The organism is Caballeronia calidae (genome assembly GCF_900044055.2).
Classification (GTDB): Bacteria; Pseudomonadota; Gammaproteobacteria; order Burkholderiales; family Burkholderiaceae; genus Caballeronia; species Caballeronia calidae.
Window position 1 is genome coordinate 1 of record NZ_FCOX02000024.1, and the last position, 115,343, is coordinate 115,343.

Sequence of the window (115,343 nt, forward strand, 5' to 3'; positions counted from 1 at the left end):
TTCGCCTTGGCCAGCAGCGCATCGATCTGTTCTTTGAGTTCCAGCTCGGCTTTCTTCATCCGCTCGTAACTCATCGCCTTATGACGCGACGCATTGGCCTTGATCTTCGTGCCGTCAACGGCAATCGTCCCGAGCTTGACCAGTCCGCATTCCTTGGCCAGCTTCACCACTTGCACAAACAGCTCCGACAGTTCCTTCAAGTGAAAGGCGCGAAAGTCGCAAAGCGTGCGATGCGCCGGATAGTTGCCCGCGGCGAGGACCCGGAACGCGATATCTTCATGCAGCTTCCTGGCCAGCTTGCGCGACGAAAACACCCCGGTCGCATAGCCGTAGACGAGCACCTTCACCATCATCGCCGGATGAAAGGGTTGATTGCGCGGGCCGCCGCCCGCATACCGCGCATGGAAGCTTGACAGGTCGAGCGAATCCACCGTGTCGCTGATGTAATAAGCCAGGTGCCCTTCCGGCAGCCAGTCTTGCAGCGCGTGGGGCAGCAACATCTGCTGCTGCGGCTCGTATGGGAGATAACTTGTTGGCATCTGCTAACAACGTCTTCTCCGCTCGGCCGGATGACATCAGATTTCTGCCGCGCACGCTCCTAGGCTCCCGGCGCATTGTTTCTTCAGTCTACCGAACAACAGATCGGCGACTTCGCTCGTCCTGGACCGCTTTTACCGGGGACGCTTCGCGACTTATTCCCGTTCTAATTCCCGCGATGGAATATTCAATGGGCTATCGTGTAAAGGGACGAGAAGGGTAATTGCCTGATCTGGTTTCTCCGGCAGCGCCGCGATGTAGTCGTACCGAAAGGAGGTCTGTCATGCAAGGCGACAAGAGAGTCATCGAGTATCTCAACGCACAGCTGAAGAACGAACTCACCGCAATCAACCAGTATTTTTTGCACGCGCGCATGTACGGGAACTGGGGCCTCGATGCGCTTGGAAAGCATGAGTACGACGAATCGATCGATGCAATGAAACATGCCGACGCGTTGATCAAGCGCATTTTCGTGCTCGAGGGCCTTCCCAATTTGCAAGACCTGAGCAAGCTACTCATAGGCGAAGAAACGAAAGAGATCCTCGAGTGCGACCTGAGGCTCGAACAGAGTTCACAAAACACGAGCAAAGAGGCGATCGCCTATTGTGAATCGGTAAGTGATTTTGTTTCGCGCGAAATCCTGACGTCCATTCTCGACGATATCGAGGAGCAGATCGATTGGCTCGAGACCAACCTTGCCTTGATCGACAAGGTCGGACTGCAGAACTACCTTCAATCAGGGATCGATTCAATGAGTTGAATAGTCGGGGCTCGCCACGATCGCCGCACGATCCGGAGTTTGGGTTGTAATTAAATTGTAATATTACCGGAATGACTTTCGTGGTGCGAAAGCCTCGCCGTTCGAGGCGACGCGTTGCCAAGCACAAGGAGGTTTGATATAAACGCGAATAATTCTCATTAAACTTCACTCGTGTTTCGAGGGGATTCGCCCATGCCTGCCGCCGATCATCTGTCGTTTCACGACACGCATGTCCTCTACGAAGATCATCACGGGTGGCTGCAAGGCTGGCTGCGTCGTCGACTGGGTAACGCCGCAGACGCTGCGGACCTTGCTCACGATGCTTTCATTCGTCTGCTCGTCAAGCCTGCTCCGCAGGGATTCGCGAGTCCGGGCGAGGCGCGCGCCTATCTTCGAGCCATGGCGCAAGGCATGTGCGTGGATCTGTGGCGCCGTCGGCAGGTCGAGCAGGCATGGCTCGACACGCTCGCGTCTCGCCCCGAAGCCTACGAGCCTTCACCGGAGCACCGCGCCATCATCATCGAGACGTTGATGGAGATCGGCGCGATCATCGGCCAATTGCCGGAAAAAGTGGGGCATGCCTTTATCCTCGCGCAGATTCACGGCGCGTCGACGCGTGATATCGCACTGGAACTGACGGTGTCCGAGCGCATGGTCCAGAAGTACATCGCCCGCGCGATGCTTCATCTTGCATTGATCGATGCCGGCTTGCGGATCTGACACATGACCGCGCGCCTTCCCCTTGTCAGCGCGCGCGACGGCGTCGCAGCGGACTTCGAAAGCCTGGAGCAGGCCGCGCACTGGTATGCCGTGCTCCTGACGGACCATGACTCGGCGCAAGCGCAGCGCGCAGCGTGGGCCGTGTGGCTCAACGAGCGTCCCGAGCATCGTCGGGCATGGGAGCATATCGAAGCTGTCAGCCGCCGCTTCGATCCGCTACGCGCGGAAGGCGAGCGCGACGCTGCGATCGTTGCTATGCGCGTGTCGGCACGCGGCGTCCCGACGCGCCGCAAGGTACTTGGATGCCTTGCCGCGCTAGGCGGCACGGGCGTCGCCGGATGGTTCACGTGGCGCCTCACACCGTTGCCCGACGTCGTCACCGCATGGCAGGCTGACTATGCGACCGGGGTCGGCGAGCAGCGCGAGCTCATCCTCGCCGATGGCACGCGCGTGTGGCTCAACACCGAAAGCGCGCTGAATGTCGACTACGACGACGAACGCCGCCTGCTCACGCTGAAAATGGGCGAGATTCTGGTCGATACCACCAAGGACCCCCGCAATCGGCCCTTCTTCGTCGATACACGGTACGGCCGTTTGCAAGCCCTGGGCACGCGCTTCACGGTGCGTCAGACAGAGGGTTTCGCGTTGCTGGCCGTATTCGACGGCCGCGTCGAGATCCGCACGCGTTCGGGCGAGACGCGCATCGTGGCCGCTAACGAGCAGCGGCAGTTCGATGCGAACGCCATATCCGATCCGGTGTCTGCCGATGTCGCGCGAGAGGCGTGGACGCGCGGCGTCATCGTCGCGGACAACGTGACGCTGGAGACCTTCGTCGCTGAACTCTCCCGCTACACGCGCGGTCATCTCGGCGTCGATCCGGCGGTGGCGTCGATCAGGGTCGTCGGTCGTTATCCCGCCGCGCGCCCCGACCAGGTCTTGGCGATGCTCGAGCGCGATCTGCCCCTGCGCATCCGCCGGACGCTGCCTTGGTGGACATCGATCGAAGCCCGATAGACAGGTAGACAGGGCTTCGCGATTTATTTCCTAACTTTTTCTTCGAACCGGTTCGCATTTTCGATCCTCGTCCGATTAGCAAAGGAGAGGGCCAAAGACGAACCGGGCAACCGACGCTGTCGGACGGACCTCTTCCTGTCAACGCACCCAACGAGGAATCCGTCCTATGCAGCGCCTGTCGTACCCTTCCAGCCCGCTTTACAACCGACATGAGCGCGACAACAGCGCCGCCCGTGCGCACGGAACGACGCGCCGTCCCGTCGCTCACGCGGTGCGCATGGCGTTCGTCTCCATCGCGCTGGCGGGGAGCGTTGCAGCGATCAATGCGCATGCGCAAACCCCGGAAGAGAAGGCTGGCCGGGCCGCACAGGCGGGCACGACACGCTACGACGTGCCGGCCGGCCCCTTGGCCGCCGCGCTGAGCCGCTTTGCCGATCAGGCGGACATCCTGCTGAGCGTGCCGGGTGAACTGACCGCGGGCAAAACGAGTCCCGGTGTGCATGGCACATTCGACGTGAATGGTGCATTCAACGCGCTTCTCAACGGTACGGAACTGGAAGCGGTGAAGCAGGCTGACGGCAGCTACTCGCTGCGCGTCCCTCGGGCTGCGGGAGGCGTGGTCACCGAAAGCGCCCTGCCCGCTGTGACGGTGGTCGGCAAGAAGGTGGGCGACGCGTTGCCCGTCCCCTACGCGGGCGGTCAGGTCGCGACGGGCGCCGCGCTGGGCATCCTCGGCGACCGGGACTACATGGACACGCCGTTCAGCGTGGCGAGCTATACCGAAAAGCTCATTCGCGACGAACAGTCGACCAGCATCGCGGAACTGCTGACGACGACAGACCCTTCAGTGCGTGCCGCCATCGACAGCAGCAATCGCTACGATGCGCTCACGATTCGAGGCTTTCGCGTCGAGAACAGCGAAATCGCGCTCAACGGCCTCTATGGGCTCGTGCCGAGCTATCGCGTGGGACCGGATCCGATCGAACGTGTCGAACTGCTCAAGGGCCCGGGCGCCTTGCTTAATGGCATGATGCCGTCCGGCAGCGTCGGCGGCAGCGTGAACGTGCTCACCAAACGTGCCGGGGATACGCCGCTCAATCGCGTCACTGCCGAGTATGAATCCGACTCCGTGTTCGGTGCGCATGCCGATCTCGCCCGGCGCTTTGGTCCCGATAATCGCTTTGGCATTCGTGTCAATGCCGCGCGCCGCGAAGGTGATACGCCGATCGATGAACAGTTCAAGCGCAGCACCGCACTCTCGGTCGGACTCGATTACCAGGGCGAACGGCTTCGCGTGTCGGGAGACGTGATTTATCAGGACGACTGGATGCGCGCGGCGGCACGCGGCTACACGCCGCTCGCGGGCATTGAGCTTCCTGGCGCGCCTGATCCAAAGATCAATCTGGCGCAGGACTTTTCGTATTCGAGTTCTCACAGCCTTACCGTGATGGGCCGGGCGGAGTATGACCTCACGTCGAATGTGACCTTGTACGGCGCACTCGGCATGAATCGTTTCGGCTACGACAAGATCGAGGACCCGGGCGCGACGATCACGAACGTACTCGGCGACGCGATTTCGACTTCGCGCTATCAGCAAGGGCGCTCACACGCGCTGTCCGCCGAAGCTGGGGTGAGGGCGCGCTTCAAGACCGGTCCGATCGATCATCAACTCGTGGTCGGCGGCAACCGGCTCGACACGACAACGTGGTTCGGCCAGAGCATCTATGGCAGCTATGCAACCAATATCTACGCGCCGGTGCGGCTGGCTGGGTTGGGTGCGCCCCTATCGACCTCGCCCGAATCGAAGAGCAGCGACCAGACACTCCAGAGTGTCGCGATCGCCGATACGTTATCGGTTGCGCAGGGGCTCGTGCAGTTCACGGTCGGCGTACGTCATCAGCAGGTCGAGAGCAACAACTTTGCCGTTTCGGGCGCAACGACCACGCATTACGACCAAGGGGCGACGACGCCATCGTTCGCACTCGTGGTTCGCCCGATGGATCAGTTGTCGTTCTATGCGAACTACATCGAAGCATTGACACCCGGCGCCACGCCGCCCGCGGATGCTGCCAATCCCAATCAGGTCTTCGCGCCGTTCAAGACCAAACAATATGAGTTGGGATCCAAGCTGGATCTGGGAAGCTTCGGCGCCACGCTGAGCCTGTTTCAGATCGAAGTGCCGAGCGGTGTTGTCGATCCGGTCAGCAAGGTCTTCAGTCTCGACGGTCAGCAGCGCAACCGAGGTGTCGAGCTTTATGGCTTCGGCGAGCCGATGCACGGCGTGCGCGTGCTCGGCGGGGTGACCTGGATCGACGCGAAGCTCACGCGCACCGCGGGTAATCGGTACGACGGGAACCATGCATTCGGCGCGCCGTCCGTACAGGCCAACCTCGGCGCCGAATGGGACACGCCTTTCTTCCCCGGATTCACCGTTTCCGGGCGCCTCATTTATACCGGCGAAACCTACGTCAGCCAGGACAACACGCAGCACGTGCCCTCATGGACGCGCGTCGATCTCGGCGCGCGCTACACCACACCCGTCTTCGGCCGTCCAGTAACGTTGCGCGCGAACGTGACGAACCTCTTCAACCGATACTACTGGCAGGCCAATCCGACCGGCTATCTGATCAGCGGTATGCCGCGCACGTTCTGGCTGTCGTTGTCGACGGACTTCTAAGTTATGAGTACATCGTCGTTCCGGGCGGTGCATTCGCCCGGGAAACTCAAGGCATATCAACAAAGGGGAAGAACTCCATGAATTCGACTGCTCGCCGTTTCTCGATGAAGATGGCATTCACGGGCACATTGGCGCTCGCTACAAACGCTGTCGCCTTTGCGGCAGAGCCCGTCGTAGCCACGTTCAGCACGCCCGGCTGGGACACGAATTACCTCATTAAGGGCCGACAGCCGTTCAACGTCGCGACCCTCTCTCTCGACGTAAAGAAACAATCGAAAGTCCTTGTTCAGTTCTCCAGCGAGATCTCCTCTGAACACGCCGAGAATTGTCCCTGCTATGTGCGCGCCCTTGTTTCGATGGACGGCGCAAAAGGCCGGCCCATCAAGCGAATAAACGTCGGCAGCCCTGCGGTGCACGAGATCGACAAATACGACAATGACCGCCAGAACCTTGACGGGACCACCGTTTTTGAGGCGGAGCCGGGCAAGCACACGTATGAGCTCACGTTCCAGCAGGTCGACAGCAACGGCAACGATCTCGAGATCTACTACCCCAATTTCCATGTCATTGCATTCCCGGATTGAACCGGTCAACCGACCTTGTGCATGCCAGACTGCTGGTAGTTCTGAATTCCGATCGTGTCGATGAGCCCGATTTGAATCTCCAGCCAGTCGATGTGATCTTCCGTTGCGTCGAGCAGGTCGACGAGAATTTCTCTCGAGACGAAGTCCCGGACCGATTCACAGTAAGCGATTCCGGTTTTGCACTGAGCTTGTGCCGTCTTTTCAAGCGCGAGGTCGTTTTGCAGAGCCTCTAGCGTGTGTTTGCCTATATTGAGCGGATGGAGGTCCTGCAGATTGGGCTGCCCATCGAGCAAGAGAATTCTCTCGATCAGCCTGTCCGCGTGAGTCAACTCATCCATCGATTCGTTGTACTCGTGGGCGCCGAGCTCCGTAAGTCCCCAGTGCTTATAAAGGCGGGCATGTAAAAGGTACTGATGCACGGCCGTCAGTTCGTTTTTCAGTTCGGCGTTGAGATACTCAATCACCTTCGGATCGCCTTGCATGCTATCGCTCGCCTGGTTGCGTCATTCAAACAGAATAGACCCTCGTTAGGAAACGCGCGGCAACGAGACGCATCTTCATCAATCGTGTCGTGGACATTCGACGAAGACTTGGCGAAATGTTCAAGCCCGTATTCGTACGAGCACAAACTAGCCGGAAATTTCTTGCAAATGCGATGTGTCGTATTAGTGTTTAGGCACTCGCTGAATTCAGAGAGCCCGTGCAGACGTATCCGATCGGCAAGCAGCATATCGAAGGGGGGATGGAGACAGGTACAGGTGCTGTGTATCTTCAGCCGATTACGATGGCGCCGGAAGGCATGATGCGCAGGGCGTCGGATTCCGACATCCATCTCGAAGCGGACATCCACGCGGTCAAGAACAACCCGACCGGCTTCGCCGAGGGCGACTGGATGCCGTTCCTACAGGTCACGTACGAACTCACGAAGGTGGTACGACCCAGACCATCAAGGGCGACCTGATGCCGATGGTCGCGAGCGACGGGCCGCATTACGGCGACAACGTTAAGCTTTTCGGCGCTGGCAAGTATCACCTGAATCTGCATATCTCGCCGCCTTCGCAGGAAGGCCACATGGCGTTCGGCCGTCACCCCGACACGGAAACGGGCGTCGGCCCGTGGTTCAAGCCGTGACGATCGAATACGGCTTTCCGCTCGCGGGCATTGGCAAGAAAGGTGGCTATTGAACGATCGCGATCCATAAGGCGTTCAACTCGCCCAGTGAACAAGTCCACCGCAAGGACATGGCGAATCGGGTGGGTTGCATCCACCTTCGCCAATGAGCGGCGCGTCATGTTCAGAGGGCGCGGCGTCGTGTGTTTAGAGGCGAGCAGGGCACATTAGAAACGATGTCGGATTCCTGCAGCGACCATCAACTGATTGCGGCCACTTGCCGGATCATTGGTGTTGATCACCGCCGGTGCGTTCGACGAGGCGCGCTGGTAAATGGATTCGATGTAGACGTCGGTACGTTTCGAGAGCAAATAGTCAGCCTGCAACGCACCCTGGTGCCAATGTGCCCCGCCGCCGTTTGTATAGACATACATGCCGGCCAAGGCGAACGCTGACGTCAGTTGATAGACGCCATTGATCTCGTAGTTGTTGAGCGCAAGGGACGCTGCCGCCTCACCCGTTTCGGCATTGGTTACCCCCGAGTTGATCGAGCGGGAGAATGCGGCGGCAAGCGTGAAATCGCCGAATGCATAGCTGGCCCCGACGCCAAAAGTGTTTTGACGAGCGACGATGGCGTCGAACACCGCACCGTCAGACCCCGGCAGCGCGAGCGGCTCGTATGCGCCGTTGTCCGTATTTCCCCGTCCGTTGTTGTGCAGCCATGCGGCGCCCACGTTGAATGGGCCCATCGAATAATTCGCCCCTACGCTGTACGCTCGATTGTTCGCGAACTGCCCGGCGAGGTTGGAAAACGCGTAGAGGCCTCCGAAGGTGAACCCTCCATAGTTGGCGCTCGTGTACTTCACCGAGTTCGCAGCGAGGAAGGAGTTGTTGGCATTATCGTTGTCGAGTAAATGTGCGAAGGCGGTTCCGCCCGTGCCGCCCGTCAGGGTGAAGGGCGCGAAATAATCGTGGATCGAGTCGTACTGATGACCGAAGGTGATCGTCCCGAGCATCTCGGTACCGAGACCCACGTAGACCGGGTGATCATTAAATCCCTCGCCCGTCGCGACCGAGAAGCCACGTTCCAGCCTGAAGATTGCCTTCGCTCCGCCACCAAGGTCCTCGACTCCCTGGAGCCCCCAATAGCTTCCATCGATCACACCAGACGTCACTTTGTACTGAGAGTGATCGCCGACATTGTTCACGTAGGCTACACCGCCATCGATCTCGCCATATAGGGTGACTGAACTTTGTGCGCGAGACTGACAAGTCACGAATGCAAGCGACAGGGCACAGGTGACTCGAATTGCGACATCGCAGCGCGGGCAGGGCATGTTCCTCTCCAGGTTGTCCAACAAACGGACTTGAACGTAAGCACGACGAAGAATGGTAATGATTTTTATTTGTTTTTCAAGTGTATTTGAAAGTCATTTTTTAAGTCTGATGATTTGACGACGCCGCTTAAGGGAGCGTGCTTCTCGTTCGCCGCAAGGATGAGCACCTAGTAAGCAAATGCTAAGCATTTACCCGGATATTTCAGTTACCTTTCTGGTTTTTGCGTCGCGGACGGTGCCTGATCATGCTCTCTACAGCTCTTATCGTGTTTCGTGAAGTGCTGGAGGCGTCCCTGATTGTTTCGATCGTTCTTGCTGCCAGCAAGGGCGTGGCAGGGCGCGGGTGGTGGGTCGCGGGCGGGCTTGTTTGTGGGATCGTGGGGGCGGGCCTACTGGCGATTTTTGCTGATGCTCTGTCGAATCTGGCTTCCGGGTTGGGACAAGAGCTTTTCAACGCAGCGGTCATGTTCGTCGCCGTGGTGATGCTCGCTTGGCACAGCATTTGGATGAGCAGCCACAGCCGGGAGATGGCCCGGCAAATATCGGCAGTCGGAAAGGCGGTCGCAACGGGCAGCAAGCCCCTGATCGGTCTATCAGTCGTGGTGGGTGCCGCCGTGCTGCGCGAAGGCGCTGAGGCAGTGTTGTTTCTCTACGGCGTCCTTGTGAGCTCGCCCGGCGAGACGCTCCAGATGCTGGTGGGCGGATTGATTGGTCTGGTAGGCGGCGTAAGCCTCGGTTTTGGTATGTATGCAGGGTTGCTGCAGATCCCAATCAAAAAGCTCTTCGCCGTCACGAATGCACTGATTGTCCTCCTCGCGGCGGGCATGGCGAGTCAATGTGTTGGCTTTCTGATTTCGGCCGGAGTCGCTCCCACTTGGGGCGATGTGGTCTGGGACAGTTCATGGCTGCTTGACGAGACTTCAATCGCCGGCAAGATGCTGCATGCCCTGGTTGGGTACACGGCCCGTCCCGCGGGTTCGCAGATCGTCGTTTATCTTCTTACCTTCGGCGTCATCGTCGGTCTTTCGAAAATTGCAAGCACTCGCCAACATACTTCCTAACCTAGGAGCAAGGACGGGCCACGGACCTATGCGCTTCCCGTGAAGGCAGAACCAGGCGTCATTCGGCCTGGGACGCCCATCTCACAGCGGCATCGAGCAGTCGTAGTCCGTCAGGCGAGAGGTTCGTGAACATATCATTGCATAGAAAGAACATCGCGCGTCGCGCGGGGGCAAGCGTCTCATAGTCCATCGTTGCTCCCTTTTCACATGCGAAGATGACGGCTTTTTCCGGTTACCCGTAAATCGTGCTCGCTCGGCGTTCCAGCCCCTACGATCGCTTAATCATCTCGGGCACGATCTTGATCGCCCTGACACCCGGCTGGTTGGTCACGGTGGTGTGGGTTTTATCTTGCGGAGAGCTACTTTGAGCGATACGAAGATGAGGAAGACCGGCTTGAACGAGTTAGCGCGGTCCCTCGGACTGACGCCCGTGACAATCTGAGACAGTGCGCTTCAAAGCGTGAGCACTCACGTTAAATGGGGTAGCCCGCCGACAGGTCCGCTTGATCACATTTCAATCTGGCCGTGACAGTCGACCAACATCGCGGAACTGCTGACGACGACAGACCCTTCATTGCGTGCCGCCGTCATCGACAGCAGGAGTCGCTATGATGCGCTTACGATTCGAGAATTTCGCCTCGAGAACAGCGAAATCTCGCTTGACTGCCGCTATGGGCTCGTGCCGAACTATCGCGTGAGACCGGCTGTCGAGGCTCAGTACAGTCAAAAGGTCCGCACTTTTTGGTCCGGCAAGATGGCTGCGTCACAGGCACTTGTACGATTCGTCAAGCACAGGTGCTGCGCGTAAAGAACGACATCTCCGCCTGTTGTTCGATAGCGAAGTCCACTAGCGATCGAATCGCCTGCGTCGCGTAACGCTGGCCGGCATACAGCATGCTGATAGTTCGCTCTTTCCCGTCGAGATCGAAATTCTTCAGAAGCGGCAGGAGCTTTCCGCTTTCCAACTCGCCTTCTATCAGCATTCGAGGCAGCCGCGCCACGCCCAGACCCGCGACCGCCGAACGGACGACGGCGCAGGTATTTCGAGCGGTTAGCGTCGGTACGAGCATGACGCGGTGAACACCGTCCTTGTCGTTGAATGTCCAGTAGCGCATCAGCGATTCGGAATCGAGAAGAATGTCATAGTTGGGCAAATCTCTCGGGCTGAGCGGCAACTCGCGAGACTTCAGATAGCAAGGCGCTGCGACGATGACATCCTCCGTCCGACCAAGCGTTCTGCAGACGAGCGATGAATCGCGAAGCTTGCGCTCGACCATGAAGGACAATTCGAAATCCTCGGGAGAGATTTGCGCCTGATTTTCATAGATCGTCACGTCGAAGGCGATGAGCGGATGCTTCTTGTGGAACTCGGTCAGCAGCTTGGGCAAGTCCGTTGCCGCGAACAGGGCGGATACGGCAATCTTCACACGGCCGGTCGCGGATTCCGCCTCTGCTCGCACCTTTTCTTCGATCTGTCTGACTTGCGAGAGCACATCGGCGCAGCTCTCGAAGTAGCTTTGACCGGCTTGTGTGAGCGAAACGCTACGCGTCGTCCTGTTTATCAGGCGCAGTCGCAGATGATGCTCCAATGCACCGACGCCTCGCGTGACCGCCGAATTGGATATCCCGAGCTGTTTCGCGGCAACGCCGAAGTTGAGACACTCCGCGACCTTGACGAAGATTCGCATCGATTCGAGTTGATTCATGGCTGCCAGCTTTGATTTGGCGTTGATGTGTCATTCGGCGGCCCGTTTGCCGGACGCGTTCCAGTCGCCGCCGAGCGCGACAAGCAGACCGACGGAAGAGATGGCGCGTCGCGCGTCGATCTGATCCGCGATTCTTTCGTTGCTCAGTGCGATCGTCTGCGCCGTCACGACGTCGAGATAACTGACCGCGCCTGCCTGAAAGCGGTTATTGGTGAGTTTGAGCGACAGTGCCGCGGCATCGGATGCGCGGCGCTGGCTTCGGGCTTCGTCCGCGAGCGCGGTCAGCGCGGTGAGATCGTCCTCGACCTGCTGAAAAGACGTCAGCACGGTCTGGCGATAGTCGGCGGCGGCGCCTTCGTATTGCGCGCGTGCATCGGCGAGCATCGCGGAGCGGCGTCCGCCGTCGAAGATCGTTGCCGCCAGTTGAGGCCCGAGCGACCAGAAGAGGCTCGGCGCCGTGAGCCAGGGCGCGAAGAACGTGCTTTCCAGGCCGACGTTCGCGCCGAGCACGAGACTCGGAAAGTAGGCCGCGCGCGCCACGCCGATTTGCGCGTTGGCGGCGAAGACGCGCCGTTCGGCCGCGGCGACGTCCGGGCGACGCTCCAGCAGTTGCGAGGGCAGCGCGACGGGAATCGCCGGCACTGCAAATTGCTGGACGACCGGCGCAATGGAGAAGGTCGAAGCGGGTTGTCCCACCAGCGTCGCGATGGCGTGTTCAAGTTGCGATCGTTGCGAGGCGGTTTCGGTCGCCTGCGTGCGCGTGCTTTCGAGCTGCGTCTGGGCCTGCGCGACCGCCGAGGCGTCGATTGCGCCGTTCGCGAGTTGCTGATCCAGCAGCTTGAGCGCAGCCGAATACGCGTCGATCGAATCGTCGAGAAGCTTCTTTTGCGTGTCGAGGGAGCGCAGGTTGAAGTAGTCGATTGCGAGCTGGCTCGTCACGGAAAGACGAACCGCTTCGACATCGGCCGCGCTTGCGTCCGCGTTGGCCTGCGCGTTGAGCGTTGCATCGTGGATCCGGCCGAAGAGGTCGGGTTCCCACGATGCGGACAGGCCGACGGCGTAGTCCGGCACGGTCTTTCCTGCGAGCGATTTCCCTTCCAGATTCGCCGATGTCCGCGTGCGATTCTGGCTGAGGCTCGTCGAAATCGTGGGCCAGAAACCGGCGCGCTGATAGTCGACCATCGCTCTCGCCTGTTGAAGCTGAGAGACGGCTTTCTTGAGCGTCTGGTTCGATACATCGACGCGCGCTTCGAGCGCATCGAGCGTCGGGTCCTGAAACAGGGTCCACCACGGGCCGCGCGCCTGCTGATCGGATGGTGACGCCACAGACCACCCGGGCGCGGACGCGAAGTGCGCGGGCACAGCCACTTCGGGCGGCCGATAATCCGGAACAGTCGAACACGCCGCGACAAACATGCAAGCCAGCGCGCAAGCCGCGCGTCGCATTGGAAGCTTCATCGTCTTCGCTTTCACGATGCGTGGCCCGCCTTGGCGATCTTCACCGGTTCGCCGCTCATCAAGGCATCGCCCGGATTGTCGATGACGCGATCGCTGGCTTGCAATCCCGTCAGAATCTCGACGTGCGTACCGAAGTCGCGTCCCACGGTGACAGACTTGAGCGCCGTCTTTCCAGCCGCGTCCACCGTGGCGATGGTCACAGCGTTCGGGCGGAACAGCAACGCACTGACCGGCAAATCGAGCGCCGGATTGCCGTTCTGAAGCGCGAGATGCACTTGCGCATAGGCGCCGGGAAGCAGCGTGCCGTCCTGATTGTCCACGTCGACCTCGACGCGAAGAGTCCGGCTCACCGGGTCCATCGCGCCCGAACTGCGCGCGACATGCGCAGCGAACTGTCTGCCCGGAAACTGCTGCACGGTCAGATACGCCTGCGTGCTTGCGGACACGTAGGGCGCATCGTTTTGCGGCACGTCGATGAACACGCGCAACGTGTCGCGCTGCGCAACATGAAACAACTCACCCGCCGATGCCGCGAGACCCGGCGCACCGCCCGCCGTCACGAGCGCGCCGACATCGACGTTGCGCGCCGTCACCACGCCGTCGAAGGGCGCGACGACTTTCTCATAGGAGACGAGTTCGGTGAGCCGCTGCACGTTCGCCTGCGCAGATTGCAGCATGGCCCGCTTGGCGAGCATGTCACCGGTTTTGGTGTCGGCGTCCTGTTGCGACACCGACTGCGTTTTCAGCATGTCCTGCCAGCGCTGCGCGGTCGCCTTCGCGTAATTGAAGTTGGCTTGGGCGGTGGCTTCGTCGGCATGCGCTTGCTGGAGCTGCGCATCGAGTTCCGGGGTCTGGATATCGGCGAGCACCTGTCCCTTCTTCACATGCGCGCCGATATCCGTGTACCAGTGCTGCACGTAGCCGCTCGTGCGGGCGTAGATCGCGGCATCGGAAAAAGCCGTGACGGCGCCGGGCAACAGCAGCTCCTGCGTGGCGGGCGCGGCTTTCGGCGCGATGACGGAAACCATTTGCGCGCTTTGCATCGTGACTTGCGCCGCCAACGCGCCTTGCGCACGAAGCCGCGGAAGAATGCCCGCCGCAAGCAGCGCGGCGGCGACGCCTGCCACGATCAGCGGGAAGACGAAGCGGCGCGCTCGCGGCCGCGTGTGAGGGTCGTGTTGCGGATTCATTCGGATGACCTGAGTGGTGGCTTTAGTGAGCGTCGGTGGATGGCGCAGCTTGTGCGGCGCGCCGGCGCGCGAACCATGCATGCACGATCGCAAACATGACCGGCACGAACAGCAGGGTCGATACGGTGCCGAGCGCAAGACCGCCGATCACGGCGCGTCCGAGCGGTGCGTTCTGCTCGCCGCCATCGCCGAGACCGAGCGCCATGGGCAGCATGCCGATCAGCATCGCAAGCGCGGTCATGATGACGGGGCGAAAGCGCGTGAAGCCCGCTTCGAGTGCCGCGTCCCAAGGCCGGGCGCCTTCGTGCAGCTTCTCTCGCGCCGCGTTGACGACGAGAATGCTGTTCGCCGTCGCGATGCCGATACATAGAATCGTGCCGGTCAAAGCGGGAACGCTCAGCGTGGTGCCGGTGGCGAACAGCATCCACGCAATGCCCGCAAGCGAAGCCGGCAGGCCGCAGATGATGATGAGCGGATCGATCCACGACTGAAAATTCACGACCATCAGCAGATAGACGAGCGCGATGGCGAACGCCAGTCCCGAGCCGAGACCGCTGAACGATTGAGTCATCGATTGCACCTGTCCGCGCATGACGATGGTCGATCCTGGCGGCAAATGCACCTTGGCCTGGTCGATGAGGCGGTTCACGTCGGCGGCCACGCTGCCGAGATCGCGGCCCTGCACGGAACCGTAGATATCGAGCACGGGCTGCACGTTGTAGTGCGATACCACGGCCTGCTGCGACGCACGTCGCATCGTGCCGAGCGAGCCGAGAAGGCTTTGCGGTGCGCTCGATGCCTGGCTCTTGTTGAGCGGCAGATTGGCGAGCGTCTGCAAGGAATGAATGTCGTATTGCGGCACTTCCGTCATGAGCGGATAGCTCACGCCGTTTCTCGGATCGAGCCAGAAGTTCGGCGTGGTCTGCGAACTGCCGGACAGCGAGATCAGCAGATCCTGCGCGACCGCCTTCTGCGTGAGCCCGGCCTGCATCGCTTTCGTGCGGTCCACGTCGATGTTGATCGCGGGCGCGTCGCCGGGCTGCTGGATGTGCGCATCCACGAGGCCACGTACATGGCGCAGTTTCGCGAGCAACTGATTGGCCACCACGCGATTCTTCGCGAGGTCCTTGCCGACGATCTGAATGTCGATCGGCGCGGGCTGTCCGAAGTTGAGAATCTGGCTCGTGATATCGGCGGGCAGGAACGAGAACGTCGTGCCCGGAAACGAAGCCGCGAGCACGCCGCGCAGTTTCGTGACATAGGAAGCGGTCGGCGCGTGATTGGGCGTAAGCGCGATCATGATGTCCGCGTCTTCCGTGCCGATGGGCGCCGACGACGAATACGTGAGATTGATCCCACTCACTGGCACGCCGATGTTGTCGAGCAATGACGCTTCCTCGGACTTCGGTATCACGGTGCGGATCTTCGCTTCGACTTCATCCGCCAGCCGCGCGGTTTCCTCGATCCGCGTGCCGGTCGGCGCACGCATATGCAGGCGGATCTCGCCCGTGTCGATGCTCGGAAAGAAGTCGCGGCCGGTGAAGGGCACGAGCGTCATCGAAGCGAGACAGAACACCACGAAGATCGCAATCACGGTGCGCGGATGCCCGATGCCGTTTGCAAGCACATCCTTGTAGCCCATGCGCAGGGCTTCGAAACGCCGTTCGAACGCGGCCTGCCAGCGCGCCAGAAACGCGAGGCGTCCACGCGGTTCGCCGCGCCCGCGCGCCTTGAGCAGATACATGGCGAGCGTCGGAATGAGCGTGCGCGAGAAGAAATACGATGCACACATCGCGAACACGACGGCCTCGGCCATCGGTACGAACAGATAACGCGCAACGCCCGAAAGCAGGAACATCGGGGCGAACACGATGCAGATGGACAGCGTGGATACGAAGGTCGGCACCGCGATTTCGCCGGAGCCGTTGAGAATGGCATCGGCAAGCGGCGCACCGTTCTCCAGATGATGCGTGATGTTTTCGATGGCCACCGTCGCATCGTCCACCAGAATGCCGACCGCGAGCGCGAGGCCGCCGAGCGTCATGATGTTGATGGTTTCGCCGAGCGCCGATAATGCGATGAGCGAGGTGATGACCGAGAGCGGAATCGTCACCGCGATGATGAGCGTCGCGCGCCAGCTTCCGAGGAACAGCAGGATCATCATCGCGGTGAGGCATGCGGCGATAAGCGCTTCGCGTACGACGCCGAGGATCGCGGACTTGACGAATACGGACTGATCCGCGAGCGGCGTGATCTTCAGCGCCTTGGGGAGGCCTGCGGAAATCTGCGGCAGCATCGAGCGGATCTGCTGGATGATCGTGAGCGTGGACGTGCTGCCGGTCTTTTCCACGGTCAGCAGCGCGGCGCGTTTGCCGTCGCTGCGCACGATGTTGGTTTGCGGCGCATAGCCGTCGCGTACCTGCGCGACATCGCGCAGGTAGACCACGCCGCCATTGATCGTCTTGATGGGCAGATCGTTGAGCGCGGCGACGCTGTTCGTGCTGCCGTTCATCTGCACGTTGTATTCGCGGGCGCCGATTTTCGCCGTGCCGCCGGGCAAGATCAGATTCTGCACGTTGACGGCGTTCACCACGTCGCTCGGCGAGAGATCTTTTGCCTGAAGCTTGCGTGGATCGATATCGACCATGATCTGGCGAATCTTGCCGCCGAAGGGCAGAGGCACGGCTGCGCCCTGGACGGTAGCGAGCTGCGTGCGCACAAAGCTGTTGCCGAGGTCGTAGAGCGTCTGCTCGGGCAATGAGTCGCTCGACAGGCCGAGCTGAAGAATAGGCACTGTCGAGGCGTTATACGTGATGATATTCGGGGGCAGCGTGCCCGGCGGCAGAATGCGCAGAATGGAAGCGGAGTTGGCCGTGGCTTCCGCCACCGCACGATTGATGTCCGCGCCCGGATGAAAGAAGATCTTGATCACCGATACGCCGTTGAGCGACTGTGACTCGATGTGCTCGATGTTCTCGACATCCGAAGTGAGCGCACGCTCATAGTTCGTCGTGATGCGGTTCGCCATGTCCTCGGCGGAAAACCCGCTATACGACCAGACGATACTGACAACCGGAATATTGATGTTGGGAAAGATATCGGTCGGCGTGCGCAGAATGGCAAGCGGACCGATCATGAATAGCAGTAGCGCCAGAACGATGAACGTATAGGGGCGGCGAAGGGCGAGTCGAACGATCCACACGAAGTCTTTTCCGGGTCGGGGCACTAGGAGACGCAGTTTGCATGTGCGCGCTTTGCCCAACCCTGACCGGAAAATGACAAGTTCGTAATCTTGCTTCTAGTGCGTGTCGAAGATCTGCAGGCCAGCTGTCGAAGCGAGTGGACCCCTCGTATTCACCACATAGAGGCGGTGGTACTCGGGCACGAAAGCGAAGGTTTTTCCGCCGTGGGTATCGATGTGCTGGACCTTCGTGTAGGCGCCGTCGTGCTCGCGTCGAATCACGTCGAGTCCGCCTTCGCCAGCGACATACACACATGCGTGTGCGGGGTCCACGGCCATCTCGTCGGAGATATCGGTGATGTCAAGTGTTTGCACGATCTTGCCGGTATCGACATTCAGAACATAGAGCTTTCCCGGCTCGCGCGATCCGATGAGCAAGCGCCGATGTTCGGCGTCGAGGGTTATCGCGGAATTGCGGGAAGGGCCCGGAATGCTCCATGTTCCGACGAGCGTGTTGGTCTCGGTATCGATGATGCCGACGGCGTTCTTGTCGCGGAAGTTCACGAAAAGGCGCCGGGTCCGCGGATCGATCGCCATGCCTTTGATCTGACCCGCCGGGACGCGAATACGCCCGAGCAACGATTCGCTTTGCGCCGATAGCATGCTGATATAGGCGTCGTCCTTGCCGCTTTGCACGCCGCCATTGCCGACATAGAAGATTCCGGTTCGTGCGTCGAGAATGCCGCTGTCAGGCTGGGGCTGTAGCGAAATGCGCTTCTCGACGGTCATGGTGCTCGTGTCCACGATTTCGACGCGCGCGGCTCCCGCGTCCGCAATCATCAACGCCCGGCCGTCCTTGATCAGTTCGATCTTGTGCGGCGAGACGGCGACCGACCGATTGCTCTCGATATGACGACCGTCGGGCAGCGAGAACGTCTCGATCGACCCATACTTTTCCGCTGCGACATAAAGCTTCGAATGCGCCAGATCGACGGCGCAATGATCGAAGTCTCCGCCAGTAATCGCGGGCAAGGGAATGGTTGCGATGAGGTTCAGTTCAGATGCGTCGGTGGCGTGAACGCTCTGAACGCCGGCAACGTAGACAAAGCAAAGAAGGGCTGCGGGTCGAAGGCATTTCATGGCGATTTCAGGATGCGGATGTTCGACATGAGTCTAGCGTTCGAGCCAGGGCGTTCATACGCAAGAGCTAGGAATTGAGATTTGCATCGAACTTTGGCTCGCCGGCTTCTAACCGAGCCAATCGCTAAGGCGCAGCTAAGCGAGTGATGCCAGGGTCCCGGTTGCGTCGCGCGTCCTCCTCGTCGAGGAATTCTCTTTTTCGGATGTCTTTCTTGTCACGTGGTTGATGCGAACCGACAATCCAGCGTGGGATATTAGTTCGCGGTCTTGACGGGAGGTTTGGATGCGACTTGGAGTGCTCGCCAGGATGCGCGCGAATGGCGTGCTGTTCGCTATGTCGGTTACGATCACTGAAGTGCTGGCGCTGCTCGTTCTGGCTGCGTCCGGGCGAATCGACGATTTCAGTGACGGGGCCACGCGACTCATCGTGCTTGTCGTTTCGTTTGCTCTCGTCACCGCGACGAAGATCCAGGCTCGCTCGGCGTTCGAAACAGCAGCATCGAGAGGTCATCTCACGCAAGTATCGGATGAACGAGAAGAATCTCGGCTTATCGTTGCTGATGAGTGTCCGGCAGCATGGCTCGTCCAGCTTCATATCGAATCTTGCGCCGATGTTGGAGAAGCGCCCGCGCCCGCAAGGAGACAGCGCTCGATTCGCGGGCTAACCAGAAGAATTGAATCCAGTCGCGATGCGCGTTTCGAGCGAGAACGATTAAACGGGATCGGCCGCGAGTTTCTCTTTAGAACAAGTGGCGAAGGGCGATGCGGCCGACAAACTGGTTGCGCGTCGACGAGGGAGCGTCGGCCCCGGTGATATAAGCCTGATCGAGCGGCGACGCCGCTGCGCTGCCGCCCGCGACGTGCTGATACATGCCTTGGATATAGGCATCCGTGCGTGGCGAAAGCTGGTAGTCCGCCATCAAGCCGAATTGATGCCACTTCGGTTTCGAATTTCCCGCCGCGCTGTCGAATTTGCCCAGGGTGTAGTTGTACATCGCGCCCGCAAAGATCGCCTTGGTGAACTGGTACTTGAAGTTCAATTCGAAGTTGTCGAACTTGAGCGAACTCGCGGTGTTGGCAAAGTTGCCGACATAAACGGAGCCGGTGGCATCGTTCAGGTCGGCATGGGTGTAGACGAAGCCGAGCGTGGCCGCATCGGCGATGGCGTAGTTAATGCCCGCGCCCCAGACGCGCTCGCGTCCGGCGAAGAAGGCGGTGTCGTCGGCGGCGAGGGAGCCGCCCGCGTTGGCGCCTGGATTGTCGATCTGCATATAGGTAGCTGCAGCGGAGAGTGGTCCCGAGACGTACTGCGCGCCCACGCTGTATGCGCGATTATTCGCGAATCCTCCCGCCTGATTGCTGAAGCCGTAGAGACCGCCGAACGTGAATCCACCGTAGTTGTTGCTCGTGTACTTGATCGAGTTGTTTAGACGGAACGAGTTGTCGGTGTTGTCGTTATCGAGCGGATGGGAAAGCAGATAGCCGGCCCAGTTGCCGTTGGCTGTCAGCGGCGCGAGATAGTCGACCACCGAATCATATTGACGACCGACGGTCAGTGTTCCCAGTGTCGCGGAACTCAGACCCACGTACGCTTGCCGCCCGAACATACGCCCCGACTGCCCGAGCTTGCCGTTGTTCACGTCGAAGCCGTTTTCGAGCCGGAATACGGCCTTGTTGCCGCCGCCCAGATCTTCCGAGCCTTTCAGCCCCCATCTGCTGCCTTGTGCAAATCCACTCGCCAGTTGCTCGTTGGAGTGGCCGCTGACATTGTTCGTGTAGTCAATGCCTTCGTCGATGACGCCGTAAAGGCTGACGGAAGTTTGCGCCGAGGATGCAATGGGATACGCGAGCGCGCAAAGAATCGCGCTGGCGAGCAGTTTTCTTTTCATGGAAGGGAGCCCGTGTTGGTGATAGTCAAATCTGATGCAGCGCGTGTCGTGTTGTCGTCAGCACCGCATGGTCACGGACTGTAATCGGCCAAAGATCGCAACATCGATGCAAAACAGTATTCCTCTTCGCGTGTAGCGCAGATACATCTTCGTGTCGCTAAGGGCGCTTGCGTAATCTGTTATGGCGAGTCTGCAGTGCGCTAAGCGTCTACTAAGTCTCCGAACAGAAGATCAGGGCTTAAGACACTAATAAAGTTGAGGACGACGGGGATACCCTTTGACGCCTTTATAGGAGGATGAAGTGGATATGCTGATCATCGCGACACTGTCTGCGCTGTCCGTTGGGATCGCGCTTACCTTGATAATTGGCGAGATAACGTCTCGAATGTCGGCGAGATCGATGGCCCTTGATGGCGGTCGGTTTTCGGCGACTTGATCCGTGTCGTAAGAAGCGGGCGCATTCACGTGGATCTGCGCTCGTTTCTTGTCGTAAGTTTTCGATCGGATCCAACAGCACGTCTCGTGAGTTTTGTGCAGTGCGGAAAAGGCAGTTGGACTCGTCGCCTCGTGCCGGACCCCACGCGCGCTCTCTGTAATCGAAACTTCGAGCAATTGCGTAGAATCTAAGGCTCATTCATCGTTGTCGGCGGGCCCAAGCATGCGCATACTGGTTGTCGAAGACGAACAAAAAGCGGGCGTCTATATCAAGAAAGGGCTGGAAGAAGCGGGCTATCTCGTCGATGTCGTCGGCGACGGTGCCGAAGGCCTGATTCTCGCGAAGGAAGAAAACTACGACGTCATCGTGCTCGACGTGATGCTGCCGACCATGGACGGCTGGAGCGTCGTGCGCAGTCTGCGCGAAACCAAGGCCACGCCCGTGCTGTTTCTCACCGCGCGCGACGACGTGCAGGACCGCGTGCGCGGTCTCGAACTCGGCGCGGACGATTATCTCGTCAAACCCTTCGCCTTCGTCGAACTGCTTGCGCGCGTGCGTTCGCTGGCGCGGCGCGGCCCGCCGCGCGAAAGCGACCTGATTTCGGTGGGCGACCTCGAAATCGATGTGACGCGCCGCAAGGTGCGCCGCGCGGGCAAGCGTATCGATCTGACGCCGCGCGAATTCGCCTTGCTGCAACTGCTGGCGCGCCGTCATGGCGAAGTGCTCAGCCGCACGCAGATCGCATCCTATGTGTGGGACATGAATTTCGACAGCGATACCAACGTGGTCGAAGTCGCGATCCGCCGGCTGCGGGCGAAGATCGACGACGACTTCGAGGTCAAGCTCATTCAGACCGTGCGCGGCGTCGGCTATGTGATCAATACACCCGGCCACGATTGATGCATACGCGTTCGCTCACCACGACGCTCGCGCTTGCGTTCGCCGCGACCACGCTCGCGGTGTTCGCGCTGGTCGGCACCTTCGTGTATCTCGCGCTCGCACATCAGGTACACGTGCAGGACGATCTGGACATCGTGCTCGCCGCGCGCCATACGCGGCGGTTGGTCGATGAATTGCAGAGCTATGCGGATATTGAACGCTATCGCGAACGGCTCGAAAGTCAGGTGCTCGGCAATGGCGCACTGTCGCTGAAAATCGTCGATGCCGCGCGCAAGCCGCTCGTGCAACACAATGTCGATGCAGCGCTGGCGCAGGTCGCTCTGCCGTCGCATGCGGTGCCGCCGGGCGCGCAGATTACCGGTCAGGCCATCGTCGATATGCGCGAAGCCGATGGCGATCCACTTCGCGTGCTGGCCGCCGACACGCGTCTGATGGACGGCACGCTCGCGACCATTGTCGTGGTGCGCGACATGCGCGATCGCTGGATGCTGCTCGACCGCTATCGCGATCGCCTGCATCTCGCGGGCGCGATCGGCGTGCTGCTGACCTTCGCGATCGGCTTCTTTCTCGTGCGGCGCGCGCTCAAGCCGCTGCGCAATATGGCGAACAGCGCGGCGACGGTGACATCGGACAAGCTCCATACGCGCATTGCAATGGACAACGTGCCGAGCGAACTGGAACCGCTGATCGCCGCGCTCAACGGCATGCTCGCGGGACTCGAGCGCAGCTTCCAGCGCATGTCGCAATTCACCGCCGATCTCGCGCACGACATGCGCACGCCGATCGCCAATATGCGCGGCGCAACCGAAGTGGCGCTCGCGCGGCCGCGTTCGACGGACGAATATCAGACGCTGCTCGCATCGAATCTGGAGGAATGCGATCGCCTCTCGCGCATGATCGAAAACGTGCTGTTTCTCGCGCGCGCGGAGCATCCGCAATTCGCGCGCCATCTGCGTGAATTCGAAGCGGGCGAGGAATTGCAGCGCATCGCCGAGTATTTCGAAGGGCTCGCGGAAGATGCGGGCGTGCGCATCGACGTGCGCGGTTCCGCACCGCTCAAGGCCGATGTCGAATTGTTCAGGCGCGCGGTGAGCAATCTGCTCGCCAATGCCGTGCGTTACACGCCGCGCGATGGAACCATCACGCTTTCCGTCGAAGCGGATGCGGCGCTGGTGCGCGTATGCATCGAGAACGAAGGCGCGCCAATCGAACCATCGATGCTCGAACGCGTGTTCGACCGCTTTTATCGCGGCGATCCGTCGCGTGGCGGCGCGGGCGCGGCGAGCGGATCGGCGGGGCTGGGACTTGCCATCGTGCGGACCATCATGGAACTGCACGGCGGCCGTGCCCACGCCGAAAGCGACGCGCGCAGCACGCGTTTCGTGCTGTCTTTTCCGGACGCGGCCTCGCGTTCGTGACGCGCAAGATATCAAACTTGTAACGTCAGCGTCAGCTTCTCTACAGCGCTCGAATTCCACAATGTCCTCAACGTCGCGAACAACGCAGCGGCGTTCGGAGGGCAGTCACCCTCCGCCATTCTTCCGTGAATCAGTGAGGGTAAAGACGATGAAAAAGTTGATGTGTGTGGTGCTGGCAGCGGCGACCGTGATGCCGTTTGCAGCGTTCGCGCAAACGGCGCCGGGTCACGTGACGCGTGCGCAAGTGCGCGCCGAACTCGCGCAGCTCGAAGCGGTGGGTTATCGCCCGAGCGCGCACGATGCGGATTATCCGCAGGCGCTGCAAGCCGCCGAAGCAAAGGTCGCCGCGCGCGATGCGTACGGCGGCGCCAATGCCAACACGCAGGCGAGCGGCGCTGCGCGCAACGGCGAGACATCGCAATGAAGCGATGGACCGCGTACGCGAGCGTGCTTTTGAGCCTCATTTGCGCGCTGAGCGTCGTATCGCACGATGCCTGTGCACGTGATCACGGCCCGCGCTTTGCCAACTCATCCTCCAATCCGAATTAACGCTTTCAGTTTTCCAAGGAACCGATCATGAAAAAGACTCTTCTTCTGCTTATCGCATCTTTGACCGTCGGCTTCGCGGCCCAGGCTCAGGCGCAGACGAGCGGCCTCACGCGTGCCGAGGTAAAGCAGCAACTCGTTCAGGCCGAAGCGCAAGGTCTGCTGCCCTCGAACGGCACGAACTATCCGCCGAGCGCGCGTGCCATCGCGCGTAACAAGGCCGTTTTCGCCGAGCAGCATGAAAGCAAAGGTGCCACGGCCTACGGCGGCGTCGCCGACACGCAGACCGATCACTAAGGGGGATGCGTACAACGTGCAAGGCGGCGCGCCGCACGATCCGCGCGCGTACCGCCGATATCGTCCGCTACACGCCACCGGATGCCGAACTGATTGCGCGGCTCGGCACCGATCGCGCATTCGCATCCGAATACGTCTGCGACGCGATGCGCAAGCTCCATGAACCCGATGGCTTCACCGCCGCGCTGACGGCCTTGCGCGATGTGGTGAACGCGGCAGGTGGCGTCGGCGCGATATCGCGTGTGGGCGGCGGAAGCAGGCCTTCGATTTATCGCGCGCTTTCTCGGGGCGGCAATCCCGCGCTCAAGACGCTGATCGCGCTGCTCAATACGATCCTTCCCAATACAGCCCCAAGTTGTGTGCGGAAGCCTTGTGACCCAAGTCAACCGCTCGTTCGTACAGCGTGCGCGCAAGATCCGCGTCCGCATCGATCCCTCTGCCGATTCGTGCGCTGTCTGCGAGCGCCGCGGCGGCGATGCCACGAAGCCGACCGTTGGCGCTGTCGTCCTTCACCACATCTTCAAGGATCGCGTTGCCACGTGTGTAGTCCGCATCACCGCCGGTCGACGTGACGAGGGCGATGGCAAGTGCAACCCGCAACGACGGATGGCGATTCACACCTACACGATCGAGAAGCCGACGTCCCAGGATTGGCGCGTCAGAGAGGGTGCTGGTCAAGAGCGCGTTCACTATCGCCGCCAGTGATTCTAGCGAGAGAAAGCCGGTCTTGTTCGCGGCAATCACGTGCTTGAAGAATTTCTCGACGTCCAGCATCGGGTCTGCGCTGCGAAGCTGTTGCCATTCACGTTCAATCTGTCCTACCCAGCTTTCCGTCTACATGGTGAGGTGCTCTTTGGTGAAAACTGCACCGTATCTAGCTCATCATACGGACTCTGGTAGGGAGGATGTACCGGTGAGGACGCCATGCGGGCTGATGGCGGCGATGTTTTGGGGGCGACTAGTAAAATTAGGCGACTGATTTCAGGCACGCGCTATTGGATTCGAAGATCGCGCTGCGCTCCAAGCGCAGCTGAACCAAGGCGCGAACCGCAAAAAGGTTGCTGCACCCTCGACGTCATCGCCAGTAGGCGTCGGACGTGAAATCGAGCAGCCATCGAAGCCACCGCGAACGTCTGCTGACGCAGCCGCGCGCGCCGTCAATACGTTGCAACGACATTTCCCGCACGCCTTTCCGCACAGTCCTGCATCGAAGGTCCCGCTCAAGGTTGGGGTCCTCAAGGACGTGCTTGCCCGAGCGGCGTCGCTTGGACTGAACGAGCGAGACGCTCGTAACGGCGTGAAGCTCTGGTGCGGCGGCCAACGCTATTGGAGCTGTCTCGTCGAAGGTAATGTGCGCGTGGATCCGACCGGCGCAATCACTAGCGTCGTCACCGCTGTCGAAGCAGAATGCGGCACAAGTCAGGAGAGGACTCGGCTAGCGCGCAGGCGGGAGCAGATTGCAAACAAGCGTCGTGCTTCGGCGCTGCGTGAGAACGAAACACCAGAGCAGATACGACATCTGTATTTAGCTGGCGCTACGACATTTGTATCTGGCCGTGACATTGTTAGGTATACATATGATGTGGTCCGACGACGCTATGACCCGCGTGCAACGTACAGGCCGATGATGTGATCAAGTGCACGCACTGTGTGTGTCTCGCCCCGCTTGTAGCTGGCCGCTTTCACAGTGGTTTTCGTCCTGAAGCTGCGCAAGGGCGCTGGTTGTTTTCCAGCAAGAGCTTGTTCGATTGCGGTAACAAGCTCGAATCTGCTATGCGCTTCGTCGACCATCTTTTCATCAGTATCGGATATTCAACCAGAAGTTCCTCCGTGGACTCTGGCGAAGAAGAAACCAGCTTAATGTCTCTGTTATATAAATACTTGGCTGAGGGCGTAGGTTAGGCTGTTTTCCTCTGCGGCCGCATTCGCGAATGGGCGGTACCGCGCTTTCGAACAGAAGGCGCCCCGTCAGAACGATGGTCGCTCGGACACAGTTTTGGTGTTCAGGCGAGAGAGCGAAAACCACTCAGGAAAGCACGTATAGGGAGATGCCGTCACAAGAAGATACGGAATGCTCCCCAACCGCTCGCCTTGGTGAGACGAGAAAATTACGACGCGCCAAAGAACACTGGCTTCATGCCACTCGTGCTGGCCGGACGACCCATCTGGGACGAACCGGTGGTCGACGGGCCGTAACCGTTGCTCTGGCCTGTTGCACTGCCAGCGGTGGTCCGTATATCGGTAGGAAAGTCGGAGGTATTCGCATTGGCCGGATTGAAGCCGGCTTGTTGAAGCCGAGCGATCTCTCCTTGCACTTGCGCACGCGTTAGCGAGCCGTCCGACTGCGCCAGCGAACCAATTGGCACAGCAATGACGACGGCCGCGCACAATGTGTGAACTAATGTCTTCATAATTGCCTACCTCCCGTTAGTTACCGCTACTGATTGGCGCTTCAATTTTCGCGAGTCGGAAGATCACAGATTAGGCGAAAAAACGCAGATAGTCGTTCATTCATCGATGTGGAATCGGCGAGGGCTCGTGGTACCTGTCGTAGCGATTCCCGTATTCGCTGCTCCGCTATAGGCGGGGCGGCCAGTGGCGCAACGCACGATCGCGCGAATGTCACCGCGTCGCATCAGTCGCCACACGACGTTATACGCCGATGCAGGGTTCACACTGTCGCAAGGATAAGTGACCGATTCGACATCGGGTTGACTTGAATCAAAGGCGTCTCAGAAGAATCGATCACTGTGCGCGCAAAAAATCCGGACCACGCTACGACTTTCGAATTCACTAGTTGCTTCGGGAAATCGTATTGACACGTGCGAAGATGACGCGTGATGATTGAGAACAGTGTAGATCCGCAGTCCGAGAAAGGGCGGTTAATCTTGTTTTGAATCACGCGAATCAATGGCCATCCCAAGATCTTTGGCAGTGCGCGCGGTATAAGCCAGCTTATTTCGAATCCGAGTGTACGTGCGGAGCAGGGATGGTCGACAGACCTCGCATGCAGGTCACGAGAAAAAGCTCGTTCGGCTTGCCGGTATCGACGGGCCGTGGACAATCACGACATCCCGCGGCCACACCGTCAGCCTGCAGCTAATGCCATCAAATGATCGCCGAATTGTTCCCGCAAGCGATTTTTCAGGATCTTGCCCGTCGCACCCAAAGGAATGGTGTCTACGAAGATCACATCGTCGGGCATCCACCATTTGGCGATCTTGCCCTCGTAGAAGGCGAGCAGTTCGTCGCTCGTAAGATCCGTTTGCGGCTTTCTGACCACGATCAGTAGCGGGCGTTCATCCCATTTGGCGTGCTTGGCGGCGATGCAGGCGGCCTGGAAAACGGCCGGATGCGCCATCGCGATATTTTCCAGGTCGATCGAGCCGATCCATTCACCGCCTGATTTGATCACGTCTTTGCTGCGGTCGGTGATCTGCATGAAACCATTGGGGTCGATGGTCGCAACATCGCCCGTCGGGAACCAGCCCTGGGCTTGCTCATCGAGCTGCAGCGGATTTCCGCCTTCGCTCCGGAAGTACTCCCGTACGACCCACGGCCCGTGCACCAGCAGGTCACCTGTCGTCACGCCATCCCAAGGCAACTCGCGGCCGTCCGCGCTGACGATTTTCATGTCGACGCCGAACAACGCACGGCCTTGCTTGGACTGAATGGCGTAACGATCTTCCTGGCACATCCCCGGGCGCCCGGGTTTCATCGAGCAAACCGTCCCGATCGGGCTCAGTTCGGTCATGCCCCAGGCGTGAAGTACCGCCACGCCGTACTTGCCCTGAAACTGGCGCAACATGGCAGGCGGACAGGCTGCGCCACCGATAATGGTGCGTTCCATACTCGAGAACGCTTGCCCTGTCTGCTCAAGATGATTCAGCAGGCCTTGCCAGACGGTGGGTACGCCTGCGGAGAGCGTGACCTGCTCGGCTTCCAGCAGTTCGTATAGCGATTTGCCATCCAATGCCGGTCCGGGGAAGACAAGCTTGGCGCCAACCATGCACGCAATGTAAGGGAGGCCCCACGCATTGACGTGAAACATCGGTACGACGGGCAGGATCACGTCGCGTGCCGAACAATTCAGCGCGTCTGGCAGTGCCGCTGCGTACGTGTGCAGCAGCGATGAACGGTGGCTATACAGGACGCCTTTGGGGTTACCGGTGGTGCCGGAGGTATAGCACAGCGTACTGGCGCTTTCTTCGTCAAGAAGTGGCCATGCGTACTCGGGTGAGCTTTGCTCGATCAGATCTTCGTAGCAAAGAAGGTCGATACCGGCGTCCTGCGGCATGTGAGCACGGTCGGTCATGACGATGAACGCCTTCACCGTCGTGCATCGTTTGGCGACGGCCTTGATCAGAGGCAGGAAGGTCAGGTCGAAGAAGATGTACTGGTCTTCGGCGTGCTGTGCGATATAGGCGACCTGGTCCTCGTGCAGGCGCGGATTGATGGTATGGAGGATGGCCCCCATCCCTGAGACGCCAAAATAAAGCTCCATGTGACGATAACCATTCCATGCCAGCGTGCCGATGCGGTCGGACGGCTTGACTCCCAGGGCCGTGAGCGCTGCGGCCAACTGGCGCGAGCGGCGATGGCAGTCCCGGAGCGTGTAGCGATGGATATCGCCCTCCACCCGTCGCGACACGACCTCCGTATCGCCATGGTGCCGATCGGCATGCACGATGAGAGAGGAAATCAACAACTGCTTTTGCATCATCAGGCCATTCATGGCGTTATCCCGTTTCTACTGTTGTCTGCCAGCCCGCAACGCTGACGCAAGGACGCCCCAGGCTGCGGCATGGGGCGGGCTGTCGGAGCTCGCGAAAGTCGTGCAGGAGTGCCACAATCGGCTGCTGGTCAAGATGAGGCAAGCAGTCGATGTGGTACTGGTGTTTCGATAGGATTGACCTTTGGCTGCAGCGCTTGCGGCGAATCGAGGGACAGCCATGGATCAATGGTTCAATTGCCGGGGAAAGCGCGGTCATCCCGCGCCATCGTGGGCAGTGCCTAGTTGAACGCCGTGAGATCTCTTGGCGCGATGTCATGCTTCTCGCAATACGCGAGGTAGCGTTGCATCGCGGTCTTCCAGTTCTCGATGGCCATAACTTTGTCGTTCTCGTCGACAAAGACAAGGTCGCCCATCACTGAAACCAGCGTCAGCATGTAACCGCCTTCTTCCGCCGTGCTGACGACTTCGGGCGTGTGACAGGACGCGGCGGTCTCGAACACGACGCTGCCAGGTCCCGCGATCCAGTCATGCTCCTTGTATTTCCATTGGCCTTCCAGCGTGTAGACCACAACGGTGCCTGAATGGTGGTGCTTGGGAAGCTGCATGGTCTTCGGCGCCTTCATCAGCACGATGATTTCGCCTCGAATCGGGTCGAGCTTGAAGTATTTCAGCAGCACATCGTCGGAATACGGGGTGAACGGAACCCACGGCAGCGATTCGCCATCGATGACTGCGGTATCGACTTGTTGGTAAAGCATGACTGTCTCCAGTGATTCGGTGTTAGACGGCATTTGTTGCACAGCGTGTTGCGACACACGTGCGGTTCGGAGCCTCATCCATCCTCGAAATTGATCAGGGTGAGGTGCTGTTGCCGCCCGCCATAACTTGGCGGGGGCTTCTCAAGGTTTTCCGGTGGAACTTTTCGGATCAGGAAAGCGAGGTGCCCGTCAGCGTGGCGCGAAGCATCTTGCGCGGCGCATTGCCATAGTCCGCGACGGCATAGTGTTGGCACAGCAGGTTGTCCCACATCGCCACTGTGTTATTGCGCCATTTAAGTCGCACCTGGTATTCAGGAATGGCGGCTTGGGAGCACAGGTAGTACATCAGGTGATGTGACTCGGGCATGAAGTCCTGGCCGTAGCGAATGTCGGTGAAGTTGAAATAGTTCACGAAGTGGGTGGTGAATGCCGAATTGACAAACAGAACCTTTTCCCTGGTCTCCGGGTGGATCAGAACGACCGGATGTTCACTGCCCGGGTTCTTTTCTGCGGCGGCGTGGCGTTCTTCCTTCGGAAACTGAGCCAGGAAGACATGTTCGGCGCTGTGCTTGGCGTACAAACCGTCGATTCGCTGCTTGATGGCCTCGGGCAGGCGTTCATACGCCATTACCATATTCGACCAGATCGTGTCGCCGCCGTTTTCCGGGCCCAATTCACGCCGCAAGACTGCGCCGCGCGGAGGGGCCTTCTTGTAGGTCACGTCCGAATGCCAAACGTTCTCCCGGCTGGCCTTCTCAACAAAATTCTGTTTGCTTGAATCGAGGTTCCGATAGAGCATGAGCAGCTTGTCGGCATCGGGATGGCTCGGCGCCAGCGGGTGCGATTCCAGTTCGCTGAACTGCGCTGCGAAGGTCTGCTGTTCCATGGGGGTGATGTCCTGATCACGGAAAAACAGCACCTTGTGCTTCAACCACAGCGCACGGATTTGAGCGATGAGGTCAGGGTCCAGAGCAGCGTCGGCCAGATTGACGTTGCTGAGTTCAGCGCCGATGGCAGGCGTGCAAAGCTCCACCTTGATCGAATGTTGGCGCACCGATGGCCGGATGATGGCCGGTGCCGTGCGGGAGGCGTGGGTAGCGCTGATTTGCGCCGTGGTTGCTGCTGTCATAGCTGTCTCCAATCTCGGTTTGTGCCGCAATGTGCGGGGCCTCGGTGGAACGGCGCGCCAAATGCGACGGCGCTTGATGAATTCCACTCGGATGCAGCTATGGTACGGTTGGTCGCTCTTCAGCGATTTGCGCGTTGGGACAAATAGTTAGCAGTCTGGGACATGCATGGCAGATTACGCAGGCCCAGGGGCATCGTGGGCGACGGCGATTGTCTCCTTCCGAAAGGGCGCTGCTGAGAGGTGGGGCGTGGCTGGACGTCGCTACGACGGGACTCGGCCGGTTGGCGATGCTAGTCGCTGTGGGTGAATGAAATAGCCATGCACGCTTCCTTCAGACAGCTGCCGGGTGATGTCATCCGCGGTGCACTCCGGGTGGGGCCGTGACCATTCTCTGCCTATAGCTGGCCACCCAGTCCGACGGGGTTTTGCCGAACTCGCGGCGGAACCAGCGGGAGAAGTCGCCTGCGGTGGAGAATCCAAGCAGTTCGGCGACTTCATACAACTTGCGCCTGCTGTTGGCGAGGTACTCCTCGGCGAGTTCTAACCGCACGGCATTGATGATCGTTGTCGCGCTCTCGCCGCTGCTTGCCAGATGCCGATTGAGGGTGCGCCGGTTGATACCTAAGTGCTGGGCGAGTCGCTCGACAGAACAAAGACCGGTCGGCAGCAGCATCCTGGTCACCGCGCGCGCTCGCTGGGTCAGGTCGTCTTCCAGGTTGGCCAACTGCACGTCAAGCCACCGCTTCACTTCCCGACTGAGTTCCGGGACCGCCGTCGGAATGGCTATGTCCAGTTCGCGACCGCGACAGACGATCGCATTGAATTCCCTCGAAAATTCGATAGCTGTTCCGAGTACGCGGCGATGAATATCCAGACTGGAAGGGGCCTCATGCGTAAAGCCGATCGAAACGGGGTGAAAGCTATGCCGTGTCAAAACCATAAAGGTCCGCAGCGCAATCCCGGTGGACATTTCGATCGCCTGCCGCCACACGCCGGGGCGACGGAAATCCACTTCGACGTGGAGCATGGCGAGATCCCCGGCATCGTCGAGCCGCAATTGCACGCCCGCGTTGTGCAGTCGCAGGTATCGCGCGGAGGCCAGCATCGCGGCGCGTAGAGTGGGTTCCTCGCGAATGACCAGGGCCAGCATGCCGAGATTCGCCAGGCTTCTCTTTTCCGCCAGCAGCAGGCCAAATGCCTCCTGGCCGGACAGGCGCGCTGATTCTTCGAGCAGCCAGCCGACCGAATCGGCACTGATCAATAGATTGGGATCCTCGAGAGCCTTGGCCGGTATCTTCGCCAGCCGTAACATCCGGAACGGATCAAGGCCGGCTGCTCGGGCGATGGGTTCGTAATCCGTCAGTGTGGCCGCCCTGGTCAAATTGTGCCCGCTTGCGGCCATGTCCCAGTCTCCTAAGAACGTGTCCCAACCTGCTTAGTATAGTCGCCGCCTTCGAAGGTATCTTAGTAATCGAAATCAATGGAGGAAGACGATGACTAAGAGCACAGCAGTTCACTGCGATAGCGGCGACACCGTGGCACGGGTGAATGTCGATGATCCACAAGCGTTCAATCATTGCTTTGCCGAAATAAACGGCATTCGCATCCACTACGTTGACGAGGGGGAGGGGCCGCTGGTCATCCTTCTTCATGGCTTTCCGTACCTCTGGTACATGTGGCGGCGGCAGATCACGGCCCTCGTCAACGCCGGATATCGAGTCGTAGTTCCTGACCAGCGTGGATTTGGCCAAAGCGACCGGCCCGAATCCATCGAGGCCTATGACATGACTCAGGCAGTGGGCGACATGGTCGGGCTGATGCAGGTTCTAGGCGAGACCTCTGCCGTGATCGTGGGACACGACCTGGGCGCCTGGGTTGCGCAGACTGCCGCTATGCTGAGGCCGGATCTGTTTCGCGCCCTCGTCATGCTGAACACGCCAGTACCGCCGCGAGGCAAGGTAAAACCCAGCGTCGGCTGGCAGGCCATGGCCAAGGGAAAGGTATATCACCACATGTACTTCCAGCAGGTCGGCAAGCCTGACCGCGAATTGTCTCGTGATACGCGTAAGACGCTGCGTAGCATTTTCTACTCGATTTCAGGGAGCGCCGTCGGCGTCGAACGGTGGCGCATGCTCATCGAGCCGGGCGAGAGCATCCTTAACGCCTTTACTGAGCCGGACGAATTCCCCGAATGGTTGAGTGCTCGGGCGCTGGACTACTACGTGGACGAATATAACCGCACCGGATTTAGCGGTGCCTTGAATTACTACCGCTGCCGCGATCGGAACTGGGAAATCACGTCTTTCCTCAATGGGGCCGCGGTGCGCCAGCCGAGCATGTTCATTGGTGGTGCAGCCGATCCATCCCTTGAGCTGGCACGTGATCTCTATGATCAACTCGACGCATATCTGCCGGGGCTGCGAAAAAAAATTCTACTGTCCGGCGTGGGTCACAGTGCGGCGGAGGAAAGCGTAGAGCAAGTCAACGAATTGCTCCTGGAATTTTTGGCATCGCTAGAGGATTGAGCGTCCCGGCGGTCGCTCGGTTTCAACGGGCCTCTGTCAGATGGGCCCGCAATTGAACTGATTGATTGCCGATGCCTCCCTGGCAAGCCTTCCACTGCGCAGCGCGCGCAAAGGTCACAAAGATAGGCCCGCGTAGATAGCTTAATCAGTAAATCAAAGAATGGAGACAGAATCATGGCACTCGATGCCCTGCAAACAGCATGCTACCAACGTGAGCAACCGCACCTATCGCGTAGCTATATATGGGTCATCTTCGCACTGACCTTCGGCCTGATCCTATCCGACTATATGTCGCGCCAGGTGCTCAACGCAGTCTTTCCACAGATCAAGGCAGAATGGGGATTGTCCGACATCCAGCTTGGCTCGCTCAGCGGCATCGTTTCACTGGCCGTTGGTCTGCTGGCCTTCCCGTTGTCGTTAGCCGCGGACCGATGGGGACGTGTGCGAAGCATTACGATCATGGCAGCGGTCTGGAGCTTAGCGACTCTGCTCTGCGGTTTGTCGCACAACTACTTCACATTGCTGTCGGCGCGCTTTTTGGTCGGTGTTGGAGAAGCGGCCTACGCCAGCGTCGGCGTGGCCATCCTCATCAGCATCTTCCCGTCAAGGTACACGTCCACGATCACCGGCGCGTTCATGGCTGGCGGCATGTTCGGCTCAGTAATGGGGATCGGCATGGGCGGTGCACTGGCGAGCCACTTCGGCTGGCGGAGTGCCTTCGCCGGCATGGCAGTCTTTGGCATTGTTCTGACGCTTCTCTATATGCTGGTCGCCAACCCCTCACGAATTGAAGGGGAGACGGGCGCCTCGGCTGGCAATAGGTCAGCCGCGCGGTGGCCCATCAAACGTGTGCTGAGAGCTGTGTTCTCGTCGCCCGCTCTGATTTGCGTCTATTTCGGAAGCGGCCTCCAGCTATTTATCAATGGCGGCATGCTTGCCTGGTTGCCGAGCTTCCTGAATCGGGCTTATGACATGCCGCTGAGCCAGGCGGGTGCGGTGGCCGCGATCTTTGTCCTTTGCGGTGCGTGCGGCATGCCGTTTTGCGGCGTCCTGGTCGATCGGGTAGGCCGCGATTCGCCGCGCCGAAAAATGTTTCTGGCGATTGCTTTCAACCTGGCCTGCGCAATACTGCTCTCTACCGCGTTTCAGCTTCCTGTCGGAACCGCCCAATTGGTATTCATCGCACTGGGCATGTTCTTTAGCGCGGGCATTGTGGGGCCGAGCGGCACCATGGTCGCGAAGCTCACGCCGACGCCGATTCACGGCGCCGCCATGGCGACGCTCGCGCTGGCCTACAACATCCTCGGTCTTGCGCCTGGCTCCATCGTCACCGGCGCGCTGGCAGACCGATTGGGCCTGGTTCCGGCGCTTCAGCTATTGCCAATCTTTGGGGTCGCGTCGGCTGTCATCCTGTTGATAGGCGTGCGTTATGTGTCCGGGTACGGGGCCGCCCAGTTCGGAAATCGACTCCAATAGCGATGCGGCCCGACTCGTCGCCGCGAACGCGGTGCTCGACACATTGGCGCGTCGATTTGTGCTTGTGCTGATCGTTGTCCTTAAATGCTTTACGAAACCGTGAAGTGCAATATCCTTACTGTCGATATATCAATGTCCAATGTCTAAGCGCCGGTGCGGTCGAAAATGCGCGACATTTACGGCGTTATCCGATCTCTCGACAATGCCGTCTTTCGTCCGCGCTGGCGGGGTTTCTTTGCGTATCGTCGTTGCCGGTCTAAACTAGGGGCTGCGCCGTTGACGAGGCACACGAGGCACAGTTGCGCTCCAAGGTTGGCCCGCTCCGGCGGGCTTTTTTTCGTCTGCACCTTGCTTCGGCCGTATTGCAATCACCCTCACAACCCTGCCAATTCAAGTAGTGGTCCGGCGACGCGAGCACGAGGGCGACCAGCGCGAACCTCGTTGGGGCTTACGTGGCTACGCAGGGAGGTCCAAGCCGACAGGGAAAAATCAGTTGCAGTTTTGCAGTCTGCTTAACATCCCCTATCATGTTGAAGCAGACCGGTCCTCAGGTATGGCCGCGAATATGCTGGGCACGCGGGTGAGTCGGTCACGTCGCCAAGGGCCGAAGTCTCAATCGGGCTTAGCCTGACAGGCGCGGTTAGTTTCGACTGCATGGTGCATTTAAGTCATGAGGCGGAAGAGCGCTAATTCTCTGCCTATTTCTTGCAACTGCCTGAGCAAAGCACCATTGGGCTTCTCCTTGAGGAGGGACGACATCAGTAGAGCGTTGCAGAACCCTACGGACAGGCGATTCAATACTTGACAGATGCGATTCTTATTCGGATGTCTCATAAAGCGGCTATAACACGCAATCGTCTTTACAGTCGCAGCAACTCGACGACTCGATCGAGGGATGCGGTCCCCTACTTGGAGAATAAGCGATGAACGCAATCAAAGCACTCAAATTGGCTAGCAGCGCATTGATCCTTGCCGCATCCTTGAACGCTTGGTCACAAAGCAGCGAACCCGCTGCTACGTCGACGGAATCGGCGGCATCGCAAGGTATGTCCAAGTCTGACGTGAGGAAGGCAAACCGGGCAGTCAGTAAGAAGGTACTCAGTGCGCTATCAAAGAGCGGCGTTGACACTGCGGGCGTCAGTGTGATCGTCAAGGGCAGCGCAATTACGCTAGCAGGGCACGTCCCCGATGCGTCCCAAGTCGAAAAGGCCGGTACGGCAGCGAAGGGCGTTTCCGGAGTTACGTCCGTGAAGAATTCGCTGACAATCAGGGAAAAAGGGGGGCACTGATCGTCCCTCGGGTTGCATGATGAGTCCTCCCGTCCCGACGGGAGGGCTCGAATTCGACTGTTGTCTCTTTGGGCAACTCCGCTGATAAGCGGGCTGCAGGACGCGACAGCCCAGCCGATCCTTTGCCGATCGCCGGCGCCAGCGTCGCCGTCCCAGGCACGAGACCCTCTTCGTGGCAGGGCCGACGTCTGTGCAAGGGGCACCTATTGCGTGGTCCCTACGAATCCTTGAGCTTCTATACCACCTGGCTCGTACGATTGTGCGCTCCAGCTGCGATGCCATGCCCGCCGTCGCGGAGGTCTCCGGCCGGATGACGCGCGTGCTGGTTCACCACAACGAGGGGGCAACGCAAGCGACGTGCTCTTCGAAATCGATAGCGAGCCCATCCCGACGGCATTGCGCCTTGCGAGCAGCATCGCGCTGGATCTGTCGATTCCGGTATCCGACGCGATGCTCGCCGGGCTTCTGGCTGAACAGCCCCTGCACGGCTGAGGCGTTCAAGCGCGTTCACGAGGGCGAGCGCAAAGCGGAGTTTCAAGAGTAGAAGCATCGACTATATTGGAACGGTTGACTCGCGCTCTCGCCGAGCGTTGGTCCAGTTCGGCGCATTCAGCGAAGGACCGGAAGGACCGCGATGAAGCGCGAATCATTCCCCTCGATCAGTTGCGTCGAGGACAGGAAGTTGCGTTCTCATCGAACCCGGCTTCTCAGGAAGCGCGTTCGATTTGTCGCGGGGTGAGTCATGAAAATCCGCCTATCGAAGTCGTTCGTCGTCGGTGCCGTGCTGGTCGTTGTCATCAGCGGCGGCGCATCCGCGAAGACCGAGACCTGTCATCCTGCATCGAAACAGCAGATTGCCGCACTATTCGATCGATGGAACGATTCGCTGAAGACTGGCGATCCGGAGAAAGTCGTGGCGAATTACGCGCCGCATTCAATATTGCTGCCGACGGTGTCCAACAAGCCGCGTTTGACTGTTGAGGAAAAGGCAGATTACTTCAGGCACTTTCTCGAGCACAAGCCGGTCGGCACGATCGAGCTCAGTGAAATCATGATCGAGTGCAACACCGCGATCGACGCGGGGCTCTACTCGTTCAAGTACGCGGACGGTTCTGTTGTCAGGGCGCGCTATACATTCACGTATGAGTGGAATGGGCACAAATGGCTGATCACCAGCCATCATTCGTCGAAGATGCCGGAAGGAAACTGAGCGATGAGGTTGATAAGACGGGATGCGTCCGCAGTCAAGGAGCGTCTGCACGATTCGTTTCGGGCGCGTGCGACAGGCGTGGATGTAGGCTCGACGGAAACAGTATGCGTTTGAGGCCATCTCTCCTCATTGCGAGGTTGGCGCCCTGGCGACGGGATGCCGCCGATTCAAAGCTGCGACTCGATCGGTAGCAGACCCATGAACCAGACGCCGGTGCGTCGCAGGAAGGACGCCTGCGGCTCCGTGTCCAGTTCGGTCACCGTCCCATCCGCCGCGGTGTCGATCCAGATGATCCTGCGACTGCCGTTCGCGTCGGTCCGCAGTTCGAGCCGCCATGCGTTCTGGTCTAGTTGCGGCTCGATGTAGCTGACGACCTGCGAGGCGATCGCTTCGTTGTCGCACAGTACTCCGATCTCGGTGTTGAGGTAGGCCGAGCGCGGGTCGAGATTCATAGAGCCGATGAAGACCTGCTGACGGTCGAACACGAATGTTTTCGCATGCAACGATGCCTTCGACGAACCGAAGAGCTGCTTCTTTCCCGCCGCGTCTTTGCTAGATCGAATGGGCTTGAATTCATAAAGCTGGACGCCCGCAGCGAGGAGATCCTTGCGGTAGCGTTGATATCCCGCATGAACGCTCGAGACGTCCGTGGCGGCAAGCGAGTTGGTCAGCACTGTGACGTGCACGCCGCTCTCCGTCAGGCCGCGCAGCCAGGCCGCGCCTTTGTCTCCAGGAACAAAGTACGGTGAGATGATCAGCATCTCGTGACGCGGGTTTATGTCCACTGCCCTGAGGCTGGTCAACAACTGACCCTGTGGTTCGCCGGGCGCGTGCGTGATCTTTGACGGGTCATCGTAGAACAGCGTGGCCTTGCCCCAGGCGTAGTCGAGACCGCCCGCTTCGACGAGTTGCGTCAGCCGCTGCCTCGCATGCACGACATAGGGCGAGTCCTGTTCTGAGGCGACGTATTGGTCCCGCTCCGCGCGATAGGCCGCGAGGATCGCAGGGTCCGCGGAACGGCCCATCAGCCGGTCGATCGGATAGGCCGCGTCGGAATTCCAGAAGATGTCGAAGGAGTTCGAGACGTCGTGAACAATCGGCCCGTGCATAAGCACGTCGAGATCCCCGAATGTCACCGCGCTCGAGGCACCGAAGTATTCGTCGCCGACGTTACGCCCGCCCAGGATAGCGGCTTCGTTATCGGCGATCATCGCCTTGTTATGCATGCGCCGGTTGACGCGCGAGAAGTCAAGTGCTGCTGAGATCGTCTTGAATCCGCGACTCGCTACCGGGTTGAAGAGCCGTACTGAGACGTTAGGGTGGGCGCTCAGTGCGAGCAGGGCCTCGTCGTCGGCGTTCGTGCCCAGGTCGTCGAGGAGCACACGCACCCTGACCCCACGGTCCGCCGCCTTGAGCACGGCCGAGGCGAGCGTGCGCCCCGTCAGGTCGCTGTGCCAGATGTAGTACTCGAGGTCGATCGACTTCTCGGCCTTTTCAGTGAGGATTACCCGGGCGAGGAGGGCATCGACCGAATCTTGCAGCAGGTGGAACGCACTCTGGTCGGGATGAGCCCGCTCGCCGGACGCGAAAAGCTTGGCGAGAGGCGTCGTTTCCGTATTTTTTAGCGCATAGGTCGGCGGGCGTCCGGTCTGCGGCGGCAGGCTCGCGCACGAGAGCAGCATGACGATCAGAAAGGCTGCACCAAGGTTTCGAGGTCTGGCCATCATCGCGTTTCTCTTCGTTTAGCGGGATCCCGCTGCTGACGACCGAGTCCGCACTGTGCAGCGACGCACAAGCGTGGCTACGAACTACCGAGCTGGAGATCCATGATCCCAGCTTCGACTCGCTTTCGCCGCGTTCAGTCGGATGTGTCCCGGTGCGGCGTGAACAAGTCTCACGCAACCGGTGCGTGCCCGACGTCGAATGCCATCGGGATGACGAGATCATAAGGGGGTAATGACGTTCGCGCAGGCTTCCAGCCTGTGATGATGCTCCCGCTCCCTTCGGTCCGGCGCTGAGTGAGGTGAGTGTTATGGCCTGCGACCTCAGTGCAATATCGAGGTCTCAGTGCCGCCCTTTGGTCGTCGCGTAGCACGTACTGGCAGAGACCCGGGCGATTGCATATATTGAATCGGTCGGCCCCAGCGTTTGCTTGCAACGTTTCGAACGGGGGCGTTCTCTTTGGTCTGGCGACATGTGCCACTTCGCGAGGGTTGCCGGGGCCGCATAACCGCGCGGACCATGCAACGCCACGGAGGCACTCGTGTTTCGCGCCATTCCTTTGCGATCGCATCTTGTTTTGCGTTGGCGAATTCAAGCTGCATGCGGTCGCGTGCAGAAGAACGGGGCCGGGGAGGACAACTACGCGATCATCACCCGGCTTTGACAGGCACGGAAAGTATCCGTTTAGTTGTCGAACGGTGGAAAGCGGCTGACTCGGCCTGCCTCGACATCATGCCCTCTGCGCCCCAAGGTTTTGCGTGTATGAGTTCAACCGACAGGCTCTCGGACTTCGAGCGGAATGGCAAGGCGAGAGAGCGATCGATCGGGAGTGTTTATGGACAGGCCGGTGAAATCGAAGCAAGCACGTGCAGCCTCTCACCCAGATACCGCTCATCAGTCCGCCGACGAACGCGCAGCGCACGGACGGGCGCTGCGCGACGCGGTGCCACGGTCGAGCCAGGCCGGATGGAAGGCGGCAAAGGAGCGCCGCGACCCCGTCGACATCCTCGTCGAGTCGAACGAAGGCCGTGTCCCCAGCCTGATTCCGATCCGCTTTGGGCGAATGTCCGCGTCTCCGTTTGCGTTCTATCGCGGCGCGGCCGCGGTGATGGCCGCCGACCTCGCGAGCACGCCGACGAGCGGACTCCGCGTGCAGGCATGCGGGGACGCGCACCTGATGAACTTCGGCGGTTTTGCGACGCCCGAGCGTAACGTCATCTTCGACATCAACGACCTGGACGAGACGCTGCCGGCCCCGTTCGAGTGGGACGTCAAGCGGTTGGCGGCGAGCGTGGAGATTGCAGCGCAACATCTGGCGTTTTCTCCCAGCGTGGCTGCGCGCATCGTCTCGAGCCTGGCTCAGGAATATCGGGAGCGGATGCACGACTACGCGGCAATGCGGACGCTCGACGTCTGGTATGAGCGCATCGACCTGCAGAAGTATGAAGACCGCACGGGTGATCCCGCCGTTGTTGCCGCTGCGCGCAAGCGAATTGCGGAGCGGATCGAGGTCGAGCGGCGTAAGACAGTACCCGATCATCTCTATCCGAAGCTCGTTTGTGAAGCCGACACGCTACCGAGGATCAAGGACGATCCGCCGCTGATCTTCCACCCTACGGAGGAACAGGCCCCCGGCCTCTCGTCGGGCTACGCAGAAGCCATCGATGCCTATCGCGAGAGCCTTCCGGAACATGTCCGCATCCTGTTCGACCGCTTTCATCTCATCGATCTCGCCGTCAAGGTGGTCGGCGTGGGAAGCGTGGGAACGATGTGTGCCGTGGGCCTGTTCATGGCCGCGGACAACGATCCCCTATTCCTGCAGGTGAAGGAGGCGCGCGCCTCGGTGCTCGAACCCTTTGCGGGAAAGAGCCTGCATCCCAACCACGGTCAGCGCGTGATCGCCGGCCAGCGCATCATGCAGTCCGCGAGCGACGTGTTTCTCGGATGGACTCGGGGCAGCAACGGCCGCGATTTCTACCTCCGTCAGCTTCGGGATATGAAGATGTCCGTCGTCATCGAAGAGCTGGACGAGGGCTTGTTGCGTCAGTACTCGCGCATGTGCGCACACGCGCTGGCCCGATCACACGCCCGTTCGGGCGACGCCGCGATGATCGCCGGATACATGGGCTCAGGGCAGACTTTCGACGATGCGATCACGGAGTTCGCGACCGACTACAGTTCCCAAAATCGACGCGACTATCGGGCGTTCATCCGCGCCATGCGGGAAGGGCGGATCCAGGCGATAGTCGAGGAGTGAAGCTGATTCGGGGCCGCGGACCGAGGGAGTCGTTGGGCGCGGCCACCCAGTGACTTGAGCCTCCAATGCCGCGCCCTGCCGGGTTCAGAAACGCCTCGGTGCTACCTTCGCGCTGACGCGTCGCCATGGCCTGTTTCGCGATCTTATATGGGCGGCACCGCCTGCGATGCGCCGTGCGCTCGGTTCGATCTCGCGAACGGAATAGCGCTCACGGTCCTCGCCACTGTCGCAAGCGGTTGTCCCGCTCGCTTCGATAGCAACACGTCACGCATAGTAAAAGTTCTCCTATCCACTATGCTCTATACGAGGTCGATAAGCGGCTAGTAGATAGCTAAAGGAGTAAATAAATTGATCACTAACATACTTGGACGCGCGTCCCGGTCTACGTGGATATCGATCTTGCTGCTAGTCGTCGGCCCGTACGCCTACTCTGCCCCGGAGCAGAAAGGACCCACGTCAGCCGCGGTAAGAGTCGAGCCTGAAACCGCTTCACAAGTTCAGGCTCGTACAATCCTGACAAAAATGGCAGAGTTCCTTGGAGGCACCCAGAGCTTTCGCGTTGGTGTGCGCAGCGGGTACGACGCCGTGCAGCCGTCGGGACAAAAAATCGAATTCGGCGAATACCGCACGGTTTCGTTGAGCCGGCCCGATCGAATGCGCGTGGAGACCGAGCGGAGCGACGGCGCAAAAACGCTCGTGGTTCTCAACGGGAAAGAGATCCTTCTGGTCGACTTCGACAATAAGGTCTACGCGACGGCGCAGCAGCCGGGCACGTTGGACGACAGCATCGTGTATTTCGTCAGGGATCTCGGCATGCGGCTGCCGCTTGCGGCGCTCCTTTTTAATCGTCTGCCCGAAGAGCTGCAAGCCCGTGTACGGACGGTGGACTTTGTGGAAAAGACGACTCTCTCCGGCGTTGCGTCCTATCATCTCGCTGCGCGTACCGACACGGTGGATTTTCAGATGTGGGTAGCAGATGGCGACAAGCCCCTGTTGCAGCGGATCGTACTGACGTACAAGAATGCGGTGGGCCAGCCTCAGTTTTGGGCGGATTTTATCGACTGGAATCTTGCACCGCAGTTCAATGAGGCGACATTCTCGACGGAGGTCCCCAACGGCCTGAAAAAAGTCGCCTTCGCAGCGCAGCTTCCGCGTGCGTCGCCCACGGCTCGACAGTCGCCTGCGAAGAAGGGAGTCAAATGATGAAATCAGCATCGTGGGACAATGCCCTTACGATATTGGTCGTCGCAGTATTCACGCTCGGCCTGAGCGATCAAGCTGAGGCACGAGGCGAGAGAGGCGGCGGCGGCCGAGGTGGCAACGCCTCTGGCGAGTATTCGCGGAGCGGGCCAGCGTCGGCCGGCGGGCTCTCTTCCGGCAGCACATCTGCTGCTCAAGGCCGTTCACGGTCTGGCGGCGGCCAGCAGCAGGCTTCGGCCCAACAGCGGCAGGGCTCACGCCAAGCCTCCGCAAGTACGAATCAGACTGAACGCCAGAATACGGCGAGCTCGATGCAGGCGACCTCCGGCCAAAACCAGGCGAACCGGCAGCAAAACGCGAGTTCGATGCAGGCGACCTCCAGCCAGAATCAGGCGAACCGACAGCAAAACACGAGCGAGAACCAGGCCCAGCGTCAGGCGACGATGGGCGAGAATCAGAGCACGCGACAAGCCGCCGCGGCTCAAACGACCAGCCAAAATCAGAGTGCGCGCCAATCCACCGCCAAGGAGATGCAGAACACGCGTGCTACGAACGTGGCCAATGTGCAGAATAACTATCATGGCAATTGCAGCAATTGCGACGACGACTGGGACGGTGGCTCTGCGGCGGTCGGATTCGTAGCCGGTGCAATGGTCGTGGGGGCGGCCACGGCCGCAGCTACACCGCCACCCGCAACCACCACCGTTGTGGCTGCGCCGCCGCCGCCCGCGCCGGTCGGACCGCCATGCAACGTGGCTCCGGTCGCGGTTCAGGGCGTGCCGTACTATAAATGTGGCGCGACCTGGTATGCAGAGGGTTATGCGAACAGCGGCGTGGTGTACATGCCGGTTCAGCCACCGCCTGGATACTGACCGCGGTAGCCTCGTGACCTACCCGCGGTCGAGCGTTCGCCGGTACGGAGCCGGCGCTCGCATGCCAGTGTGAAAGAGATGGCCTGAGCGTCGAACTGGTGGTTGAATTTGTAGTCGGCAACGCCAATCCACGCATCTTCATGGACCGCGCGTCCGGCTGTCTGTGAGAAAAGCTTGTCCATTTCGGTGCGGCATTGAACGAGCCTTTCGTCAAATCCCGAAGGACGATCGCAACGACGATAAAGCCTTGCCTCCAGGGTACAGGGATCTGGTTCAGACTCCTGTCATTGAGCACGATGACAAGAGGCGAGGACGATCTGTGCAGCGCATGCACACCGCAAGGAATACGCCCCTGCAGCATGATCGAGGGGGATGCGTGCGTCGTAATTACCCGGCCCTCTTGGAGAGCCGACGATTCTGCCTTTGCTATTGAGCGGCTTGCCCTAAACTATTCTAAGAAATCGATAAGGACTGCGCGCCGATTGGAGCGGCCTGTTCTGCCTGCTCCCTAGCCTCGCAACTTGAGGTTAGATGTAAGGGGGGACGGTATGACCAGAGCGCCAAAAGCCGCTGGCGGGCACAACCGCGCGCAACGATTTGGGTGTCCAAGAATAAGACCGCAGGCGCCGAACTGCGGGGGCGAAAATATACTGGAGGCGCAAATCATGTTGCGAATGTCCCACCTGCGAGCGCATCGCATGGCTCATCTTCCGTCCCGCTTGTGGCTATGCCTTGTCGCAATTGCGGCCTTGGTGTGTACCTTGTACGTCGCTCCGGTTAGCGCAGCAGACGCAAAGCAATCGTCAACAAATCCGCAGTCGGGAAAACTCGTCATTGACCCGAAAGACATACAAAAGCCTTGGACTGGCGATCTCGATGGAATGGTGCAGCGGAGAGTCATTCGAATACTCACGGTTTACAGTAAGACCTTCTACTTTACGGACCAGGGCGTTCAATACGGCGCAACCTACGAATGGGCTCAGTTGTTCGAACGGGATCTGAACAAGAAGCTCGCCACGAAGCATCTTCCGGTTAAGGTGTACATGATCCCCGTAGCCCGGGACCAGCTATTGCCAGCGTTGATTGCCGGCAAAGGTGATATCGCGGCGGCTAACCTTACGATGACTTCCGCACGAGAAAAGTTGGTGGACTTTTCCGCGCCCGTGTATATGAACGTCAGCGAAATCATAGTGTCTGGGCCAGCCTCACCGAAGGTGTCCAGCGTTGACGACCTGGCAGGAAAGGAGATTTTCGTCCGCAAATCGTCTTCCTATTATGAGAGCCTGACAGCGCTAAATCAGCGCTTTGCCGCGCAGCATCGCCCCCCGGTGAACATCAAGCCCGCTCCCGAGGAACTGGAAGACGAAGACCTGGCCGAGATGCTCAACGCGGGGCTGATTCCGCTCATTGTTATGGACAAGCATAAATCCGACCTTTGGAAACAAGTCTTTCCCAAAATCACGGTCCACGAAGATATTGCGATCAGGACTTCGGGCGAGATTGCACCGGCGATCCGCAAAGGCAGCCCGAAGCTCAAGGCCGCTCTCGACGATTTTGTCGCTCGTCACCGTCAGGGGACCGCGGCGGGAAACATGATTCTGGTGCGGTATCTGAAAAATGCAAAATATGTCAAGAACTCGGCGTCCGAGTCGGAACGCAGAAAGTTTCTAGACCTCGTGCAGTTCTTTAAGGACTATGGCGACAAATACCAGGTGGACTGGTTACTGATGGCCGCTCAGGGATATCAAGAATCCCGCCTTGATCAGAGCGTAAAGAGCCGGGTGGGGGCAGTCGGCGTGATGCAGGTCATGCCCAACACGGGAAAGGAATTGAATGTCGGGGACATCAGCAAGACCCAGCCAAACATCGAGGCTGGCGTCAAGTACATGCGCGTGATGATAGACAGGTACTACGCCAAGGAGCCGATGAGCGATATGGACAAGGCCCTGTTCACGTTCGCGTCATACAACGCCGGTCCGGCTCGCGTTGCGAAGCTTCGCAAGGAAGCCGCCGAGCGAGGACTGGACCCGAACGTCTGGTTCCACAACGTCGAGTACGTCGCTGCCGACAGAATCGGAGCGGAGACCGTGACGTATGTCAGCAATATCTACAAGTACTACATTGCTTATAAGCTAATCATGGACGCCAGAACGGCAAAAGAAAAGGCTGCGAAGGCGATGACGAGCCCGACCAAGTGAGCCCGAGCGCGGGCATCTCCTTGCAGCGAAAGGGCGCTTGCCATTAGCGCGCGAAGAGGCCGATTGCCCTGGCTTGGGCATCCAGGATCGAAATGAAAAATGTGTTGGGCGCTCTTATTCTACTGGGCCACTTTTTTCTTATCTGCGGCATTTGCGGGAGACCTTCTTCCTTTCGGTTAAACGTGCGTGCGCAAGCGTCGAAGGTAAGCAACACGGAGCGGGTAGCCGCTCTTCTCGACTTTCACGAAGCCGTAGACGCACCGCGAGGGTTTTTTCACGTGAAAGAGTTGCATGATCGTGCACTCGGAGTCCTCGATTGCGTGGGAGGCGCCGCCATACGGTTGAATGAGCTGAAGCGAAGGTCGTAGTAGCGTTGACCAGCGCGCTCGATGGGGCGGCCGAAGGCGTTCGCGTCCTGCATCGAGGTGCGGCGTGGGTCTTGTGTGTCACCGCCGCCTGCCATGTCGAAGTGGACTCGCGCCGCTAGGCAAGCAGCCCTCACGACACAGCCACTTCAAAGACGTGATATCCCCAAGGCGGCAGATCCAGGTAGAGACCTCGTGCGAGAAGGTCGCTGCCGTCACGATCGAAACTGGCCTGTCCCATCATGTCGGTTAGTCGTACCGTTTCGCCAGATAGACCTGCAAACGGGATCCGGACGTAACACTGGCTCTGGTTGTCAGCGTTGTTGACGACGACGATTCGCTGGTCCTCATCTTTCTCCCAACACCACGCAATGAAGCAATCCGAGGTCCAGTTTCCGTCCCACGCCGGCTGCGGTTCCAGCAGAGTCCACGCGCCGTCTCGAAAGATCGGCTGGCGCAGCACTGCCAACAGGTGCTCGTAGAATGCTTGCGTTTTCGCGTCGACGGGCTCCTGCGGGGCCCGCACGAGGTGCGGCGAAATGCGTTTTCGACGGCCTTCGAACTGCCCCTGATGGAAGAAACGCAGTCCTGGTGAGAGAAACGTGACGACGGCTGCGGCCTCTTGCCGGCGCTGATCGAAGGTCTCCGCCGCCCGAGGTTCGTCGTGATTTTCCAGGAAACGCGCGAGCTTGTCCTGATAGTCGAGGCCAGCGTGCAGATGCTCGCGCACCGGGCGCGCGTACCCGGCCCGCAAGCGGTCATAGAGTTGCTTGTCGTAAGCGTAGTCGAAACCCTGTTGCTGCATCGTCCATTCCAGGTCCCAATAGACCTCAGCCATAAACAGGAAATGCGGATGCACGGATCGTACGGCCGACGTTGCCGTCGGCCAGAAGGACTCGGCGCGGATTCCCCACGTGCGTTCGAACACGTCGGGCAAGATCAGCATCGCCATGTCGCAGCGCACGCCGTCACATTGATCGGCGATCTTCTGCAATTCACCGATCATGGCCTGCTGGAGAGCCGGATTACCGTAGTCGAGCTGCAATGTATCGGGCCATCCGTCGAAGTAGGGGTCGCGACCGTGTGCGAGCACAAGCGGCCCTTTCGACGTCTGCACTCGGCAGTAGTTGCGTGGCGAGCGGGCCAGGTCCGCCTCGGTGCCGTGGACGAAGTAGTCCGGATGCTCATCGATCCAGTCGTGATCCGGCGCCATGTGATTCGGCACGAAGTCGAGCATCAGTTGCATTCCGCGTTGCCGCAGTCGCTCACGCAACCGGGCGAGCGCCTGCTCTCCGCCCAGATCTCGATGCACGGTATAGCTTTGAATGGCGAACCCGGAACCCGCTATGTCAGCGTCCATGAGGTCTGGCAGCGTAGCGGCGAACTCGCGTCGCCAGTCGGCATGCGCGCGCGAAATCGCTTGCGCTGCCGGCCCGGTCTGCCAGACGCTCAACATCCAGATCCAGTCGAATCCTTGCTTCGAGAGACGATCCAACTCGGCATCCGGAATGTCGTCGAGCGTCGCTCGCCTTGCGAGCGCAACGGACAACTCGGTCAGCCAGACGCGAGTGTTGATTTGGTAGAGCGCCGGGTAGCGTGGGGTGACCATTTTTAAGTTCCTCACTTATCACCCACAGCTTCTCCACTCACTTGCTCCCTTACGACTTTGGACAACACACGTCCGCGCGGGGTCTCCAGAAGCGTCTTGGCATCGACACGCCCGAACAAATCGAGGAGCGGGGCGACCAGGCCGCTCCACCCAGTCTGGTGACTGGCCCCGAGTCCCGCGCCATTGTCGCCGTGGAAGTATTCATAAAAAAGGATGAGGTCGCGCCAGTGCGGATCGTTCTGGAATTTCTCTGTGCCACCATAGACCGGACGTTTGGCGTCGGCACCACGCAAAAAGGTGCTTGTCAGACGGCGGACGATTTCCTGTGCGACTTCGAACAGCGTCATTTTCTGCCCGGATCCGGTCGGACATTCGACCTTGAAATCATCGCCGAAAAAGCTGTATAGATTGACGAGCGCGCGCACGATCAGCAAGTTCACCGGCATCCACACTGGCCCGCGCCAGTTCGAGTTGCCGCCGAACATGCCTGTATTCGATTCCGCCGGAAGATACTGCACCGTGTACGCGTCCCCGCCGACGTGGAACACATACGGATGTTCCAGATGATAACGGGAGAGCGAGCGGATGCCGTGCGGGCCCAGGAACTCCTTTTCGTCGAGCAGATAGGCGAGCACTCTCTCGAGCTTGCGCTTGTTCAGGATCGACAGAAGTCTCCGGTCCTTGTAGCCGGTAAAGCCAGTGTCCGTCGGGGCAACATGCGCTACCAGTTCGGGGTAGCGCTTGCGAAACTGCGCCATCAGCTCCATCAGCTTCGGGTAGCGGGATGAGGACGGCGCTTCGAAAACGGTCGACGCGCATAGCGGGAGCAATCCCACCAGCGACCTGATCTTCAGGCGCATGGTATGACCGTCCGGAAACCGCAGGAGATCATAGAAAAAGCCGTCCTCTTCGTCCCACATCTCGTCTTCGCATTTACCGCGGCGGTCCATCGCATAGGTGATCCACATGAAATGCTGGACGAACTTGAAGGCGGCCTCCTCGTAGATCGGGTCGTATTCGGTCAGGATGGTCGCCATCTCCAACATGGTCTGACAGTAGAAGGCCATCCACGCAGTGCCGTCTGCCTGCTCGAGCGATCCGCCGGTGGGAAGCTGCGCGCTGCGGTCGAACACGCCGATGTTGTCCAGCCCTAGAAAGCCCCCCGCGAAGACGTTACGACCCGCAGGGTCCTTTCGGTTGACCCACCAGTTGAAGTTGAGCATCAATCCCTGAAACGACCGCTCTAAAAAGCGTAGATCGGCGCGCCCCAGTTCCCGCTCGTACTTGTAAAGCCAGAGCGTGGCGGCTGCATGAACCGGCGGATTAACGTCGCTGAAGTTCCACTCATACGCAGGAATCTGGCCGCTCGGGTGCACGTACAGGCTGCGCAGCATCAGTAGCAACTGCTCCTTGGCGAAATCGAAGTCGACTAGCGCGAGCGCGACTGTGTGAAAGGCCAAGTCCCACGCTGCGTACCACGGATACTCCCACTTGTCCGGCATGGAGATCACGTCGGCGTTCAGCATGTGGAACCACTCCGTGTTGCGTACGTCGCGTCGGGCGGCATCGAGCAATGGGTGGCTGCGGTGCTCACGCAGCCAGAGTTCCAGGTCGAAATAGTAATACTGCTTACCCCATAACATGCCCGCCAATGCCTGGCGATGCACCCGGCGCTGGTCTTCGTTCAGGGACTTGGGCGCAATGCGCTCATAGAACTCGTTCGCATCGACGAGGCGGTGGTCGAACGTTTGATCGAAGTCGCCGAAGGGATCGTCGAGTTTCGATGGCGCGAGACGCAAGCGGATGGTCGCGCTTCCGCCGCCGTCCACGTCGCATAGATAGTGCACTGCGGCCTTCGTTCCCGTCTTGGCGGGATTCACCGCGTCGCGCTTTCCCGAGATGACGTACGTATGAAAAGCATCCTTCACATAGGGCGACGCGTTAGGCTGATTCCAGAGACGTTCGGCGTTGCTTTCATTCTCTGTGAAGAGTGACTCCGGCGCACCTTCGTAGTGGAGCCAGTACTCACCGAGGTCATGATGGGTGGCGCGAATGACGCCGGGTCCGGCCTCGTTCAGCGACGGCTTGCGCTCGTCCTCGCCCCACGACCATGTGTTGCGGAACCACAGCGTCGGCAGCATTCGAATCCGGGCCGGCTGCGCTCCCCGGTTATGCACGGTAATTCGAACGAGCATGTCTTCGGGCCCAGCCTTCGCGTACTCCAGAAAAACGTCGAAATAGCGATCGTCGTCGAACACGCCCGTGTCCAGTAACTCGTACTCCATTTGCTCGCGCGATCGTTGGCGGTTGGTTTCGACGAGGTCTCGATATGGAAATTCTCTCTGGGGATACTTGTATAAATACTTCATGTACGAGTGCGTGGGCGTGCTGTCCAGATAGAAGTAATACTCCTTCACGTCCTCTCCATGATTGCCCTCGCTGTTGGTCAGGCCAAAGAGGCGTTCCTTCAATATTGCATCGCGCTCGTTCCACAACGCGAGGGCAAAGCACAGTCGCTGCCCGTCGTCGCATATTCCGCCGATCCCGTCCTCGCCCCATCTGTAGGCGCGTGACCGGGCATGGTCATGGGTGAAATAGTTCCATGCGTCGCCGTTATCGCTATAGTCTTCCCGGACCGTTCCCCATTGCCGCTCGCTGAGGTACGGCCCCCACTTCTTCCACGGAATGCCCGCCTCACGAGCGGCGTTCAAGCGCGTTTGTTCGGCTACATCTGCGATGGTGGGGCCCATGCTTCCCTCCGTTAGTGAACGGAACAACGCGCGATGGCTGCAATGGATTCAGCGCTGGCCGTGAGTGATGTGCGCGGCCGACAGGGCGATATTGATCGCGTCAGCCCGTTTCCTTCTACGGTACGTAAGTCATGCCAAAACTCATGGCGACTCGAAAAGGGGCGACGCGGAATTCAGAAAACCCCAAAGAGCGGGAGGGAGTTTCACGCCAAGTTATAGCACAGCAATTTGGAAACGCGAGCCTTGCGCTGTCGCTCCGGAGCCTTGTCATGTATGAGTTTTCAGGCGCCACAACATTCGAGTCCTCGGCTGGCTCTTCCCCCGCTTTGTGGGAGACGGCCGCAGTGGCGGTCACGCCACCGCCAAAACCGCTAGCGGCGCGCCATTGGCCGAGTTCTTTACCGAACTGACCGAGAAAACGCGCACGGACATCGTGCTCATCATTGAAAGATACAGCATGCGAAGGGCATCGCCGCGGGCAATGACCTGGTGCGTGTTGGGCGAAGATTCCGTCGGATCGAGGTCTCTCCAAAACCGTCCCTCGGCGACCGCGTCGGCCCGTTAATTAGTTCGTGATCCGAATGAAGGCCTGACGCAGCATCAGGCTTCTCGTCGTCATCCTTGCCCCGCATCTCGGCTTTCGACGCATTCCCGCTACTTTCCTTTCCCGCACGAAAGAATGTCTTTGCGATCGTTCAGATCGGAATTTGTTACACCTCTTACCGCCCGCGGCGGGTGGCGTTACGAAAGCCTTTCTGCGCAGCGGTTATACTCGGCGCCGTCTCAAAAAAAAGTCCGAACTATGTCAAAGCGAATCATTCAGTTTGTTGCCATCGCAGCGCTCACGGCTGCGGCGTCGGTGCCGGCCATGGCCGGCGACATGAACAATGCGCTCGGCGGCGCCCTCGGCGGTGTGGCCGGGGCAGCGCTGGGCGGCGCCGTAGGCGGCAGCACGGGCGCCGTGCTCGGCGGGGCGGTGGGCGGCGGCGCCGGCGGCGCGGTCACGTCGAACCGTCGCGAGCGCACGGGCGCCATCATCGGCGGCGCGCTGGGCGGCGGCGCGGGCACGGCGGCAGGCAATGCGATGGGCGGCCGTGGCGGCGGCCTCGTCGGCGCGGCGCTCGGCGGCGGCGCCGGTGCAGCGCTGGGCGGAAATATTTCGCGCTCGAACTCGTACGCGGACGATTACAGCCACGGCTACAGCAAGAAGCGCCACAAGCGTCACCATCACGACTGAGCGAAAATTGAACGCAGCGCGGTTCCGGCGCGAGCCGGACACCGGAACCGTGCTAGCGGCCAATTCATCGCGGCAGGCGGCGCAGAGGCATCAGTTCGCCGCCGGGTTCATCAACCGATCCCTTATGACGTTTTCTTCCGCCGAGCGACGCATTTGACCGGCCAATCATCAACATAAGCGTCGCTAAAGCAGGGTTCGCATGGCGGTTCCGCCGCTAGTCTTTCGACGAGATTCCGACGCTCACTTCGTGCGTGCCGGAAAGCGCTTCAACGATGTCTCGATTGAAAGAGGATGCCTATGCGAACCGAGAGCCATGTTGTCCGCGGCGGGTCGCCAGTGTTGGTGGTCGCGCCTCACGCAGGTTGCGCGGTTCCCATCGACTTGCGTGCCCATCCCGCCTGGGAACCGATCAGCGGACGCCAGTCGGATCCCGGAGGCATGGCGCTGACCGAAGTCGCGCAAACGCGCGGCATGACGGGAATCGCCGCGGCGATCCACCCTTGCGTGATCGACATGAACGTTGCGCCGCATGACAGCGCGCTGAGCGAGCGGCTGAACCGGCTCAACTTGTGCAGAACACATACCGCTCACGGCGAGGCCCTGTATTCGCAGGGACTCGAGCCAGACGGCGCCGCCGTGAAACAACGGGTAGCGGATCATTGGACGCCCTTTCACGAGTCGGTACTGGCGGAGTTGCTGAGACTCCGCGAGGCACATGCCAACGTGTTCATGCTGGTTGCACACGCAGGCGCGTGGCTGTCACCCTTTCGCTCGCAACGCGCGACAGTCGACTGCCACTTCAGCACGAGCAATGGCAATTCCTGTGACAGGCGAATCGTATCGGCCTTGACGCAGGTGGCGCGCCATCGCGAGCGCGCCTGGGTCGTCAATGGGAAGTCGGCCGAGGGATTCGCCGCGCGCCACTATGGCAGACCGGAGAGCGGCATTCACGTCGTCGAGCTGGAGATTTCCGGAAACTGGCGGCGAGAGATCGAACTCGCCAGGAATGAAGGAAAGGGCATCGACACGCACGAGGCCGCAATGTCGGAACTGCTCGATGCTGCCGAACGCACCCTTTCGACGCTCGATGGACCGACCACGCCGGCCGACCTTCCCCGCGCGCTTCGGGACGCTTTCCAATATCACGCGACTTCGTGACTATTCATCGTCCGGGAGGCATACCTCTTCCGGACGCAGCGACAATGCCTTCGCGATGTCCCGGGACACCTGTCTCTCCACTGCGCGCCTCAGCAGATCGTAGAGATCCGCCGGCAAATGTCCGAGTTCGTTCTCTCGATACGCCAGATAAAAAGACCGGCTCAATTGCTGATAAGGCCTGCCATGACGCGAGAAGGACGAGAGCGGAACCACCCGGACGTCCTGAACGTAGTGGCGTGATTGCCAGAGGCAGAGCGGCGTCGTCAGCGCGAAACCGAGGCCAGCGGCGACGAGGCTGAGCATCGGGTCGGTGGCGTCGAACTCGCATGTGCGATCGATATCTTCGCCGTGAGCGGCGAGATACGCATCGACGTGCTGTCCGATCACCGAACGCGCGCTGTACCGGATGAATTGAAGGTGGCGGCTGAGTTCCGCGATCGTCGTGAACCGGTCCACTTCGAAGCTCTTCGGCAAGACGGCCACATACGGCTCCGTGAAAAGCTTCTGTCTCCTGATGCTGCCGGCATTCGTGAAGCTGGTCGTCGTGACGGCCATGTCCAGTTGCCGGGCCTCCAGTTGCGCGTCGAGCGTGGGCGTGATGCCTGACCACAGCCTGATCTGATGCGACGTCCCCGAAAGCGCCCTGATGATGATCGGGCCGATGGTCGCGGCAAACGAATCCACGCAGCCGAGCCTCACCACGATGCGTTTGGCGCGCGTCACGTTCCGCACGCTTTCGACCATCTGATCGGCGCCCTGCAGCAGCACGGTGGCGTGTTCGAACAGACGCTGTCCGGCGGCGGTCGGCCGCGCCGGGCGCGTGGCGCGATCGAGAAGGCTCGTGTCCAGTATCGATTCGAGCGCCTTGATGCGCAGCGATACACCGGCCTGCGAGATCGACAGACGGCTGGCCGCATCCGAGATCGAACCCGCTTCGACGACGGCCACCCAGCTCGCCAGAAGGCCCCAGTCCGGGAAGTTCTCGGGAGCGTTCTCTTTCGTAGTCGCCATGATGATCGGTCGGTGATGGGTCGTGCCTGGGTGTCTCTCGCGATGACGGCAATGAGCCGTGTTGCGTCGCTTTATGCTGAACAAGTGTTCATCAAAAATCGGCGGGTTAATGTAGGTGAAAACCCATAGATAAGGTGATTTTCACGAGCTTAGACCGGGGAAAACACTATTGACCGCCGCTTTTCCGGAAGTATAGTTGGCGAAATTCATTGCTGGCTGAACAGATGTTCAGTGTGGTTCGCTCGGGCGATCATCGTCGACCGCCGCACTGATCGACGTTCGGAAGCAAGGAATCGATTCCGCCGCCGCTTCGTCCAGTTCCATAACGACGACCGAAAACAAAGCATAAGGCGAGATTGAGGAACCCGATGAATCGATGTCAGGGACTACTCTGGCATCGAGGCAATGAGTCGAAGCACACACCGGCGTGATGTCCTCCGGTAGTCCGTCCCAACTGTATTTCCCAAAGGAGTCAGCGTGAGTTCAGGTCCACAATTTCCGTTGCCGGCGAATGAAGCCGAAGTGAGTTTCCGACCGGGCACCGCCGCCGCAACGGAGCTCGGCAAGGCGCTGCAGCAACGTGATGTCGTCGAGATTCCGACGGTCATCGGCGGCAAGCGTTACTTCTCGAACGAGGTTGTCGAGGTGCGCGCGCCGCACGACAATCAGCGCCTTCTCGCACGGATTCATCGCCCGACCGAAGCGCAGATCAGCGAAGCGATCGCCAGCTCGAAGTCGGTCGCGAAGGACTGGGCGAGCCTCTCGTATGCGAGCCGTGCCACGATCCTGCATCGTGCCGCGGATATCATCGCGACGCGCCAGCGCATTCGCATCAACGCCGCGACGGTGCTCGGCCAGAGCAAGACCATCGATCAGGCCGAACCCGATTCCGCGTGCGAACTGATCGACTTCCTGCGCTTCAACGCCTACAACGCGCAGCGCGTGTACGCCGAGCAGCCCATGTCGGTGCCGACCGCCGTCAATCGCGCCGACTGGCGTCCGCTCGAAGGCTTCGTCTACGCGGTGTCGCCGTTCAACTTCACGGCCATCGGCGGCAATCTGACGACCGCGCCCGCGATCATGGGCAACACCGTGCTGTGGAAGCCGTCGGAGAAGTCGGCGCTCGCCAACTACATCTTTTTCGAGGCGCTCGAAGAGGCCGGCCTGCCGCCGGGCGTCATCAACTTCGTGCCGGGCGATGCGGAGCTCACGACGCGCGTTGCATTGTCGTCACCGGATCTCGCGGGTATCCACTTCACCGGATCGTCGTCGGTGTTCCAGTCCTTGTGGAAGGGCGTCGCGTCGAAGGTCGATGCGTTCCGCACCATTCCGCGCCTCGTCGGCGAAACGGGCGGCAAGGACTTCGTGCTCGCGCACGCGTCGGCCAATGCGTCGGAAGTCGCGATCGCGCTGATTCGCGGCGCGTTCGAATATCAAGGGCAGAAGTGCAGCGCGGCGTCGCGCGCGTACATTCCGAAGAGCCTCTGGCCGGCTGTCAGCCAGGAGATGCGCGAGCGCCTGTCGCAATTGAAGGTCGGCGATGTGGCCGATCACGACACGTTCATGGGCGCGGTGATTTCGCAGGCTTCGTATCAGAAGCTTTCCCGCGTGCTGGCCGCGGCGCGCGAAGACGCGAACGTGAAGCTGATCTCCGGCGGCAAGACCTGGTCCGATCCGGGTTACTTCGTCGAGCCGACGGTCTTCGAAGTCAGCGACCCGAAGCATGCGCTGATGAAGGAAGAGCTGTTCGGCCCGGTCCTCTCCGTCTACGTCTATGACGACGCCGCCTGGGAAGACACGCTGCAACTGATCGACGCGACGAGCCCGTATGCGCTCACCGGATCGATCTTCTGCACGGACCGTTTCGCGCTTCATCACGCGGAGCAGGTGCTGATCAACGCGGCGGGCAACCTCTATCTGAACGACAAGCCGACCGGCGCGATGATCGGTCAGCAGCCGTTCGGCGGCGGTCGCGCGAGCGGCACGAACGACAAGGCCGGCTCGTACCTGAACCTGCTGCGCTGGGCATCGCCGCGCGTGGTCAAGGAAACCTATCTGCCGCCGCGCGACTGGCAATTCGGCGCTTGAGTTCGATTACGGCTTCTCCTGAGGACACATCATGTCAACCATTGTCTCTTTCAAGAATGTGCAGAAGACCTACGACGGCGAAACGCTGGTCGTCAAGAATCTCAACCTCGACATCGAGGAAGGCGAGTTTTTGACGATGCTCGGGCCGTCCGGCTCTGGAAAGACGACGTGCCTGATGATGCTGGCGGGATTCGAGACCGCCACGCATGGCGAAATCCTGCTTCAGGGGAAGCCGATCAACCGCATTCCCCCCGAGCGACGCAACATCGGCATGGTCTTTCAGAGCTACGCGCTGTTTCCGCACAAGTCGGTTGCGGAGAACCTCGCGTTCCCGCTGAAGGTGCGCAAGGTATCGAAGGACGAGATCGCCCGCAAGGTCAAGCGTGCGCTCAGCATGGTGAACATGGAAAAGTTCGCCAACCGGATGCCGGGCCAGCTTTCCGGCGGGCAGCAGCAACGCATCGCGGTTGCGCGCGCGTTGGTGTTCGAGCCCGCGCTGGTGCTCATGGACGAGCCGCTCGGTGCGCTCGACAAGCAACTGCGCGAGCAGATGCAGTACGAGATCAAGCAGATTCACGAGCAAAGCGGTTTGACCGTGGTCTATGTCACGCATGACCAGAGTGAAGCCATGACCATGTCGGACCGTATTGCCGTGTTCAACAACGGCGTCATTCAGCAGCTCGCACCGCCGCCGGCCCTGTACGAAAGACCCGAAAACGCTTTCGTCGCGAGATTCATCGGCGAAAGCAATGAGCTCGTGGGAACCGTCTCCGTCATGGAGAAAGAGCGCTGCACCGTGAAGCTGGCAAGCGGTCAGAGCATCAGGGCGAGCGTGGGGCCGACCGTTCGGGAAACCGGCTCCGCCAGCATTTCTCTGCGGCCGGAGCGCGTGGCCGTGGGCGATCTGGCGAAGCGCTGCGACAACGTATTTCAGGGCGGCGTGAAGGACCTCATCTACTACGGCGACCATCTTCGCGTGGTGATGCAGGTCTGCGGACAGAGCGACTTCATCGTGAAGCTGCCGAACGACGGCGACGCGCGCCGCTTGCGCATCGGTGATTCCGTGCATGTCGGATGGATGGCGGAAGCGTGCCGCGCCTTGCAGTGAGCGCATCTTCGTAGCGCGATAACAACGCGGAGACATACCCGATTCGTTGCGAATGTAGTTAGCCATACTTATCAAGGTGTGTTCGCGGCAACATGCAGATTCTCTTCGGCGACCGCGAAGAACACGCGAATCCGGAAAAGGCAAAACCACAACGACATCCGCGATTCGCTCGCCCGGAAACGACTGCTTCAGTGTGAATTGATCAGGAGGACGCGGCTCAGTCCGCAAGACCATGATGATGCTTCCCCATGATATTGCCGTTCCCACGGATCAGCCGGTCGCCCAGCTGAACGTCCAGGACTCGAAGAGCCTGAAGGCCAGGCTTCGCAACGCAGAACGTGCCGAAAGAATCAAGGCAATGCTTCTGGTGGCGCCATTGCTCGTGTTTCTCGTAGTGACGTTTCTCGTGCCGATCGGCAGTCTGCTGCTGAAGAGCTTTCGCGACGCAACCTTGTCGCAGGAGCTGCCGCACGCATCGGTCATGCTGCGCGAGTGGGACCCCGGCCAGGGCAAGCTGCCGAACGAGCAGGTCTTCGACGCATTCGCGCACGATCTCATTGCGGCGAAGGGCGGTGAAGGCGTGAGCCGCGTTGCATCGAGACTCAACTATGACGAGGCGGGCATGCGCAGCCTCATCATGAAAACGGCCCGCCGCCTGAGCGTCGATGGCACCGGCACGTGGCACGAGCGCCTGAGCGCCATCGACGAGCGCTGGAACGACATCGGCGCGTGGTCGACGCTCAAGTACGCATCGTCGCCGTGGACGCTCGGCTACTACCTGAAAGCGTTCGACTTCAAGCGGGACGATCGCGGCGCGATCGTGCGCGAGAACCCGAGCGAGCGCCTGTACGTCGACGTGTTCGTGCGTACTGCGTGGGTCAGTATCGCGGTGAGCGCGCTGTGTCTTCTCTTCGGCTATCCGGTCGCGTACTTCCTCGCGAACATTCCGGCCCGCTTCAGCAACCTGCTGATGATCATGGTGCTGCTGCCGTTCTGGACTTCGATTCTGGTGCGTACGACCTCATGGGTCGTCGTGCTGCAACAGCACGGTGTATTGAACGATCTTCTGAAAACCCTCGGGATGACCGAACACGGTTTTCAGCTCATCTATAACCGGTTCGGCGTGCTGGTTGCGATGACGCATATCCTGCTGCCCTACGCGATCCTGTCGCTGTATTCGGTGATGAAGGGCGTGCCGAGCATTTACATGAAGGCAGCCCGCTCGCTCGGCGCGGGACCGATTCGCTCGTTTTTCCAGGCGTATTTTCCGCAAACGCTGCCGGGCGTCGGCGCGGCGGGCATGCTCACGTTCATTCTGGCGGTCGGCTACTACATCACGCCGGCTATCGTCGGCGGCCCCGATGACCAGCTCGCCAGCTACTACATCGCCAATCACGTGAACAACACGCTGAACTGGGGACTCGCCTGCGCGCTCGCTTCGATCCTGCTGGCAGGCGTGCTGGCGATCTACGCGATCTTCGTTCGTATGACCGGCGGCGCCGGTGTCAAGCTGGGGTGAAACGAATGTTCAACTTTCCTGCATATGTGACGGTCTGGGGACGGCTCGGCCGATGGGCGCACGTCATTCTGTCGATGGCGATCCTCGTGTTCCTGATCTCGCCGATTCTGGTGGTGATGCCGCTGTCGTTCAACTCGCAACCGTACTTCACGTATCCGTTGCCCGGCGTGAGCCTGCGTTGGTATCACGACTTCATCAATAGCCCCGAGTGGATGCTCGCGCTCAAGAACACGGTGATCGTCGGCTCGGCGTCCACGGTGCTTGCCACGACGCTCGGCATCATGGCGTCGCTCGGGCTCACGCATCCGCGTCTGAAAGGCCGCGCGCTGATCACCGGCATTCTGGTGTCGCCGATGATCGTGCCTTTGATCATCACGGCGGTCGGCGTGTATTTTGCCTTCAGCCCGTTCGGCCTCGTGAACAGCCTGACCGGGTTGATCCTCGCGCACGCCGCGCTCGGCGTTCCGTTCGTCGTGGTGACGGTCACGGCCACCCTGGCGGGCTTCAACGAGACGCTGTCGAGGGCGGGCCGCAGTCTCGGCGCCTCGCCGCTGCGCGTGTTCCTTCAGGTGAAGATGCCGATCATTGCGCCGGGCGTGATTTCCGGCGCGCTCTTCGCCTTTGCCACTTCCTTCGATGAGATCGTCGTCGCGCTGTTCCTGACCGGAACCGATCAGCGCACCGTGCCCCGTCAGATGTGGGCCGGCATTCGCGAGCAGTTGAGCCCCACGATTCTGGCTGTTGCGACCGTGCTCGTCGTCATCTCGACCTTGCTGCTCATCACGCTGGAACTTCTGCGCCGCAGGACCGAACGCTTGCGCGGTATGGCGAGCCTCTGAGTGTCATCCATGACCCAGTATCCATCAGGTAACCTCATCATGCTGTCGGAAATCCAATCGATCCAACCCGCTGCAACCCAACTCGAGACCCTGCGTCAGCGCATCTGCGAAGCATCATCGTTGCCCGAGGACGTCGTCGTGCAAGCGCTGATGAAGGAAGCGCAGTTCGATGCGGCAACGTTGAAGAAGACGCAGGATCTCGCGGCGCGTCTCGCGCAAGGCGTGCGCGACGCGCGCATCGATGCGGGCGGCGTCGACTTGCTCACGCAGGAATTTTCGCTCGACAGCCGCGAGGGCATCGCGCTGATGTGTCTCGCCGAAGCAATGCTGCGCATTCCCGATACCGAGACGCGCAATCAGCTGATCCGCGACAAGATCGTCGATGCGGACTGGCGCGCGCATATCGGCAAGTCGCCTTCGTTGTTCGTCAACGCGACGGCGTGGGGCCTGCTCGTGACCGGCAAGCTGCTGAAGCAGCCGGACGACAACGCGCTGGCGGAAGCGCTGACGCGTGTCGTGCGCAAGGGCGGCGAGGCGGTCGTGCGCGGCGGCGTGGCCTATGCGATGCGCATGCTCGGCAAGCAGTTCGTCACGGGGCAGACGATCGAAGAGGCGATCGGCGTGGCGAAGGGCCGCGAATCGAATGGTTATCGTTACTCATACGACATGCTCGGCGAGGCCGCGCTGACCGACGAGGACGCGCAGGCTTACTTCGAGTCGTATCGTCACGCCATCGAAGCGATCGGCCGCGACGCGAAGGGGCAAGGACCGATCGACGGCCCCGGCGTATCGGTGAAGATATCGGGCCTGCATCCGCGCTATGAACTCGCGCAACGCGAACGCGTGCTGGCGGAGATGTATCCGCGCCTGCTGCAGCTCGCGCAACTGGCGAAGCACTATGGCATCGGCTTTCACCTCGATCAGGAAGAGTCGGCGCGTTTCGACCTGACGCTCGACATGCTCGAACTGCTGTGCGCCGAGCCGTCGTTGAGAGGGTGGAACGGCATCGGCATTTCGCTTCAGGCGTATCAGAAGCGCGGGCGCGCGGTGGCCGAATGGATCATCGCGCTGGCGCGTGCGAATGGCCGCCGAATCAACATTCGTCTCGTGAAGGGCGCGTATTGGGACACGGAGATCAAGCTGGCGCAGGATGCCGGTGCGGTGGGCTATCCGGTGTTCACGCGCAAGGTGCATTCCGATGTGAGCTATATCGCCTGCGCGAAGGCATTGCTCGACGCGCCTGATGCCATCTTCCCGCAGTTCGCCACGCACAATGCGTTCACGGTGGCCGCGGCGCACACGCTCGCCGGCGACAAGGACTACGAGTTCCAGTGTCTGCATGGCATGGGCGAAACGGTGTATGACCAGGTCGTGAGCGCGTCGAAGCTCGGCAGGCCGTGCCGCATCTATGCGCCGGTCGGGCCGCACGCGACCTTGCTCGCCTACCTCGTGCGCCGCTTGCTGGAGAATGGGGCGAATTCGTCGTTCGTCAATCAGATCGTCGATCCGGCGGTGAGCATCGCCGATATCGTGCAGGACCCGGTGGCGAAGGCGGCGCGCACGGGCGGCAAGCCGCACGCGGGCATCGTGTCGCCGCGTGGATTGCTGCCGGGTCGATTGAACGCCGCGTCGATGGACTTTGCCGGTTCGAAGGACTTCGCGCAGGCCGTGACGGCGATCCGGACGAGCCGGATCAACGCGAAGCCCATCGTTGCAACGGCTGCAGACGCAGCCGGCGATGCGACCGCGCTCGTGCATAGCACCAGCAAGCTGGCCGAAACGATCGGCAGCGTGACGAGCTGCACGATGAACGCTGTCGCTGGCGCGCTTGCGTCGGCGACGCAGGCATGCGATGCGTGGGCGGCATCGTCGGCATCCGAGCGCGCCGAACTGCTCGAGCGCGTCGCGTCCTCGCTGGAAAGCAGAGGCGCGCACTTTGGCGCCCTGCTGGCGCTCGAGAGCGGTGCAACGCTGTCCGAGGCGGTCGAAGAGGTCCGTAGCGCCGTCAACATGTGCCGGCTCTACGCGCATCAATCGATGAGCGACTCGCGGCTCGCCGATGCGAAGCCGCTCGGCATTGTGGCGAGCATCAGCCCGTCGGCATCGCCGCTGTCCTGCTTCGTCGGACAGGTTGCGGCGGCGCTCGCCACGGGAAATGCGGTCGTTGCGAAACCGTCGTCGGATGCTTCGCTGGTCGCGTTCGAGGCCGCGCGTGTGTTCATCGACGCCGGCTTGCCCGCCGGCGTGCTGCAACTGGTTCCCGGCGATGGCGCGACCATCGGCCAGGCATTGATCGCCGACTCGCGTGTCGCTGCCGTTTTGTTCGGCGGATCGCGTGAGGTTGCCGCGTCGATCTCGGCCCGGCTGGCGGAGCGCGCGCAGCCTGCCAGGTTCATCGCTTCGCATGCCAGCGCGAACGCGATGATCGTGGACAGCTCGGCGCTGCCGGAACAGGTCATCTCCGATGCGATCCGGTCCGCTTTCCATTTCGCGGGGCAGTCGCTCGCGTCGTTGCGCCTGCTCTGCCTTCAGGACTCGACCGCCGACAAGGTCTTGCGCATGCTCAACGGCATGCTCAGCGAGCGAAACACGGGCGATCCACTCAGCGTGTCGACCGATATCGGCCCTGTGGTCAGCCGGGCGGCGAAGGACCGCGCGGAGACCTATCTCGCGCAACTGCGGCGGCAGGGATTCGCGGTCACACGAGGCAAGGTGTCGGCCGAATGCACGGACGGTAACTTCGTCGCGCCGGCTATCGTCGATATGAAAGATGTGGCGTCGCTCGGGGCCATCGATGCCGGCGTCGCCGGTCCCATTCTTCATGTCGTCCGCTTCAGGACGGGCGCGATGGACGATCTCATCGAGCGCCTCAATGCGCTCGGCTGTGCCGTGCTGGGTCTTCACACGCGCATCAACGAAGCCAGCGGCAAGCTGCTGTCCTTCTCGAAAGCGAACAGCATTTGCATCAACCGGTCCATGCATCAGGCGTTTCCCGGCATGCAGCCCGCCGGCGGTGTCGGTGCAGCCGGCACCGGTCCGATGACCGGCGGCCCGCTGACGCTTCTCAGTCTCACGCGCCACGAGGCGTCATCCTATGAAGCGTCTCAGGGGCCGTTCGGCAGGTCGAAGGCGGCCGTGAGCGAGAAGTTCTTCGAGTTTCCTGTCGAGACCGCCGACGGACGTCTCATGCCGCGTGTCGCCGCGCATACGCAAGCCCATGCGGATCGTCGGCATAAGATCGATTCGATTTTGCGAGCGTCGATGCTGGCGCAGATGGATGCCGCTCAACGTGCTTCGGCCGAAGTCTTCCGCTCGCGCCTGAGCCAGTTGATCGACTCGTCGAAGCCGCTCAGTCTGCCGGCGCTGACGGGCGAGGAAAACACGGTCGAACTCCTGCCGCGAGGACAGGTGCTTTGCACGGGCGAGTCGGCGTTTTCGCTTGCCATGCAGGTGATGGCGACGGTCGCGTTCGGCAACGACGCCGTGCTGCCGAAGTCCGCCATCGCCGATGAGATCGCCGCCGTGCTGAACGGTGCATGCAAGGTGATCGCATCGGCGGACGTGAAGCGGGCACTGGCTGGCGAATTGCGGGATGTCCGCGTCGAGGCCGTTCTCGCCGCCGCCGATTACCGCGACCTCGGCAACCTGCGTCGCCTGTGCGCCGCGCGAATGACGAGCGTGGTCGTCGCGGAGGCGTCCGGACGATACGACTGGACGCAACTCGTGCGCGAACGCGTGACGACCGTGAACGCGAGCGCGGCTGGCGGCAATACGCAACTGATGGTCATGAGCGAGGATGCCGCGTAACGTGACGATATGGGCGGGCTGTGTCCGTCCATTGGCATCTGTCATTGACGTCCGTCCTGGTCACAACGAGCGACATGCTGCGTTCCGGCCTCGACGGACGTTTTGCATCTCGCGGTCGCAAGCGCGCGAGTCGATATAAAGGAGAGGGCGAAGTGTCGGACGTTTTCAGTTTCCATCAGGGCAACATGCCTGTGTTGATCTCCATCCCGCATCTGGGAACGAATATCCCGAATGAGATCGCCGAACACATGACTGACGCAGCGCTGCGCGTCGCGGACACGGACTGGCATCTGGACAGGCTGTACGCGTTCGCGCAGCGTGCCGGCGCATCGATACTGGGGGCGAAGATATCGCGGTATGTCATCGATCTCAACAGGCCGCCGACCGGCGAGAGCCTTTACCCCGGTCAGACGACGACGGGCCTGTGCCCCGGCGAAACCTTTCGTGGAGAGCCTGTGTACCGGAGCGGTCGCGCGCCGGAGCAGGCGGAAGTGCGGCATCGATTGCAGATGTACTGGGAGCCATACCATGCAAAGCTGCGCGCCGAGCTGGACGCGATGTGCGCGAAGTTCGGCAGCGTGCTTCTCTGGGAAGCGCACTCCATTGCGAGCATCCTGCCACGCCTGTTCGAAGGCAAGCTGCCCGACTTCAACGTCGGTACGAATGCGGGCGCGAGTTGCCGGCCGGAGATTCTCGATGCGATTTGCGGCGAACTCGAAAGTCAGCCGTTCACATGGGTCGGCAACGGCCGTTTCAAGGGCGGTTACATCACGCGAGCCTATGGCCGTCCTGACGATGGAATCAACGCCGTGCAACTGGAGATGTGTCAATCGACCTATATGAACGAGAGCGCGCCTTTCGAATATCGGCCTGAGCTTGCCGAGCGCGTGCAGCCGGTGGTGGAACGCATGGTCGCCGCCGCCGTGCGCGCGAACGCGCAAGCTGGCCGGTAGCGGAAAAAAGCCGTCGCGATGGCAGCACCATCGGCGACGGCAGAACACCCTGGGAAGGTGCTTGCAACCAGGTCAGAGCGACTTCGTCAGATCAGGCACGGCCTGAAAGAGATCGGCGACGAGTCCATAGTCCGCGACGCCGAAGATCGGCGCTTCCGCATCCTTGTTGATCGCGACGATGACCTTCGAATCCTTCATCCCCGCGAGATGCTGGATCGCGCCGGAAATGCCCACGGCCACATACAGTTCCGGCGCGACGATCTTGCCCGTCTGACCGACCTGAAGGTCGTTTGCCGCGTATCCCGAGTCCACGGCCGCCCGCGATGCGCCGATGGCCGCGCCGAGCTTTGCGGCGAGCGGATCGAGCAACGCGAAATTTTCCGCGCTGCCGAGGCCTCGACCGCCCGACACGATCGCGCGCGCGGAGGTCAGATCCGGCCGGTCGCTCTTCGCGATTTCACGGCGCACGAACTTCGAAAGACCGGTGTCGGGCACCGCCGCGGCTTCCTCGATCGACGCGCTGCCGCCCTCGGCCGATGCCGCATCGAACGCCGTGGTGCGAATCGTCGCGACCTTGATCGCGTCGCTCGTCTGCACGGTCGCGATGGCATTGCCCGCGTAGATGGGACGCTGGAACGTGTCGGGCGAATCGACTGCGATCACGTCGGAAATCTGCGATGCATCGAGTTTTGCGGCCACGCGGGGCGCCACGTTCTTGCCGGCTGCCGTTGCCGCGAAAAACACGTGCGAGTAATCCCTCGCGATCGCCACGACCTGAGCGGCGATATTTTCGGCGAGGCCATCGGCGAGATGAGGGGCAGCGACGAGAATGACTTGATCGACGCCCGCGATCCGGCTTGCGGCATCGGCCACGCCGCGCGCCGCGGCACCAGCCACGAGCACATGCACACCGCCACCGATCTTCGAGGCGGCCGTCACCGTATGCAGCGTCGCGGCCTTGAGTTGCGCGTTGTCATGTTCGGCAATTACGAGAGTCGTCATTCAAATCACCTTCGCTTCGTTTTGCAGTTTCTCGACGAGCGTCGCGACATCGGGCACGACGATGCCGGTCTTGCGTGCCGGCGGCTCGACGACCTTGAGCGTTTTCAGACGCGGAGACGGATCGACGCCCAGGTCGCCCGGCTTCAGCACATCGATGGGCTTCTTCTTCGCTTTCATGATGTTCGGCAGCGTCACGTAGCGTGGCTCGTTCAGTCGCAGATCCGTGGTGACGATCGCGGGCAGCGTGATGGATACGACCTCGAGACCGCCATCGACTTCGCGCGTGACGGTGGCGGTTTCGCCATCGATCTCGATGTGGCTGGCGAATGTCGCTTGCGGCCAGTCCAGCAGCGCGGCGAGGAGCTGGCCGGTCTGGCCGGCGTCGTCGTCGATGGCCTGCTTGCCGAGAATCACGAGGCGCGGCTGCTCCTTGTCGATGACGGCCTTCAGCAGCTTCGCGACCGCCAAGGGCTGCAACTCCGCATCCGTCTCGACCAGCACGCCGCGATCGGCGCCGATCGCGAGCGCGGTGCGCAGCGTCTCCTGACATTGCGGTACGCCGCACGATACGGCGATGACTTCGGTCGCCTTGCCCGCTTCCTTCAGGCGAGTCGCGGCCTCGGTCGCGATCTCGTCGAACGGGTTCATCGACATCTTCACGTTGCCGATATCCACGCCGCTTTGATCCGCCTTGACGCGCACCTTGACGTTGTAATCCACCACGCGTTTCACTGCTGTCATGACTTTCATTTCAGGTTCCCTTTTGAACGTGCGCTCACCCGTGCACGGGTTCAATCGTTATGACGATGAGCAAGTCGGTGCTGTCTCGCTGGGCCTCGATCCGCAATGCGGCCCCGAGCGTGCGGAAGATCGCCGCGTTGCCGGGATTCAACTCGTGCGCATCATCGGGCTGAATGTTCAGGCGGCATCCGGTCCCCAGCGCGAGAACGACAGCCGCGCGACCGGGTTCGACGGCAATCGAACGCGTGACCGAAGTCACCTTCACCCGATATCGTCCGCGCTTGCTCATGACGTTGAGCACGCTGACGGGCCCGTCGATCAGAGTCGCTTGCCACGGCGTGTCGCCGTCATATTCCATAGCCTGGCGAGGCAGCAGTTCGATCGCGTGATCCGCATCGCGCAGCACGACACCGTCGCCGCGAAGCACGAACGATATGCGGCTCAGGCCTTCGAAGCGGGAGTACGATCCGTCCTTCTGCACCTCGGCGATGCTCACGCGCCATTCGTCGCCTTCCCGCGCGAGGGTCCGCGTGACGCCGCCGCCGTTGCGCCAGAGCTCGGGCGCGATCGAACCCAGCGACAGCGTTTCCATGTCGGACATCGCTTCGGATTCAGGACACTGCGCCGAGGCCGTACTTGCCCGTCAGCAGTTCACCGGTATCGAAGCGCTCGATCGAGTAGGGCTTGAGCGATACGTCCGTGGGCAGGCCCAGCGCTTCCTGCGCAAGCACGCGGCCGACCGTGGGCGAGAGCTTGAAGCCGTGGCCCGAAAAGCCGTAGCCGACGACGAGGCCTTCGATGCCGGGGAGCTTGCCGAGCACCGGGTTCCAATCGGGCGTGACGTCGTAGACGCCCGTCCACGAAGACGCGATGCCGGCGGTTTCGTAGTCGGGGAAACGCTCCGCGACCTGCGTGCCGACATCCACGATGTAATCCATCGGGATATCGCCTTGCTCGGTGTCGGCCACGTTCAGCTTCTCGCCGACGACGCCTTCGCTCACGAGCATCTGGCTGCCGCCGTAGCTGCGGCAATAGAGCATGCCCGGCGAGGCCAGGTCCTTGAATACAGGCATGGAGAACGTGTACTTGGCCGCTTCGCACTCCAGCGCCAGCACGGCGTGGCGCTCGGGCATGATCGGCAGCGAGCGGCCCGTCCATCCGGCGAGTTCCGGGGTCCAGATGTTTTGCGTGCTGATGACCATCGACGTGGCGAAGTCGCCGATGCTGGTGGACACGCCGACCACCCTGTTGCCCTCGAATAGAATCTCGTCGACGGATACGTTCTCCTTGATCGTGACGCCGCCGCGGCGCGCCGCGCGCGCGAAGCTGGTGGCCACGAGATAGGCATCGGCAAAGCCCGCTTCCGGTTCGTATCCGATCAGCGCGGCATCGTCGAAGCGGGCGATCGGAAGCAGCTCGCTGGCCTGCTTCCGGTTGAGCAACTCCAGCGGAATGCCCTGTTCTTTTTGCTGGTTCAAGGAAGCGCGCAGCGGTTCGAGCTTGTCTCCCTCGCTCGCGGCGATCATGTAGCCGCATTTCACGAGGCCGCAGGACGCTTCGTCGTCGCCGAGGTAGGACGCGAAATCATTGAATACGTCCCACGATTTGCGGGCCAGTTCGACATTCTCCCTGACCGAATAATGCGTGCGGAGAATGCCGGACGATTGCGACGTCGTCCCGGCGCCGATCATCCCGCGATCGAGGACGAGCACGTTCTTCGCCCCCAGCCGGGAAAGCTGAAAGGCCACCGAAGTGCCGATGACGCCGGCGCCAATCACAACCACATCATAGGTATTCACGGTCCGCTTCCTTCTGTGAGCAAGGTATAGCGGAAGTTTGCGACCGGAAATGATGCGGGCCGGGAATATAAGGGCTTTCTATTTTTAGTTTAAGCGGCCCGAGGGAAGCGGCTCAGGCCTGGCCGGGTGCGGGCCGGCTATCGCAAATGAGACGACCGCAGGTTCATCTTCCAGATCCGATGCGTCGCATCGTCGATCATGCCGTGGAATACGCCGATGGCCTCGTCGATGCTGATGGTCGCCGCGACCCGGTGCTCGATCCATAGTCCGTGGACGAGCGCCATCGCCTGAATCGCGTAGATGCGGGACATCAGAGGATCGCATCCGGCCTGCCGGAAATCGAAGATGAAGTTGGAGCGCAGCCGCCTCGAGAATGCCGTGCAAAGGCGCCGCACGTCCTGTTCATGCGCGGACGAGCTCCACATGTGCGGCCATACGTTCGCTGCGCCCTGGCTCATCACTTCGTCGTTGAAACACATGTCGGCCGTGAATTTCATCCGTACCACCGGGTCCGCGATGTCCCGTCGCCCGTTGACGAGCTGCTCGCGGACGCGGCGGATCAGATGTTCGAACGTCTTGTAGACGAGACTCTGCTTGTTCTCGAAATGGTGATGAACGAGACCCACCGATACCCCGGCGTGTTCGCTGACGCGTCTGATCGTCAGATTTTCCAGGCCGACATCACCGACCACCGCCAGCGTGGCGTCGATGAGCTTGAGCCGCATCCCTTCATAGGGACCCGCTTCGTCCTTGCGGCCGGATCCTGCAACGACGGCTGCCTTCACGATAGTTTCCACTTGTGTGCTTGAGAGCGTACCGGCCTTCGGGGCAATCGCCCGGCCGGTTTGGGTCTCGCTAGTTTATCCGAATGGCTGGGCCGGCCGGGCCGGCCGTCCAGTCTGATCGAAGCTGAACGCGTAGGCCTCTGCTACTGCCCGAGATTCATGTAATCGTTGAACAATCGTTCATTGAGAATAGGGTCAACCGCCTCGGGATTTCCCTTCTACGAAAGCGGTATAGGGATAAACCGGATGCCGGAGCCTCAGGAAACCACTTTTTTAACGCAAAAATCGGGTATATAGTGGCGCCAAGTTGCAGCGTACTGAACATGTGTTCAAAGTCTCCGGCAAAGACGATCACCGCTCTGCCGACAAGTGCTGAACATCAGTTCAGATCTGAGGATTCGAAAATGAGCGGCGAGCAAGAGATAAATAGGTGAACCGCCGCTGCGCTTGAACTCGATGCGACTGCTTCGAAGGACGAACGTGCCTGATGATGATAAGTAGGAAGCCTTATTAAAAGCGTCTAACCATTGAAGGACATCAGTAACGGAAGATCGAGGACGAACAGCCCGCAGTACCGTGATTTTTTAACCGAGACGATTGGCTTCACGTGCCACAGACGTCGTTATGAAGGAACGAAAAGCATGAAACTGAAGACCCGATACTCAACCGCGATTGCGATGCTGTTCGCCGCGTCCGTGGCCAGCGTCCCCGCGAGCGCAGCCGACATTGTCTTTGCGAGCTGGGGAGGCTCCTATCAGGATGCCCAGAACGCAACCGCGGTCAAACCTTTCGCCGCGCAGACAGGCACGAACGTCAAGTCGGATGTCTATAACGGTGGCATCGCGCAGATCAGAAGCCAGGTTCAGACCAACAACGTGACGTGGGACGTCGTCGACATCCAGTACGCGGACGCCATTCGCGCCTGCGATGAAGGTCTGCTGGAGAAAGTCAATCCGGCTTCGTTGCCGGCTGGAAAATCCGGCGAGCCCGCCAAGTCGGACTTCATGTCGGGCGGCTTGTCCGACTGCATGGTCGGCAACGTCGCCTGGTCGACGGTGATCACCTACAACAAGGATGCGTTCAAGAACGGGGAGCCCTCGAAAGTGACCGACTTCTTCGATCTGAAGAAGTACCCCGGCAAGCGGGGGCTGAGAAAGTCGCCCGAAGGCGCGCTCGAATGGGCATTGCTGGCGGACGGGGTGAAGCCGGCCGACGTCTACAAGGTTCTCGGCACCAAGGACGGCGTCACGCGCGCCTTCAGGAAGCTGGACACCATCAAGTCTTCCATCGTCTGGTGGGAGGCCGGCGCCCAGCCGCCTCAACTCCTGGCCGATCGCGAAGTCACGATGACGAGCGCCTATTGCAACCGCATCTGGACGGCGATCGCACAGGACAAGAAGCCATTCGGCTTCGTCTGGGATGGCGAGGTCAAGAATATCGAAGGGCTGGCGATCGTCAAAGGTACGAAGAACCTGAAAGCCGCACAGGACTTTCTCAAGTACTCGACAGCGACGGAGCAACTCGCGAAGCTGAGCTCTTCCACCGCGCTGGGCCCGATGCGCAACTCTTCGCTTTCGCTCGTCGATCCTTCGGTGAAGCCTTATCTGCCGACCAATCCGGACAACCAGAAGACGGCAGTCGACGTCGACGTGGCGTTCTGGGCGGACCACTCGGACGACCTGAATCAGAAGTTCGCCGTCTGGCTCGGCGCCAAGTAAGGCGTCGTTCGTTGACGCGCACGGGGGGCACGCATTCGACGTGTCCCCTTTTGCAATGGGCTTGCGTTTACTCGCGCTTATGAACAGCACAAGACCGTGCAAAGCTAAAGAGCGGGGCGCTGACAGAGCGTATCTTGGAACCTGAAGCGCGCCGCGGAGACGAAGCGCGGCGCGAGGCCCATATCAACCCACGAGAAGATCATGACTTTCAAGCGTACATTTCATGCGGTCGAGACGCATTCGGGCGAGCCGATGCGGGTGATCACGGGAGGCGTGCCTCATATCCCGGGGAATACGGTCTATGAGCAGATGAAGTGGCTGGAAGAGAACGACGATCAGATTCGAATGCTCATGCTGCGCGAGCCGCGCGGCTATCCGCCGCTGTGTTGCAACCTGATCGTGCCGGCGAAGCATCCCGATGCCGCGGCGGGTTACATCATCATGGAACAGGTCGAGTACCCGGTGATGAGCGGCGGCAATACGATCTCGGTTGCGACCGTGCTGCTCGAAACCGGCATGCTGCCGATGCAGGAGCCTGTCACGGAGTTTCAGCTCGAGGCGCCCGCGGGTCTGATCGGCATTCGCGCCGAATGCAGCAACGGGAAGGTGACCTCGGTCACGTTCAGGAATGTGCCGGCTTTCGCTCCGTATATCGAGAAGGTTATCGACGTGCCGCATCTCGGCAAGGTGACGGTGGATGTCGGCTGGGGCGGGATGTTCTATGTGATCGCCGATGTGCGGCAGTTCAAGGGATTGGAGTTGAAGCCGGAGCACGGCAAGGAAATCACGCGTGTATCCGCGCTCATCCTCAAGGCGGCGCAGGAGCAGTTGCCCGTCTCGCATCCTCATTATCCGGGTTATGGCATCACGATCGCCCAGCTTTCCGGTCCGACCGATAACCCGAACGCGGACTGGAAGAATGCGGTCACCGTCGCGAGCGGAGCCATCGACTTCGATGATCCGGCGACATGGACCGGCGCCATCGATCGCTGTCCGTGCGGCACGGGTACGTCGGCGAAAATGGCCACCCTGCACGCCAAGGGCCAGCTGGACCTGAATCAGCCGTTCCGGCACGAGGGCATCCTCGGCACGGTCTTCACGGGCAAGCTCGTCGAACGGGCGAGCATCGGTGACATTCCCGCTGTCGTTCCGACGATCTCCGGCCGCTCATGGATTTACGGATTCAACACATACGTGCTCGATCCCGATGATCCCTTCCCCAACGGTTTCACGTTGAGAGACATCTGGGCATGACGTATCAGGAACGATGACGAGACCATGCGATTCGAAACTGATGAAGCAAAGCAGATCGCGTACAGCGTGATCAAGGCAGTCGGCGCGAACGACGCGGTCGCTCGCTCCTTGACCGAAGCGGTCATATCGGCCGAACTGGCCGGAAGCAGGGCGGTGGGTTTCGCTCACTTGCCGGATTATCTCGATGGCTTTCTGAAGGGCAGAATCGCGGTCGATTCCGAGCCGGCGATTCGCTTTCCGGTTCCTGCCGCGATCACGGTGGATGCGCGCAAGGGCATCGCGCAGCTCGGATTCGATCAGGCGTTCGAGGAATTGATTACGCGAGCGTCGACCTATGGGATCGTCGCATTGACGATGTCGAACAGCTTCACGGTGGGTGAGCTGGGTTACTACACGCGGCGCCTCGCGGAGCGCGGGCTTGTCTCTATCGCGACCTGCAATGCCACGGCGCAGATGACCACGCTCGAAAGCGGCCGTGCGGTCTATGGGACCAACCCAGTTTCCTTCGCGGCGCCCGTTGCGAACGGGCGGCCGCTGGTGATCGATCAGGCTTCCAGTGCGACCGCCTTCGTCAACGTTCGCAACGCGGCGGAGCGCAACGAGACGATCCCTGAAGGCTGGGCCGTCGATCAGAATGGCAAGCCGACTACGGACGCCAGGGAAGCCGTGAAGGGCTTGCTCGTCGCGTTCGGTGGAGCACGAGGCGCGAACATCGCCATGATGATGGAAGTGCTCGCTGCCGGGGTGACGGGAGCCAACTGGTCGATGGATGCGCCTTCTTTTGCCGAGGGCAGTGAAAGTCCGGGCATCGGGCTTTTTCTCGTGGCGCTCAAACCTGAAATCTTCTCGGCGGACTTTCCCGTGCGACTTTCGACGCAACTCGCACGACTGGCCGATATGGGCGTGCGCATTCCGGGCAGTCATATCAAGGTTCGAGAGATAGACGTGCCTTCGGAAGTGATCGATCGGGTACGCAGCTACGCCGAGTGGTCGCAGGGGGACGAACGTCTGTAATAAGAAGGGCCCCAGTATCGATAGAAACCACGGAGGCGTCAGCGATTGAAAACTGACGCCTTCGCGGCTTTAAATGCCTTGTGCTTTCAGACGCGCGTCATACCAACGGCAGAACTGGTCGAGCGGCGCTTCGGTGTATTTCGAGTAAGGCCCCGGAATGTACGCGGGGTCCTGCGTTCCGCTGTGTGTGTTCGCGACCAGATCGGCATCTTGCTGATTGGTGGCCAGCCACACTTCGGTCAGCGTCCTGAGATCGTAATCGACTCCTTCGACGGCATCCTCGTGAACGAGCCACTTGGTCCGCACGAGCGTTTTGTCCGGTGCGATCGGGAGAATGAATGCGACGATGGAATGGTCGCTCATGACATGCGTCCACGAATTATGGCCCCACATGTGAACGTCTCCGAGATCGCGGCGTTGCAGATCGCCGAGCAGCTTCGTGCTCGCGACCTTCGTGCTCAGCGTCTGCGACTCATTGCTGCCGGCGATGACGAGGCGCTGGGTCCGGAAATTCGTGTGCACGCTTTCGTCGAGCGATTCGAACAACTCGCAGATATAACCTTCGCTTTCCCAGTCTTCGCGGTTTCTCGCATTGCGGGCCACGTAGGCATCGTAATTCTTCATCGCTTCCTCGCCGAGTCCGTCGGGACAGAAGCCAAAGTCTTCGGGAAGGAACGAATTGGTCAGTTCCGGATGCGTGCCCTCGCAGTGATAGCACTCGCGATTGTTCTCCATCACGAGCTTCCAGTTGCCGTTCTCGATGAGCTCGGATTCGAAGGCGATTTTGGTCCGCTGCATCTGATGCGGCGCAAAGCGAGGCGTCATCACCTGCTCGAGTTTCGCGATGTCTTCCGGCGGCTCATCCGAGAGGCACACGAAAATATGCGCGCCGATCACCTTCGTGTGAACGGGTATCAGGCTTTTGCATGTCTTGTCGAAATCCTGACCCATGTGCGTCGCGTGTTTCAGGCTGCCGTCGAGCTCATATGTCCATTGATGATAAGGGCATACCAGCATCCCGACACTGGCCTTGCCGGCCTGCTTCATGATTCTGGAGCCACGATGACGGCAGACGTTGCGATACGTGCGGATGTTCTCGTCATCGTCGCGCACGATCATGATCGATGCCTTGCCAACCTCGACGGTGGACACATCGCCCGGCTCGGGAACATCGGCCGTCACGCCGGCGAGAATCCAGAGCTTGTTGAAGAAGACGTCGACGTCGTTATCGAAAACGTCCTGACGACTGAAAATGTCGCCGGGAAAGCCGCAGCCGGGTACGCGGCTATCGACGAGTTCGCGATGAGTCTTGAGGGGAGTGACAGACACGTTTTTGCTCCAGATATAGGTGTTATCGGCAGGCACGGCTCATAGTCCGTACGCGCAGTATTGGAGTGCGAACCTGGAGCGTCAACGCCCTTTATTGTTCTGTCTGCATTACTGCAAGTTATGCGAAGCACGCGCTAATCCATGACCGGAGACGTCGCCCGATGAAAGTTGCGAAAGGCCCCAAGGGTTATAGACGGATCATTCCGTCGATGACCGCGCTCGTCGAGTTCGAAGCCGTCGCCCGGCTCGGCAGTTTCACCAATGCTGCGAGCGAACTAGGCGTCAGTCAGGCCGCGGTCAGCCGGCAAGTCAAATTCCTCGAAGAGACGCTGGGGGTGAAGCTATTCCACCGCTCTCATCGGTCCATATCGCTGACGGGCGAAGGCGAGTCTCTCTATCTCGTCGTAGCCGAATCGATGCAGAAGATCGCCGGCGTGTTCGATCGCTTATCGGCGGGATTCGAGCAACAGGAGCTGGTGCTTGCTTCGACCGCGGCGTTCTCTCAACTGCGCCTCGTGCCCCGTCTTGCGAATCTGAAGCGCTTGCAGCCGAAGCTTCAGCTTCGCCTGACCGACCCGATGTTTATCGCCGATCTACGTCACAACGAAGTCGATGTCGCGGTGCGCTTCGGGGATGGTTCGTGGGGAGACGGCACCGCGACCTTGCTGTTCGATGAAGAAGTCTTCCCCGTATGCTCGCCGCGCTGGCTTCTCGAAAACGGCGCGCCGGACACGCTCGAAGCGCTTGCGCGGATGCCGCTGATCGACTCCGACTCCACATCGGAAGGATGGATGGCATGGGACACATGGTTCGCTTCCGTCGGATACCGGCCCGCACGACTGAATTACGCGCTCCGCTGCAGCATCTACACGGATGCAGTGCTGGCGGCGCGCTGCGGACAGGGCGTGGCGTTGGGATGGGGGCGGCTCGTCACCGACATGCTGGCATCGGGCGAACTGGTTCGGCTGCATACGGCGTCATGCAAGCCGGCGGACTCGTATTACATCGTCGTGCCGCATGGGCGATCGATCACCTCGTCGATAACGGGCCTCGTCGAATGGTTGCACGGAGATCCTGCTCCGCTGTGAACGCGCATATGCGTCGGAGCAAAAGTACAAGCCGTGCAAAAGCTCGGCATCAGCTTTCCTGATGTAAGCGCCAATGCGATTCCGTGCCACGCAAAATGGAGGCAACTGAACGAATCGAGGCAAGGCGGCACTCATGAATAGCGCGAGACGTCCTGAGTTTTCTTTCGACGCAGCACAAAGGTTTCCGGCATATCGGCAGTGCTCCGGCTGGAATGCCATGTTGCCGCCGCGCGTCCCCGAGCAGGCGACGAACCGTTCCCGCTTCGGGACCATCGTCATCGGTGGCGGGTACACAGGCCTTGCCGCGGCACGGCGTATCGCGGAGTTGTGTCCTGATGACGAGGTGCTCGTGCTCGAAGCGTCGACGATCGGAGAGGGCTCCGCCGGACGCAACTCCGGCTTCATCATCAACTTGCCGCACAACACGAAGATGGGCGGCCACACCAGTCCGGTCGAGGTCGCGCGCAAGCAGATCCGAATGTATGACGCCGGCCTGAAGTGGCTTGCGCAACTCGTTCGCGAGAATGGCATCGACTGCAAGTGGAACCCCGTGGGGAAATTTCATGCCGCCGCGAGCGAGGCCGGCGTTGAAAATCTTCATGCCTCGCTCGCGCAGTATCGGGAATGGGGCGTGAACTACGAAGAGTTCGACCGCGACGCCTTGCAGCAGAAGCTCGGCACAAGCTATTACCGATACGGCTATCACTCGTCGAGCAATGTCTTCGTGCAACCTGCCGCCCTGATTCGCGGTCTGGCCGACTCGCTTCCGCCCAATGTCATGGTGGCGGAGAACGAAGCTGTCGTGTCGCTTGGAGAAGCGGCGCCATTTCGGGTAACGACGAGTCGTGGCGAGTACATCGCGGATCGGCTCATTCTTGCCAATAACGGATTCGCAAAAGCATTGGGCATTCTGAATGATCGTCTGATAACGATCTTTACCTATGCCGCCCTCACGCCCCGGCTTCCGGAATCCGAACTTGCGAAGCTCGGCGATTCTGAGGAGTGGGGCGTCATTCCGGCCAACCGTCTCGGTACGACGCTTCGCCGCGTTCAAGGCGGACGCTTCATGGTTCGCAGCGCTTATTCGTACGAGCAGGAGCAGTCACCCGCCGATACGCTGGCGCAATTGACGGCAAGTTATCAGCGACGTTTTCCGAACCTGAGGTCTCATCGTTTCGAATATGTGTGGGGCGGGACCACGGCGTTGACGCGCAATGGGGCGACTTACTTCGGAGAGTTGCGGCCCGGTCTGTTTGCATCGTTGGGCTGTAACGGTGCGGGGGTGTTGAAGGGCACCACATACGGAAAGTTGCTGGGCGAGATGGCCATGGGTGCGCAGTCTTCCGGCTTGTCGGACGCGCTCAGTCTCGAGGGTCCCACTTGGTTGCCGCCCGAACCGTTCCGCCGCATCGGCGTGGTCTCTTCGATCAAGTATCAGGCCGCGCGTGCTGGCCTGGAGCGTTAAGCCTATCAATTTAACTGTGGAGCATCGGAAGTGACTGAAATCAAGCGTAGCCACGTTGGAAAGCGTCTGTCCGAAGTCGCTGTGCATCAGGGAACGATTTATCTCGCGGGACAGGTGCCGGACGACATCACGCAAGACATGGCGGGGCAGACCAGACAGGTGCTGGCGTCGATCGACGCCTTGCTCGCCGAGCACGGTTCGGACAAGTCGCGCATCCTGTCCTGTCAGATTTTCCTTTCGGATATGAAGCAGGCTCCCGCAATGAATGAAGTCTGGGATGCATGGGTGGCGCCGGGACATACGCCGCCGCGCGCTACCGTGGGGGCCATCCTGGCGCAACCGGAAAAGCTGATCGAAGTCGTGATCGTGGCGGCTGCGTGAGGCTCAGTCGGACCGCCGCACGAACGCCGCAATACTCGCCCACATGCCCACCGGATTCGAATACATCGGAAAGTGTCCGCTGTGGGCGATCTGCGCCAGCTGCACGCCGTTTCGCAAAAGGTGCGGCAAATACGAGAGCGCCGCGTTCTGCTCCCCGTACATGAACATACGCGGAAAGGGCAGCGACAGAAACTTCGTCATGAGGTCGCCGTGATCGGACAGTTCGACCATCGACATGAAGATACCGCGTACCGATTCGGCGCGCACCTTATGCCGCAGATTCGATGCATACAGCGCGCTCGCATGATAAGGCGCATGCCAGTTCCGCTCGATGAAGTCATCGAAGAAGGACCGTGCGTCGTCTGACGGATAGTCGATCACCTGACGGCTCAGGAAGCAGTCTTCGGGCGCGACGTTTCCTTCGATGTCGATGAAGCTCGCGATGCTCTGCGGCGCTTCATGCGCGAGCATCAATGCGGTGAGACCGCCCATCGAATGGCCGACGAGATGGAAGCGGTCGACATCGACATGCGCGAGCACCGCCTTTGCCGTGGCGACGAGAAAGGGGATCGAAACGTTCGACGGATCGCCACGGCGCGTGTCACCGCAACCGGGCGCGTCATACGCAATCACGGGACGTCCGGCCAACGCCGGGTAATGCACGATGTCCGCATAGTCTTCCTTGGTCGAGCCGAAGCCGTCGTCGGATGCGGGCAGGGCGTGGCGCTGGTGCCCGCATCGACGAAGAAGCTGACTCCGGAAAACGTGGTCTTCCGGCCTTTGAAGGAGACGGTCAGCGTTGTGACCACCGCGGTCGCCTGGAACCGGACACGGCAGCACGCGATGGTCGACGCGGCCGTCGCGCTGTTGCGAAAACCGTCGAAAGGTCAATGACTGCAATCCCCGGTTAGTGGTGCGCGAAGGTGTTCATGAAAGCGGGTTCGCGAGACCGTTGCTGAGGTTTGCGATCCGGCCTCGAACGCTGGAGCGAACCGGCAGGCTCGGTCTGAGCTGGACGAGGCGTGGATTTCGCCGACTGGCGCACTCGCGGCAAATTGCCGGTATCGACGGGCGCTCGCATGGGTTCAGCGGGCGCATCGATAGCGTCTGCCTTTTGTGTGGCGCTCGACGCTCGGGTTTCGACGAGAGGCGTCACAGCGCCGGATGAGCGCGCCACTCGTCCAAAGGCCGTCGCTTGCGGCCGTCGCGCGTGGTCGAGTTCCGTTTGTAACCAGGCCGCGAAAATTATTCCGCCTCCGACGACGAGCAGTGCGAGCGCGATGACACGACTCGTTCGTGTGCCGAATACCCGTGCGGGCATGGCGAGGTTCTTCTTTGCCAATCGAGGCCCCCGTCGTGTTTTGAAGTTTTCGAGTGCGACGCGTCGACATCGTCACACTGACAGCAAACTACGGGCCAGGTCGGGTCAACGGCGATCTGCATACCTGATCGAGAACGATTCAGACGCCTGCGCGTAGCGCGCTGCGTGGCAACACGCACCGACACGCGCGAAGTTCTTCGGTACGCTGCTTGCTCGACTTCGTACTTCAAAGAGAAGACGAGCGATCCACTTCATTCGGGAACCGCAGCAATGCACATTGAGCAAGAAAACTGGACTCATCGTCATCTCGATGCCGTGTCGCGCGTTCTCGTGGTCGATGATTATCGTGCTTCCGCGATCGCAGTTGCCGATTACTTGTCATTGTTCGGGATTCAGACTCGCGTGGCCGGCGGATGCGGCGATGCACTCGAAATCATACGAAGCTGGATTCCGGACGTGGTGTTGCTCGACCTCATGATGCCGCAGCGCGATGGTTTCACGACTGCCCGTGCAATCAGACAATATCCGCCGACGTCAGGCGCCTTCATTTGCGCGTACACCGCGAGAGAAGAAGCGCTCATCACCCGAAGCGACGAGGGCAGCCTCTTCGATGGCTACGTCAGGAAGGGCGCTTCTCCGCCGAGCCTTCTGTCCTGGCTCAATCAGCTCGGCACAGGGCCTGAGTCGACCGGGCGTCGAGCTTGCACGTAATTTGCGGGAGACCTATGCCGCGCGTGCGCCACTGGCACGCCTCGATTCTCCGGCGAAAGCATCGCGCGGCGGCGACCGCGGTCGCGACCGCGACTCGACCCTCAACATTGACGAGGTTTCAAATGGCTACTGGCACAGTGAAATGGTTCAACGACGAGAAGGGCTTTGGCTTCATCAGTCCGGATGACGGCGGTGAGGACCTGTTCGCGCACTTCTCTGAAATCAAGGCCGAGGGCTTCAAATCGCTGCAGGAAAACCAGAAGGTGAGTTTCGACGTGAAGATGGGCCCGAAGGGAAAGCAGGCCGCAAATATCAAACCCGCGTAGGCGGCCGTTTCGTCGAAGCAATAGTCGTACGGTGTTCGCTCGTCGGGAATTGCAGGCGGGGAATCTGACCGATGTCGTGGCAGCGAGGGCGCTTCGTCCCCGGAATAAGCTCGCTCTCGCATCCACACGAGATCGGATCCCTCGCTACCTCAGGCATCTTCGAACGTCTCGCCCCGCTCGGCGATGATTCTCCCCAGCTCCCGCGTCGACGGTACACGCCGCATCGGATTCGTCGAGCCGGCTTCGTCTTCCGCGAGATTCTCGATGATCGCGAGCAGCACCTTGCGCGCCGTAGTGATATCGCGCTCGCTCAGTCCGGTCACGCTGATTTCGTTGACCTCCTCGGCGAGCGGCACGAGCTTGTCCCTGAGCGCCCGGCCTTCCGCCGTGAGAAACACGTGCGTGTTCTTCTTGTTCTCGGGCCGCTGCTGACGTTCGACCAGCCCCAGCTTTTCCATGGCCGTCACCGCCGCGAACGTGGTGGGCGCCATGACGCCCGCCTGCTCGCTCAGTTCGCGCTGCGTGAGGCCGTCCGTCTCCCACAGGATGCGCAGAAACGTCCAGTGTCCGAATGACACCGAATGCTCCGCGAGCCGCATCTGCAACGCGCGCACCATCGAACGCGTGGCGTCTTTCACGAGGTGAGCCAGACGGTCGTTCGGTACGGATTCGTGCCAATGGCGCAGCATCTCCGCGGTTTCGCGCGGCGCGCCTTCCAGGTTCTTTTTGCGTGTCATGACCGTGTCTTCCTTAGCGAATCGTGTCTCACCGACATGATAGCGGTCGTTCCGGCGCCACGCGCGCTCAAGGCGTTCCGGACGCCTCTTCGGGCAAACCCCGACTTGTTCGCGCGGCTCCGTCTCCCTACCATTATAGTTAGATATCGAATAAAAAATCGTCGACGGTCCGGAACACGGGAATGGTCCCGGCATGTTTCGGCGCCTCGTCCTCATCAGCAAGAGCAACGGAGACGTCTGGTGTCCAAATCCACAGTTACGCAGTTCATGCCCGAAGCGCACGCAACAGCGGAACGCATCGAAGCGACGTATCACAAGGTCACCTGGCGGCTGATGTCGTTCATCTTCGTCTGCTGGGTGCTGAACTATCTGGACCGCGTGAACGTGAGCTTCGCGCAGTTGCATCTGAAGCAGGATCTCGGTCTGTCCGATGCCGCGTATGGTCTCGGCGTGAGCCTGTTCTTCATCGGTTATATCTCGCTCGAAGTGCCGAGCACGCTCTGGCTCAAGAAGATCGGCGCGCGCCTGACGATCTCGCGCATCATGATTCTATGGGGCGCGATTTCGACGGCGATGGCCTTCATGACCACGCCGATGCAGTTCTATATCGCGCGCATTCTGCTCGGCGCGGCCGAAGCGGGATTCTGGCCGGGCATCATTCTTTATCTGACGTACTGGTATCCGGGCGCGCGGCGCGCTCGCATCACATCGCGCTTTCTGCTGGCGATCGCGGCGGCGGGCATTATCGGCGGACCGCTGTCCGGATGGATCCTGCATAACTTCGTCGACGTGCTCGGCTACAGAAACTGGCAATGGCTGTTCTTCCTCGAAGGCTTGCCGGCCTTGCTGATGGGCATCGTCGCGTTCTTCTATCTCGTCGACCGTCCGCAGGATGCGCGCTGGCTCGACGACGAGCAGAAGAAGATCATCCTCGATGCGCTCGCCGCCGACCGCGCCGAGAAAAAGCCCGCGGCGACGCACGGGCGTCATCAACTGCTCGTCGCGCTGAAGGACCCGCGCGTCTATATCCTCGCGGCGGGCTGGGGCACGGTGCCCTTGTGCGGGACCATCCTCAACTACTGGACGCCGACGATCATCCGTCAGGCGGGTGTCGCGGACGTGCTCAACGTCGGCCTGCTGTCCGCGCTGCCGTACATCATCGGCGCGCTCGGCATGTTCGCGGTGGCGCGCAGCTCCGATGTGACGCTCGAACGGCGCTGGCATTTCTTCCTGTGCACGGCGGTGGGCGCGCTCGGCGGCTTTCTGCTTCCGGTGGTGTCGGGCAACACGGCCGCGGCCATCGTCTGCCTCGGCATGATCTCGATTTCCTACTTCGGCGCGGCGGCGATCATCTGGTCGATTCCGCCGGCCTATCTCTCCGATGAAGCCGCTGCCGCGGGCATCGGCGCGATCAGCAGCCTCGGGCAGGTGGGCGCTTTCTGCGGGCCGATCGCGCTCGGCTGGATCAAGACGATGACAGGCAGTCTCGCGATCGGGCTCTCGGCGATCGCCGCCATCGTGATGCTCGGCGGCCTCGCCGTGCTCATTGGGGTGCCGGCGAACACGCTGCGCGAGCACGCGGAACGCGGCTGAACACGAACTCTCGTAGCACTGGCAGTACCTTCTGGCGCCTTCGGGCGCCGATTTTTTTTGCCGCGCACCTGGCGTGTTTTCAGGGAAAACCCCGTTGCCTGAAAATGATTAGAGATCTAATATAAACACATGGGACGACGCTGCTGCAAAGGCGTCACGCGGTGGGTGAACGAAGCAGGAGAGCAGCGCAGATGAGCGATACGGCAAACAACGAACCGTCATTCAGGACGCTTGTGGTGACGAGCAAGGCGCAGGTGGCGGAAGGCATCACGACTTTCGAGCTGCGCGACCCGGAAGGGCGCCCGCTCGAGCCTTTCACCGCGGGCGCGCACGTGGCGGTGCGCGTGCCGAGCGGCGCGAACCGCAACTATTCGCTGTGCAACGATCCGGACGAAACCGACCGCTATGTGATCGCCGTGAAGCGCGACGCGGCGGGCCGTGGCGGCTCGATCAGCATGACCGACGATGTGAACGCGGGCGATCGCATCGACGTATCGGCGCCGCGCAACGAGTTCGGGTTGAGCGAGCGGGCGCGCAGCTTCGTGTTCGTCGCGGGCGGCATCGGCATCACGCCGATCCTCGCGATGATGCGTCACCTCAAGGCCACCGCCGGTCCGCGCTTCAAGCTCTATTACCTCACGCGCAACCCTGAAATGACGGCGTTCATCGACGAGCTGTCGGGCCCGGAATGGAAGCCCCACGTCGTGATTCATCACGATCACGGCGACCTCGCCAACGCGTTCGATTTCTGGCCCGTCTTCGAAAAGACCGGCAGCGGCACGCACGTGTACTGCTGCGGCCCGCGCGCGCTGATGGACGGCGTGCGCGACATGACAGGTCACTGGCCGCAAGGCAGCGTGCATTTCGAGAGTTTCGGCGTGGACCAGTCGCGCGCGGCGGAGAACAAGCCCTTCAGCGTGAAGCTGGAACGTACGGGCCAGTGCTTCGAGATTCCGAAGGACCGCTCGATCCTCGAAATCCTGCGCGACAACGGCATCCGCGCGCCGAGCTCGTGCGAGAGCGGCACCTGCGGATCGTGCCGCACGACCTTGTGCGCGGGCGAAGCGGACCATCGCGACATGGTCCTCGGCGACGACGAGAAGCGCGATCACATCATGATCTGCGTCTCGCGCGCGAAGAGCGAAGAACTGGTGCTGGATCTCTGAGAAGTTATCCCCCTTGCATACGTTGGTCAGGAGAAGCGCAAATGCTCACGCATGAAGAAAACATGTTGTTGTGCCGTGTCGAAGGCGATGCCCCGATGGGCCAGATGATGCGGCGTCACTGGACGCCGGTTTGCCTCATCGAGGAAGTCAGCGAGCCGGACGGCGCCCCCGTGAAGGCGCGCGTATTCGGCGAAGACCTCGTGGTGTTCCGCGACACCGACGGCAACGTCGGCGTGATGGACGAGTACTGCCCGCACCGCCGCGTATCGCTCGTCTACGGACGCAACGAGGACTGCGGTCTGCGCTGCCTCTATCACGGATGGAAGATGGACGTGAAGGGCAACATCATCGAAATGGTGTCCGAGCCGTCGTGCAGCGACATGAACAAGAAGGTGAAGCACAAGGCCTACGAGACGAAGGAATGGGGCGGCTTCGTGTGGGCCTACATGGGCCCGCAGGACGCGATTCCCGAGTTCGTGCCGCCGGCATGGGCGCCGACGGAAGACACGCGCGTCACCATCGCGAAGGCGATCCTGCCGTGCAACTGGGCGCAGATTCTCGAAGGCGCGATCGATTCCGCGCACAGCTCGAGCCTGCACTCGTCGGACTTCGTGCCGGCGCGCGTCGGCGGTGCCGAGGCGACGGCGAAGAACTGGCTGCGTCCGTCGACGGACAAGGCGCCGCGCATGCAGGTGCATCGCACGAGCTACGGCTTCCGTTACGCGGCGCTGCGCCGTCCGATCCAGAACGCCGCGACGCACGACTACGTGCGCTCGACGGTGTTCGTCGCGCCCGCCACCGCGCTGATCCCGCCGAACAATCTGTATAACGTCGCCAACATCAACGTGCCGTGCGACGACACCAGCACCGCGTTCTATTTCATGGCGTGGGGCAATCCGGACAAGACGCCGGAGACGGAGACGTGGCGCAAGTTTCTCGGCCAGCGCGTGGGCGTGGATCTCGACGAATACTTCCGGCCGCTGCGCAACATGGACAACCGCTTCTGGCAGGATCGCGAAGCGATGAAGGCGGGCAACTTCACGGGCATCAAGGGCTTTCCCAATCAGGACATCGCGATGTGGTTGACGATGGGCCCGATCGCCGACCGCACCGAGGAACGCCTCGGCGCAAGCGATGTGGCCGTGGTCGAGTTCCGCCGCCGCATGCTCGACGCCGTGAAGGAATTTCAGGCGGGCGAGACGGCCATCGGCACCGGCGACAAGGCGATTCCGCGCAGCGTGTGCTCGTTCCAGGCGATGGTGCCGAAGGACACCGACTGGAAGCAGTTCGCCGCGCAGCCCGTGTGGGTCGAACTCGAAGAAGCCGCGGAGGTCGAGCCTAACTATCAGGTGCAGGCGTGATGGAAACGCTCAAGCTCGGCATCGCGGGATTGGGACGTGCCTTCTCGCTGATGCTGCCGACCTTTCTCGCGGACGCGCGCGTGCAACTGGTTGGCGCATGCGATCCGCGTGCACGGGCCCGCGCGCAGTTCGAAGCCGATTTCTCCGCGCCCGCTTTCGACGATATCGAAGCGCTCGCGCGCATGCCGGAGGTCGAAGCGATCTATATCGCGAGCCCGCATCAGTTCCACGCGGCGCACGCGCGCATCGCGGCGCGGCACGGCAAGCACGTGCTCGTCGAGAAGCCGATGGCGCTGTCGCTTGCCGAATGCGACGACATGATCGACGCATGTCGCGACGCGAACGTGCATCTGATCGTCGGTCATTGTCATAGCTTCGACACGCCGTATCTGCGCACGCGCGAGCTGATCGCATCGGGCGCATATGGCGACGTACGGATGATTCAGGCGCTCAACTACACCGACTATCTGTTCCGTCCGCGCAGGCCGGAGGAACTGAAGACGGAAGAGGGCGGCGGCGCGGTGTTCAGTCAGGCTGCGCATCAGGTCGATATCGTGCGCCTGCTCGCGGGCAGCCGCGCGACGCGCGTGCGCGCGGCGGTCGGCAACTGGGATGCGGCGCGTCCGACAGAAGGCGCGTACAGCGCGATGCTCTGGTTCGAGAACGGCGCCTTCGCGACGCTCGCTTACAACGGCTACGCGCATTTCGATTCGGACGAATGGACCGGCTGGATCGGCGAAATGGGCCAGACGCGCAGCGCCGACGAGTACGGCAACGCGCGGCGCAAGCTGTCGCACGTGGCTTCGAAGGAAGAAGAAGCGGCGATGAAGGCGGCGGGCACCTATGGCGGCGACGCCTATGCGCCGCCGTCCCCGACGAAAGCGGACGCGCGCAGGCATCAGCACTTCGGGCCGGTCATCGTGTCGTGCGAGCGCGGCGCTTTGCGGCCGCTGCCCGACGGCATCGTCGTGTATGGCGATGAGCGTCGCGAGCGCATCGAACTGGAAGCGCCCGCTGTGCCGCGCGCCGAAGTCATCGACGAGCTGATCGCCGCCGTGCATGGCGATATCGCGCCGCTGCACGACGGCGTCTGGGCGCGCGGCACGCTCGAAATCTGCCTCGCGATGCTGCGCTCGGGCGCGGAACAGCGCGATGTGCTCATCGGCGGTTAATTCACTGAAACGCAGGATCAAGGAAACAGCACAATGGGCAAACTCAATTTGTCGGTCGCGGTGGGCAATTACGACCGCATGCGTCCCCTCGTGGACGGCGAAGTGCAGATCGACGGCGTCGATCCGGTGTTCATGCTGCAAGACCCGGAGGAAATCTTCTTTCGCGCATTCCGTCACGCCGATTACGACATCTGCGAACTCTCGCTTTCCAGCTATAGCGTGAAGACGGCGGCGGGCACGAGCCCGTATATCGGCGTGCCGGTTTTTCCGTCGCGCGCGTTTCGCCACACGTCGATCTATGTGCGCAACGATCGCGGTATCGAATCGCCTTCCGATCTCAAGGGCAAGCGTATCGGCGTGCCCGAATATCAGTTGACGGCGAACGTATGGGCGCGGCTCTTCCTCGAAGAAGATCACGGCGTCAAGGCTTCCGACGTCACATGGGTGCGCGGCGGCTATGAGGAAACGGGGCGCGAGGAAAAGATCAAACTCAGTCTTCCCGCGGATGTGCGGCTGGAGAACGCGCCGTCGAATGCGACCATCTCGGGCTTGCTGGCGTGCGGCGAGATCGATGCCGTGATCGGCCCGCGTGCGCCTTCGTGCTTCACGAACGGCCATCCGAACGTCAGGTATCTCTACGACGATCCGCAGAAGGCCGCCGCCGACTGGTACACGCGCACGAAGCTGTTCCCGATCATGCATCTGCTGGGCGTGCGCCGGTCGCTTGCGGAGCAGCATCCGTGGCTGCCGGGTGCGATCGCCAAGGCGTTCGAGAAGAGCAAGGCGGTTGCGCTGGCGAAGCTGAGCGACACGTCCGCGACCAAGGTGACGCTGCCGTTCGTCGAAGAGCAGTTGCGCGCCGCGCGGAAACTGCTCGGGGACGATTTCTGGTCATACGGTTTCGAGCCGAACCGCCATGTGCTCTCGCGCTTTCTCAGGCGGCATCATGAGGAAGGCTTGTCGAGCCGCTTGTTGCAGCCGGAAGATCTGTTTCATCCGGCTACGCTGGAGAGTTTCAAGATCTGACGGCGGCGATGCCAGGTCGGCGCGTCTGGCGCATGATGTCCGCATACCTGAACCGGCTGCCGCATCGCGCGGCTGTCGCGGGAACGACATCATGCGTGCACTTCGGGACATTCTGCTGACCATCGCGGTCGTGGCGATCTATCTGCTGCCCGCGATCATCGCCGACCGCAAGAAACGGCGCTCCGTGCTGGTGCTCGCGCTTTTCAACGTGCTGCTCGGCTGGACCATCGTGGGATGGTTCGCCGCGCTTTACTGGGCGTTTCATCCCGATAGCGCCAGAACGCTGGAACGCATCGTGAAGAACGACCGGCGCGCATCGTCGCAACGCACGATCAACGCGATCATGTCGCGCTCGCGCACACGCGGCGTTCGCGGCACGGAGGCCGATCCGAAGCATCGGGACGAACGTGATCGCGATTGAGCGGTTGCATAGGGCAAAGGTGGCCGTCGATCATCGGCTGGTCAACATGCGGAGGATCTTCTGCACGATGCGCTCGTGCTCGTCCAGCGCCGCGCCGAGCGTGCCTGATCCATAGCTCTCGTTGTCCAGCGCTTTCATTCCGGCGATGCGTGTCACGAACAGCGAAGGTTTCCCGGCTTTCTGATCGGACACGCCGCGAAAGCGGGTCGTGACCGTCACGCCGGAGTCGTTCAGCAGCGTGCGCCGGAAAATCAGTTCGTTCTCTTCCATCCAGCGCGACCACTCGTCGCGATCGAACACCTCGACGGGCCTGTTTTTCGCGTCGAGGATATACAGACGCTCTGAGCCGGATGGGGCTTTCATCATTCAATGCGAAGGCGCGAGCAGGAAGCCGGTCGCCTCCCGCCACCAGGTTTCATCGACACGGCCGATCCAGTCGTTGTGTTCCGCTGCGTTCACCACCATCATCCGCTTCGGTTCGGGCAACGCGTGGAAGAGCGCTTCGCCAAAGCGCGGCGGAACGATGCTGTCACGTTCCGCAATCACGACGAGAACAGGGCGGCCAAAAGACGCCAGATGCGCCGTGCTGTCGTATCGATCGCGCAGCAGCCACTTCACGGGCAGCCATGGATAGTGATATGCCGCGATATGTTCGAGCCGATCCCACGGCGTGATGAGCATTAATCCGGCGATCTTGTCGCGCTCGCGCGAGCCGGCGGCGGCCGCCACGCCGGCCCCGAGCGATTCGCCGATGACCAGCAGCGGCGCGCCATATAGCCGATGCGCCAGCACGATGGTCTGCCGGGCATCCGCGACCAGATTGTCTTCTCCCAGTGCGCCGTCGCGCGGCCCGTAGCCCGGATATTCGGCGAGAATCACCCGCAGGCCGAGTCGCGTGAGCATGGCGGCATAGTGCGAGCGGTGTCCGGCATGCCCGGCATTGCCATGAAAGACGATGGCAGTGGCCCGCGCGGCTTCGGCCGGCTCAGCCACGAGGCCACGAAACGCTTCATCCGGCGGCCACGCGCGCAGTCCGCCGAAAGCCAGATCCTCGATTCGGGCCTTCTCGGGGAAGTAGAGAAAACGGTCCTGCAAGACAGCGGCTCCCGCGAACACGATCAGGCACGCGACAGTGAGACGGCGCAACATCCCGGTGACATTCATCGCGCTGAGCCCGATCCATCGATCCTTTTCTCGGCGCATCCAGTTTAGCGCGCATGCGTGATTCGTTTGCAGGTCCGTCGATGAGCTGCGTGCTGCATACTTGGCAATCGCACCGCCGGGGACATCGACATGGTTACCGATCTCGCACGATCCTGGTTGACCCGCAGCGCGCCCGTGGCCGCCGCGCAAGCCGCGGGCCGCCCGCTCGTCGCGCTGGAATCGACGATCATCGCTCACGGCATGCCGTACCCGGAGAACGTTCGCACCGCACGCGAAGTGGAGTCCCTGATCCGCGACGCGGGCGCCGAACCCGCGACGATCGCGCTGATCGGCGGGCGCGTCCACATCGGCCTGACGGACGACGAACTGGAACTGCTCGGCCGCTCCGACCAGGTGCACAAGGTCAGCCGCCGCGACCTGCCGGCCGTGCTGGCGAGCGGCGGCCTCGGCGCGACGACCGTCGCGGGCACGATGATATGTGCCGCGCTCGCGGGCATCGAGGTGTTCGTCACCGGCGGCATCGGCGGCGTGCACCGGGGCGCGCAGGAAACCTTCGACATCTCGGCCGATCTGCAGGAACTGGCGAAGACTTCGGTCGCGGTGGTCTGCGCGGGCGCGAAGTCCATCCTGGATATCGGGCTCACACTGGAATATCTGGAGACGCACGGCGTGCCGGTGCTCAGTTGCGAGCAGGACAATTTCGCCGCGTTCTACACGCGCGACAGCGGTTTTCGCGCGGATTTCAGGCTGGACGACGCCGCGGACCAGGCGCGCTTCATCCGCACGAAATGGGATCTGGGGCTCGCAGGCGGTGTGGTGCTGAGCACGCCGGTGCCGGAAGCATCGGCGATGGCCGTCGAAGAGATCGACGCGCTGACCCGGCAGGTGCTCGCCGAGGCGACCGCGCAAGGCATCGCCGGCAAAGCGGTGACGCCCTACGTGCTGGCTCGCATCCACGCGCTGACGGGCAGGCGCAGCCTGGCGACGAACATCGCGCTCGTGAAACACAATGCCGCAGTCGGGGCGAGGTTGGCGCTCGCGCTGGCACACGCGGAGCGCGGGGCGGGCGCGGCATAGAGGAGCGCGCCTTGCCCGCCGCGCATCAACGATGCCCGTGCTGCTTGATGAACGCCATCAGCGCTGCAAAGCCCGTAGGAACGGAGGGATCGGCGCATTTCAGGTCGAGCGTGCCGTCATCGGACGCAATGCCGATGCGATAGCTGCGTCCATCGGGCACGGGTTTGACCGCCGCCGCGCGCGGGGCGGCCGATTCCGTGCGCGCGGCGGACACGAGGCGCGCAAGCTCGGCGCGTTCGTCGGGCGACAGGTCCTTTGCATCCAGCACGATCGGTCGGGCAAGGCCGGGAAAAAAGCCGACGCCCCCGTCGATGGTCAGTTCCGCGTGCATCGGCCACTCCTTCTGGATGGGATCGGAAGTACAGGCTCCTGTCAGAAGACACACCCCTATGAGCCCGGCCAGCAGGCGGGCTCCCGCACGCCCTTCGCGCACTTCACAATACACCAACCGTGTTCCAGGCTTTGCTGACCGCTTTCGCCTCGGCGCTGCTCGCCCCGTAGAGGCGATTGGCGTTCGACACCGTGAGCTTCGCAAAAGCCTTGAAGTTGGTATTCGGCTTGATGTGCGAATCGTTCAGTGTCTCGTACCAGATGCGCCCTGCTTTCTCCCATGCATAGCCGCCGATATCGAGCGCCGCCAGACAGAACGCCCTGTTCGGAATGCCGGAATTGATGTGGACGCCGTGGTTGTCCTGCGTCGTTTGAACATAGTGCCGCATGTCCGCCGGCTGAGGGTCCTTGCCGAGAACAGGGTCGTCGTAAGCGGTTCCGGGCTCCTTCATCGAGCGCAGCGCGACGCCTTTCACGCCTTTTGCGAGCAGTCCCTCGCCGATGAGCCAGTCCGCCTTGTCCGCCGTCTGCTTCAACGTGTATTGCTTGATGAGCGAGCCGAATACGTCCGACACGGATTCGTTGAGCGCGCCGGGCTGCCCGGAATAGGCGAGACCGGCCGTGTGCTCCGTGACGCCATGCGTGAGCTCGTGCCCGATGACATCGAGCGAGATGGTGAAGCGGTTGAAGAGCGTGCCGTCGCCGTCGCCGAACACCATCTGCTGCGAATTCCAGAAGGCGTTGTCGTACTGGTCGCCGTAATGCACTGTGCCGGTCAGCGCCATGCCCGCATCGTCGATCGAATTGCGATGGAAAATCTCCAGATAAAACTCGAACGTGGCGCCGAGCCCGTCGTAAGCTTCGTCGACGCAGACATCGTTGGACTTCGGCGCGCCTTCGGCCCGCACGAGCGTGCCCGGCAGCGTTTCGGTGTTCTTCGCCGTATAGATGCTTCGATGAGCGGAAGGCACCGCGGGCACGGGTGAGACGCTCACGCTGGGTTTCGCTGCGAGCAGCGCCGAGTGGACCGAGCGAAGCTGACGGAAGGTATGGTCGGTCGACAAGGTGTCGATAGCCTGGACGCGCTGCTGAGGCGTGCCATTCTTCGCAATCTCTTTCAGCATGTGCGGCGGAAGAATGCAGTAGATCGTACGAATACGGTTATGCCAGGGGTGATTGCACATGATCTGCTCCCTTGTCGAAGTGGGCAAAGCGGCGGAATGGAGGCGCGCGGCACGGCGGGCAGCCACGAGCGACCGTCGACATTGCCTCCTGGTCGGCGGGCTGCCAACGAACGGTCGATTGAGTGCGGAACTGAACGTTTCCGATATCTCGAAACAATACTAGGCAGTGCAGATAGTAGCAATACGTCATTCATGCGGATCGATCGGCTATGGGGCGGACATTCACTGAGGCTGATTCAAGGCCACTGCGTAAATTAAACGCATTAACCAATGAAAATTGCGCGTTTGAACGAGTACCCAGCCGCCAAAACACCGCGCATATCCGGTCTCTGGCCTTACATTCTTGACATCCCCATACCCCTAACCTAGATTGAGTTCACGCCAGAGACCGGGCAGCGCGCCGTACCGAACATCGGAATATCGCGGCAGGAATATATAAAGCGGAAGAATAAAATAACGATCGACGCTGCCGCAGTACAAATCGCAGTGCGGATAGATAACTTCCCCTCTTTCGTCGCATTCGATTGACGGTCATCCCATGGCGCGTGTTATCTCGTTAGGGATGCGTATCAATAGTAATCAAACCATGCAGATCACTATTCAACTCGACCAGACGCTGGCGCGGCGCGTCGGCAGCGAGGGCGCGTCGGCGATCGGATCGACGGCACTCGGCCAGCTCACGGCGAAGCTCGGGATCGAAGCGAAGCCGCTGCATCCGGGCGAAGCCGACCCGACGCTCGCGTGCTTCTTCTGGATCGATGTGGCCGATCGCGCCGCGGCGGAGCAGCTCGTCGCGCGGCTTCTGGCGACACCCGGAATCGAGGCGGCTTATTTCAAGCCGGCCGATGAAGCGCCTGCGGGATCGCACCCGCAGTGACTCAAGCAAGGAGACGTTGACATGAAGAAGGACCGCGTATCGGTGGCCGGGCCGCCGAGTGCAGGCATCGATGGACCCCGCGACGGGCAGCCCCGAGGGCAGGCTCCGATGAGCGACTGGGAGCTGATCGTCGTGCTCGATCCCGATGCCGGGGTGCGCAGCTCGCCGATGGGCATCACGTCCGACAGGGGCGTCGACGTCGCGCCGCTCGCCAGCCTGCTGGAGGCCGAGCAGATCGCGCTGGAGCCGCTGTTCGGCGACCCGCAACGTCTGCCTCACACGCTGCGGACGCCCTCGCCATTCCCCGACGGTGCCGTCGGCATGCCCGATCTGACCGTGTTCTATCGCGTCGATGCGCCGCAGGCACGCATGGACGAACTGGCCGAGCGGCTCCGGAAGCAGCCGACGGTCGCGGCGGCGTATGTGAAGCCTCCCGCCGAACTCGCGCACGCGGCGCTGGAGGAAACCATCGAGTCCGTGAACACGATGTTGCCCGATGCGCAGGACGCGCCCGCGATCACGCCGGATTTCACTTCGCGCCAGGGCTATCTCGATGCGGCGCCCGGCGGCATCGACGCACGTTATGCCTGGACGCAGGCGGGCGGCTCGGGCGCGGGCGTGCGCATCATCGATCTGGAATGGGGCTGGCGCTTCACGCACGAAGACCTGTTGCAGAACCAGGGCGGCATCGTCGCGGGCACCGGCTCGACCGACACCAATCACGGCACCGCCGTGCTCGGCGAGATCAGCGGCGACCGTAATGCGCTCGGCGTCACCGGCATCGCGCCCGATGCGGTCATCAGCGCCGTGGCGTTTTCGATGCCCACCGCCACCGCGATCAGAAACGCCGCGGACCGTCTGTCGCCGGGCGACATCATGTTGCTCGAAATCCATCGGCCGGGTCCGCGCTATAACTTCGCGGGCCGCGCCGATCAACTGGGCTATATCGCCGTCGAATGGTGGCCGGACGATTTTGCGGCGATACGCTACGCGAGCAGCAGGGGCGTGATCGTCGTGGAAGCGGCGGGCAACGGCGCCGAGAACCTCGACGATGCGCTGTATTCCACGCGCCCGTCAGGCTTTCCGGCGACCTGGACCAATCCGTTCAACCGCGCCAGCCCGCAATGCGGCGCGGTGCTCGTCGGGGCGGGCGCGCCGCCGCCGGGCACGCACGGACGCGACAACGGCCCCGACCGTTCGCGGCTCGGCTTCTCGAACTACGGTGCATGCATCGACGCGCAGGGCTGGGGGCGCGAAGTCACCAGCACGGGCTACGGGGATCTGCAGGGCGGCACGAACGCCGACCTGTGGTACACGGACCAGTTCAGCGGAACCTCGAGCGCATCGCCGATCATCGTCGGCACGCTGGCGTGCGTGCAAGGCGTGCTGCGCGCGCGCGGACGCATACCGCTGTCGCCGGCGCGGGCGCGCGAAGTCCTGCGCAGCACGGGTTCGCCGCAGCAGGATGCGCCCGGACGTCCCGCGACGCAGCGCATCGGCAACCGGCCGGATCTGCGGCAGATCATCGCCAGCGTGACGGCGACTGTCGCGCCATGGGTCGGCGTTCAGTTCCGCGGCACCGTGCCGGCCGGGCAGACGGCGCGCTGGTTCACGTTCAACTGGCCGGCTCACTGGCACATGGTCTGGACCGTCGTGCCGACGACCGTCAGGCCCGGCGCACCGCAGATCAAGTGGAACGTTCAGGTCGAGCGCGCTTCGGACGCGTACATCACGTACTGGATCGACATCACCAACCTGAGCCCGCAGGCGTGCGATATCGAAGCGCGCTATGCCGTGCTCGGCTGGTGACCCAAGGGAGAGAAGATCATGAGAGTTGGCGTTCAGTTCACCGGCACCGTGAATGCCGGACAGTCGGCCCGCTGGTTCACCTTCAACTGGCCGCAGGATTGGCATGTCGAATGGAATGTCGTGCCGACGTCGCCCGTGCCCGGCGCGCCGCAGATCGACTGGGATGTCGAAGTCGAGCGCGCGAGCGCGAGCAACATCACGTACTGGATCACGGTGCGCAATGTCAGCGCGGCTCCGGTGAACATCGAGGCCCGCTATGCGGTGATGAACTGAGGAGGCACGAACATGCGCATCGTCATTGAAACCGATGAGCGGGCGAGCACGTCCGCCATGACGCAACCCGCGACAGGTCCCATCGATGCAAGTCCCGCGACGGCGACGAATGCGGGACCGCCATCGGCGGCGCTGCTGCGCGCGGTCGGTGGCGCGGCCGCCGAGCCGGCGCAGACGACTTATCGCGACGGCATGGACGGTGGCGGCCCATCGCTCGAACTGGTCAAGGCGGTTCAAAGCGCACCGTCGACGGAAAGCGTCGATGGCGCGTCGGGGATGAACACGAATGGAGGTGCGGCGCCGTCCAGCTGAAGCGACGCGTGAAGCTGTCTGCGGTTTCCGCGACGCCGGCAAGGCGGACATCGCAGGCAGCGTAGCGCTTTCCTCGTGCACTGCGACGGGCATCTCCGCGAATGGAGCGGCTTCGCGCGCGACGCCCCGAGGGTACGGGCTATCGAGGTCTTCGCCGTTCGTGTACCTTATCCGGCTGCAATGCTTCTTTCGTGCAACTGGAGCCCGTGACGTATGACGAAGACCAACGAATATCAGCAGCCCATCGGCGAACCGGTGATCGACTGGAAGACGCGCGAGCGGCCCGCGTGCATCGGCATCGACGGGGCGCATTGCCGGATCGAGCCGCTCGACGTGGACCGCCACGCAGCCGATCTCTTCGAGGCCTATGGCCAGGCACCGGACGGCAGCGACTGGACCTATCTCTTCGTCGGGCCATTCACGGACTTCGCGGCCTTTCGCGACTATCTGACCAAAGCCGCGGCATCGACCGATCCGCTGCATTACACCGTCATCGATTCCGCGCGCGGCAAGGCGGTCGGGACGATCGCGCTGATGCGCATCGAGCCCGTGCACGGTGTCATCGAAGTGGGCAGCGTCACGTTCTCGCCATTGCTCAAGCAAACGCGCATTTCCACGGAAGCGCAGTATCTGCTGATGCGCTATGTCTTCGAAGACCTCGGCTACCGTCGCTACGAATGGAAGTGCGACAGCCTGAACGCGCCTTCGCGCAAGACGGCGCTGCGGCTCGGCTTCGAGTTCGAAGGCATCTTCAGGCAGGCGATCGTCTACAAGGGACGCAACCGCGATACGGCCTGGTACGCGATCATCGACCGGGACTGGCCGCGCATCCGCCGCGGATTCGAGCGCTGGCTCGCCGACGACAACTTCGATTCGAACGGCACGCAGCGCGCGTCGCTCGCGCAATTGCGGGACGCGTGACGAGCGCAAGCGCTTCAAACGCGAGTATCGTGTGGGCTGGGACATCGTCCTCACGAGAGGAGACGCTCATGGTCACCACGAACTCGCAATCCGGCACGAATGTCGAGGAAATCGCGGATGGCATGTATCGCATCAATACGCCCGTCGTGCTGCCCGGCGACGCGGGCGGCTTTTCCTTCAATCAGTACCTGATCGTCGACGACGAGCCGCTGCTCTTCCATACCGGACCACGCAAGATGTTTCCGCTGGTGCGCGAAGCGCTCGCCAGCATCATCGATCCGGCGACGCTGCGGCACATCGCGTTCTCTCATGTCGAAGCAGACGAATGCGGTTCGCTCAACGAGTGGCTCGCCATCGCGCCCGAGGCCGCGCCGCTGTGCGGCACCGTCGCGGCGATGGTGTCCATCACGGATCTCGCCGACCGCGCGCCGGTGGCCCTGGCCGACAACCAGGCCATCACGCTCGGGCGCCATAGCGTGCGATGGATCGACACGCCGCATCTTCCGCACGCATGGGAATGCGGCTTCCTGATGGAAGAGCGCACGCGCACGCTGCTGTGCGGCGATCTCTTCACGCAAGGCGGCGCGACGCTGCCGGCGCTCACCACATCCGACATCCTGGGCCCGAGCGAAGCATTCCGGCGCAGCATGGATTACTTCTCGCACACGCGCAACGCCGATGCGATGTTCGAGCGCCTCGCGCAACTCGAGCCGACGACGCTCGCCTGCATGCACGGCAGCGCATGGAGCGGCGACGGCGCGAGCCTGTTGCGCGCGCTGGCGCAGAGCGTGCATCAATGACGCGCCGCGTCGCGCTTCTCCAGCACGCGCCCGATATACGCGAAGTTCGCGCCGATCTGCCCGAGCGCGAACGAGAGCGCGCTCATGGCCTGCACGCGCGACGCATCGCAGCGTGAGCGCAGGCTCGCGTCGATGTGCGATCCGACGCGGGCGTGCGCGTCGTCGAGCGGTTGCAGCGAGCGTTCGCTTGCCGGCAGCGGCGCACCGCTTCGCATATACGCCGCGAGCCGGTCCAGATAGGCCGTGCCGCAGCGCCGCACCACATCGACATGTTCGAGCAGCAGCCTGCGATCTTCATCGTCGAGCGCGGCGGATTCGGATTCGCCGGTGCGGTCGAGCAGCACGAGACCATGCCACAGCGTTTCGATCGCGAACAGCACGGCGCCCAGCGACGGGCCACCGGTGAAGTGCGCCTTGATGCGCGCCTCGCCGCAGACCGCGCGGGCATCCACGAGATGACGCATGAAGCGTTCGTGCAGCGCATCGACGGATACGCGGCTGTCGGCGGGACCGAGTATCGGCAGAACGTGCAGCAGCTCGCGACAGTCGTCGAGCAGATTCGCCATGATGCCGAACGCGCGCGAGCGGGCGAACTGCGGCCACACCGTGACCGACACCGCGATGCCGATGGCCGCGCCGAGGATGATCGCTTCGGCGCGCGACAGGGCGCCCGCGATATCCGACGAAGGCTCGAGCGCGATCGCCGCGGCCACGACGATGCTGTAATTCGTGGCGGGAAAGATCGTCGAGGCGAGACAGGTGATCGCCGTGGCGAAGGCGAGCCGCATGAGCGCGTCCGCGCCCGTCGGAAACAGGTGCACCGCAGCAAGACCGACGACGGTGCCCGCGACCGCGCCGGTCATCTGGCCGAGGCCGTGTTTCAGGCTGCGGTCGAAGCTCACCTGCAACGAGAAGAGGCTCGAGAACACGGCCCATGAAACGCTCGCCGAGCCGATCAGCTTCATGACGGCGTAGCACAGCATGCTCGCAATCAGGGACTGCGCGCAGATGCGCAATGCGTCGGCGCGATGCATGCGCCAGTCGCGAAGAGGGTTGGAGGTCATTCGAAGCTCCCAGCAAGCGTTCTGCCCGCGCGTGCATTCGCCGATGGAACGGTGCTTGCTCGTGCGGTTGAGCATCGGTCGCGTATTGCGATCGAGCATGCACTTCGCCCATCGACGAATGAACGACAGACACGCCATCCCTACGCGCTCGCGCAGGCCGCTCGATCGCGCGCTCGACACCGCGCTGCGCCGCGTCTTCGGCTTTCCGCATCTGCGGCCGGGGCAGGAAGACGTCATCCGCAGCGTGCTGGACGGCCACGATACGCTTGCGGTGATGCCCACCGGCGCGGGCAAATCGCTGTGCTATCAGTTGCCCGCGCTGCAGTTCGACGGCATGACGATCATCGTGTCGCCGCTCATTTCGCTCATGCGCGATCAGGCCACGAAGCTGATCGAAGCGGGCATCGCGACCGCCGTGCTCAACAGCGCGCTATCGGCGGGCGAGGCGCGCGAGGCCATGCAGGCCATCGCGCACCACGAGATCCGCATGCTGTTCGTCACGCCCGAGCGTCTCGTCGATGCCGAATTCACCGCCGAGCTCACCGCGAAGAACATGCCGCCGATCGCGCTCGCGGTGATCGACGAGGCGCATTGCATCTCGCAGTGGGGCCACGATTTCCGTCCCGCCTACGTCGAGCTGATTCACGCGATCAGGACGCTCGGCCGCCCGCCTGTGCTCGCGCTCACCGCGACGGCGACGCCTGCCGTCATCGTCGATATCGTGCGCGAGCTGAAGATGCGCCACGCCCATGTGATTCACACGGGCGTGTATCGCGACAACCTGCATTTCAGCGTCGAGCAGCTCACCCATCCCGAGGACAGGCGACAGCGCGCCATCGCGCTCGCGACGAGCGAGCAGGGCAGCGGCATCGTGTATTGCGCGACCGTCGCGGAATGCGAGGCGCTGCATGCGGCGCTCGTCGAAGCGGGCGTCGAGGCCGAGCGCTATCACGGCAAGCTGTCGTTGGGAGTGCGGTCGTCGTCGCAGGATGCGTTCATGGAGAACCGCGCGCGGGTGATGGTCGCGACCAATGCGTTCGGCATGGGCATCGACAAGCCCGACATCCGCTTCGTCATCCATGCGCAGATGCCGGGCAGCCTCGATGCGTACTATCAGGAAGCGGGACGCGCCGGGCGCGATGGCGAGCCCGCGCGCTGCACGCTGCTCTTCGAAATGAAGGACAGGCAGGTGCAGCAGTTCTTCATGAGCGGACGCTATCCGAGCGCCGAGACCATCGCGCGGGTCGCAGAGACGGTGCGCGAGCTTGCGCTCGAAGACAGCGGCCGCACGCTGGACAAGCCGCTTGCGCGTCTGCGCGATGCGTTGCCGAACGTGGGCGCGAACAAGCTGCGCGTCGCCGCGACGCTGCTCAACGATATCGGCATGACGCGGCGCACGCGGCGCGGCGGCATGAAGCTCGTCGACGATGATGCGTCCGCCGCGAAGCTCGACGAAGCCTCGCGCGAGTATGCGGCGCGCGCCGAGCGCGATCGCGTGGTGCTCGAACGCATGATCGGGTATGCGCAGAGCGCGCAGTGCCGCTGGCGCATGCTGCTCGACTATTTCGCCGACGACATGAACGACGGCCGCGCCTCCGAGCCGCTGCATGCCAGCGACGTGGATTACGACGCACCGGATGACGAGCTCGGCGGCGGCAACTGCGGTGTGTGCGATAACTGCGTGCATCCGCCGGAGGTGATCGAGAGTCCGCGCGAAGTGCGCGAGCAAACGCGCGCGAAGAACGATGAATCAGCGAAGCGCAAGGCAGCCGGTTTCACGCAAGGCGAACGCGTGCGGGTGCGTCGTTATGGCGAGGGCGTCGTCGAGATGGTCAGCGGCGAGCGCGTCGCGGTGCGCTTTCCCGACGATGAGACGCGCACGTTCATCGCGCGCTATGTGCGGCGCGCCGTCGCTCGCTGACCGGTGCGCTCGCATCGCCATAAACAAATGACGAAATATTGGTTAGCCCGGCTCGCGCGCTCATCGAGAATGGAGCCTCGTTAGTTCGAGTCGCAGCGAGGGTCCAAGATGAGTGAGCGCAGCGCGTGGAATGCACGGGTAACGGGCGTTTCGTCCTTGCCGCCGGTCACGCTCGTGATCGTGCCGGGTTTGCACGGCAGCGAGGACGCGCATTGGCAGACCTGGCTGGAGCGCGAGATGCCCGGCGCGCGGCGCGTCGAGCAGCGCGACTGGGATGCGCCCAATCTCGCCATCTGGAGCGATGCCGTGCTCGATGTGCTGGCGGGCATCGATGGCCCCGTCGTGCTTGCGGCGCATAGCTTCGGCTGTCTCGCGACGGCGCATGCGTTGTCGCACGCGGGGGCGTTTCAGGCGCATGCGGCGAATGTCAAAGGCGTGCTGTTCGTCGCGCCCGCGAGCCCGGCCAAGTTCCGTTTCGCGGGCGCGTTCAGCGCGCGCCGGCTCGATACGCTTTCGCTCGTCGTCGGCAGCGAGACCGATCCGTGGATGCCGCTCGACGAAGCGCGCACGCTCGCGCAGCGCTGGAACAGCGCGTTCGTGAATCTCGGCGACGCGGGGCATATCAACACGGCGGCGGGATTCGGTCCGTGGCCGCTCGCGAAGCATTTCGTCGAAACGCTCGCACGGCGCGTGTCGCCCGACTACGAGGAAGAGGGGCAGCGCGCGTACGGCTGATCCCGCTGCCTGAACGGATGCGATGCATCTATGGCCGCCTTCGGGCGGCCTTTGTCCGTTTCTCTGTTCCTCTGTTTATCTGTTTCTGTTGTGCGGTTTCCAACCCCTGTCTCCGGAGAAGAAATGACGGTCTATAAAAAGCGGCTCATCGCGGCTGCGCTCGGCATCGCTGCGAATATCGCGTATGCCGATACGACGCTGCTCAACGTGTCCTACGACGTGACGCGCGAGCTGTACAAGGACATCGACGCGGCCTTCGTCGCGGATTACAGGAAGAAGACCGGCGAGACCGTATCGGTGCGGCAGTCGCATGGCGCATCGAGCGCGCAGGCGTTGTCGGTGACGCAAGGTCTGCAGGCGGATGTCGTGACGATGAACCAGCCCAACGACATCGACCTGCTGGCCGAGCGCGGCCAGCTCGTGCCCGCGAACTGGCGCAGCCGCCTGCCGGATAAAAGCGCGCCCTACACGACGACGATGGTTTTTCTCGTCCACAAGGGCAACCCGAAGCAGATCAAGGACTGGAACGATCTCGCGCGCCCCGGCGTGCAGGTGGTGATCGCGAATCCGAAGACATCGGGCAACGGGCGCTATGCGTATCTCGCGGCGTGGGGCTACAAGAAGCAGCAGGGCGCGACCGACGCGGCGGCGCAGGACTTCGAGAAAGCCATCTTCAGGAACGTGCCCGTGCTCGATACGGGCGGACGCGGCGCGACGACGACCTTCACGCAGCGCGGCATCGGCGACGTGCTCGTCACGTTCGAGAACGAAGTCGGCCTGATGAGCGCGGGGCCGGGCGCGAAGGATTTCGACGCGGTGTATCCGTCGGTGAGCCTGCTCGCTGAACCTCCGGTGTCGATCGTCGACAAGGTGGTGGACAAGCGCGGCACGCGCAAGGAGGCGCAGGCGTATCTCGACTTCCTGTTCACGCCCGCCGCGCAGGAGATCGTCGCGCAACATCATCTGCGTCCGCGCGATGCCGCCGTGCTCGCGAAGCATGCGGGCGAGTTCCGGCCGCTGAAGACCTTCACCGTCGAGCAGATGTTCGGAAGCTGGCAGAAGGCGCAGCAGGCGCATTTCGCCGATGGCGGCACGTTCGATCAGGTGGTCGCCGACAAGAACTGACGCCGCCGCTATGCCAGCGCGATCCTGCGGCGCTGTGCCACGGCCCCGGCCCTGCGGCACACGATTTCGAGCGTGCCGCCCGCCGCCGGACGAGGCAGCTTCAGGACGCCGTCATCGATCGGACGCGCGGCTTCGAGCGGCCTGCCGTCCACATAAAGCTCGAGCTCGTCGAGACCGGCTGTCGTCACCGTGAGGTCGGACTTGCCGAGCGTCACGCGCAGGCTCGAATACGGCGCGCCCGACAGCAATTGCGCGCACCAGTCGATGAGGTCCGCGTTGCCGTCGAGCACATCGCGCCGGGTCATCGCGTAGGGAATGCCGGCGATGCCGAGGTCTTCGATCGGCACGCCGGCCGCGTCGCCGGAACGCACCGCGCGGCGAAACGCCATCGTGAAGCTCACGCCGTCGGGCAGACGCGGCAGCGCGAACTCGGTGCCGTCCAGTGCGTCGGTGAGATCGTGGCTCGTCCACACGTTCGCGCCGCCCGCGCCGGTGGCCTGGCCCACGCACACGAGCGCGCCGATTTCGTTATCGAGGAAGCCCGCGCAGAAGAGGTCGCCGGACGAATACGTGTTGGCGTCCGCGACGCAGACGACCGGGCCGCCATAGCGCTGACCGACGTCATCGCACCACGAAGGATCGGTGATCGGCAGCGCCTGCGAGTACGCCTCGCCGGTCGAGATCGCGGATTCGAGCGACGAGATCCACGGTTCGAGCTCCATCCGATTGAATGCGCTACGCGCCATCGCGCGCGTGAGCGGCGTCGCGACGAGGCTGAAGCGCGTCGGCGCCACTTTGTGCGGCGTGAAGAGTTGCAGCAGGCGCTCCGCTGCCCAGATGAGGCCGCCTGGATTGCCGCGCACATCGACGATGAGGCCCGTGTCGGGCAGTTGCTCGACGAGACGCGTGACCTCGTCGACGAAGGCTTCGTGATCGTCGACATCGAAGGTCCAGATGCGGACGTAGCCGACTTCGCCGAGCGCCTTCGTCGCATACGTTCTGGCGGAGAGCGCGTCGGGAAAGCGCGTTTCGATCCAGCCGGTATCGCGCGCCATCTCCGCGCGGCGATTTTCAGCGCGCCATTCCTTGCCCGAGAACATCAGCTTCTTCGCGCGCCGGACCTGCTCCGCGGCGGGACTCACCGCGACGCGCAACGCGGTATGCGCGCCCGCCCGCACGCCGGTCGCGGGCCGGCCCGGCCACACGATGCGCCACGGTATGCGCACTTCGCGCCGCTTCTTGCCGGGGCCGTCGCGAAAGCCGATATCGACCCATAGCTCATCGGGCGGCGGACCGTACTGCAACGAGCGGAAGGTCAGCGACTCGAGCGCGCGCGCGAGCCGGGCGTCGGGGCGGCCGCCCGTTTCGCGATCGGCATGGATCGCGACGGCGCGTTCGAACGGCATGCCGTTCCAGGTGTCGAGCAACACGCCCGGCCTGAAGTTCGCGTCCTTGATGAGCTTGCTGTGTCCGACCTTCGTGACGAGAAACGACGGCGCGTCCGTCGAGCCGTACTGCTCGACGAGAAACGGAAGCTGCGCGACGGCGCCCGCGAGCGACGACGGTCCCGCATAGAGCGTATGGGCATCCCGCAGATCGACGACGATGCCGGTCACGATCATATGAAACTCCGCCTCGCTCATGTCGGCGGCGTGCGTGCGCAGCAGCGCGAGCGCCTGCACGGGATCGTTCGCATAGCCCGCGCGCTTCTGATGCAGATGACAGTACGCGCCGGCGAGGGCGGTCCGGAGCGCATCGATGATGACTTCGCGCTCGGCGGCATCGAGGTGATCTTCGGGTGCAGCGGGAAGCTTCGCGTGAGTCGTCTTCAGGAGGCCCGCGCGCTCCGCGAGCAGCACGCCGGTCTGCGACTTCAGTAACGAGGGTGTTTTCGTTGCCATGATCCGCCCGCGATGTCACGCATAGAAGTGGCCGAGTCCGTCGAGCAGGCCGCCGTGAAATCCTCGTCCGGCGATGGACGCGAAAAACGCGGCGTCATGCGCGATCGGCTGAATCGGCGGCACCACGATCTCGCCGAGATTCTTCGGCAGTCCGCCGATGGGCACCCGGCCGAGCGGCATGTCCAGCGCGAGCCGCAAACGAGGTGCGCCGCCTGCCATACGGGCTGCGGCCAACGCATTCCCGGCGGCGTCGATTTCCTTCTTCGGATCGGCGCGGACTTCTTCCAGCCGCGCCAGCACGTGCGCGAAGCTCCATGGCTGAGTGCGGTCGGCGAGCTTCGTCATCGACAGAACGCGCTTCTTTCCCGCGATATTCAGGTTCGATGGAAACGTCGCCTTCGCGGCCTTCATGAGGTTCGCGTTTCCATAGAGCGCGCGTCCGCCGACGATCACGAGCTGCACATCCTTCTCGGTTGCGGCGAGCACGGTCGCGAACGGGTCAGCGGCGGCACGGGCCTCGATGACCACGACGTCGCCGAGCGCTTCCGGCTGGAGGCGTCCGGCCTGCACGTTCCACGGACCGGCGAGCGCGTCGCCGGGATCGCAGGTGATCATGCGCACCAGATCGAAGGGCGTGAGCTGCCATCCTGCGCGCTTGCCGACCAGCGCGGCGACCTTGATTTCGCCGAGCACGTTGCGCGTGCCCGATGGTCCCCAGTCGGACCCGACACAGACGCGGATCTTCCTCGCGAGCGCGGCGGGCACGTCGGTCGTGCTGCCATAGAGCCAGAGGTTCGAGAACGGCGACCACACGATCGTGCCGGGATCGGTCCACGCGTCGTAATCGCCGGAATTGAGCGCGTTCGTGTGGATCGCGACGAAGTGCTTTTGCAGGCACCCGCACACGCGCGCGCTCCGATACTCGCCGGCGACGATGGAATCGACCTGCCCTTCGGCGCAGTGATAGATGAAGCTCGCGCCCGATTTCATCTGCGCCGAGCGCGTCGCGAGCACTTCGGGCTTGAGCGTCAATGTCGATGCCAGCACGCGGTTCGACGCGATGCTTCCGCCGAAGGTCTCGTCTTCGACGTTGCGCACCATCGAGCCGTCGAGCGGCCGGTTCTTCGGCGGCGAGCCCTGAATGCTCGTCGTGCCGCCGACGAGCGCGCGCACTTCCGCATAGGCGAGCAGTTCCTCGGGCGCGGCTTCGATGAACGCGTAGGCGGGCCACGTGATATCGGCGGGATAACTGCTCGCGGACGGCCACGAGTCGTGATGCAGGAACGGCTTCGTGCGGCCGGGCTCAATCCAGAGCGGCAGCGTGGCGTAGGCGAGATGACTGTGCAGATCGATGAAGCCGGGCAGCACGAGGTTATGCCCGACATCGACGACAGCGGCCTTGTCGAAACCCGGCGGACCGGACGCGTTGCCGCGCGTGACGCGCTCGATGCGTCCGTCGTCGCCGATCCACACCTTGCCGGCGAACGTGCTCTTCTCGGACGATGCGATGCCGCCGTCCATCGCGAACGGAACGATGCGGCCGGAGATCACCAGGCTCACGCTTCCTCCCACGCTCTTGCGCGTTGCGCGTCGTCCTGAGCATAGTGCGTATTCCTGCGTTTCCCAAGGGCGATATCGGTATATCGACGGCTCGCGCGCAGGCGCGCAAGCCGGGCCGCGTCACGTCACGACTACCACGCGGACCGCTCGACCTGAAACACCGCGACCGCCGCGCGCAATGCCTCGGCCTGTCCGGCGAGCGACTGCGCGGCCGCCGACGCCTCTTCGACGAGCGCCGCGTTCTGCTGCGTGACCTCGTCCATCTGCGCGACGGCCACGTTCACCTGATCGATGCCCATGCGCTGTTCGCCCGATGCCGCGGCCACTTCGCTCATGATCCCGGTCACGCGGTTCACCGACGCGACGAGCCCTTCGATCGTGCCGCCCGCACGCTCGACGAGCGCGGAGCCGTTGGAGACGCGCGCGTTCGAATCGTCGATGAGCGATTTGATTTCCTTCGCGGCCACGGCGCTGCGTTGCGCGAGCGCGCGCACTTCGCCCGCGACGACCGCGAAGCCGCGTCCCTGATCGCCCGCGCGCGCCGCTTCGACCGCGGCGTTGAGCGCGAGAATATTCGTCTGGAACGCGATGCCTTCGATCACGCCGATGATCTCGGCCATGTGCGACGAAGCCTGCGCGATGCCGCGCATGGTTGCGACGACATCGTTGACCGTGTCGCCGCCCTGGGTCGCATCGCCGCATGCCTGCGTCGCGGCGTGCGTGCCGGCGGCGGCGTTGTCGGCGTTCTTCGCGACCGTGCTCGCGAGCTCTTCCATGCTCGCGGCGGTTTCCTCGAGCGAAGCGGCCTGCGATTCCGTGCGCTTCGACAGATCGACGGTGCCCTGCGCGATCTCGCTGGCCGCTTCGGCGATCGCCACGCTCGACGACTGAATGCCGAGCACGATCGTGTTGAGACGCGCGCGCATCGTTTCGAGCGACACCATCAGGCTGTCGGGACTGCGGCCATCGACGGAAACCGGCTCACGCAGATTGCCTTGCGCGATGCGCGCGGCGAGCGCCTTCGCTTCGCCCGGCTCGCCGCCGAGCGCGCGCGTGAGGCCGCGCGTGATGACGAGCGCGGCCACGATGCCGGAGAGCAGGGCAACGGCGCCGAGCGCGATCATGATCGCCTTCGCGCGCGCGTAGGCGGCGTCGGCGTCGCGGTTCGCGATCTCGTTCTGCTCGTCCTGCAGCGCGACCATGTCTCTCGCGGCGCTCATCCAGTCGCGCTGCACGGGCCGCAATTCGTCGATCAGCACGCGAATGGCGGCTTGCTGCTCGCGCGCTTCGGCGAGCGAGATCGCGCGCCCGATGATCGGTGCGGCGGCGGCTTCGCTCGTGCGCAGCTTGTCGAGCAGGGCGCGCTCGTTCGCCGAGGTGTTGCCGTTTTCCGTGAAGCGCGTGCCGAGTGCATCGAAAGCCTGCGCGTAGCTTTGCGCCTGCGTGCGGATGCGTGCTTTCTCCGCCTCGACCGCCGGGAGGTCGGTCAGCAGCGCGATGTTGCGCAGCGCGATCATGCGGTCGCTGATCGAGAGGCTCAGCGCATGCGCGAGCTTCGCCTCCGCATTGTTGACCTCGACGACTTCGTCGAAGCGGGCCTGAATCCGCGACATGCTGACGAGCCCGAAGACGAGCACCGCGAACAACATCGACAGCACGATGCCGAAGCCCAGGCTCAGTTTGGTGACGACCTTCATTCTTCTCATTCTCCGTAGACAGATCGCGCAGGGTTTCCCCCGATGGGAAAGCCATTGCTTTCATGCTGTTTACGGACTGCCTTCGACTTACTTTATGGTGCTGTCGTCACCTTGCTGCGAAACGCGCGCGGCGTTGGCGACGGGCGAGCCCATCGCCTGGAACAGCGTGGCCGTGTCGCTCATGCGCGCGCTGCTCGCGCGGATCGTCGATAGCCGCGCGTTGAGGTACTGCTGCTCGCTGCCGCGCGCGGCGCGCGGCGGGATCGCGCCGAGGCGCACGCGCGCCGCCGCATCCGACGATGCATCGCGTGCCGCGCGGCTCGCGCTGTCGGCGAAGGCGAGCGCTTCGCTATCGGTTTCGAGCGACGCCAGCGTGTTCGCGACATTCTGGAACGCCGCGAGCACGGTCTGCCTGTATTGCTCGACGGCGGCGTCATACGTGGCGATGGCCGCGCGCCGTTGCGCGAGCAGCGCGCCGCCATGAAAGATCGGCTGCGACAGCGACGCGCCGATGCTCCACAGCGCGCCCGCGCCCGAGAGCGCCGTCGGCCAGTCGAAGCCGCCTTTGCCCATCGATGCGGATATCGACAAACTCGGGAACATCTGCGCCGTCGCGACGCCGACCTGCGCGGCGGCCGCTTTCAGCGCGGCGTCGGCGGCCTGGATGTCGGGGCGCGTCTGCAACAGCTCGGAAGGCAGCACGACGGGCACATCGGACGGCACGGCGAGGCTCGCGAGATCGAGATCGTCGGGCGCGCGGTCCGGCGTGCGGCCGAGCAGGACGGCGAGCGCATGACGCGTCGCGAGCCATTGCGCGCGCAAGCCCGGCAACTGCGATGCGAGCGACGCCGCGTTCTGCTGCGCGGCGAGCATGTCGGCGCGCGATGCCGAGCCGAGCGCGTAACGGCGTTCGGCATCGTGCGCGTCGTCGTTCGCGAGCGCGACGAGGCGCCCGGTCACGTCGATCTGCGCATGCAAGGCCGCCGCGCCGATCGCGCCCGTCACGATGTTCGCGGCGAGCGCGCGTCGCGCGGCATCGAGCTGGAACGCTTGTTGATCGACCTGCGCGGCGAGCGATGCATTCGCGAAGCGCGCGGCGCCGAAGATATCGAACGTGTATTGCGCCTGAATCTGCCCGACGAAGAGGTTGTAGAGCACGGTCGGCGGCCCGGCCTCGGGAATGCCGAAGCCGCGTTGACGTGACGCCTGCCCGGTCGCGTCGATCGACGGCAACAGCGACGAACCCACCTGCGCGCGCAACTGCTCGCGCGCCGCGACGAGACTCTTGTCGGCGGCGGCGAGATTCGGGCTCGCGCGCAGACCTTCATCGACGAGCGCATTCAGCGCGTCCGAGCGATACAGCTTCCACCATTCCGGCACGGGCTTCGCGCCGACTGCGAAACGCTGCGACGTGCCTTCCGCCGTGACGCTCGCTTCCGTTTGCGGCTCTGCGCCGTAATGCGCGGGCTGCGGCATCGCGGGCGGCTTGCCGTCGGGACCGAGCGCGCAGGCACCGAGCGTCATGCACGCGAAAGTCATCAATAGCGCTCGATTCATGACGATGCTCCTTCGCGTTCGTCCAGCTTCACGCGAAACCACGCGGCATAGAGCGCGGGCAGATAGAAGAGGGTGAGCACGGTCGCGCTCGTGATGCCGCCCATCAGCGCGGTCGCCATCGGGCCGAAGAAGTTGCTGCGCAGAAGCGGAATCAGCGCGAGCACGGCGGCGGCGGCGGTCAGCACGATCGGCCGGAAACGCCGCACCGTCGCGCCGATGATCGCATCGAAACGCTTGTATCCCGACGCGATGTCCTGCTCGATCTGATCGACGAGAATCACCGAGTTGCGCATGATGATGCCGAACATCGCGATGACCCCGAGCATCGCGACGAAGCCGAACGGCTTGCCGAACGCGAGCAGCGTCACGACCACGCCGATCAAGCCGAGCGGCGCGGTGAGCACGACCATCATCACGCGCGAGAAGCTTTGCAACTGGATCATCAGGAGCGTCAGCACGACGATCACCATGATCGGAATCTGCGCGTTGATCGACGCCTGGCCCTTGCCGCTTTCCTCCACCGATCCGCCTACTTCGACGCGATAGCCCACCGGCAACGCACGGCGGATCTCGTCGAGCTTCTTGTCGATGGCGTGCGTCACGTCGATGCCTTGCGCATCGCCCTTCACGTCGGATTGCACGGTGATGGTCGGCTGGCGGTCGCGTTCCCAGACCACGCCGTATTCGAGCGTATCGACGACGCGGCCCAGCGCGCTCAGCGGCACCGGTCCGTGCGGCGTCGGCATTGCGAGCGTCGCGAGCCGCGAAGGATCGACGCGCTCGGCGCGCGGCGCGCGCAAATCGACGTTGATGAGCTTGTCGCGCTCGCGATACTGCGTGACGGTGGTGCCGGTCAGGGTCATCGCGAGAAAGCTCGATACGTCCTGCGACGTGACGCCCGCATCGCGCGCCTTCTGCTGGTCGATCTCGAAGCGCAACGAGCGCTCGGAAGGCTCGTCCCAGTCGAACTGCACGTTGGCCGTGCGCGCGTCGGCGCGCATGTCGGCGGCCACCTGCTCGGCGATATGACGCACCGTGCCGATATCGTCGCCGCTCACGCGGAACTGCACCGGATAGCCGACCGGCGGTCCGTTCTCCAGACGCGAAAGACGCGTGCGCACGGCGGGGAAGCGCTCGCGCAGCATCGGTTCGACCCAGCGCGCCAGTGCTTCGCGCGCTTCGACCGACTTCGCGGTCACGACGAACTGCGCGAAGTTCGGCGTGGGCAATTGCTGATCGAGCGGCAGATAGAAGCGCGGCGCGCCGGTGCCGACGAAGCTCACCACGTGATCGATTTCCTCGCGGCCCTTCAGGGCTTCTTCGAGCCGCTTCGCTTCGCGCAAGGTCGCCTCGAACGATGCGCCTTCCTGCAGGCGCACATCGATCAGCAACTCGGGACGATCCGAGCTCGGGAAGAACTGCTGCGGCACGAGCGTGAAGCCCGCCATCGCGATAACGAACAGCACGACGGTGATCGCGAGCACGACGAAGCGCCGCTCCACGCACCAGCCGACCCAGCGGCGCAGGCGTCCATAGAACTTCGTGTCGTAGATATCGTGCTCGTGATCGTCGGGCAGATGCGCCTCCTTCTTGCGCTCGGGCAGGAGCTTGTAGCCGAGCAGGGGAATCAGCACGACCGCCGCGAGCCACGACGCGATCAGTGCGATCGCCGAGACTTCGAAGATCGAGCGCGTGTATTCGCCGGTGCTCGACTTCGCGAGCGCGATCGGCAGGAAACCCGCGACGGTGACGAGCGTGCCGGTCAGCATCGGGAACGCGGTGCTCGTGTAGGCGAACGCGGCGGCGCGCGTGCGGTTCCAGCCCTGCTCGAGCTTCACGGCCATCATCTCGACGGCGATGATCGCGTCATCGACGAGAAGGCCGAGCGCGAGAATCAGCGTGCCGAGCGACACCTTGTGCAGACCGATATCGAACAGATACATGAAGAGCGCGGTGACGGCGAGCACGATCGGAATCGAGATCACGACGACCATGCCGGTACGCACGCCGAGCGACACGAGACTCACGATCAGCACGATGACGACCGCTTCCGCGACCGCTTCGAGGAAGTCGTCGACGGACTGCGAGACCGCGTGCGGCATGCTGGAGACTTCCGTGAGCTTCAGACCCGCGGGTAGTTGCGCACGCAACTTTGTCATCTCGGCATCGAGCGACTTGCCGAGACGCACGACGTCCTCGCCCGGCTGCATCGAGATGCCGATGCCGAGCACGGGCGCGCCCGCCGAGCGCATCTGCGTGGCGGGCGGATCGATATACCCGCGCCTGATCGTGGCGATATCGCCGAGCCGGAACGAACGGCCGTTCACGTTGATGAGCGTATCGGCGAGCGCGGCCACGTTCCTGAACTGGCCGCTCGGGCGCACGAACACGCGGTCGTTGGGCGTCGTCAGAACGCCCGCGGGCGAGACGGCGTTCTGGCCGTCGATGGCCTGCGCGATCTGCTGCGGCGAAATGTTCAGGCGCGTGAGCGTCGTGTTGGGAATCTCCACGTAGATGCGCTCTTCCTGATCGCCGAAGTAATCGACCTTCGCGACGCCCGGCACGCGCAGCAGCACGGTCCGCAACGAATCGGCGTAATCGTGCAGTTGCGCGGGCGAGAAGCCGTCGCCTTCGAGCGCGTAGATGTTCGTGTAGACATCGCCGAATTCGTCGTTGAAGAACGGGCCTTGCACGCCGGGAGGCAGGGTCGCGGCGATATCGCCCACTTTCTTGCGGATCTGATACCACTCCTCGGGCACGTCCTTCGCGGGCGCGGAGTCCTTCATCTGAAAGAAGATCAGCGATTCGCCGGGGCGCGAATAACTGCGCATGAAATCCGTGTACGGCGTTTCCTGCAGCTTGCGCGCGATGCGGTCCGTCACTTCCTCCTGCACCTGCCGCGCGGTCGCGCCGGGCCAGAAGGTGCGAATGACCATCACGCGGAACGTGAAGGGCGGATCTTCCGATTGCGCGAGCCGCGTGTAGGCGAGGATGCCGAAGAGCGTCGCCATCGTGATGAGAAACACGACGAGCGCCCGATGCCGCAGCGCCCACGCCGACAGATTGAAGCTGCCTTCTTCGTCGCGATGCGCGTTGTCGTCTTCGCGGGTATCGCTCATGACGCGAAGTCCTCGGGATGCAGCGGCGCGACGACGCGCACCTTCTCGCCCGCGCTGACGGTATGCACGCCTTGCCACACGATGCGCTCGCCCGCCGCGATGCCGCTCGCGAGCGTCACGGTGCGCTCGCCGTAGCGCGCGACTTCCACGCGCCGAAGTTCGAGCGCATCGCCGGGCTGCTTCACGATCCACACGGCGGGATGGCCGTTGTCGTGGAAGAGCGCCGTCGATGGAATGGTGAACGCGCCTTTCTCCCCGTTGGCGGAGTCGAACGCGATATCCGCCGTCATGCCGAGACGCACATCGGGCGTCGGCGCTTCGAGCGTGAGCTTCGCGCGCCAGGTGCGGCTCTGCGTATCGGCGGCGGGCGAGAGCTCGCGTACGCGCGCCTTGAAGGTCTGCTTCGGCAAGGCCGCGAGTTTCACGCTCGCTTCGCGGCCGACGGCGAATGCGGCGAGCGCGGCTTCGGGCACGTCGCAGATCACGTCGATATCGCCGCTCCATGCGAGCGTGTAGACGGCCTGGCCCGCGGTGACGTTCTGGCCGGTGTCGGCCTGCTCGGCGGTGATGACGCCCGCGTGATCGGCGCTGAGCGTCGCGTAGCGCAACTGATCGCCCGAGAGTGCCGCTTGCTGCTGCGCCTGATTGCGTTGCGCGAGCGCGGAGGCGTAGGCGTTCTGCGTCTGTTCGAGTTGCGCGGGCGCGATGAGATTTTCGGCGGCCTGCGCGCGATCGCGGTCGAGCTGCTGCTTCGCGTACACGAGCTGATGCTCGGCGGCGTCGAGCTGCGCACGTGCGCTCGCGCTGTTCTTCTCGGCATCGGCGGGATCGAGCCGGGCGACGACCTGACCCGCTTTCACGCTGTCGCCGAGGCGGGCGCGGCGCTCGAGAATCTTGCCGTTGATGCGAAAGGAGAGCGGCGTCGAATAGCGCGACTGGATCTGACCGGGCAGGCTCGACGTGCCCGCATGACCGTCCGCCTGCGCCGCGACGGCGACGACGGGACGCGGTGCGGGTGCGGGCGCCTCATGCCGCTTGCAGGCGACGAGCGAAATGCAGACGACTGGAATGACCGCCGCGCGCGCCACGACCGACGCGGATGAGTGGAAGAGCTTCACAGGAACCTCGGCGCCCGCAAGGGCATGGTGCGGCGAGCCTTCGAACCGGGGCGCGCCACTCATGGGCGAAGCAAGGAAAAAACGTCCGGCGAATGAATTCGAGAAGCGACCCTGAGCGGGGCGGGTCTTTGCGCGGACCTGAAAGCCCCGTCCGGCAGGCGTTTCGACGACCCGGACAAGAATGCGGAGTGAATTCTAATACAGGTATGTATCCGAATGCAAAGACGGATTTGTAAGGCCGGCGATGCTACACTTCGCGCATGAAACCAGTACGTCTCACCCGCGAGCAGAGCCGTGATCAGACGCGTCAGCGTCTGCTCGACGCTGCGCAGGCGGTTTTCATGAAGAAGGGCTTCGGTGCGTCGAGCGTCGAGGACGTGGCTGCCGACGCTGGCTATACGCGCGGTGCGTTCTATTCGAACTTTTCGAGCAAGGCCGATCTGCTGCTCGAAGTGCTGAAGCGCGATCACGACACCATCATGCAGCGCCTGTCCACGATCTTCGAGGACGGCGAGGCTTCGCGCGCCGACATGGAAGCGCGCGTCCTGCAGTACTACAGCGAGTGCTACCAGAACAACGCGTGTTTTCTGCTGTGGGTCGAAGCGAAGCTGCACGCGAGCCGCGACCCGAAGTTCCGCGCGAGCTTCAACGCGCTCATGCGCGAGTTGCGCCAGAGGACGACGGATTACATCGAGGCGTTCTCGGAGCGCGCCGGCACGCCGCTCACGATGCCCGCCGAGCAGATGGCGCTCGGCCTGATCGCGCTCTGCGACGGCGTGCAGTTCTTCTACTCGTCGGACCCGCAATCGGTGCCGGGGCAGCTCGCCGAGGACGTGCTCGCGCAATTCTTCCGGCGCGTGGTGCTGGGCGGCGGCGCGGCCTGAAGCGTCTCGCAGGCCGACGCACAGGCCCATGTAAAGACGCACGCAAAACAATTCCTGTTCAGGACAGGTTTCATCGCAACATGCATTGCGGATGGCATGCATGAATTCGATACGCTAATCTTTGCGCGAGAGCCGAAGCGGCCGCGCTCGCAGTGTTTCGACTTCGCGCGCTATCTCGCGGATTACAGCAATCCGGCGGCGATGAAGCCGATCGCCCATGCGCATGTGCCGCGCGGCCCGACATCCTGGATGGAATCTCCATGAGCGCATTCACGCGGCGCATCGAAGCGGGGCATGTTCTTCTGTACGCTCGTGCGTGGATGATCGCGCTCGGTCTTTTCATCGGATGCGCGGCGTTCGCGCTTCCCGTGGCGGCCGCGCCCTTGCCCGCGGCCATGCAAAGCCTCATATCGACGTGGACGGCCGCCGGACCTCAGGCCGCCTCCGCGCCTTCGCCCGCGAGCCAGGCCGAAATGGTGCGTTCACTGGATAGCCTGATCGGCACGCTCGACAACGATGCGCAGCGCAGCGCGTTCGTCGCGCAATTGAAAGTGCTGCGCGATGCAACCGAGAAAGCCACGCCGATCACACCGCCGCCGCCGCCAGCCAATGGCGATCTGCTGGGCGCGATCGCATCGGGCATTGCATCGGTCGAAACCAATCTGAGCGAAGGGCTTTCGCCGCTGCGCTTCTGGGCGGCGCGCGCGAGCGCGGCGGCAAGGGAGTTGCGGATCATCGTGACGGGCGGGAACGGCGAGTCGCTCGGCGAATTCCTCGCCGGCATGGGCGCGACGCTCGTGGGCTGGGGCGTGTGCGCGTTCGTGCTGATCCGCGTCCAGCGGCACATCTTCGCGCGCTATGGCCGCGACGTCGCGCTCGCGCCGAATCCGACCTCGTTCGAACTGTTCGCCTTCGCGTTGCGGCAGACGGGGCCGTGGGTCGTCGCATTCCTGGCGGTGCTGCTCTTCGTGCGCGCGATGCCCGATGCGCTCGGCCGCACGCTCGGGCTCGTCATCGCGTATGCGATCGTCGCGGGCTTCGTCTTCTCGGCGATCTGCATGATCGTGTTTTCGGTGTTCAGCACGGCGCACCGCCGCGTGGCCGTGCAGCAGCTCCTGGCGCGCACGCTCTGGCCGCTCTTCGCGATAGGCGCGTGCGGCGCGCTCGGCGATGCGACCGCGAACGCCGACGTCACGCGTCAGCTCGGCACGAATCTCGCGGGTCTCCTGTCCACCTTCGCGAACCTGGCCGCGGCGCTCTTGAGCGGCTACTTCGCGCTCGCTTACCGGCGGCCCGTCACGCACCTGATCCGCAACCGGCCCTATGCGCGCAGACGCGATCACAAGTTCGCGACCGAAGCGCTCGATATCCTCGCCTCGCTGTGGCATATCCCGATGCTGCTGATCGCGACGGCTTCCGTGGTCGCGATCATCGACGGGCGCGGCGCGGAAGGCGACGTGTTGCGGCCGTCGCTGCTGAGCGCGGTGCTGCTCGTCCTGACGCTCTTCGTTTCCGCGTTGCTGCTGCATCTGACACGCCGCCGCGACACGCGCGCGCAGCGCCGCGCGCCGCATCTGATGCGGCTCGTGCGCTTCGGGTGCACGCTTTTCGTGCTGCTGATCTGGCTCGCGTATCTGCGCTTCGAGCTGGAGCTATGGAGCGGGCCGATAGCGCGGCTCATCAAGCACAGCGCGATGACGCCGGGCTTCAGGCACGGGCTCATCGCGGTGCTCGCGACGGTGTTCGGCGCGTGGTTCATCTGGATCGTCATCGACACCATCATTCTCGAGGCGCTCGGCCCGAACAGCTCGCGCAACAAGGCGCTCAGTCCCGGCGTGCGCGCCCGCACGATGCTGCCGCTCGTGCGCAACGCGGTCTTCGTGACGGTTGCGAGCATCGCGGCCATCGCCGCCGCGGCGAGTCTCGGCATCAATCTGACGCCGCTGCTCGCCGGCGCCGGCGTGATCGGCCTCGCGGTCGGCTTCGGGGCGAAGTCGCTCGTCACCGATCTGATCACGGGCCTTTTCATCATCGTCGAGGAGACGATCTCGGTCGGCGACTGGATCGATATCGACGGCGGTCATGCCGGAACCGTGATGGATCTCACGATCCGCACGGTCCGCCTGCGCGACGGACAAGGCGCGGTGCATACCATTCCGTTCTCGCAGATCAAGATCGTGAAGAACCTGTCGCGCGATTTCGCGAACGCGGTGTTCGAAGTCAGGGTGCCGTTCTCGGCGAAGATGGAGGACATCACGCGGATGATCACCGAAGTGGGCGCGGACCTGAGCGAGGACTTCCGCTTTCGCAACGAGATAATCGGTCCTGTCGAAGTGTGGGGGCTCGACCGCTTCGAGGCGAACTGCATCGTGGTGAAAGGGCAGATCAAGACGCGCCCGCTGCAGCAATGGAGCGTGGCGCGCGCCTTCAACGCAAGGCTCAAGCTCAAGATGGACGAAGCGGGCATCGAGATGCTGTTGCCGCAGATGCATCTTCATACGTCGCCGAACAACCGCGACGAGCGCGAGCAGGCGGAGACCCGGCGTGCAACGGATGGCGCCGTGCAGCCGGAACTCCGCGTGCTCAAGGAGTCGCCGTGATCAGAACGGCCACACCCATTCGGCGATTTCCGGGTGGTCGGTGCCGTGCGTGTGCGCATACTCGAGATGACGGATGATCGCGTTCTTCATGTCCTCCCTCAGATGCGCCGTCCTCGCCTGCAGGCGCGGCACGCGGTCGAGCACGTCGATGACGAGATTGAAGCGATCGACCTGATTGAGTATCGCGAGTTCGAGCGGCGTGTTGATGTTGCCTTTTTCCTTGTAGCCGCGCACGTGCAGGTTCTCGTGATTGTGGAAGCGATAGGCGAGCTTGTGGATCAGCCACGGATAGCCGTGAAAGTTGAAGATCACGGGCTTGTCGAGCGTGAAGAGGCTGTCGAACTCGCGCGCGCTCGATCCGTGCGGATGCTCGCTCTCGGGCTGCATCTTGAAGAGATCCACGACGTTCACGAAGCGCAGCTTCAGTTCGGGCAGGCGCTCGCGCAGGATCGCGGCAGCGGCCAGCGCTTCCTGCGTCGCGACATCGCCGCATGAAGCGAGCACGACATCCGGCTCCACGCCTTCATCGGTACTGGCACGCCGCCACACGCCCATGCCTTTCGCGCAATGGACGATCGCTTCGTCGATGGTCGCAAACTGCAGATGCTTCTGTTTGTCCGCGACGATGATGTTGATGCAGTCCGTCGAGCGCAGGCACTGATCGGCCACGACGAGCAGCGTGTTGGCATCGGGCGGGAGATAGACGCGCGTGACCGACGGGCTCTTGTTCGTGACGAGATCGATGAAGCCCGGATCCTGATGCGAGAAGCCGTTGTGATCCTGCCGCCAGACTGTCGAAGACAACAGGATGGTCTCCGACGAAACCGACGCGCGCCATGGCACATGGTTCTTGCAGATGTCGAGCCATTTCGCATGCTGGTTGAACATCGAATCGATCACATGCGCGAAAGCCTCATACGTATGGAAAAAGCCGTGGCGTCCCGAAAGCAGATAGCCTTCGAGCCAGCCGAGCAGCGTGTGCTCGGAGAGCATCTCCATCACGCGGCCATCGCGTGAGAGCTCGCCGCCGTCCTCGTCTTCGGGAAGGTAATCGGCCATCCAGACTTTCTTGCTGACTTCGTAAATCGCCTGCAGCCGGTTCGATGCCGTCTCGTCGGGACCGAATACG

92 protein-coding genes and 3 pseudogenes (1 of these 95 running past the window's edge) are annotated in these 115,343 nt (G+C 62.1%); 56 read left to right on the forward strand and 39 right to left on the reverse strand.

Annotated elements, in window-relative coordinates:
• A partial coding sequence (locus AWB78_RS21310; RefSeq protein WP_198399248.1) for a transposase occupies positions 1 to 539 on the reverse strand: 539 nt, incomplete at its 3' end.
• A gap of 281 nt (positions 540 to 820) precedes the next feature.
• Here AWB78_RS21310 and bfr (AWB78_RS21315) point away from each other — a divergent pair.
• The 5 genes from bfr (AWB78_RS21315) (at position 821) to AWB78_RS21335 (ending at position 6,292) form a co-directional block, all read left to right on the forward strand.
• Entirely contained in the window at positions 821 to 1,297 is a 477-nt protein-coding gene (gene bfr / locus AWB78_RS21315; protein WP_062607851.1) for a bacterioferritin, read from the forward strand.
• A gap of 192 nt (positions 1,298 to 1,489) precedes the next feature.
• Positions 1,490 to 2,017 (forward strand): sigma-70 family RNA polymerase sigma factor, encoded by a 528-nt coding sequence (locus tag AWB78_RS21320; RefSeq protein ID WP_062607853.1) that lies wholly within the window; start codon positions 1,490 to 1,492, stop codon positions 2,015 to 2,017.
• Between the two features lie 3 nt (positions 2,018 to 2,020).
• A complete protein-coding gene (locus tag AWB78_RS21325; RefSeq protein WP_062607855.1) occupies positions 2,021 to 3,031 on the forward strand; it encodes a FecR domain-containing protein in 1,011 nt (336 codons plus the stop codon).
• A gap of 166 nt (positions 3,032 to 3,197) precedes the next feature.
• On the forward strand, positions 3,198 to 5,708 hold the full coding sequence (locus AWB78_RS21330; RefSeq protein WP_082883376.1) for a TonB-dependent receptor: 2,511 nt from the start codon (positions 3,198 to 3,200) through the stop codon (positions 5,706 to 5,708).
• Between the two features lie 77 nt (positions 5,709 to 5,785).
• On the forward strand, positions 5,786 to 6,292 hold the full coding sequence (locus tag AWB78_RS21335) for a hypothetical protein (RefSeq protein WP_157697588.1): 507 nt from the start codon (positions 5,786 to 5,788) through the stop codon (positions 6,290 to 6,292).
• Between the two features lie 5 nt (positions 6,293 to 6,297).
• Here the strand turns inward: AWB78_RS21335 and bfr (AWB78_RS21340) are convergent, their stop codons facing one another.
• Positions 6,298 to 6,774 (reverse strand): bacterioferritin, encoded by a 477-nt coding sequence (bfr, locus tag AWB78_RS21340; protein WP_062607859.1) that lies wholly within the window; start codon positions 6,772 to 6,774, stop codon positions 6,298 to 6,300.
• Between the two features lie 260 nt (positions 6,775 to 7,034).
• Here bfr (AWB78_RS21340) and AWB78_RS21345 point away from each other — a divergent pair.
• Positions 7,035 to 7,476, forward strand: a pseudogene (locus AWB78_RS21345) (iron transporter).
• A 153-nt stretch (positions 7,477 to 7,629) separates the two neighbouring features.
• Here the strand turns inward: AWB78_RS21345 and AWB78_RS21350 are convergent.
• Positions 7,630 to 8,739, reverse strand: coding sequence for a porin (locus AWB78_RS21350; protein ID WP_062607860.1), 1,110 nt, complete (start codon positions 8,737 to 8,739; stop codon positions 7,630 to 7,632).
• A gap of 245 nt (positions 8,740 to 8,984) precedes the next feature.
• On the opposite strand from AWB78_RS21350, the gene AWB78_RS21355 reads away from it, so the two are divergent.
• Positions 8,985 to 9,800, forward strand: coding sequence for an FTR1 family iron permease (locus AWB78_RS21355; protein ID WP_062607862.1), 816 nt, complete (start codon positions 8,985 to 8,987; stop codon positions 9,798 to 9,800).
• A gap of 785 nt (positions 9,801 to 10,585) precedes the next feature.
• Here the strand turns inward: AWB78_RS21355 and AWB78_RS21360 are convergent.
• The 6 genes from AWB78_RS21360 to AWB78_RS21385 form a co-directional block, all read right to left on the reverse strand.
• Positions 10,586 to 11,506 (reverse strand): LysR family transcriptional regulator, encoded by a 921-nt coding sequence (locus AWB78_RS21360; protein ID WP_062607864.1) that lies wholly within the window; start codon positions 11,504 to 11,506, stop codon positions 10,586 to 10,588.
• A gap of 30 nt (positions 11,507 to 11,536) precedes the next feature.
• Entirely contained in the window at positions 11,537 to 12,964 is a 1,428-nt protein-coding gene (locus AWB78_RS21365; RefSeq protein WP_062607984.1) for an efflux transporter outer membrane subunit, read from the reverse strand.
• Positions 12,965 to 12,975: 11 nt separating this feature from the next.
• Complete coding sequence (locus tag AWB78_RS21370) at positions 12,976 to 14,154, reverse strand: efflux RND transporter periplasmic adaptor subunit (protein ID WP_232477778.1); 1,179 nt, start codon at positions 14,152 to 14,154, stop codon at positions 12,976 to 12,978.
• Positions 14,155 to 14,176: 22 nt separating this feature from the next.
• Positions 14,177 to 17,356 carry an efflux RND transporter permease subunit gene (locus tag AWB78_RS21375; protein ID WP_062607868.1) on the reverse strand — a complete coding sequence of 1,060 codons (3,180 nt, stop codon included), beginning with the start codon at positions 17,354 to 17,356 and terminating at the stop codon, positions 14,177 to 14,179.
• Positions 17,357 to 17,452: 96 nt separating this feature from the next.
• Entirely contained in the window at positions 17,453 to 18,367 is a 915-nt protein-coding gene (locus AWB78_RS21380) for a YncE family protein (RefSeq protein WP_062607869.1), read from the reverse strand.
• Positions 18,368 to 19,215: 848 nt separating this feature from the next.
• Complete coding sequence (locus AWB78_RS21385) at positions 19,216 to 20,364, reverse strand: porin (protein ID WP_062607871.1); 1,149 nt, start codon at positions 20,362 to 20,364, stop codon at positions 19,216 to 19,218.
• Between the two features lie 658 nt (positions 20,365 to 21,022).
• On the opposite strand from AWB78_RS21385, the gene AWB78_RS21390 reads away from it, so the two are divergent.
• The 4 genes from AWB78_RS21390 (at position 21,023) to AWB78_RS21405 (ending at position 23,961) form a co-directional block, all read left to right on the forward strand.
• The gene (locus AWB78_RS21390; RefSeq protein ID WP_062607873.1) at positions 21,023 to 21,700 is read left to right on the forward strand and encodes a heavy metal response regulator transcription factor; all 678 of its coding nucleotides are present in this window, start codon (positions 21,023 to 21,025) and stop codon (positions 21,698 to 21,700) included.
• Complete coding sequence (locus AWB78_RS21395; protein WP_062607876.1) at positions 21,700 to 23,118, forward strand: heavy metal sensor histidine kinase; 1,419 nt, start codon at positions 21,700 to 21,702, stop codon at positions 23,116 to 23,118. The genes AWB78_RS21390 and AWB78_RS21395 overlap by 1 nt, the downstream gene beginning before the upstream one ends.
• 148 nt (positions 23,119 to 23,266) lie before the next feature.
• Positions 23,267 to 23,542, forward strand: a complete 276-nt coding sequence (locus tag AWB78_RS21400; protein ID WP_062607878.1) for a DUF4148 domain-containing protein — start codon at positions 23,267 to 23,269, stop codon at positions 23,540 to 23,542.
• 152 nt (positions 23,543 to 23,694) lie between these two features.
• Positions 23,695 to 23,961 carry a DUF4148 domain-containing protein gene (locus tag AWB78_RS21405; RefSeq protein WP_062607880.1) on the forward strand — a complete coding sequence of 89 codons (267 nt, stop codon included), beginning with the start codon at positions 23,695 to 23,697 and terminating at the stop codon, positions 23,959 to 23,961.
• A 324-nt stretch (positions 23,962 to 24,285) separates the two neighbouring features.
• On the opposite strand, the gene AWB78_RS21410 is transcribed toward AWB78_RS21405, so the two are convergent.
• Positions 24,286 to 24,735 carry a sel1 repeat family protein gene (locus tag AWB78_RS21410; protein ID WP_232477786.1) on the reverse strand — a complete coding sequence of 150 codons (450 nt, stop codon included), beginning with the start codon at positions 24,733 to 24,735 and terminating at the stop codon, positions 24,286 to 24,288.
• Positions 24,736 to 25,063: 328 nt separating this feature from the next.
• On the opposite strand from AWB78_RS21410, the gene AWB78_RS49760 reads away from it, so the two are divergent.
• Entirely contained in the window at positions 25,064 to 25,594 is a 531-nt protein-coding gene (locus AWB78_RS49760) for a ProQ/FinO family protein (protein ID WP_374729484.1), read from the forward strand.
• A gap of 475 nt (positions 25,595 to 26,069) precedes the next feature.
• Here the strand turns inward: AWB78_RS49760 and AWB78_RS43750 are convergent, their stop codons facing one another.
• From AWB78_RS43750 to AWB78_RS21430, 5 genes are all read right to left on the reverse strand, one after another.
• Complete coding sequence (locus tag AWB78_RS43750; RefSeq protein WP_074173507.1) at positions 26,070 to 26,372, reverse strand: DUF4148 domain-containing protein; 303 nt, start codon at positions 26,370 to 26,372, stop codon at positions 26,070 to 26,072.
• A gap of 677 nt (positions 26,373 to 27,049) precedes the next feature.
• Positions 27,050 to 28,696 (reverse strand): 3-(methylthio)propionyl-CoA ligase, encoded by a 1,647-nt coding sequence (locus tag AWB78_RS21415; protein WP_062607882.1) that lies wholly within the window; start codon positions 28,694 to 28,696, stop codon positions 27,050 to 27,052.
• A gap of 278 nt (positions 28,697 to 28,974) precedes the next feature.
• On the reverse strand, positions 28,975 to 29,454 hold the full coding sequence (locus tag AWB78_RS21420; RefSeq protein ID WP_062607884.1) for a 2,4'-dihydroxyacetophenone dioxygenase family protein: 480 nt from the start codon (positions 29,452 to 29,454) through the stop codon (positions 28,975 to 28,977).
• Between the two features lie 169 nt (positions 29,455 to 29,623).
• The gene (locus AWB78_RS21425) at positions 29,624 to 30,583 is read right to left on the reverse strand and encodes a TauD/TfdA dioxygenase family protein (RefSeq protein WP_062607885.1); all 960 of its coding nucleotides are present in this window, start codon (positions 30,581 to 30,583) and stop codon (positions 29,624 to 29,626) included.
• A 352-nt stretch (positions 30,584 to 30,935) separates the two neighbouring features.
• On the reverse strand, positions 30,936 to 31,985 hold the full coding sequence (locus tag AWB78_RS21430; RefSeq protein WP_062607887.1) for an AraC family transcriptional regulator: 1,050 nt from the start codon (positions 31,983 to 31,985) through the stop codon (positions 30,936 to 30,938).
• A 91-nt stretch (positions 31,986 to 32,076) separates the two neighbouring features.
• Between AWB78_RS21430 and AWB78_RS21435 the strand changes: the two genes are divergently transcribed.
• The 5 genes from AWB78_RS21435 to AWB78_RS21450 all read left to right on the forward strand — a co-directional run bounded on the left by AWB78_RS21435 (position 32,077) and on the right by AWB78_RS21450 (position 37,083).
• A complete protein-coding gene (locus AWB78_RS21435; RefSeq protein WP_232477779.1) occupies positions 32,077 to 33,108 on the forward strand; it encodes an alpha/beta fold hydrolase in 1,032 nt (343 codons plus the stop codon).
• Between the two features lie 174 nt (positions 33,109 to 33,282).
• Entirely contained in the window at positions 33,283 to 34,584 is a 1,302-nt protein-coding gene (locus AWB78_RS21440) for an MFS transporter (protein ID WP_062607889.1), read from the forward strand.
• A gap of 923 nt (positions 34,585 to 35,507) precedes the next feature.
• On the forward strand, positions 35,508 to 35,873 hold the full coding sequence (locus AWB78_RS21445; RefSeq protein ID WP_062607891.1) for a BON domain-containing protein: 366 nt from the start codon (positions 35,508 to 35,510) through the stop codon (positions 35,871 to 35,873).
• Positions 35,874 to 36,230: 357 nt separating this feature from the next.
• Positions 36,231 to 36,365, forward strand: coding sequence for a hypothetical protein (locus tag AWB78_RS49350; protein ID WP_269768946.1), 135 nt, complete (start codon positions 36,231 to 36,233; stop codon positions 36,363 to 36,365).
• A gap of 250 nt (positions 36,366 to 36,615) precedes the next feature.
• Complete coding sequence (locus tag AWB78_RS21450; RefSeq protein ID WP_062607892.1) at positions 36,616 to 37,083, forward strand: SgcJ/EcaC family oxidoreductase; 468 nt, start codon at positions 36,616 to 36,618, stop codon at positions 37,081 to 37,083.
• Positions 37,084 to 37,250: 167 nt separating this feature from the next.
• On the opposite strand, the gene AWB78_RS21455 is transcribed toward AWB78_RS21450, so the two are convergent.
• Complete coding sequence (locus tag AWB78_RS21455) at positions 37,251 to 38,807, reverse strand: phospholipase D family protein (RefSeq protein WP_062607987.1); 1,557 nt, start codon at positions 38,805 to 38,807, stop codon at positions 37,251 to 37,253.
• Positions 38,808 to 39,640: 833 nt separating this feature from the next.
• Between AWB78_RS21455 and AWB78_RS21460 the strand changes: the two genes are divergently transcribed.
• The 4 genes from AWB78_RS21460 to AWB78_RS21475 all read left to right on the forward strand — a co-directional run bounded on the left by AWB78_RS21460 (position 39,641) and on the right by AWB78_RS21475 (position 45,332).
• Positions 39,641 to 41,062, forward strand: a complete 1,422-nt coding sequence (locus tag AWB78_RS21460; protein WP_062607894.1) for a DUF2252 domain-containing protein — start codon at positions 39,641 to 39,643, stop codon at positions 41,060 to 41,062.
• A 399-nt stretch (positions 41,063 to 41,461) separates the two neighbouring features.
• On the forward strand, positions 41,462 to 42,265 hold the full coding sequence (locus AWB78_RS21465; protein ID WP_074173509.1) for a DUF2092 domain-containing protein: 804 nt from the start codon (positions 41,462 to 41,464) through the stop codon (positions 42,263 to 42,265).
• Positions 42,266 to 42,573: 308 nt separating this feature from the next.
• A complete protein-coding gene (locus AWB78_RS21470; protein ID WP_062607896.1) occupies positions 42,574 to 43,134 on the forward strand; it encodes a hypothetical protein in 561 nt (186 codons plus the stop codon).
• Between the two features lie 698 nt (positions 43,135 to 43,832).
• The gene (locus tag AWB78_RS21475; RefSeq protein ID WP_062607990.1) at positions 43,833 to 45,332 is read left to right on the forward strand and encodes an MltF family protein; all 1,500 of its coding nucleotides are present in this window, start codon (positions 43,833 to 43,835) and stop codon (positions 45,330 to 45,332) included.
• 498 nt (positions 45,333 to 45,830) lie between these two features.
• Here the strand turns inward: AWB78_RS21475 and AWB78_RS21480 are convergent, their stop codons facing one another.
• Both AWB78_RS21480 and AWB78_RS21485 read right to left on the reverse strand, forming a co-directional pair.
• Entirely contained in the window at positions 45,831 to 47,306 is a 1,476-nt protein-coding gene (locus tag AWB78_RS21480; protein WP_062607897.1) for an alpha-amylase family glycosyl hydrolase, read from the reverse strand.
• Between the two features lie 11 nt (positions 47,307 to 47,317).
• Complete coding sequence (locus AWB78_RS21485; RefSeq protein WP_062607899.1) at positions 47,318 to 50,056, reverse strand: MGH1-like glycoside hydrolase domain-containing protein; 2,739 nt, start codon at positions 50,054 to 50,056, stop codon at positions 47,318 to 47,320.
• A gap of 802 nt (positions 50,057 to 50,858) precedes the next feature.
• Here AWB78_RS21485 and AWB78_RS21490 point away from each other — a divergent pair.
• Together AWB78_RS21490 and AWB78_RS21495 are read left to right on the forward strand one after the other, a co-directional pair.
• The gene (locus AWB78_RS21490) at positions 50,859 to 51,293 is read left to right on the forward strand and encodes a hypothetical protein (protein WP_062607901.1); all 435 of its coding nucleotides are present in this window, start codon (positions 50,859 to 50,861) and stop codon (positions 51,291 to 51,293) included.
• A gap of 297 nt (positions 51,294 to 51,590) precedes the next feature.
• On the forward strand, positions 51,591 to 52,451 hold the full coding sequence (locus AWB78_RS21495; protein ID WP_157697589.1) for an N-formylglutamate amidohydrolase: 861 nt from the start codon (positions 51,591 to 51,593) through the stop codon (positions 52,449 to 52,451).
• On the opposite strand, the gene AWB78_RS21500 is transcribed toward AWB78_RS21495, so the two are convergent.
• Positions 52,452 to 53,462, reverse strand: coding sequence for a LysR family transcriptional regulator (locus AWB78_RS21500; RefSeq protein WP_062607905.1), 1,011 nt, complete (start codon positions 53,460 to 53,462; stop codon positions 52,452 to 52,454). It abuts the gene before it with no gap.
• A 477-nt stretch (positions 53,463 to 53,939) separates the two neighbouring features.
• On the opposite strand from AWB78_RS21500, the gene pruA reads away from it, so the two are divergent.
• The 6 genes from pruA to hutG all read left to right on the forward strand — a co-directional run bounded on the left by pruA (position 53,940) and on the right by hutG (position 63,776).
• A complete protein-coding gene (gene pruA / locus AWB78_RS21505) occupies positions 53,940 to 55,550 on the forward strand; it encodes an L-glutamate gamma-semialdehyde dehydrogenase (protein ID WP_062607907.1) in 1,611 nt (536 codons plus the stop codon).
• 31 nt (positions 55,551 to 55,581) lie between these two features.
• A complete protein-coding gene (locus tag AWB78_RS21510) occupies positions 55,582 to 56,658 on the forward strand; it encodes an ABC transporter ATP-binding protein (RefSeq protein ID WP_062607909.1) in 1,077 nt (358 codons plus the stop codon).
• Between the two features lie 232 nt (positions 56,659 to 56,890).
• Complete coding sequence (locus AWB78_RS21515; RefSeq protein WP_232477780.1) at positions 56,891 to 58,177, forward strand: ABC transporter permease; 1,287 nt, start codon at positions 56,891 to 56,893, stop codon at positions 58,175 to 58,177.
• Positions 58,178 to 58,182: 5 nt separating this feature from the next.
• A complete protein-coding gene (locus tag AWB78_RS21520; protein WP_062607911.1) occupies positions 58,183 to 59,016 on the forward strand; it encodes an ABC transporter permease in 834 nt (277 codons plus the stop codon).
• Between the two features lie 9 nt (positions 59,017 to 59,025).
• Positions 59,026 to 62,823: a bifunctional proline dehydrogenase/L-glutamate gamma-semialdehyde dehydrogenase PutA gene (gene putA, locus AWB78_RS21525; RefSeq protein WP_232477781.1), complete on the forward strand. Its 3,798-nt coding sequence runs from the start codon at positions 59,026 to 59,028 to the stop codon at positions 62,821 to 62,823.
• Between the two features lie 152 nt (positions 62,824 to 62,975).
• Positions 62,976 to 63,776 carry an N-formylglutamate deformylase gene (gene hutG, locus AWB78_RS21530; RefSeq protein ID WP_074173510.1) on the forward strand — a complete coding sequence of 267 codons (801 nt, stop codon included), beginning with the start codon at positions 62,976 to 62,978 and terminating at the stop codon, positions 63,774 to 63,776.
• Positions 63,777 to 63,848: 72 nt separating this feature from the next.
• Here hutG and AWB78_RS21535 read toward each other — a convergent pair whose 3' ends face one another.
• The 5 genes from AWB78_RS21535 to betI all read right to left on the reverse strand — a co-directional run bounded on the left by AWB78_RS21535 (position 63,849) and on the right by betI (position 68,103).
• Positions 63,849 to 64,778 (reverse strand): electron transfer flavoprotein subunit alpha/FixB family protein, encoded by a 930-nt coding sequence (locus AWB78_RS21535; RefSeq protein WP_062607913.1) that lies wholly within the window; start codon positions 64,776 to 64,778, stop codon positions 63,849 to 63,851.
• Positions 64,779 to 65,528 (reverse strand): electron transfer flavoprotein subunit beta/FixA family protein, encoded by a 750-nt coding sequence (locus AWB78_RS21540; RefSeq protein ID WP_062607914.1) that lies wholly within the window; start codon positions 65,526 to 65,528, stop codon positions 64,779 to 64,781. It abuts the gene before it with no gap.
• A 25-nt stretch (positions 65,529 to 65,553) separates the two neighbouring features.
• Positions 65,554 to 66,120: a HutD/Ves family protein gene (locus AWB78_RS21545; protein ID WP_062607915.1), complete on the reverse strand. Its 567-nt coding sequence runs from the start codon at positions 66,118 to 66,120 to the stop codon at positions 65,554 to 65,556.
• A 10-nt stretch (positions 66,121 to 66,130) separates the two neighbouring features.
• A complete protein-coding gene (locus AWB78_RS21550) occupies positions 66,131 to 67,318 on the reverse strand; it encodes an NAD(P)/FAD-dependent oxidoreductase (protein WP_062607917.1) in 1,188 nt (395 codons plus the stop codon).
• 137 nt (positions 67,319 to 67,455) lie between these two features.
• Complete coding sequence (betI, locus tag AWB78_RS21555; RefSeq protein ID WP_232477782.1) at positions 67,456 to 68,103, reverse strand: transcriptional regulator BetI; 648 nt, start codon at positions 68,101 to 68,103, stop codon at positions 67,456 to 67,458.
• Between the two features lie 641 nt (positions 68,104 to 68,744).
• Here betI and AWB78_RS21560 point away from each other — a divergent pair.
• The 3 genes from AWB78_RS21560 (at position 68,745) to AWB78_RS21570 (ending at position 72,089) form a co-directional block, all read left to right on the forward strand.
• On the forward strand, positions 68,745 to 69,821 hold the full coding sequence (locus AWB78_RS21560; RefSeq protein ID WP_062607920.1) for an ABC transporter substrate-binding protein: 1,077 nt from the start codon (positions 68,745 to 68,747) through the stop codon (positions 69,819 to 69,821).
• Positions 69,822 to 70,022: 201 nt separating this feature from the next.
• A complete protein-coding gene (locus AWB78_RS21565) occupies positions 70,023 to 71,075 on the forward strand; it encodes a proline racemase family protein (RefSeq protein WP_062607922.1) in 1,053 nt (350 codons plus the stop codon).
• A gap of 24 nt (positions 71,076 to 71,099) precedes the next feature.
• On the forward strand, positions 71,100 to 72,089 hold the full coding sequence (locus tag AWB78_RS21570) for an Ldh family oxidoreductase (protein WP_062607924.1): 990 nt from the start codon (positions 71,100 to 71,102) through the stop codon (positions 72,087 to 72,089).
• 69 nt (positions 72,090 to 72,158) lie between these two features.
• Here the strand turns inward: AWB78_RS21570 and AWB78_RS21575 are convergent, their stop codons facing one another.
• Positions 72,159 to 73,418, reverse strand: a complete 1,260-nt coding sequence (locus AWB78_RS21575) for an aromatic ring-hydroxylating oxygenase subunit alpha (protein ID WP_062607997.1) — start codon at positions 73,416 to 73,418, stop codon at positions 72,159 to 72,161.
• A gap of 161 nt (positions 73,419 to 73,579) precedes the next feature.
• Between AWB78_RS21575 and AWB78_RS21580 the strand changes: the two genes are divergently transcribed.
• The 3 genes from AWB78_RS21580 to AWB78_RS21590 all read left to right on the forward strand — a co-directional run bounded on the left by AWB78_RS21580 (position 73,580) and on the right by AWB78_RS21590 (position 76,352).
• The gene (locus tag AWB78_RS21580) at positions 73,580 to 74,506 is read left to right on the forward strand and encodes a LysR substrate-binding domain-containing protein (protein ID WP_062607926.1); all 927 of its coding nucleotides are present in this window, start codon (positions 73,580 to 73,582) and stop codon (positions 74,504 to 74,506) included.
• 133 nt (positions 74,507 to 74,639) lie between these two features.
• Positions 74,640 to 75,971 carry an NAD(P)/FAD-dependent oxidoreductase gene (locus AWB78_RS21585; protein ID WP_062607927.1) on the forward strand — a complete coding sequence of 444 codons (1,332 nt, stop codon included), beginning with the start codon at positions 74,640 to 74,642 and terminating at the stop codon, positions 75,969 to 75,971.
• Positions 75,972 to 76,001: 30 nt separating this feature from the next.
• A complete protein-coding gene (locus AWB78_RS21590) occupies positions 76,002 to 76,352 on the forward strand; it encodes a RidA family protein (RefSeq protein ID WP_062607929.1) in 351 nt (116 codons plus the stop codon).
• A 3-nt stretch (positions 76,353 to 76,355) separates the two neighbouring features.
• Here the strand turns inward: AWB78_RS21590 and AWB78_RS21595 are convergent.
• Positions 76,356 to 77,051: pseudogene (locus AWB78_RS21595) on the reverse strand (alpha/beta fold hydrolase); the annotation flags it as partial.
• Here AWB78_RS21595 and AWB78_RS47685 point away from each other — a divergent pair.
• From AWB78_RS47685 to AWB78_RS21605, 3 genes are all read left to right on the forward strand, one after another.
• Entirely contained in the window at positions 77,010 to 77,246 is a 237-nt protein-coding gene (locus AWB78_RS47685; protein WP_198399317.1) for a type 2 periplasmic-binding domain-containing protein, read from the forward strand. The pseudogene AWB78_RS21595 and the gene AWB78_RS47685 sit on opposite strands and share 42 nt — an antisense overlap.
• Positions 77,247 to 77,838: 592 nt before the next feature.
• Positions 77,839 to 78,384, forward strand: a complete 546-nt coding sequence (locus AWB78_RS21600; RefSeq protein ID WP_198399314.1) for a response regulator — start codon at positions 77,839 to 77,841, stop codon at positions 78,382 to 78,384.
• A 122-nt stretch (positions 78,385 to 78,506) separates the two neighbouring features.
• Positions 78,507 to 78,710, forward strand: a complete 204-nt coding sequence (locus tag AWB78_RS21605; RefSeq protein WP_062607932.1) for a cold-shock protein — start codon at positions 78,507 to 78,509, stop codon at positions 78,708 to 78,710.
• Between the two features lie 149 nt (positions 78,711 to 78,859).
• Here the strand turns inward: AWB78_RS21605 and AWB78_RS21610 are convergent, their stop codons facing one another.
• Positions 78,860 to 79,447 carry a MarR family winged helix-turn-helix transcriptional regulator gene (locus AWB78_RS21610; RefSeq protein ID WP_062607934.1) on the reverse strand — a complete coding sequence of 196 codons (588 nt, stop codon included), beginning with the start codon at positions 79,445 to 79,447 and terminating at the stop codon, positions 78,860 to 78,862.
• A 267-nt stretch (positions 79,448 to 79,714) separates the two neighbouring features.
• Between AWB78_RS21610 and AWB78_RS21615 the strand changes: the two genes are divergently transcribed.
• From AWB78_RS21615 to AWB78_RS21640, 6 genes are all read left to right on the forward strand, one after another.
• The gene (locus AWB78_RS21615) at positions 79,715 to 81,040 is read left to right on the forward strand and encodes an MFS transporter (protein WP_232477785.1); all 1,326 of its coding nucleotides are present in this window, start codon (positions 79,715 to 79,717) and stop codon (positions 81,038 to 81,040) included.
• A gap of 191 nt (positions 81,041 to 81,231) precedes the next feature.
• Positions 81,232 to 82,206: a PDR/VanB family oxidoreductase gene (locus tag AWB78_RS21620; protein WP_062607937.1), complete on the forward strand. Its 975-nt coding sequence runs from the start codon at positions 81,232 to 81,234 to the stop codon at positions 82,204 to 82,206.
• A 41-nt stretch (positions 82,207 to 82,247) separates the two neighbouring features.
• Positions 82,248 to 83,567: a Rieske 2Fe-2S domain-containing protein gene (locus AWB78_RS21625; protein WP_062607939.1), complete on the forward strand. Its 1,320-nt coding sequence runs from the start codon at positions 82,248 to 82,250 to the stop codon at positions 83,565 to 83,567.
• Complete coding sequence (locus tag AWB78_RS21630) at positions 83,567 to 84,739, forward strand: Gfo/Idh/MocA family protein (protein WP_062607941.1); 1,173 nt, start codon at positions 83,567 to 83,569, stop codon at positions 84,737 to 84,739. The genes AWB78_RS21625 and AWB78_RS21630 overlap by 1 nt, the downstream gene beginning before the upstream one ends.
• A gap of 33 nt (positions 84,740 to 84,772) precedes the next feature.
• Complete coding sequence (locus tag AWB78_RS21635) at positions 84,773 to 85,765, forward strand: ABC transporter substrate-binding protein (RefSeq protein ID WP_062607943.1); 993 nt, start codon at positions 84,773 to 84,775, stop codon at positions 85,763 to 85,765.
• 91 nt (positions 85,766 to 85,856) lie between these two features.
• A complete protein-coding gene (locus tag AWB78_RS21640) occupies positions 85,857 to 86,186 on the forward strand; it encodes a superinfection immunity protein (RefSeq protein ID WP_062607944.1) in 330 nt (109 codons plus the stop codon).
• A 30-nt stretch (positions 86,187 to 86,216) separates the two neighbouring features.
• Here AWB78_RS21640 and AWB78_RS21645 read toward each other — a convergent pair whose 3' ends face one another.
• On the reverse strand, positions 86,217 to 86,549 hold the full coding sequence (locus tag AWB78_RS21645) for a hypothetical protein (protein ID WP_062607999.1): 333 nt from the start codon (positions 86,547 to 86,549) through the stop codon (positions 86,217 to 86,219).
• A 3-nt stretch (positions 86,550 to 86,552) separates the two neighbouring features.
• Positions 86,553 to 87,350 carry an alpha/beta hydrolase gene (locus AWB78_RS21650; protein ID WP_062608001.1) on the reverse strand — a complete coding sequence of 266 codons (798 nt, stop codon included), beginning with the start codon at positions 87,348 to 87,350 and terminating at the stop codon, positions 86,553 to 86,555.
• Between the two features lie 129 nt (positions 87,351 to 87,479).
• On the opposite strand from AWB78_RS21650, the gene AWB78_RS21655 reads away from it, so the two are divergent.
• Complete coding sequence (locus AWB78_RS21655) at positions 87,480 to 88,427, forward strand: pseudouridine-5'-phosphate glycosidase (RefSeq protein WP_062607946.1); 948 nt, start codon at positions 87,480 to 87,482, stop codon at positions 88,425 to 88,427.
• Between the two features lie 25 nt (positions 88,428 to 88,452).
• On the opposite strand, the gene AWB78_RS21660 is transcribed toward AWB78_RS21655, so the two are convergent.
• A complete protein-coding gene (locus AWB78_RS21660) occupies positions 88,453 to 88,758 on the reverse strand; it encodes a protealysin inhibitor emfourin (protein ID WP_062607947.1) in 306 nt (101 codons plus the stop codon).
• Between the two features lie 103 nt (positions 88,759 to 88,861).
• Positions 88,862 to 89,941 (reverse strand): M4 family metallopeptidase, encoded by a 1,080-nt coding sequence (locus AWB78_RS21665; RefSeq protein ID WP_062607949.1) that lies wholly within the window; start codon positions 89,939 to 89,941, stop codon positions 88,862 to 88,864.
• A 586-nt stretch (positions 89,942 to 90,527) separates the two neighbouring features.
• Here AWB78_RS21665 and AWB78_RS21670 point away from each other — a divergent pair.
• The 6 genes and pseudogenes from AWB78_RS21670 to AWB78_RS21695 all read left to right on the forward strand — a co-directional run bounded on the left by AWB78_RS21670 (position 90,528) and on the right by AWB78_RS21695 (position 94,933).
• The gene (locus tag AWB78_RS21670) at positions 90,528 to 90,818 is read left to right on the forward strand and encodes a hypothetical protein (RefSeq protein ID WP_062607950.1); all 291 of its coding nucleotides are present in this window, start codon (positions 90,528 to 90,530) and stop codon (positions 90,816 to 90,818) included.
• A 21-nt stretch (positions 90,819 to 90,839) separates the two neighbouring features.
• On the forward strand, positions 90,840 to 92,627 hold the full coding sequence (locus AWB78_RS21675) for a S8 family peptidase (protein ID WP_198399315.1): 1,788 nt from the start codon (positions 90,840 to 90,842) through the stop codon (positions 92,625 to 92,627).
• 18 nt (positions 92,628 to 92,645) lie between these two features.
• Positions 92,646 to 92,900, forward strand: a complete 255-nt coding sequence (locus AWB78_RS21680; RefSeq protein ID WP_062607953.1) for a hypothetical protein — start codon at positions 92,646 to 92,648, stop codon at positions 92,898 to 92,900.
• Positions 92,901 to 92,912: 12 nt separating this feature from the next.
• Positions 92,913 to 93,212: a hypothetical protein gene (locus AWB78_RS21685; RefSeq protein ID WP_062607955.1), complete on the forward strand. Its 300-nt coding sequence runs from the start codon at positions 92,913 to 92,915 to the stop codon at positions 93,210 to 93,212.
• Positions 93,213 to 93,425: 213 nt separating this feature from the next.
• Positions 93,426 to 94,130 (forward strand): annotated as a pseudogene (locus AWB78_RS21690) (GNAT family N-acetyltransferase); the annotation flags it as partial.
• Between the two features lie 71 nt (positions 94,131 to 94,201).
• Positions 94,202 to 94,933: an oxygen-binding di-iron domain-containing protein gene (locus tag AWB78_RS21695; RefSeq protein WP_062607959.1), complete on the forward strand. Its 732-nt coding sequence runs from the start codon at positions 94,202 to 94,204 to the stop codon at positions 94,931 to 94,933.
• Here AWB78_RS21695 and AWB78_RS21700 read toward each other — a convergent pair.
• Positions 94,927 to 95,997 carry an FUSC family protein gene (locus AWB78_RS21700; protein ID WP_232477783.1) on the reverse strand — a complete coding sequence of 357 codons (1,071 nt, stop codon included), beginning with the start codon at positions 95,995 to 95,997 and terminating at the stop codon, positions 94,927 to 94,929. The two genes, AWB78_RS21695 and AWB78_RS21700, sit on opposite strands and share 7 nt — an antisense overlap.
• Positions 95,998 to 96,115: 118 nt before the next feature.
• Between AWB78_RS21700 and AWB78_RS21705 the strand changes: the two genes are divergently transcribed.
• The 3 genes from AWB78_RS21705 to AWB78_RS21715 all read left to right on the forward strand — a co-directional run bounded on the left by AWB78_RS21705 (position 96,116) and on the right by AWB78_RS21715 (position 99,778).
• Complete coding sequence (locus AWB78_RS21705; protein ID WP_062607962.1) at positions 96,116 to 97,918, forward strand: RecQ family ATP-dependent DNA helicase; 1,803 nt, start codon at positions 96,116 to 96,118, stop codon at positions 97,916 to 97,918.
• A 108-nt stretch (positions 97,919 to 98,026) separates the two neighbouring features.
• Entirely contained in the window at positions 98,027 to 98,653 is a 627-nt protein-coding gene (locus tag AWB78_RS21710) for an RBBP9/YdeN family alpha/beta hydrolase (RefSeq protein ID WP_062607963.1), read from the forward strand.
• Between the two features lie 123 nt (positions 98,654 to 98,776).
• Positions 98,777 to 99,778 carry a sulfate ABC transporter substrate-binding protein gene (locus AWB78_RS21715; protein WP_062607964.1) on the forward strand — a complete coding sequence of 334 codons (1,002 nt, stop codon included), beginning with the start codon at positions 98,777 to 98,779 and terminating at the stop codon, positions 99,776 to 99,778.
• A gap of 8 nt (positions 99,779 to 99,786) precedes the next feature.
• On the opposite strand, the gene AWB78_RS21720 is transcribed toward AWB78_RS21715, so the two are convergent.
• The 6 genes from AWB78_RS21720 to AWB78_RS21745 form a co-directional block, all read right to left on the reverse strand.
• The gene (locus AWB78_RS21720; RefSeq protein WP_062607966.1) at positions 99,787 to 101,679 is read right to left on the reverse strand and encodes a S41 family peptidase; all 1,893 of its coding nucleotides are present in this window, start codon (positions 101,677 to 101,679) and stop codon (positions 99,787 to 99,789) included.
• Between the two features lie 15 nt (positions 101,680 to 101,694).
• Positions 101,695 to 103,239: an amidohydrolase family protein gene (locus AWB78_RS21725; protein WP_232477784.1), complete on the reverse strand. Its 1,545-nt coding sequence runs from the start codon at positions 103,237 to 103,239 to the stop codon at positions 101,695 to 101,697.
• Between the two features lie 131 nt (positions 103,240 to 103,370).
• Positions 103,371 to 104,936 (reverse strand): methyl-accepting chemotaxis protein, encoded by a 1,566-nt coding sequence (locus AWB78_RS49355; protein WP_082883382.1) that lies wholly within the window; start codon positions 104,934 to 104,936, stop codon positions 103,371 to 103,373.
• A gap of 87 nt (positions 104,937 to 105,023) precedes the next feature.
• Positions 105,024 to 106,493 carry an efflux transporter outer membrane subunit gene (locus tag AWB78_RS21735; protein WP_062607969.1) on the reverse strand — a complete coding sequence of 490 codons (1,470 nt, stop codon included), beginning with the start codon at positions 106,491 to 106,493 and terminating at the stop codon, positions 105,024 to 105,026.
• Positions 106,490 to 109,612, reverse strand: a complete 3,123-nt coding sequence (locus AWB78_RS21740) for an efflux RND transporter permease subunit (RefSeq protein ID WP_062607971.1) — start codon at positions 109,610 to 109,612, stop codon at positions 106,490 to 106,492. Before AWB78_RS21740 ends, AWB78_RS21735 begins: the two co-directional genes overlap by 4 nt.
• Positions 109,609 to 110,730 (reverse strand): efflux RND transporter periplasmic adaptor subunit, encoded by a 1,122-nt coding sequence (locus tag AWB78_RS21745; protein WP_062608005.1) that lies wholly within the window; start codon positions 110,728 to 110,730, stop codon positions 109,609 to 109,611. The genes AWB78_RS21740 and AWB78_RS21745 overlap by 4 nt, the downstream gene beginning before the upstream one ends.
• Before the next feature lie 260 nt (positions 110,731 to 110,990).
• Here AWB78_RS21745 and AWB78_RS21750 point away from each other — a divergent pair, with 260 nt between their 5' ends.
• The gene (locus tag AWB78_RS21750) at positions 110,991 to 111,614 is read left to right on the forward strand and encodes a TetR/AcrR family transcriptional regulator (protein WP_062607973.1); all 624 of its coding nucleotides are present in this window, start codon (positions 110,991 to 110,993) and stop codon (positions 111,612 to 111,614) included.
• Between the two features lie 260 nt (positions 111,615 to 111,874).
• The gene (locus AWB78_RS21755; protein WP_062607975.1) at positions 111,875 to 114,214 is read left to right on the forward strand and encodes a mechanosensitive ion channel family protein; all 2,340 of its coding nucleotides are present in this window, start codon (positions 111,875 to 111,877) and stop codon (positions 114,212 to 114,214) included.
• Here AWB78_RS21755 and AWB78_RS21760 read toward each other — a convergent pair whose 3' ends face one another.
• Positions 114,215 to 115,343: the 3' portion of a phosphoketolase family protein gene (locus tag AWB78_RS21760; RefSeq protein WP_062607977.1), read on the reverse strand. Its footprint extends 1,271 nt past the window's final position; 1,129 of the gene's 2,400 nt are visible here — the last part of the coding sequence; its start codon lies off the right edge, out of view — the gene reads right to left on this strand; the stop codon is at positions 114,215 to 114,217. It abuts the gene before it with no gap.

Bases quoted from the DNA above. Each gene is read 5' to 3' on its own strand.
- bfr (WP_062607851.1), top strand. From the start codon at position 821: ATGCAAGGCGACAAGAGAGTCATCGAGTATCTCAACGCACAGCTGAAG.
- AWB78_RS21320 (WP_062607853.1), top strand. From the start codon at position 1,490: ATGCCTGCCGCCGATCATCTGTCGTTTCACGACACGCATGTCCTCTAC.
- AWB78_RS21325 (WP_062607855.1), top strand. From the start codon at position 2,021: ATGACCGCGCGCCTTCCCCTTGTCAGCGCGCGCGACGGCGTCGCAGCG.
- AWB78_RS21330 (WP_082883376.1), top strand. From the start codon at position 3,198: ATGCAGCGCCTGTCGTACCCTTCCAGCCCGCTTTACAACCGACATGAG.
- AWB78_RS21335 (WP_157697588.1), top strand. From the start codon at position 5,786: ATGAATTCGACTGCTCGCCGTTTCTCGATGAAGATGGCATTCACGGGC.
- bfr (WP_062607859.1), bottom strand. From the start codon at position 6,774: ATGCAAGGCGATCCGAAGGTGATTGAGTATCTCAACGCCGAACTGAAA.
- AWB78_RS21350 (WP_062607860.1), bottom strand. From the start codon at position 8,739: ATGCCCTGCCCGCGCTGCGATGTCGCAATTCGAGTCACCTGTGCCCTG.
- AWB78_RS21355 (WP_062607862.1), top strand. From the start codon at position 8,985: ATGCTCTCTACAGCTCTTATCGTGTTTCGTGAAGTGCTGGAGGCGTCC.
- AWB78_RS21360 (WP_062607864.1), bottom strand. From the start codon at position 11,506: ATGAATCAACTCGAATCGATGCGAATCTTCGTCAAGGTCGCGGAGTGT.
- AWB78_RS21365 (WP_062607984.1), bottom strand. From the start codon at position 12,964: ATGAAGCTTCCAATGCGACGCGCGGCTTGCGCGCTGGCTTGCATGTTT.
- AWB78_RS21370 (WP_232477778.1), bottom strand. From the start codon at position 14,154: ATGAATCCGCAACACGACCCTCACACGCGGCCGCGAGCGCGCCGCTTC.
- AWB78_RS21385 (WP_062607871.1), bottom strand. From the start codon at position 20,364: ATGAAAAGAAAACTGCTCGCCAGCGCGATTCTTTGCGCGCTCGCGTAT.
- AWB78_RS21390 (WP_062607873.1), top strand. From the start codon at position 21,023: ATGCGCATACTGGTTGTCGAAGACGAACAAAAAGCGGGCGTCTATATC.
- AWB78_RS21395 (WP_062607876.1), top strand. From the start codon at position 21,700: ATGCATACGCGTTCGCTCACCACGACGCTCGCGCTTGCGTTCGCCGCG.
- AWB78_RS21400 (WP_062607878.1), top strand. From the start codon at position 23,267: ATGAAAAAGTTGATGTGTGTGGTGCTGGCAGCGGCGACCGTGATGCCG.
- AWB78_RS21405 (WP_062607880.1), top strand. From the start codon at position 23,695: ATGAAAAAGACTCTTCTTCTGCTTATCGCATCTTTGACCGTCGGCTTC.
- AWB78_RS21410 (WP_232477786.1), bottom strand. From the start codon at position 24,735: ATGCTGGACGTCGAGAAATTCTTCAAGCACGTGATTGCCGCGAACAAG.
- AWB78_RS43750 (WP_074173507.1), bottom strand. From the start codon at position 26,372: ATGAAGACATTAGTTCACACATTGTGCGCGGCCGTCGTCATTGCTGTG.
- AWB78_RS21415 (WP_062607882.1), bottom strand. From the start codon at position 28,696: ATGAATGGCCTGATGATGCAAAAGCAGTTGTTGATTTCCTCTCTCATC.
- AWB78_RS21420 (WP_062607884.1), bottom strand. From the start codon at position 29,454: ATGCTTTACCAACAAGTCGATACCGCAGTCATCGATGGCGAATCGCTG.
- AWB78_RS21425 (WP_062607885.1), bottom strand. From the start codon at position 30,583: ATGACAGCAGCAACCACGGCGCAAATCAGCGCTACCCACGCCTCCCGC.
- AWB78_RS21430 (WP_062607887.1), bottom strand. From the start codon at position 31,985: ATGGCCGCAAGCGGGCACAATTTGACCAGGGCGGCCACACTGACGGAT.
- AWB78_RS21435 (WP_232477779.1), top strand. From the start codon at position 32,077: ATGACTAAGAGCACAGCAGTTCACTGCGATAGCGGCGACACCGTGGCA.
- AWB78_RS21440 (WP_062607889.1), top strand. From the start codon at position 33,283: ATGGCACTCGATGCCCTGCAAACAGCATGCTACCAACGTGAGCAACCG.
- AWB78_RS21445 (WP_062607891.1), top strand. From the start codon at position 35,508: ATGAACGCAATCAAAGCACTCAAATTGGCTAGCAGCGCATTGATCCTT.
- AWB78_RS21450 (WP_062607892.1), top strand. From the start codon at position 36,616: ATGAAAATCCGCCTATCGAAGTCGTTCGTCGTCGGTGCCGTGCTGGTC.
- AWB78_RS21455 (WP_062607987.1), bottom strand. From the start codon at position 38,807: ATGGCCAGACCTCGAAACCTTGGTGCAGCCTTTCTGATCGTCATGCTG.
- AWB78_RS21460 (WP_062607894.1), top strand. From the start codon at position 39,641: ATGGACAGGCCGGTGAAATCGAAGCAAGCACGTGCAGCCTCTCACCCA.
- AWB78_RS21470 (WP_062607896.1), top strand. From the start codon at position 42,574: ATGCAGGCGACCTCCGGCCAAAACCAGGCGAACCGGCAGCAAAACGCG.
- AWB78_RS21475 (WP_062607990.1), top strand. From the start codon at position 43,833: ATGGCTCATCTTCCGTCCCGCTTGTGGCTATGCCTTGTCGCAATTGCG.
- AWB78_RS21480 (WP_062607897.1), bottom strand. From the start codon at position 47,306: ATGGTCACCCCACGCTACCCGGCGCTCTACCAAATCAACACTCGCGTC.
- AWB78_RS21485 (WP_062607899.1), bottom strand. From the start codon at position 50,056: ATGGGCCCCACCATCGCAGATGTAGCCGAACAAACGCGCTTGAACGCC.
- AWB78_RS21490 (WP_062607901.1), top strand. From the start codon at position 50,859: ATGTCAAAGCGAATCATTCAGTTTGTTGCCATCGCAGCGCTCACGGCT.
- AWB78_RS21495 (WP_157697589.1), top strand. From the start codon at position 51,591: ATGCGAACCGAGAGCCATGTTGTCCGCGGCGGGTCGCCAGTGTTGGTG.
- AWB78_RS21500 (WP_062607905.1), bottom strand. From the start codon at position 53,462: ATGGCGACTACGAAAGAGAACGCTCCCGAGAACTTCCCGGACTGGGGC.
- AWB78_RS21510 (WP_062607909.1), top strand. From the start codon at position 55,582: ATGTCAACCATTGTCTCTTTCAAGAATGTGCAGAAGACCTACGACGGC.
- AWB78_RS21515 (WP_232477780.1), top strand. From the start codon at position 56,891: ATGATGATGCTTCCCCATGATATTGCCGTTCCCACGGATCAGCCGGTC.
- AWB78_RS21520 (WP_062607911.1), top strand. From the start codon at position 58,183: ATGTTCAACTTTCCTGCATATGTGACGGTCTGGGGACGGCTCGGCCGA.
- putA (WP_232477781.1), top strand. From the start codon at position 59,026: ATGACCCAGTATCCATCAGGTAACCTCATCATGCTGTCGGAAATCCAA.
- AWB78_RS21535 (WP_062607913.1), bottom strand. From the start codon at position 64,778: ATGACGACTCTCGTAATTGCCGAACATGACAACGCGCAACTCAAGGCC.
- AWB78_RS21540 (WP_062607914.1), bottom strand. From the start codon at position 65,528: ATGAAAGTCATGACAGCAGTGAAACGCGTGGTGGATTACAACGTCAAG.
- AWB78_RS21545 (WP_062607915.1), bottom strand. From the start codon at position 66,120: ATGTCCGACATGGAAACGCTGTCGCTGGGTTCGATCGCGCCCGAGCTC.
- AWB78_RS21560 (WP_062607920.1), top strand. From the start codon at position 68,745: ATGAAACTGAAGACCCGATACTCAACCGCGATTGCGATGCTGTTCGCC.
- AWB78_RS21565 (WP_062607922.1), top strand. From the start codon at position 70,023: ATGACTTTCAAGCGTACATTTCATGCGGTCGAGACGCATTCGGGCGAG.
- AWB78_RS21570 (WP_062607924.1), top strand. From the start codon at position 71,100: ATGCGATTCGAAACTGATGAAGCAAAGCAGATCGCGTACAGCGTGATC.
- AWB78_RS21580 (WP_062607926.1), top strand. From the start codon at position 73,580: ATGAAAGTTGCGAAAGGCCCCAAGGGTTATAGACGGATCATTCCGTCG.
- AWB78_RS21585 (WP_062607927.1), top strand. From the start codon at position 74,640: ATGAATAGCGCGAGACGTCCTGAGTTTTCTTTCGACGCAGCACAAAGG.
- AWB78_RS47685 (WP_198399317.1), top strand. From the start codon at position 77,010: ATGCACGATGTCCGCATAGTCTTCCTTGGTCGAGCCGAAGCCGTCGTC.
- AWB78_RS21605 (WP_062607932.1), top strand. From the start codon at position 78,507: ATGGCTACTGGCACAGTGAAATGGTTCAACGACGAGAAGGGCTTTGGC.
- AWB78_RS21610 (WP_062607934.1), bottom strand. From the start codon at position 79,447: ATGACACGCAAAAAGAACCTGGAAGGCGCGCCGCGCGAAACCGCGGAG.
- AWB78_RS21615 (WP_232477785.1), top strand. From the start codon at position 79,715: ATGCCCGAAGCGCACGCAACAGCGGAACGCATCGAAGCGACGTATCAC.
- AWB78_RS21620 (WP_062607937.1), top strand. From the start codon at position 81,232: ATGAGCGATACGGCAAACAACGAACCGTCATTCAGGACGCTTGTGGTG.
- AWB78_RS21625 (WP_062607939.1), top strand. From the start codon at position 82,248: ATGCTCACGCATGAAGAAAACATGTTGTTGTGCCGTGTCGAAGGCGAT.
- AWB78_RS21630 (WP_062607941.1), top strand. From the start codon at position 83,567: ATGGAAACGCTCAAGCTCGGCATCGCGGGATTGGGACGTGCCTTCTCG.
- AWB78_RS21635 (WP_062607943.1), top strand. From the start codon at position 84,773: ATGGGCAAACTCAATTTGTCGGTCGCGGTGGGCAATTACGACCGCATG.
- AWB78_RS21640 (WP_062607944.1), top strand. From the start codon at position 85,857: ATGCGTGCACTTCGGGACATTCTGCTGACCATCGCGGTCGTGGCGATC.
- AWB78_RS21645 (WP_062607999.1), bottom strand. From the start codon at position 86,549: ATGAAAGCCCCATCCGGCTCAGAGCGTCTGTATATCCTCGACGCGAAA.
- AWB78_RS21650 (WP_062608001.1), bottom strand. From the start codon at position 87,350: ATGAATGTCACCGGGATGTTGCGCCGTCTCACTGTCGCGTGCCTGATC.
- AWB78_RS21655 (WP_062607946.1), top strand. From the start codon at position 87,480: ATGGTTACCGATCTCGCACGATCCTGGTTGACCCGCAGCGCGCCCGTG.
- AWB78_RS21660 (WP_062607947.1), bottom strand. From the start codon at position 88,758: ATGCACGCGGAACTGACCATCGACGGGGGCGTCGGCTTTTTTCCCGGC.
- AWB78_RS21665 (WP_062607949.1), bottom strand. From the start codon at position 89,941: ATGTGCAATCACCCCTGGCATAACCGTATTCGTACGATCTACTGCATT.
- AWB78_RS21670 (WP_062607950.1), top strand. From the start codon at position 90,528: ATGCAGATCACTATTCAACTCGACCAGACGCTGGCGCGGCGCGTCGGC.
- AWB78_RS21675 (WP_198399315.1), top strand. From the start codon at position 90,840: ATGAAGAAGGACCGCGTATCGGTGGCCGGGCCGCCGAGTGCAGGCATC.
- AWB78_RS21680 (WP_062607953.1), top strand. From the start codon at position 92,646: ATGAGAGTTGGCGTTCAGTTCACCGGCACCGTGAATGCCGGACAGTCG.
- AWB78_RS21685 (WP_062607955.1), top strand. From the start codon at position 92,913: ATGCGCATCGTCATTGAAACCGATGAGCGGGCGAGCACGTCCGCCATG.
- AWB78_RS21695 (WP_062607959.1), top strand. From the start codon at position 94,202: ATGGTCACCACGAACTCGCAATCCGGCACGAATGTCGAGGAAATCGCG.
- AWB78_RS21700 (WP_232477783.1), bottom strand. From the start codon at position 95,997: ATGACCTCCAACCCTCTTCGCGACTGGCGCATGCATCGCGCCGACGCA.
- AWB78_RS21705 (WP_062607962.1), top strand. From the start codon at position 96,116: ATGAACGACAGACACGCCATCCCTACGCGCTCGCGCAGGCCGCTCGAT.
- AWB78_RS21710 (WP_062607963.1), top strand. From the start codon at position 98,027: ATGAGTGAGCGCAGCGCGTGGAATGCACGGGTAACGGGCGTTTCGTCC.
- AWB78_RS21715 (WP_062607964.1), top strand. From the start codon at position 98,777: ATGACGGTCTATAAAAAGCGGCTCATCGCGGCTGCGCTCGGCATCGCT.
- AWB78_RS21720 (WP_062607966.1), bottom strand. From the start codon at position 101,679: ATGGCAACGAAAACACCCTCGTTACTGAAGTCGCAGACCGGCGTGCTG.
- AWB78_RS49355 (WP_082883382.1), bottom strand. From the start codon at position 104,936: ATGAAGGTCGTCACCAAACTGAGCCTGGGCTTCGGCATCGTGCTGTCG.
- AWB78_RS21735 (WP_062607969.1), bottom strand. From the start codon at position 106,493: ATGAATCGAGCGCTATTGATGACTTTCGCGTGCATGACGCTCGGTGCC.
- AWB78_RS21740 (WP_062607971.1), bottom strand. From the start codon at position 109,612: ATGAGCGATACCCGCGAAGACGACAACGCGCATCGCGACGAAGAAGGC.
- AWB78_RS21750 (WP_062607973.1), top strand. From the start codon at position 110,991: ATGAAACCAGTACGTCTCACCCGCGAGCAGAGCCGTGATCAGACGCGT.
- AWB78_RS21755 (WP_062607975.1), top strand. From the start codon at position 111,875: ATGAGCGCATTCACGCGGCGCATCGAAGCGGGGCATGTTCTTCTGTAC.